This is a genomic window from Dyadobacter sp. HNCC25DJ183, assembly GCF_056895175.1.
Window position 1 is genome coordinate 807401 of sequence record NZ_JBXHAP010000001.1, and the last position, 115343, is coordinate 922743.

General features: G+C 47.3%; 100 protein-coding genes and 1 riboswitch (2 of these 101 running past the window's edge). Of the genes, 38 read left to right on the top strand and 62 right to left on the bottom strand.

Annotated elements, in window-relative coordinates:
• Window positions 1-776, bottom strand: partial view of a fatty acid desaturase gene (locus tag AC1XTG_RS03225; RefSeq protein WP_484841002.1) — the 5' portion only. The gene continues 262 nt to the left of window position 1, outside the view; only the first 776 of its 1038 coding nucleotides appear in the window; its start codon is at window positions 774-776; its stop codon lies off the left edge, out of view.
• Window positions 777-1229: 453 nt separating this feature from the next.
• On the opposite strand from AC1XTG_RS03225, the gene AC1XTG_RS03230 reads away from it, so the two are divergent.
• The 3 genes from AC1XTG_RS03230 to AC1XTG_RS03240 are packed head-to-tail and all read left to right on the top strand — an operon-like array spanning window position 1230 to window position 7406.
• Window positions 1230-4328 carry a SusC/RagA family TonB-linked outer membrane protein gene (locus AC1XTG_RS03230; RefSeq protein ID WP_484841003.1) on the top strand — a complete coding sequence of 1033 codons (3099 nt, stop codon included), beginning with the start codon at window positions 1230-1232 and terminating at the stop codon, window positions 4326-4328.
• Between the two features lie 22 nt (window positions 4329-4350).
• The gene (locus AC1XTG_RS03235; RefSeq protein WP_056287004.1) at window positions 4351-5946 is read left to right on the top strand and encodes a RagB/SusD family nutrient uptake outer membrane protein; all 1596 of its coding nucleotides are present in this window, start codon (window positions 4351-4353) and stop codon (window positions 5944-5946) included.
• Window positions 5947-5966: 20 nt separating this feature from the next.
• The gene (locus AC1XTG_RS03240; protein ID WP_056287000.1) at window positions 5967-7406 is read left to right on the top strand and encodes a sulfatase family protein; all 1440 of its coding nucleotides are present in this window, start codon (window positions 5967-5969) and stop codon (window positions 7404-7406) included.
• A 17-nt stretch (window positions 7407-7423) separates the two neighbouring features.
• On the opposite strand, the gene AC1XTG_RS03245 is transcribed toward AC1XTG_RS03240, so the two are convergent.
• Window positions 7424-8920, bottom strand: coding sequence for an arylsulfatase (locus tag AC1XTG_RS03245; RefSeq protein WP_484841004.1), 1497 nt, complete (start codon window positions 8918-8920; stop codon window positions 7424-7426).
• A 574-nt stretch (window positions 8921-9494) separates the two neighbouring features.
• Here AC1XTG_RS03245 and AC1XTG_RS03250 point away from each other — a divergent pair.
• Genes AC1XTG_RS03250 through AC1XTG_RS03260 form a run of 3 tightly spaced genes read left to right on the top strand, consistent with a single transcriptional unit; the run spans window position 9495 to window position 15245 of the window.
• Window positions 9495-12689 carry a SusC/RagA family TonB-linked outer membrane protein gene (locus tag AC1XTG_RS03250; RefSeq protein ID WP_484841005.1) on the top strand — a complete coding sequence of 1065 codons (3195 nt, stop codon included), beginning with the start codon at window positions 9495-9497 and terminating at the stop codon, window positions 12687-12689.
• A gap of 11 nt (window positions 12690-12700) precedes the next feature.
• Window positions 12701-14548 carry a RagB/SusD family nutrient uptake outer membrane protein gene (locus tag AC1XTG_RS03255; protein ID WP_056286993.1) on the top strand — a complete coding sequence of 616 codons (1848 nt, stop codon included), beginning with the start codon at window positions 12701-12703 and terminating at the stop codon, window positions 14546-14548.
• Between the two features lie 4 nt (window positions 14549-14552).
• Window positions 14553-15245, top strand: a complete 693-nt coding sequence (locus AC1XTG_RS03260) for a DUF3823 domain-containing protein (RefSeq protein WP_484841006.1) — start codon at window positions 14553-14555, stop codon at window positions 15243-15245.
• A 322-nt stretch (window positions 15246-15567) separates the two neighbouring features.
• Here the strand turns inward: AC1XTG_RS03260 and AC1XTG_RS03265 are convergent, their stop codons facing one another.
• The 3 genes from AC1XTG_RS03265 to AC1XTG_RS03275 all read right to left on the bottom strand — a co-directional run bounded on the left by AC1XTG_RS03265 (window position 15568) and on the right by AC1XTG_RS03275 (window position 17783).
• Window positions 15568-15861 (bottom strand): hypothetical protein, encoded by a 294-nt coding sequence (locus AC1XTG_RS03265; protein ID WP_484841007.1) that lies wholly within the window; start codon window positions 15859-15861, stop codon window positions 15568-15570.
• A gap of 43 nt (window positions 15862-15904) precedes the next feature.
• Window positions 15905-17083: a T9SS type A sorting domain-containing protein gene (locus tag AC1XTG_RS03270; protein WP_484841008.1), complete on the bottom strand. Its 1179-nt coding sequence runs from the start codon at window positions 17081-17083 to the stop codon at window positions 15905-15907.
• 199 nt (window positions 17084-17282) lie between these two features.
• Entirely contained in the window at window positions 17283-17783 is a 501-nt protein-coding gene (locus AC1XTG_RS03275; RefSeq protein ID WP_484841009.1) for a DinB family protein, read from the bottom strand.
• Window positions 17784-17841: 58 nt separating this feature from the next.
• Between AC1XTG_RS03275 and AC1XTG_RS03280 the strand changes: the two genes are divergently transcribed.
• Window positions 17842-18810 carry an SRPBCC family protein gene (locus AC1XTG_RS03280; RefSeq protein WP_484841010.1) on the top strand — a complete coding sequence of 323 codons (969 nt, stop codon included), beginning with the start codon at window positions 17842-17844 and terminating at the stop codon, window positions 18808-18810.
• A 104-nt stretch (window positions 18811-18914) separates the two neighbouring features.
• Window positions 18915-19466 carry a hypothetical protein gene (locus tag AC1XTG_RS03285; protein WP_484841011.1) on the top strand — a complete coding sequence of 184 codons (552 nt, stop codon included), beginning with the start codon at window positions 18915-18917 and terminating at the stop codon, window positions 19464-19466.
• Between the two features lie 48 nt (window positions 19467-19514).
• Here AC1XTG_RS03285 and AC1XTG_RS03290 read toward each other — a convergent pair whose 3' ends face one another.
• Window positions 19515-22001 carry a M1 family aminopeptidase gene (locus AC1XTG_RS03290; RefSeq protein WP_484841012.1) on the bottom strand — a complete coding sequence of 829 codons (2487 nt, stop codon included), beginning with the start codon at window positions 21999-22001 and terminating at the stop codon, window positions 19515-19517.
• Between the two features lie 114 nt (window positions 22002-22115).
• Between AC1XTG_RS03290 and AC1XTG_RS03295 the strand changes: the two genes are divergently transcribed.
• The 3 genes from AC1XTG_RS03295 to AC1XTG_RS03305 are packed head-to-tail and all read left to right on the top strand — an operon-like array spanning window position 22116 to window position 24964.
• Entirely contained in the window at window positions 22116-22268 is a 153-nt protein-coding gene (locus tag AC1XTG_RS03295) for a hypothetical protein (RefSeq protein WP_484841013.1), read from the top strand.
• A 2-nt stretch (window positions 22269-22270) separates the two neighbouring features.
• A complete protein-coding gene (locus AC1XTG_RS03300; protein ID WP_484841014.1) occupies window positions 22271-22564 on the top strand; it encodes a hypothetical protein in 294 nt (97 codons plus the stop codon).
• Between the two features lie 27 nt (window positions 22565-22591).
• Entirely contained in the window at window positions 22592-24964 is a 2373-nt protein-coding gene (locus AC1XTG_RS03305) for a S9 family peptidase (protein WP_484841015.1), read from the top strand.
• Window positions 24965-25020: 56 nt separating this feature from the next.
• On the opposite strand, the gene AC1XTG_RS03310 is transcribed toward AC1XTG_RS03305, so the two are convergent.
• Window positions 25021-25515 (bottom strand): hypothetical protein, encoded by a 495-nt coding sequence (locus AC1XTG_RS03310; protein WP_157474787.1) that lies wholly within the window; start codon window positions 25513-25515, stop codon window positions 25021-25023.
• Window positions 25516-25799: 284 nt separating this feature from the next.
• Between AC1XTG_RS03310 and AC1XTG_RS03315 the strand changes: the two genes are divergently transcribed.
• On the top strand, window positions 25800-26558 hold the full coding sequence (locus tag AC1XTG_RS03315; RefSeq protein ID WP_484841100.1) for a 3-keto-disaccharide hydrolase: 759 nt from the start codon (window positions 25800-25802) through the stop codon (window positions 26556-26558).
• Between the two features lie 55 nt (window positions 26559-26613).
• Here AC1XTG_RS03315 and AC1XTG_RS03320 read toward each other — a convergent pair whose 3' ends face one another.
• Complete coding sequence (locus AC1XTG_RS03320; RefSeq protein ID WP_484841016.1) at window positions 26614-27894, bottom strand: PQQ-dependent sugar dehydrogenase; 1281 nt, start codon at window positions 27892-27894, stop codon at window positions 26614-26616.
• A gap of 219 nt (window positions 27895-28113) precedes the next feature.
• On the opposite strand from AC1XTG_RS03320, the gene AC1XTG_RS03325 reads away from it, so the two are divergent.
• The 4 genes from AC1XTG_RS03325 (at window position 28114) to AC1XTG_RS03340 (ending at window position 30369) form a co-directional block, all read left to right on the top strand.
• Window positions 28114-28443: a hypothetical protein gene (locus AC1XTG_RS03325; protein WP_056286959.1), complete on the top strand. Its 330-nt coding sequence runs from the start codon at window positions 28114-28116 to the stop codon at window positions 28441-28443.
• A gap of 85 nt (window positions 28444-28528) precedes the next feature.
• The gene (locus AC1XTG_RS03330) at window positions 28529-28711 is read left to right on the top strand and encodes a hypothetical protein (protein WP_484841017.1); all 183 of its coding nucleotides are present in this window, start codon (window positions 28529-28531) and stop codon (window positions 28709-28711) included.
• Window positions 28695-29129 (top strand): type II toxin-antitoxin system VapC family toxin, encoded by a 435-nt coding sequence (locus AC1XTG_RS03335; RefSeq protein ID WP_484841018.1) that lies wholly within the window; start codon window positions 28695-28697, stop codon window positions 29127-29129. Before AC1XTG_RS03330 ends, AC1XTG_RS03335 begins: the two co-directional genes overlap by 17 nt.
• A 61-nt stretch (window positions 29130-29190) precedes the next feature.
• Window positions 29191-30369 carry an AGE family epimerase/isomerase gene (locus AC1XTG_RS03340; RefSeq protein ID WP_484841019.1) on the top strand — a complete coding sequence of 393 codons (1179 nt, stop codon included), beginning with the start codon at window positions 29191-29193 and terminating at the stop codon, window positions 30367-30369.
• Window positions 30370-30371: 2 nt separating this feature from the next.
• Here AC1XTG_RS03340 and AC1XTG_RS03345 read toward each other — a convergent pair whose 3' ends face one another.
• The 3 genes from AC1XTG_RS03345 to AC1XTG_RS03355 all read right to left on the bottom strand — a co-directional run bounded on the left by AC1XTG_RS03345 (window position 30372) and on the right by AC1XTG_RS03355 (window position 36484).
• On the bottom strand, window positions 30372-32546 hold the full coding sequence (locus AC1XTG_RS03345) for a c-type cytochrome domain-containing protein (protein WP_056286945.1): 2175 nt from the start codon (window positions 32544-32546) through the stop codon (window positions 30372-30374).
• Window positions 32547-32593: 47 nt separating this feature from the next.
• The gene (locus AC1XTG_RS03350; RefSeq protein ID WP_056286941.1) at window positions 32594-34048 is read right to left on the bottom strand and encodes a DUF1501 domain-containing protein; all 1455 of its coding nucleotides are present in this window, start codon (window positions 34046-34048) and stop codon (window positions 32594-32596) included.
• Window positions 34049-34162: 114 nt separating this feature from the next.
• Entirely contained in the window at window positions 34163-36484 is a 2322-nt protein-coding gene (locus AC1XTG_RS03355; RefSeq protein WP_484841020.1) for a PSD1 and planctomycete cytochrome C domain-containing protein, read from the bottom strand.
• 145 nt (window positions 36485-36629) lie between these two features.
• On the opposite strand from AC1XTG_RS03355, the gene AC1XTG_RS03360 reads away from it, so the two are divergent.
• Both AC1XTG_RS03360 and AC1XTG_RS03365 read left to right on the top strand, forming a co-directional pair.
• Complete coding sequence (locus tag AC1XTG_RS03360) at window positions 36630-37376, top strand: class I SAM-dependent methyltransferase (RefSeq protein WP_484841021.1); 747 nt, start codon at window positions 36630-36632, stop codon at window positions 37374-37376.
• Between the two features lie 17 nt (window positions 37377-37393).
• Complete coding sequence (locus AC1XTG_RS03365; RefSeq protein WP_484841022.1) at window positions 37394-38332, top strand: nucleoside hydrolase; 939 nt, start codon at window positions 37394-37396, stop codon at window positions 38330-38332.
• A 2-nt stretch (window positions 38333-38334) separates the two neighbouring features.
• Here AC1XTG_RS03365 and AC1XTG_RS03370 read toward each other — a convergent pair whose 3' ends face one another.
• A complete protein-coding gene (locus AC1XTG_RS03370; protein WP_484841023.1) occupies window positions 38335-39567 on the bottom strand; it encodes a multidrug effflux MFS transporter in 1233 nt (410 codons plus the stop codon).
• A gap of 202 nt (window positions 39568-39769) precedes the next feature.
• Here AC1XTG_RS03370 and AC1XTG_RS03375 point away from each other — a divergent pair, with 202 nt between their 5' ends.
• Window positions 39770-40627: a dienelactone hydrolase family protein gene (locus AC1XTG_RS03375; protein ID WP_484841024.1), complete on the top strand. Its 858-nt coding sequence runs from the start codon at window positions 39770-39772 to the stop codon at window positions 40625-40627.
• A gap of 68 nt (window positions 40628-40695) precedes the next feature.
• Here AC1XTG_RS03375 and AC1XTG_RS03380 read toward each other — a convergent pair whose 3' ends face one another.
• From AC1XTG_RS03380 to flxA, 19 genes are all read right to left on the bottom strand, one after another.
• Window positions 40696-41037, bottom strand: coding sequence for a hypothetical protein (locus tag AC1XTG_RS03380; RefSeq protein ID WP_056286925.1), 342 nt, complete (start codon window positions 41035-41037; stop codon window positions 40696-40698).
• Between the two features lie 81 nt (window positions 41038-41118).
• The gene (locus AC1XTG_RS03385; protein WP_484841025.1) at window positions 41119-41331 is read right to left on the bottom strand and encodes a hypothetical protein; all 213 of its coding nucleotides are present in this window, start codon (window positions 41329-41331) and stop codon (window positions 41119-41121) included.
• A 129-nt stretch (window positions 41332-41460) separates the two neighbouring features.
• On the bottom strand, window positions 41461-43692 hold the full coding sequence (locus AC1XTG_RS03390) for a sodium-translocating pyrophosphatase (protein WP_056286920.1): 2232 nt from the start codon (window positions 43690-43692) through the stop codon (window positions 41461-41463).
• Between the two features lie 181 nt (window positions 43693-43873).
• Window positions 43874-45055: a DUF2062 domain-containing protein gene (locus tag AC1XTG_RS03395; protein WP_056286917.1), complete on the bottom strand. Its 1182-nt coding sequence runs from the start codon at window positions 45053-45055 to the stop codon at window positions 43874-43876.
• Between the two features lie 64 nt (window positions 45056-45119).
• The gene (locus AC1XTG_RS03400) at window positions 45120-45473 is read right to left on the bottom strand and encodes an ApeI family dehydratase (protein ID WP_484841026.1); all 354 of its coding nucleotides are present in this window, start codon (window positions 45471-45473) and stop codon (window positions 45120-45122) included.
• A gap of 15 nt (window positions 45474-45488) precedes the next feature.
• Window positions 45489-46121, bottom strand: coding sequence for a flexirubin biosynthesis/transport protein LolA2 (gene lolA2 / locus AC1XTG_RS03405; protein WP_484841027.1), 633 nt, complete (start codon window positions 46119-46121; stop codon window positions 45489-45491).
• Window positions 46114-46878 (bottom strand): polysaccharide deacetylase family protein, encoded by a 765-nt coding sequence (locus AC1XTG_RS03410; protein ID WP_484841028.1) that lies wholly within the window; start codon window positions 46876-46878, stop codon window positions 46114-46116. Before AC1XTG_RS03410 ends, lolA2 begins: the two co-directional genes overlap by 8 nt.
• Complete coding sequence (locus tag AC1XTG_RS03415; protein WP_056286905.1) at window positions 46868-47845, bottom strand: beta-ketoacyl synthase chain length factor; 978 nt, start codon at window positions 47843-47845, stop codon at window positions 46868-46870. Before AC1XTG_RS03415 ends, AC1XTG_RS03410 begins: the two co-directional genes overlap by 11 nt.
• 1 nt (window position 47846) lies before the next feature.
• On the bottom strand, window positions 47847-49031 hold the full coding sequence (locus AC1XTG_RS03420; protein ID WP_484841029.1) for a beta-ketoacyl-[acyl-carrier-protein] synthase family protein: 1185 nt from the start codon (window positions 49029-49031) through the stop codon (window positions 47847-47849).
• An 11-nt stretch (window positions 49032-49042) separates the two neighbouring features.
• A complete protein-coding gene (locus AC1XTG_RS03425) occupies window positions 49043-49300 on the bottom strand; it encodes a phosphopantetheine-binding protein (protein ID WP_056286897.1) in 258 nt (85 codons plus the stop codon).
• Between the two features lie 42 nt (window positions 49301-49342).
• On the bottom strand, window positions 49343-49954 hold the full coding sequence (locus tag AC1XTG_RS03430) for a hypothetical protein (RefSeq protein ID WP_484841030.1): 612 nt from the start codon (window positions 49952-49954) through the stop codon (window positions 49343-49345).
• Window positions 49951-51033 (bottom strand): beta-ketoacyl synthase N-terminal-like domain-containing protein, encoded by a 1083-nt coding sequence (locus tag AC1XTG_RS03435; protein ID WP_484841031.1) that lies wholly within the window; start codon window positions 51031-51033, stop codon window positions 49951-49953. The genes AC1XTG_RS03430 and AC1XTG_RS03435 overlap by 4 nt, the downstream gene beginning before the upstream one ends.
• A 26-nt stretch (window positions 51034-51059) precedes the next feature.
• Entirely contained in the window at window positions 51060-51473 is a 414-nt protein-coding gene (locus AC1XTG_RS03440) for an acyl-CoA thioesterase (RefSeq protein WP_056286888.1), read from the bottom strand.
• A 17-nt stretch (window positions 51474-51490) separates the two neighbouring features.
• Entirely contained in the window at window positions 51491-51910 is a 420-nt protein-coding gene (locus AC1XTG_RS03445; protein WP_484841032.1) for a hotdog family protein, read from the bottom strand.
• Complete coding sequence (locus AC1XTG_RS03450; protein WP_056286883.1) at window positions 51907-52776, bottom strand: lysophospholipid acyltransferase family protein; 870 nt, start codon at window positions 52774-52776, stop codon at window positions 51907-51909. The genes AC1XTG_RS03445 and AC1XTG_RS03450 overlap by 4 nt, the downstream gene beginning before the upstream one ends.
• Window positions 52777-53043: an acyl carrier protein gene (locus AC1XTG_RS03455; protein WP_082489239.1), complete on the bottom strand. Its 267-nt coding sequence runs from the start codon at window positions 53041-53043 to the stop codon at window positions 52777-52779.
• 197 nt (window positions 53044-53240) lie between these two features.
• Window positions 53241-54458: a beta-ketoacyl-[acyl-carrier-protein] synthase family protein gene (locus AC1XTG_RS03460; RefSeq protein WP_484841033.1), complete on the bottom strand. Its 1218-nt coding sequence runs from the start codon at window positions 54456-54458 to the stop codon at window positions 53241-53243.
• 3 nt (window positions 54459-54461) lie between these two features.
• Entirely contained in the window at window positions 54462-55193 is a 732-nt protein-coding gene (flxB, locus tag AC1XTG_RS03465; RefSeq protein ID WP_484841034.1) for a flexirubin biosynthesis SDR family reductase FlxB, read from the bottom strand.
• Window positions 55190-56719 (bottom strand): flexirubin biosynthesis tyrosine ammonia-lyase FlxA, encoded by a 1530-nt coding sequence (gene flxA, locus AC1XTG_RS03470; RefSeq protein ID WP_484841035.1) that lies wholly within the window; start codon window positions 56717-56719, stop codon window positions 55190-55192. The genes flxB and flxA overlap by 4 nt, the downstream gene beginning before the upstream one ends.
• A gap of 146 nt (window positions 56720-56865) precedes the next feature.
• On the opposite strand from flxA, the gene AC1XTG_RS03475 reads away from it, so the two are divergent.
• Genes AC1XTG_RS03475 through AC1XTG_RS03485 form a run of 3 tightly spaced genes read left to right on the top strand, consistent with a single transcriptional unit; the run spans window position 56866 to window position 63529 of the window.
• Window positions 56866-60711: a 1-acyl-sn-glycerol-3-phosphate acyltransferase gene (locus AC1XTG_RS03475; protein WP_484841036.1), complete on the top strand. Its 3846-nt coding sequence runs from the start codon at window positions 56866-56868 to the stop codon at window positions 60709-60711.
• Between the two features lie 38 nt (window positions 60712-60749).
• Window positions 60750-62279: a phytoene desaturase family protein gene (locus AC1XTG_RS03480; RefSeq protein WP_484841037.1), complete on the top strand. Its 1530-nt coding sequence runs from the start codon at window positions 60750-60752 to the stop codon at window positions 62277-62279.
• Window positions 62280-62281: 2 nt separating this feature from the next.
• Window positions 62282-63529, top strand: coding sequence for an NAD(P)/FAD-dependent oxidoreductase (locus tag AC1XTG_RS03485; RefSeq protein WP_056286869.1), 1248 nt, complete (start codon window positions 62282-62284; stop codon window positions 63527-63529).
• On the opposite strand, the gene AC1XTG_RS03490 is transcribed toward AC1XTG_RS03485, so the two are convergent.
• Together AC1XTG_RS03490 and AC1XTG_RS03495 are read right to left on the bottom strand one after the other, a co-directional pair.
• On the bottom strand, window positions 63515-64561 hold the full coding sequence (locus AC1XTG_RS03490) for a beta-ketoacyl synthase chain length factor (protein ID WP_484841038.1): 1047 nt from the start codon (window positions 64559-64561) through the stop codon (window positions 63515-63517). The two genes, AC1XTG_RS03485 and AC1XTG_RS03490, sit on opposite strands and share 15 nt — an antisense overlap.
• Window positions 64562-64591: 30 nt before the next feature.
• A complete protein-coding gene (locus tag AC1XTG_RS03495; protein WP_484841039.1) occupies window positions 64592-66229 on the bottom strand; it encodes a glycerol-3-phosphate dehydrogenase/oxidase in 1638 nt (545 codons plus the stop codon).
• A gap of 185 nt (window positions 66230-66414) precedes the next feature.
• On the opposite strand from AC1XTG_RS03495, the gene lysM reads away from it, so the two are divergent.
• Window positions 66415-66873 carry a peptidoglycan-binding protein LysM gene (gene lysM, locus AC1XTG_RS03500; protein ID WP_484841040.1) on the top strand — a complete coding sequence of 153 codons (459 nt, stop codon included), beginning with the start codon at window positions 66415-66417 and terminating at the stop codon, window positions 66871-66873.
• 195 nt (window positions 66874-67068) lie between these two features.
• Here the strand turns inward: lysM and rplI are convergent, their stop codons facing one another.
• The 4 genes from rplI to AC1XTG_RS03520 form a co-directional block, all read right to left on the bottom strand.
• A complete protein-coding gene (rplI, locus tag AC1XTG_RS03505) occupies window positions 67069-67515 on the bottom strand; it encodes a 50S ribosomal protein L9 (protein WP_056286856.1) in 447 nt (148 codons plus the stop codon).
• Between the two features lie 21 nt (window positions 67516-67536).
• Window positions 67537-67788 (bottom strand): 30S ribosomal protein S18, encoded by a 252-nt coding sequence (gene rpsR / locus AC1XTG_RS03510; protein ID WP_015811483.1) that lies wholly within the window; start codon window positions 67786-67788, stop codon window positions 67537-67539.
• A gap of 3 nt (window positions 67789-67791) precedes the next feature.
• Window positions 67792-68172, bottom strand: a complete 381-nt coding sequence (gene rpsF / locus AC1XTG_RS03515; RefSeq protein ID WP_031530093.1) for a 30S ribosomal protein S6 — start codon at window positions 68170-68172, stop codon at window positions 67792-67794.
• Window positions 68173-68307: 135 nt separating this feature from the next.
• A complete protein-coding gene (locus AC1XTG_RS03520; protein WP_056286852.1) occupies window positions 68308-69249 on the bottom strand; it encodes a coiled-coil domain-containing protein in 942 nt (313 codons plus the stop codon).
• Window positions 69250-69390: 141 nt separating this feature from the next.
• Here AC1XTG_RS03520 and AC1XTG_RS03525 point away from each other — a divergent pair, with 141 nt between their 5' ends.
• Window positions 69391-70065: a YggS family pyridoxal phosphate-dependent enzyme gene (locus AC1XTG_RS03525; protein WP_056286849.1), complete on the top strand. Its 675-nt coding sequence runs from the start codon at window positions 69391-69393 to the stop codon at window positions 70063-70065.
• Here the strand turns inward: AC1XTG_RS03525 and AC1XTG_RS03530 are convergent.
• Window positions 70057-71124, bottom strand: a complete 1068-nt coding sequence (locus tag AC1XTG_RS03530) for a glycosyltransferase family 9 protein (RefSeq protein WP_484841041.1) — start codon at window positions 71122-71124, stop codon at window positions 70057-70059. The genes AC1XTG_RS03525 and AC1XTG_RS03530 overlap by 9 nt on opposite strands.
• A gap of 137 nt (window positions 71125-71261) precedes the next feature.
• On the opposite strand from AC1XTG_RS03530, the gene AC1XTG_RS03535 reads away from it, so the two are divergent.
• Window positions 71262-71639, top strand: coding sequence for a DUF423 domain-containing protein (locus AC1XTG_RS03535; protein WP_484841042.1), 378 nt, complete (start codon window positions 71262-71264; stop codon window positions 71637-71639).
• Between the two features lie 25 nt (window positions 71640-71664).
• Here the strand turns inward: AC1XTG_RS03535 and rodA are convergent, their stop codons facing one another.
• The 7 genes from rodA to AC1XTG_RS03570 form a co-directional block, all read right to left on the bottom strand.
• Window positions 71665-72948, bottom strand: coding sequence for a rod shape-determining protein RodA (gene rodA / locus AC1XTG_RS03540; RefSeq protein WP_484841043.1), 1284 nt, complete (start codon window positions 72946-72948; stop codon window positions 71665-71667).
• 40 nt (window positions 72949-72988) lie between these two features.
• Window positions 72989-74899 carry a penicillin-binding protein 2 gene (mrdA, locus tag AC1XTG_RS03545; RefSeq protein ID WP_484841044.1) on the bottom strand — a complete coding sequence of 637 codons (1911 nt, stop codon included), beginning with the start codon at window positions 74897-74899 and terminating at the stop codon, window positions 72989-72991.
• Between the two features lie 70 nt (window positions 74900-74969).
• Complete coding sequence (locus AC1XTG_RS03550; protein WP_484841045.1) at window positions 74970-76520, bottom strand: NFACT RNA binding domain-containing protein; 1551 nt, start codon at window positions 76518-76520, stop codon at window positions 74970-74972.
• A gap of 454 nt (window positions 76521-76974) precedes the next feature.
• Complete coding sequence (locus tag AC1XTG_RS03555; RefSeq protein WP_484841046.1) at window positions 76975-78549, bottom strand: DHA2 family efflux MFS transporter permease subunit; 1575 nt, start codon at window positions 78547-78549, stop codon at window positions 76975-76977.
• A 34-nt stretch (window positions 78550-78583) separates the two neighbouring features.
• Window positions 78584-79675 (bottom strand): HlyD family secretion protein, encoded by a 1092-nt coding sequence (locus tag AC1XTG_RS03560; RefSeq protein ID WP_056286833.1) that lies wholly within the window; start codon window positions 79673-79675, stop codon window positions 78584-78586.
• A 152-nt stretch (window positions 79676-79827) separates the two neighbouring features.
• Entirely contained in the window at window positions 79828-81141 is a 1314-nt protein-coding gene (locus AC1XTG_RS03565) for a TolC family protein (protein WP_484841047.1), read from the bottom strand.
• A 4-nt stretch (window positions 81142-81145) separates the two neighbouring features.
• Window positions 81146-81790, bottom strand: a complete 645-nt coding sequence (locus AC1XTG_RS03570) for a TetR/AcrR family transcriptional regulator (protein WP_056286831.1) — start codon at window positions 81788-81790, stop codon at window positions 81146-81148.
• 173 nt (window positions 81791-81963) lie between these two features.
• On the opposite strand from AC1XTG_RS03570, the gene AC1XTG_RS03575 reads away from it, so the two are divergent.
• The gene (locus AC1XTG_RS03575; RefSeq protein ID WP_484841048.1) at window positions 81964-85434 is read left to right on the top strand and encodes a M12 family metallo-peptidase; all 3471 of its coding nucleotides are present in this window, start codon (window positions 81964-81966) and stop codon (window positions 85432-85434) included.
• Window positions 85435-85436: 2 nt separating this feature from the next.
• Here the strand turns inward: AC1XTG_RS03575 and ruvC are convergent, their stop codons facing one another.
• Window positions 85437-86030 (bottom strand): crossover junction endodeoxyribonuclease RuvC, encoded by a 594-nt coding sequence (ruvC, locus tag AC1XTG_RS03580; protein WP_056286825.1) that lies wholly within the window; start codon window positions 86028-86030, stop codon window positions 85437-85439.
• On the opposite strand from ruvC, the gene AC1XTG_RS03585 reads away from it, so the two are divergent.
• On the top strand, window positions 86029-87030 hold the full coding sequence (locus AC1XTG_RS03585) for a lysylphosphatidylglycerol synthase domain-containing protein (protein ID WP_484841049.1): 1002 nt from the start codon (window positions 86029-86031) through the stop codon (window positions 87028-87030). The two genes, ruvC and AC1XTG_RS03585, sit on opposite strands and share 2 nt — an antisense overlap.
• Window positions 87031-87042: 12 nt before the next feature.
• A complete protein-coding gene (locus AC1XTG_RS03590) occupies window positions 87043-88194 on the top strand; it encodes a glycosyltransferase family 2 protein (protein ID WP_484841050.1) in 1152 nt (383 codons plus the stop codon).
• Window positions 88195-88262: 68 nt separating this feature from the next.
• Here the strand turns inward: AC1XTG_RS03590 and AC1XTG_RS03595 are convergent, their stop codons facing one another.
• Window positions 88263-90365: a choice-of-anchor A family protein gene (locus tag AC1XTG_RS03595; protein WP_484841051.1), complete on the bottom strand. Its 2103-nt coding sequence runs from the start codon at window positions 90363-90365 to the stop codon at window positions 88263-88265.
• 384 nt (window positions 90366-90749) lie between these two features.
• A complete protein-coding gene (locus AC1XTG_RS03600; RefSeq protein WP_484841052.1) occupies window positions 90750-91568 on the bottom strand; it encodes an XRE family transcriptional regulator in 819 nt (272 codons plus the stop codon).
• Between the two features lie 125 nt (window positions 91569-91693).
• Here AC1XTG_RS03600 and AC1XTG_RS03605 point away from each other — a divergent pair, with 125 nt between their 5' ends.
• From AC1XTG_RS03605 to AC1XTG_RS03630, 6 genes are read left to right on the top strand one after another with little or no spacing between them, the layout of a single operon-like run.
• Entirely contained in the window at window positions 91694-92599 is a 906-nt protein-coding gene (locus AC1XTG_RS03605) for a MerR family transcriptional regulator (protein ID WP_484841053.1), read from the top strand.
• Window positions 92580-94082, top strand: coding sequence for a phytoene desaturase family protein (locus AC1XTG_RS03610; RefSeq protein WP_484841054.1), 1503 nt, complete (start codon window positions 92580-92582; stop codon window positions 94080-94082). Before AC1XTG_RS03605 ends, AC1XTG_RS03610 begins: the two co-directional genes overlap by 20 nt.
• 8 nt (window positions 94083-94090) lie before the next feature.
• On the top strand, window positions 94091-94927 hold the full coding sequence (locus AC1XTG_RS03615; protein WP_056286806.1) for a phytoene/squalene synthase family protein: 837 nt from the start codon (window positions 94091-94093) through the stop codon (window positions 94925-94927).
• A gap of 50 nt (window positions 94928-94977) precedes the next feature.
• On the top strand, window positions 94978-95499 hold the full coding sequence (idi, locus tag AC1XTG_RS03620; protein WP_056286803.1) for an isopentenyl-diphosphate Delta-isomerase: 522 nt from the start codon (window positions 94978-94980) through the stop codon (window positions 95497-95499).
• Between the two features lie 30 nt (window positions 95500-95529).
• Entirely contained in the window at window positions 95530-96003 is a 474-nt protein-coding gene (locus AC1XTG_RS03625) for a sterol desaturase family protein (protein ID WP_056286800.1), read from the top strand.
• The gene (locus tag AC1XTG_RS03630) at window positions 96000-96728 is read left to right on the top strand and encodes a lycopene cyclase domain-containing protein (RefSeq protein ID WP_056286799.1); all 729 of its coding nucleotides are present in this window, start codon (window positions 96000-96002) and stop codon (window positions 96726-96728) included. Before AC1XTG_RS03625 ends, AC1XTG_RS03630 begins: the two co-directional genes overlap by 4 nt.
• Here AC1XTG_RS03630 and AC1XTG_RS03635 read toward each other — a convergent pair.
• The 4 genes from AC1XTG_RS03635 to AC1XTG_RS03650 form a co-directional block, all read right to left on the bottom strand.
• Window positions 96697-97815, bottom strand: a complete 1119-nt coding sequence (locus AC1XTG_RS03635; RefSeq protein ID WP_484841055.1) for an NAD(P)/FAD-dependent oxidoreductase — start codon at window positions 97813-97815, stop codon at window positions 96697-96699. The genes AC1XTG_RS03630 and AC1XTG_RS03635 overlap by 32 nt on opposite strands.
• The gene (locus AC1XTG_RS03640) at window positions 97805-98500 is read right to left on the bottom strand and encodes a methyltransferase domain-containing protein (protein WP_484841056.1); all 696 of its coding nucleotides are present in this window, start codon (window positions 98498-98500) and stop codon (window positions 97805-97807) included. The genes AC1XTG_RS03635 and AC1XTG_RS03640 overlap by 11 nt, the downstream gene beginning before the upstream one ends.
• Window positions 98493-100451: a UbiA family prenyltransferase gene (locus AC1XTG_RS03645; protein WP_484841057.1), complete on the bottom strand. Its 1959-nt coding sequence runs from the start codon at window positions 100449-100451 to the stop codon at window positions 98493-98495. The genes AC1XTG_RS03640 and AC1XTG_RS03645 overlap by 8 nt, the downstream gene beginning before the upstream one ends.
• A 145-nt stretch (window positions 100452-100596) precedes the next feature.
• Window positions 100597-101031: a hypothetical protein gene (locus tag AC1XTG_RS03650; RefSeq protein ID WP_484841058.1), complete on the bottom strand. Its 435-nt coding sequence runs from the start codon at window positions 101029-101031 to the stop codon at window positions 100597-100599.
• 337 nt (window positions 101032-101368) lie between these two features.
• Between AC1XTG_RS03650 and AC1XTG_RS03655 the strand changes: the two genes are divergently transcribed.
• Both AC1XTG_RS03655 and AC1XTG_RS03660 read left to right on the top strand, forming a co-directional pair.
• The gene (locus AC1XTG_RS03655) at window positions 101369-101845 is read left to right on the top strand and encodes an Lrp/AsnC family transcriptional regulator (RefSeq protein ID WP_056286783.1); all 477 of its coding nucleotides are present in this window, start codon (window positions 101369-101371) and stop codon (window positions 101843-101845) included.
• A 6-nt stretch (window positions 101846-101851) separates the two neighbouring features.
• Complete coding sequence (locus tag AC1XTG_RS03660; RefSeq protein ID WP_056286779.1) at window positions 101852-102802, top strand: EamA family transporter; 951 nt, start codon at window positions 101852-101854, stop codon at window positions 102800-102802.
• A gap of 32 nt (window positions 102803-102834) precedes the next feature.
• Here the strand turns inward: AC1XTG_RS03660 and AC1XTG_RS03665 are convergent, their stop codons facing one another.
• The 5 genes from AC1XTG_RS03665 to AC1XTG_RS03685 all read right to left on the bottom strand — a co-directional run bounded on the left by AC1XTG_RS03665 (window position 102835) and on the right by AC1XTG_RS03685 (window position 106511).
• The gene (locus AC1XTG_RS03665; protein ID WP_056286776.1) at window positions 102835-103089 is read right to left on the bottom strand and encodes a hypothetical protein; all 255 of its coding nucleotides are present in this window, start codon (window positions 103087-103089) and stop codon (window positions 102835-102837) included.
• Window positions 103090-103103: 14 nt separating this feature from the next.
• On the bottom strand, window positions 103104-104270 hold the full coding sequence (locus AC1XTG_RS03670; protein ID WP_484841059.1) for a cysteine desulfurase family protein: 1167 nt from the start codon (window positions 104268-104270) through the stop codon (window positions 103104-103106).
• 136 nt (window positions 104271-104406) lie between these two features.
• Window positions 104407-104499: riboswitch (SAM riboswitch) on the bottom strand.
• Between the two features lie 110 nt (window positions 104500-104609).
• Entirely contained in the window at window positions 104610-105521 is a 912-nt protein-coding gene (locus AC1XTG_RS03675) for a ThuA domain-containing protein (protein WP_484841060.1), read from the bottom strand.
• Between the two features lie 49 nt (window positions 105522-105570).
• A complete protein-coding gene (locus AC1XTG_RS03680; RefSeq protein ID WP_056286765.1) occupies window positions 105571-105765 on the bottom strand; it encodes a hypothetical protein in 195 nt (64 codons plus the stop codon).
• Between the two features lie 125 nt (window positions 105766-105890).
• Window positions 105891-106511, bottom strand: a complete 621-nt coding sequence (locus tag AC1XTG_RS03685) for a hypothetical protein (protein WP_157474781.1) — start codon at window positions 106509-106511, stop codon at window positions 105891-105893.
• A gap of 255 nt (window positions 106512-106766) precedes the next feature.
• On the opposite strand from AC1XTG_RS03685, the gene AC1XTG_RS03690 reads away from it, so the two are divergent.
• Entirely contained in the window at window positions 106767-107540 is a 774-nt protein-coding gene (locus AC1XTG_RS03690) for a DUF899 domain-containing protein (protein WP_484841061.1), read from the top strand.
• Between the two features lie 190 nt (window positions 107541-107730).
• Window positions 107731-108123, top strand: coding sequence for a winged helix-turn-helix transcriptional regulator (locus AC1XTG_RS03695; protein ID WP_056286752.1), 393 nt, complete (start codon window positions 107731-107733; stop codon window positions 108121-108123).
• Here the strand turns inward: AC1XTG_RS03695 and AC1XTG_RS03700 are convergent.
• The 5 genes from AC1XTG_RS03700 to AC1XTG_RS03720 form a co-directional block, all read right to left on the bottom strand.
• Window positions 108098-109027, bottom strand: a complete 930-nt coding sequence (locus AC1XTG_RS03700) for a hypothetical protein (RefSeq protein ID WP_484841062.1) — start codon at window positions 109025-109027, stop codon at window positions 108098-108100. The two genes, AC1XTG_RS03695 and AC1XTG_RS03700, sit on opposite strands and share 26 nt — an antisense overlap.
• Window positions 109028-109147: 120 nt before the next feature.
• Entirely contained in the window at window positions 109148-110410 is a 1263-nt protein-coding gene (locus tag AC1XTG_RS03705) for an ankyrin repeat domain-containing protein (protein ID WP_484841063.1), read from the bottom strand.
• A 130-nt stretch (window positions 110411-110540) separates the two neighbouring features.
• The gene (locus AC1XTG_RS03710) at window positions 110541-112169 is read right to left on the bottom strand and encodes an alpha-amylase family protein (protein WP_484841064.1); all 1629 of its coding nucleotides are present in this window, start codon (window positions 112167-112169) and stop codon (window positions 110541-110543) included.
• A gap of 30 nt (window positions 112170-112199) precedes the next feature.
• Window positions 112200-112373, bottom strand: coding sequence for a hypothetical protein (locus tag AC1XTG_RS03715; protein ID WP_157474779.1), 174 nt, complete (start codon window positions 112371-112373; stop codon window positions 112200-112202).
• Between the two features lie 95 nt (window positions 112374-112468).
• Window positions 112469-115343, bottom strand: the 3' portion of a protein-coding gene (locus AC1XTG_RS03720; protein ID WP_484841065.1) for a glycosyltransferase family 117 protein. It continues 98 nt past the right edge of the window; the window shows 2875 of its 2973 coding nt (coding positions 99-2973); its start codon lies off the right edge, out of view — the gene reads right to left on this strand; it ends in the stop codon at window positions 112469-112471.

Consider the following 115343-nt stretch of genomic DNA (forward strand, 5'->3'; position numbering starts at 1 on the left):
TGCTTGTCCTCGCCTTTTCCGTGGCCTTCGTAATTGAAAGTCCGCACACCAATTGCCCAGAAGCCCGCCGCTCCGAACAACGTACAAGCCAGCGCGTGCCCGCCCATCAGGTAAAATGCGAGGTACCAGAAAGACCAGTTGAAAATCCAGTTGATCACCGCGTCGCCCGGGTTAACATAAGAGCCCCATTTCAGGTATTGCTGATAGGTATTCCCTTTCACGCCGGTGTGCTCCATCAACTTTGTGACGCGCTGGTAATCCGCCTCACTGAGATCCTTTGCAATCGGCTGGTGATTGACATCCGCCAGGAAACAGTACAAAAAGCCCGCGCTCGCATTATACGGATCGCCGGGCTGGTCGGACTTCAAATGATGAACATGGTGAGAAATGGCGTAGATCTCTTCCGGAACGACAGATACCGTCAGGTTTTTGGTAAAAAACCGCCAGAATGAGTTCCTGAATTTATAGGCGCCATGCGTACAGTAGCGATGATGCCAGATAGTCCCGTGGGTACCCATGATGATCATGCTGTATAGAAATGCAGCAGCGAGCATCCACAGACTGAAAAATTTAAAAACGAACAGAAAGAAGAATGGCATCAGCAGCAGCACCTGCGCCCAGCTGAAAAACGAAAGCCAGTTCCTCCGGTCTTTCACCACATTGAGCCTGGAAAAGAACTCACGCAGGATCTGACCGGTGCTCGGCTTGACAAGATCCCCTTTTTCATCCTTCCACCCGTACGAAGGGACCTGCAATACATAATCAAAAAAAGCCATTTAGAAGAGTTTACGATGAAAGGTGGGTTACGAAAAGTTCTGTATTTCAGCCTAATGTAGGCTTTAATCCGGATAAAACCCAAAAGTAGCTCGCAACAAGATCACACCCGCATGAAAACGCTGGGTTTGACACGCTGGTATTTTTTGAGCAAAAGATTGTAAAAAAGCTTTCAAACTATTCCATAGGTACGCCGGAAAACTACTGTATCTGCTACCAAAATCCGGCAAAAGCACATGTTTTCATTGAACTTTAACTGCTTTAACTATAATCAATCCCGGATTGTAAGGTAAAAAACAGGAATTAAATGCGGGGCGGTTGCTTGTTCGCTAAACTGTACTTTACTTTGTCTATCAGATTAGTAGGTTAAGTATGCTAATCAGCATCCCAGTCAAAACAAGCACCAGCATGAACTGCCTTCAAACAAGGGGCCAGGCGCTATTTCCCTAATTTTTATGTATCAAAACTCTTCCCTCAAACCGCTGTATCGCATTGTCAGCGTGCAGCTGGCGGCGATGGTGCTTTTTGCACTTAACGTCTTTGCACAAAATGGTGCTGTCTCAGGAACGGTCACGTCGGCCGGCGACAATTCTCCCGTTCCAGGTGTCAACATCGTCATCAAAAATTCACTAACCGGTACTTCTACCGATACCGACGGTAAGTACGGAATCACCGCGCCCGGTGAGGCTACCCTTGTTTTCTCGGGTATCGGGTACGTAACCCAGGAAGTGGCTGTAAACGGCCGCAGCGTTGTGGACGTGAAGCTCGCGGCTGATACCAAGCAGCTTGAAGAAGTTGTCGTAGTAGGTTACGGTACGCAAAAGCGCAATGCGCTTACCAACTCTATTTCGCAGATCGGCGGCGAGGCCATTACACGGCGACCGGTCTCCAACATTCAGCAGTCGTTTCAGGGCTTGATGCCGGGTGTGACCGTGCTCGACCAGGGCGGCTCTCCGGGTAAATCCAATGCCAGTATCCGGGTCCGCGGTATTACCACTTTCAATATCAATGGAAGCAGTACAAGCGGATTTGATTTGGGTAAAAATGATGCATTGGTGATCGTCGACGGCATTGAGCAGCGGCTGAGTGATATTAACCCTGACGATATCGAGTCTGTTTCGGTGCTGAAAGACGCTTCTTCCACGGCGATTTACGGTTCACGCGCCACAAACGGAGTTATTCTTGTAACAACAAAAAGAGCGAAAGGTGGCAAGGTACAGGTGGATTATCACGGCTACTACGCAATCCAGAAATCCAATAATGTGCCCAAAATGATGGGAATCGAGGCTTACATGCGGGAGCAGGTAGCGGCTTACACCAATGCAGGCGTGACTTTGCCTGCGCGTTTTACAGAAGAATCCATTCAGGCTTACGTGAATGCAACAGACCGAGAGAAGTATCCTTTGCCCAACACCTGGTTTGAAACCATGCTCCGCGCTGCGCCGCAGCAAAACCATACGATCTCCGTTGCAGGCGGTACTGACGTGCTGCGCACCAGATTGAGCGCAAGGTACCAGGATCAGCAGGGCGTCATTGCGGGCTACTCCAATACAATTGGTGAGTTCAGGCTGAACACCGACTATGATGTTTCAAAAAGGATCCGTGTAAGCGGCGATATCAATTACCGGTACAGCCGCACATTGAACCCGACCGTAAACAATGCAGCCAACAACCCGCAGCCGCTGAACAACTTTTTCCACGGTACATTGTGGGCAGTTCCCAAATATCCCGACGGCACTTACGGACTGAGTACACAGGGAAACAACCCGTTGATGTTTAACGAAATAGGCGGCCAGTCGCGGCAGAACACGGACTATCTCGCGGGTTACATCAAAGCAGACATCGACCTTGCTGAGGGCCTGACATTCTCGACGCAGATTGCGGGCCGGGGTACTTTTGTATTTCAAAAGAACTTCACGAACTCCTATACAAACGTTGACAAAAATACCAATGTAACCAAAACGGTTGCGATCAACTCGCTTACGGAAGTGCGCAACAGCTTGCGCGAGTACACTATCAACAACTTGCTTACTTACGAAAAAGGCTTTGGCGAACATAACCTGAAAGTACTGGCGGGCTACTCGCAGATCGGAAATACGCAGACTTTCCTGTCGGCCTACCGGGAACGTTTTTACAACAACGACATTGGTTCAATCGGGCAGGGCGCAAACGACGGAACGAAAAGCAACGGCGGCAATGATGCGGAATACGGGCTCAGGTCGTTTTTTGGCCGGGTAAATTATGACTTTAAAGAAAAATATCTTTTTGAGGCAAATGGGCGCTATGACGGTTCATCCAAATTCACAGGCAACAAGCAGTACAGCTTCTTCCCTTCCTTCTCTGCCGGCTGGCGGATCTCGAAAGAAGCTTTCTGGGGTAGATTGGAAAATGCGGTTAATGATCTGAAACTACGTGGTTCATGGGGTATTACGGGAAACCAGTCGGTGGACCTTTACAGCTACTATTCCGCGCTGACTGCCTACGGATATACATTCGGCGGAACGCCCGCCCAGGGCTACCGGCCTACCACACTGGCCAATACAAATCTCGGATGGGAATCGACCACGCAGCTTGACCTCGGAATAGACGCTGCATTGCTAAACAGAAGACTGACTTTTACAGCTGATTATTACCGCAAGCTGACCGACGACATTCTGCTTAACCTGGATATCCCTGCCACCATCGGGTTGAAAGCACCGCCCCAGAATGCGGGATCGGTAGAAAACAAAGGTTGGGAATTCAGCGCCAACTACCGCGGTGGCCAGAGTACTTCCAGCTTCCGGTACAATCTGGGTGCCAATTTGAGTATTAATGAAAACAAAGTTACTGACCTGAAAGGCACAGGCCCCTATATTACCGGTTCCGATATCGACCCGAGGTACATCATTGCAAAAGGGTTACCGATCAATACACTCTGGGGTTATCAGACCGATGGCTTGTTCCAGTCCGAGCAGGAGATTGCAGAATACAAGGCGACTTACGCAGCGAACACCAAGCCAGGTGACGTCAAATACGTAGACAGGAACGGTGACGGAAAGATCAATGCAGATGATATGACCGTAATAGGCAACTCTTTCCCGAAATATACCTTCGGCCTGAACACGGATTTTTCTTACAAAGGTTTTGACCTGAGTATCCTTTTTCAGGGAGCGGCGAAAGTAGACGCGCGGCTCGCAGGTGCATTGGCCGAAATGGGTAACCAGGAAGGATTCACGCATGAGATTTACACCAACAACTACTGGACTCCCGAAAACCCCGGCGCACGTTTCCCCCGTCCGGTGAAATTTGACCTGCGCAATGTGGCTACTTCTGACAGACTGGTGATCGACGGATCGTACCTGCGCCTTAAAAACGTGCAGCTTGCTTATACTATCCCGGCGGACATGGCAAGCAAGCTGCGCCTGAACAAAATCCGCGTGTATACTTCTGCGACCAACCTGCTGACATTCTCCAAGCTGAATGAATGGAATCTCGACCCGGAAGTACCATCGGGCCGTGCGGTATACTTTCCGCAAACTGCATTGTACACCTTCGGCTTAAATCTGCAATTCTGACCCGCATTCAAAAGCATTGATCATGAAAACAAATACCATCAAATACCTCATATACTCGGGAGTTGCGGCGCTTGCATTGAGCCTTTCTTCGTGCGACTCCAACTTGCTGGAAACAGTGCCGAATGACCGTCTTTCCGAAGATTTGTTCTGGAAAACAGAAGGCGATGCGCGGCTGGCTGTCAACTCGCTTTATACCGATCTGGACAGCATCAATGTCATTTCCTGGGACGGCGTGACCGACATTGCGCACATCAACCAGAGCTTCAATATCGACGCATACATTGAACAGGGCAGCTACGATGCAACCAGCTCGAAAATTTACGGAGAATGGAGAAATGCCTACCGCGGGATCCGTTCCGTGAATTACTTTCTTGAAAATGTTGATAAAATACCAACTGCAAATACAGCACTGATCAACCAGTTTAAAGGTGAAGCGAAAGTGTTGCGTGCTTATCAGTACATCAAGCTCGCCGGCTTGTTCGGCTCCGTTCCGCTGATCACTTCCACACTGACCATTGATGAAGGCCGCACATTGAAAAATGCTCCTGTCGAAGAGATATGGGGATTTGTTGAAAAAGAACTGACCGAGGCAGCTGCATTGCTGCCCGCTACTTACGGCCCGGCTGACAGAGGAAGAGCGACGAAAGGAGCGGCTCTGGGTTTGCTGGCTCGTGCGCATTTATATGCCGGACATTATGAAAAGGCAGCTGCGGCAGCCGATCAGGTGATCAAGCTGGGGGTTTACAGTTTGTACGATTCGTATGAAAAACTCTTTACCTACGCTGCCGAAAATAACAATGAGGTAATCTTCGACAAGCAGCATCTAAAAGATGTGTATCCGATCAATGTGTTCGCTTACCTGGCGCCTTACAGCCAGAAGAATGGCGGCAGCACGGTTGTGCCAACAAAAGCTTTGGTGGATACCTACGAAACGATTTCCGGTAAAAAGATCACGGATGCAGCCAGCGGCTACGATCCTGCCAAGCCTTACCTGAACCGTGATCCCCGGCTCAGATTCTCCGTATTTCTGGAAGGTGACGCGCTTCCCAGCGGGATTTCCTTTCAGCCCCGTCCTACCAGCGGCACAGCCGACGCGATCGGGAGTACTTACATTGCTTCCACGACGGGTTTTAACATCAAAAAATATTTCAACGCCGAAGATTACGCGAACCCGGCAAACGGGGGGATCAACATCATCCTGCTGCGTTATGCTGAGATCTTGCTGACATATGCCGAGGCGAAGATCGAGCTGGGGCAGATTGATGCGAGCGTTGTGAATGCGATTAATCTCGTGCGGAATGGACGGACAGACGTGAAACAGCCCGCAATCAAAGCCACAACGCAGGCTGATTTACGTGAGATCGTTCGCCGCGAACGTACTGTTGAGCTGGCGTTTGAAGGGCAGCATTTATTTGATATCCGCCGCTGGAAAACAGCCGAGCAGGTCATGAAGGGCCCTGTTTACGGCATTACCTATACTGACAATGCAGGTAAGCTGGTTACTGTGCAGGCCGCCTCGTCAAACCGTGTTTTTGACGCAAGCCGTCACTATCTTTGGCCGATTCCGCAAAAAGAACGGGACCTCAATCCTAACCTGACACAAAATCCTAACTGGTAAGCTCTTGTAATTTCATTCTTATGTCAAAATTATTTTCTGCATTGTTTGTCACTTTGGCCGCATGCATTTTACTGGGTTTTCAGTCCAAACAGCCGGCTGCAAAAACGCCTAACATTGTACTTTTCTTTATCGACGATCTTGGCTACGGCGACTTGTCGGTAAATGGCGCATTGGGCTACAAAACGCCCAATCTCGACAAAATGGCTGCCGAAGGAACGCGCTTCACGAACTTTATGGCAGCGCAGGCTGTGTGCAGTGCCTCGCGTGCAGCTTTACTCACAGGCTGCTACCCGAACCGGGTTGGCATTTATGGCGCACTCGGACCAGCGCAGCCCATTGGCCTGAACCCAAAAGAGGAAACAATCGCTGAGCTCCTGAAAGCGCAGGGTTATGCAACCGGCATTTTTGGTAAATGGCATTTGGGAAGCGAACAGGAGTTCCTCCCATTGCAGCAAGGTTTCGACGAATATTACGGCGTACCTTACTCCCACGACATGTGGCCGCTGCACCCATGGCAGGAAAAAGCCAAGTACCCGCCTTTGCACTGGATCGATGGAAACAAGCAGGGTAAGGAGATCAAAAACCTGGACGATGCCAGCGAGCTCACCCCAGCAATTACCGAGCATGCCGTTTCATTCATCAAAAAGAACAAGAACAAACCTTTCTTCCTGTACGTACCGCATCCGCTGCCACACGTTCCCCTTGCTGCCTCCGCAAAGTTCAGGGGTAAAAGTGAACGGGGTATTTTCGGGGATGTACTCATGGAGCTTGACTGGTCTGTAGGCGAGATTATGAAAGAATTGAAAGCGCAGGGACTGGATGAGAATACATTGGTCATTTTCACGAGTGACAATGGCCCGTGGCTCAACTACGGTGACCATGCCGGTTCATCGGGTGGTTTCCGGGAAGGAAAAGGCACTTCCTTCGAAGGCGGGCAGCGCGAGCCTTGCATTATGCGCTGGCCGGGCGTGGTACCCGCAGGCAGGGTATCGAACAAGCTTTTATCAACCATCGATATCCTGCCCACAATTGCCAGGCTAACCGGCGCAAAACTGCCCAAAGAGAAGATCGATGGTATCGATTTCACCGACCTTCTCAAAGGCGACGACACCAAGACACCGCGGGAAAATTTCCTCTATTATTATCGCAAAAACAGCCTTGAAGCTGTGCGTAAAGGCAACTGGAAACTAGTGTTTGCGCATCCTGGCCGAACTTATGAAGGTTCACTACCCGGGAAAAACGGTCAGCCTGGTCCTGCTCCCGAAGACCACGCAATTGCGAGGGCACTGTATAACCTGGCGCGCGACCCGGGTGAGCGTTATGATGTGCAGGAACAAAATCCTGAGATCGTAGCCGAGCTAGAAAAGATTGCAGAGGCTGCACGTGAGGATCTGGGAGACGATTTGCAGCAACGTCCGGGCAAAAACCTGCGCCCGGTCGGACAAGTTGCCAGAAAATAAATGCTAAGGCCCGGTTGTTACTTTTTAATGACCGGGCCTAAAAACTGCCAGGCAGCCACTTCCGGCTCCTGGTGTTCTTTCCTGAGTATTGCATCAAACTCTTGCAGCAGTCCTGGATTTTTCGCCGCCACATCAGTGGTTTCATTTCGATCTTTTTTCAGGTTAAAGAGCTGCCAGGGATTGTCCGGATTCTTTCTCAAATCGGTTTTTACAGCCTTCCAATCGCCCATTCTGATCGCCAGCTGACCTCCCTTTTCAGGATACTCGAAATACAGGTACTTATGTTGGGGCTGCTTTTTGCCCAAGAGTGTTGGCAGAAATGAAATTCCGTCTGTTTTTGCAATTTGCTGACCGGTAAGCTCAGCAAGTGTGGCCATTAAATCGTACTGAATGGAAACGTGCTCGCTGACACTTCCTGCCTTGATCTTACCGGGCCAGCGTGCGATAAACGGCTCGCGTATCCCGCCTTCGTAAACATCCATTTTCAAGCCCCGCAAACCTGCGACGCTGTTGAAGAACCTTGCATTTACGCCACCATTGAAAGTAGCCCCATTGTCGCTGCTGAACATGATAATTGTGTTTTCATCCAACCCCAGCTCTTTTACTTTTTGCATTACTATGCCCACCTGCTCGTCCAGGTAAGTTATCATGGCGGCGTAGGTGGATAGCGGGTATTTGTTTGCCGCATATCCTTTCGCACCATAATAGGGCTTCTCATCGAACTGCCCGATGTATTTCCGAACGTAAGCATCGGGAGCCTGCAATGCAGCGTGCGGGATGGTATAGGGCATATACAGGAAAAACGGCGCGCCTTTGTTCTTTTCAATGAATGCAAGCGCTTTTTCAGTCATTTTGGCCGGCGCATATTCTTTGCCTTTAAAGGAATCAAAATCTGCATTGGTTGCCTTCGTGGAGTCTATTTTTCGGTGCACATCAAACCAGGGCTGAGCAAGTGTGTCCCACTCGCCGTTCTCCCAGAGGTGTGAGGGATAGAAATTATGTGCCTGCTTTTGGTCGAGGTAACCATAGTAATAATCAAAACCTTGCTTGTTTGGAGCGCCTTCGGTATTGTTCATTCCGAGGCCCCATTTGCCTGTAAGCGCGGTGGCATAACCTTTTTGTTTAAGCATTTCGGCCACGGTAAATTCCCCTGCCGCCAGCGGCTTCTGGCCTCTTTCTTCTTCATCCTTAAAACCGCCCAGCTCAAAATTGCCCCTTATGGCCGAATGGCCGCCGTGCTTTCCTGTCATAAGCATAGCCCGGGCAGGCGCGCACACGGGCATGCTGGTATAGTGCTGCGTAAAGCGCATTCCTTCTTTCGCCATTTTATCGAGGTTCGGCGTCTTGATTTTTTGCTGACCATAACAGCCGAGCTCACCATAACCCAGATCGTCGGCGTAGATGTAAATGATATTGGGTAACTTTTGCTGCTGGCCCTGGCAATGTGGGGGAAGAATTATCAGGAGAATGATTAACAAGCTGATGCTAAGCAGGTAGTCGGGGCGAAATGTCACGATGGTTCAGGTTGAGTTTTCAGGTTGTTAAATATATCCATTTAGCTTTTGCAGACCAATAATGCAGCTCTAAACAAGCCGGTTGAGATGATAATTGCGGACTTAATTTATTTCGATCTGAAAACAAAAACCCGACGCTCACATGCCCTACACTCTGGCGATATATTTCAATTATTTGCCTGATTAATGACAAAATACATCAAAATACAGTTAGTACTAATCAAATACTTCCGCATTTTTAGCATTATTTTGGTTTAAAATTGTATTGTGAAAATCGATCGGTTTTAATGATAATTATTGACTTGTGAAAAATAACATAGATCAATCAACAGCAACTATGCCTATGGAAAATTCCTAGACTTCCTCTCGATGCGTGTACCATATACCGTTAGCCGGTTAGCGTTGTTTTAGTGAGCTGGCTGCATTTAATGGTACAATCCCTGCTGATTTAACAAAATCAGTAAACAGGTTTCCTATGTCTGATTTTCATTCAAAAAACTCACTTTATCCGTAAAACAACAGGCAAAATGATGTAAAAGCAGTTAAGTACTCACCTTTCTTTAAAAACGAATCTATGGACCTAATTAGACGAAATCCTTATCCGGGACTTCGCAGAACACTTTGTGCCTTAGCGGTAACAGGAGCGCTGCATTTTCCGAGCATTGCCAGCACCAGTCCCACGCACTGGTCAGGCCCGTCGCGCCTTCATCAGCGTATTGACAAAACCCTCACGGGCAAAGTAATTGATGAAAACAACAATCCGCTGCCCGGCGTAAGTGTGATCATCAAGGGAACAAGCAAAGGAACTACCACCGGCACGGATGGTAATTTCAGTTTGTCGGTGGATGATGCTGCGCAAACGCTCACGTTTTCATTCATTGGCTACACTTCGCAGGACATTGCGATTGGTAACCAGTCTGCTTTCAATGTAACATTGCTACCCAGCAGTGAAGAGCTTACCGAGGTGGTTGTAGTTGGTTACGGCACGCAGTCGACGGCGGCGGTAACGGGAGCTGTGAGTAATATTCAGGCCAAAGACCTGATCCGCACCCCTTCGATTGGTACTTCCGATGCGCTGGTCGGTCGCGTGCAGGGTATTACAGCCAGGAAAGCGGATGCACGGCCGGGCGCTGCCACGACCATTCAGATCCGAAATATGGGCACGCCCCTTTTTGTGATTGACGGGGTACCTTCCGATGCGGCCAACTTCAATAACCTGGGCCAGAATGATATCGAAAGTGTCTCCATTCTGAAAGATGCTTCCGCTGCGGTGTACGGGTTGCGTGCTGCAAACGGGGTAATACTGGTAACGACCAAGCGCGGAAAAGCGGGCGACGGTCCGGCCAAGATCAACATCAATGCGTATTATGGTTTGCAGAATTTTACCCGCTACCCGAAACCCGCCAGTGCTTACCAGCATATGCGCGGACTCGTGGAATCGGATGTAAACCAGGGACGTACTCCTACAATCACGCCCGAAGAGCTTGAAAAATGGCGGGTAGGTACGGAAAAAGGGTATCAGAGTTTTGACTACTACAAAATGGTGATGCGGCCGAATGTCCCGCAGTATTCGGTGAATGCCAATGTTTCCGGCGGTACCGAGAAAATCAGCTACTTCCTCTCAGTGGGGCACCTTAACCAGGATGCATTGATCAAGGATTACAATTTCAAACGGACGAACATTCAGGCGAATGTAGAATCTTATGTTACCAAGAAGCTGAAAGTGGGCGCGCAGATCAGCGGACGTATCGAGGACCGTTTTCAGGTGGGTGTGCCGGGACTGGATGATTACTTCAATCCTTTCCTAAGTATTTTCACCATGTGGCCTACCGAGCGTCCGTATGCAAACGATAACCCGAAATACATCAACCAGACCCACAATGTGAATGTGAACCCGGCGACCTATAAAAAGGAGGTAACGGGCTACATTGACGAGATCACGCGGGTGGTAAAAGGTAACTTCTATGCAGAATACGATTTCGCATTCGGCCTCAAAGTGAAGGGTACTTACTCCTATCAATATCACAATTTCGATTTTGACGGATTCGAATACACGTACGATGCCTACAAATACGACGAAGCTTCGGACGCTTACAATGTGGTAGCCGGCGGCGGTAACCAGAATCCCTGGCGCGAGCGGCGGAAACGCAATATAGTTGACCGTTTTGCGCAGCTGCAATTGAACTACAACAAAACCTTTGGCGACCACGAGCTGTCGGCTGTGGCGGCTTACGAGCAGTCGGATAATGTAAACACCTACCTGGTTGTACACACGGTACCTCCCAATAATTACATTCCGCTGATGTCATTTGCCAATCAGGATCTGCTGATCGATGAATGGAGCACGGAGGCGAGAGCGGGTTACATTGGCCGGGTTAACTATAATTATAAGCAAAAGTACCTACTGGAAGCGGTGGGCCGGTATGACGGTTCGTTTCTGTATGCGCCTGGAAAACGTTTCGGTTTCTTCCCGGGTGTTTCTGCCGGCTGGCGGATTTCGGAGGAGAACTTCTTCAAGGGAAAACTGGAAAATGTGTTCAGCAGTCTTAAAATCCGTGGTTCCTATGGTCGCACAGGTAGTGATCGTTTGAGCAATGATGCTTTTCTGGTGGCGCCTTTCAGCTATTTGCCGGGCTATAACTTCCTGCAGGGAAGCGCGATTTTCAATGGACAGTACAATATTGGTGTGAGGCCGCGCGGGTTACCCATTACTACGCTTTCGTGGATTACCAACATTTCTACCAACGTAGGTATCGATTTCGGTTTGCTGGGCGGCAAGCTGAACGGACAGTTTGATCTTTTTGAAAGAAAGAGAGAAGGTCTTCCCGCGGCGCGCTATGACGTACTGCTGCCTTCGGAAGTGGGTTATACTTTGCCTAATGAAAACCTGAATAGCGATACGCACCGCGGTCTGGAAGGTGTGCTGACTTACAAGAGCAATGTGGGGCAAATCGATTACACGATCAGCGCGAATGCCACTTTATCACGCCGCCGCGATCTGGATTTCTACAAACCGCGTTTTGGAAATTCATATAACGAATACCGCGATTCGTATGTAGACCGCTGGGGAAATATCAACTGGGGTTACCAGGTAGTGGGCCAGTTCCAGTCGCAGGAGCAGATTGAAAGTCACCCGATCAACAATGACGAGCAGGGCAACCGCACGCAGCTTCCCGGGGACTTTATTTATAAAGATGTGAATGGGGACGGTATCATCAACAACCTCGACGAGCGCCCGATCGGCTATGCGGAAGGCGCGAATCCGTACGTCAGCTTTGCGTTGAACGGCAGTGTGGCTTACAAGGGTTTTTCGCTGTTCTTTGATTTTGCCGGAGCGTCGCTTCAAAGTTTCCAGCGCAACTGGGAGCTGAAAATTCCTTATCAGAACAACGGTACCTCGCCGCATTTCATGCTGGAAGACCGCTGGCACCGGGCTGATCCTTTTGACCCGAACAGTGAATGGATCCCGGGCACTTACCCTGCGCTCAGAAAAGACAATTCGAGCCACGTCAACTTCCGAAAAAGTGATTTCTGGATCACCAATGTGCGTTATATCCGTCTGCGCAACATTGAGCTCGGTTACAGCTTCGATTCAAAAGTTTTCAAGAAAATCGGCAGCAACGGTTTACGGATTTACGTGAATGCGAGCAATCTGTTCTCGATCGACAATGTGAAAAAGTACGAGATCGATCCGGAAATTTCGTCGGGTAATGCGCTGGTTTATCCGCAGCAGCGACTCTTCAATGCCGGTTTCAGCATCAATTTTTAATTCAATCTGTTATGAAACGAATTTCACAATATTTACTCGTGCTGGCGATATTCATCCTTTCCGGATGCGCCGAGCAGTGGCTTGACAGAAAGCCACAGAATATCATCCTGGAAGAGCAGGTATGGAACGATTCCAAAATGATCACGGGGCTTCTTGCCAACTACTACGACCGCCTGCCGGCGCATACTTCGCTTACCACAGGCTGGGCTGAGTTTGCCGCATATGACGAAGCAATGTGGTCCAACAACGACGACGGCCGGAACAACATCGTTTCCTATCCATTTGACCGCTGGCGGCTTTGGGATTACGGCCTGATCCGCGATATCAACCTGGCGATCGAAAACATCGAAACTTACGGGACTTCCCTGAATGAAGGACAAAAGACGCAGTTTTCAGCGGAGTTCAGGTTTTTGCGTGCCTTCGTTTATTTCGAGCTGGTAAAAAGAATGGGTGGCGTGCCGCTGGTGACCAAGCAGCTAATTTACGATTTCAACGGAAATCCCGCTTACCTGCAGCAGCCCCGCAATACCGAGGAGGAGGTGTACGACTTCATCGCCAGCGAGCTGGATGCAGTGAAAGACCAGCTGGGCAATGACGGGAGCAACACGCGTGCAAACAGGTTTACCGCAATGGCGCTGAAAAGTCGTGCGATGCTGTACGCAGGTTCGCTTGCGAAGTATAACAATCTGATGGCCTCGCCTATCGCCACGCCTGGTCGCGAGGTAGGTATCCCGGCTGCGCGTGCCAATGATTATTATGCCAAATCGCTTGCAGCTTCCGAGGAGATCATCAACAGCGGCAAGTACCAGCTTTACAAGACCAACCCTAATCTGGGTGAGAATTTCTATGACGCGATCACCAAGAAATCTGCCAATCCGGAGATCATTCTTGCGCAGGATTTTCTGGTAAGTAAAGACAAAAGGCACGGTTTCACTTACGACAACATTGCCCGGAACGTGCGTGAAGACAACCTTTCATCTTCCTCCATTACACCGTCGCTCAACCTGGTTGAAGACTACGAGTACCTCGACGGAACTTCGGGAGAGCTGAAAACGCGCAATGCAGGCAACACGGATTACATCTATTATGACAATCTGCAGGATGTTTTTGCGAACAAGGATGCGCGTCTTTACGGAACGGTTATCTACCCTGGCACTTCTTTCCGCGGTACTCCGGTTCAAATTCAGGCTGGCGTGAAGGTTTGGAACCAGGCATCAAACAGCTTCCAGAATGTAGAATCGAATACGCTGGGCTCGAACTATGACGACGGGGGCCTGCTTACAGGCTCGTCGGGACCGCAGCGATCACAAACGGAGGTGACCAACTCAGGTTTCTATCTCCGGAAATATGTAGACCAAACCGCCATGTCGAGTACTCGCGGTATCCGCAGTGATATGTGGTGGGTACGCTTTCGTTTAGGTGAAATTTACCTGAATGCAAGCGAGGCTGCATTGGAATTGGGCAAAGCGGCGGATGCGATTAAGTATGTGAATCTGGTGAGAGAAAGAGCAGGATTTGGGGCGAACAGCCTGAAAACGCTGACATTGGCCCGTTTGCAAAACGAGCGGCGCGTGGAGCTGGCTTTTGAAGATCACCGCGTGTGGGACCTGGTGCGCTGGCGCATTGCGCATGAGGTTTGGAATGGGAATGCTTCCAACCCTGATGCGGTGATTTACGCGCTGTACCCATACCGGGTTGTACGTCCCGGGCATCCTACGCATAACAAATATGTGTTCGATAAGCTGGTAGCGCCTCGCTTCCGTGCACCACGGTTTTTCCAGATGGGCAATTATTATTCGTCCATTGAGCAGATCGTGATTGATAACAATCCTAAAATTGTCAGGAACCCATTCCATTGATCTTATGAAAACGACTAATCATTTCTTCAAACCAATGCTGCTGGGCCTGCTTTCGCTGGTGGCTTTATCTTCCTGCGAGAAGGATAACCGGGCTGAGCCGAAGTCTGAGCTGAAAGGCCGGATCGTGTATGAAGGTGCGCCGGTAGGTGTGCGTTCCAACGGTGTCCAGCTGGAAATCTGGCAGCGCGGGTACCAGCTTTTTACCAAAATTCCTGTTTATGTAAATCAGGATGGTACTTTTTCGGCTTCTCTTTTTGATGGCAACTACAAGCTGGTGAGGCTCCGCGGGAATGGCCCGTGGGTTGATAATACGGATACGATCGATGTGGAGCTGCGGGGCACAAAGGAGCTTGATGTGCCGGTTAAGCCTTACTTTGTTTTTCAAAATGATGTTTATTCCAAAGGCGAAGGCAAGGTATCCGCCACATTTAACCTCAAACAGGTTGATAATTCACGAACGCTGGAAAGAGTCAATCTATATGTAGGCACAACCACGATCGTGGATCCTAACAACAATGCAGGCAATGTGCAGGAAATAGCCGCCAACATTACGGACCTTTCCAAACCCATTACCCTGACAGCTACATTGTCCCCCACCCTGGCAAAACGGGAGTATGTGTACGCACGCATTGGCGTGAAGACTTCGGGTGTAGGTGAAATGCTCTTTGGCGCTCCGCAGAAGGTGATGTTGAGGTAAGAAAGCAGAAGCCGGTCGCATTAAATTGTGTGACCGGCTCTGTTTGTGTTTTATTTCGGAGGAAAATACTTGTAGATATTCCCCCGTGAAGCAATCAATATCATTAATATATCGGGCCGGACGTATTTAATACCCAACCTGTAACTTCCGACCCTTATTCTGTAAAGGTTTTGACCGTCCTTTTGCCCCTCCATTATGGCGTAGTCTACTCCTGCAGACTGCAGGTCCGGCGCTTTTCTGCGCTTATCTAAAATGTCTCTTACTGCGAGTTGCGTTTTTGGAGGTAAACTTTGAAGATCTTTCAAAAACTTCTTTTTATAACTCACTTCCATCCCATTGCCTGGTAAAGCTCGTCATGACTCAACGTTTCGTCGCTTTCCCTGGATTCCATCTGCTGCAGCATCAGATAGTCGTTCACATCCTCGTTATCTATGATGTGGACAATTCTTTTAACCTCTTCCAGCGTAAAGGGCATTCTGTTTTTCTTTGCAGAAAAATTAACGTTAGTCAAACCAAGCTTTTTGGCAATGTAGTCGTTCCGGTATCCCGAAACCTCAATAAGCTTTCCGATGTTCATAACAATCTGTTCGTAATTAGTGACAATATCGACGATCATGACGGAAGTTGAGTTTGTATTTATCTGAATACAAATTAGCACATTATTCAATACAATTCAACCACCCTCCACGTCGAGATTGAAACCGACAGCAAGTGGATGGCTTTTGTTTTGAGTTTCGATACGACGACTTAATTTTTAAAGAACTTATATCTACTTGTCTCTCACTTGCATTGATCAATTCGATGATAAACACCCCGGACGACAAGCTTTTCACATCAATTCCAGCGCGATCCATAGCTGCAGTTTCAATGAGCAACTTACCTGCCGGATTTGAGATCTTTACTTTTGATAAATCTTTTAGCTGATCTTCATTGAGCATCAATATATCAGAAACAGGGTTCGGGTAAACCGCATTTACATTGCGTTTGCCAGTATCAGTTGTGACAATTTTAGACAAGGCAAAAGTATTGTCTACATCAACCATTTTTAATCTGTAGTAATTATGTCCTGAGCTCGGAAATTGATGTAAAAATGTATATTCAGTAAGCATTTGACTTTCTCTGGAAGCATTGATTTGCCCTAGAACCTGCCATCTTTTTGCATTTGAACTATGCTGGATCTCAAAATGACCGCTATTTGATTCTTCGGTAGTTGACCAATGCAAGTTAACGGTCTGTCCTTCGCGATCAGCGCGGAAGGACGACAGCTTCACCGGTAGTGGGAAGTCTACCAGACTCACTAATGAATTGTCAACATATGACTCAACTGTCGCACCCGGGCCTGCATAAAACCTTCCGGCATCTGCCTGAATGCGATCCTGACCATCTACAGATACAACTATTAGGAATGGTATGTATAAACCCGAAAGGTCAGCAAACATGCAAGGGACAGTTTTTATGTTGTCACTTACATAGAAATTAAATTCAACCAGATCAATTTCAGCTCCTGCTGCAATGCTAAAAGGCTGGCTTCCTATCCACCTGATATCGGAATAATGTGTACTAAAACTAATTTGACTTTTCTGCGTGAAAGTACCTGCACCTTCATTTGGTAAAAATTTCAGGTTTCTTACCTCAGAACTGTAATTATAACTTTTGAGGTAAGCCACCATTGTAAATTGAATATCGTCCAAATTGCCGGTTATCAAACTGGATGTATTGTTCTTTATTCTAAAATTTATTTTACCTCGACTTTCGCTAAGCGAGATTGTGGCCTGCAACCCTTGTGCATTCGCACTAAAACAAACAAGAATGAACAGAAATTGTAAAAGTTTCTTCATCTGATGTCAATCGATTTTTAGAAATAATGTGAGTATGTCAAGAGGCAAGAATTCTTGTCAAAAAAAAAACCAAGTCTCCACATATTAATATCCATTTTAGTTACCCTAATATACATACAGCCCCGCAAGATGCAATAAAGCATAAATTACCCCATTTTAGTGCTGACCGAATGAAACTATTTGCCTTTTTCCCTTCTTTTCAGTAACTTCTATCATCAGCTGACGGGCCGTAAATGGAAGGGACCATAATATCATTCATTCGCATATAAACGGTCAACTGACCGCGGTGGTGGACCCAGTGGTTGAGCGTCGAGCTGACACCTTCCAGTATCGGCTGCGAGTAGAGAACTTCCTCACCATTTTTGAGGTAAAATGTACCATTAAGTGCTTCATCTGTTGCGCTTTGCAATGCATTTTTTGCTCCTGCCATATTATCCTCAAACACCGCTAACAATTCCTCAGTCGTTGTCGGCCGGTTATGTTTGTAAGTGGTAAAATTGACCTCTCCCTCCTCGACCATCACCTTAATCCATTGAGGAATTTCTGCAACTAACAACGTCAAATAGCCCATTTGCATTGATTTTGGATGCGGCTTGTACTCCAACAAATCAAATGGTATCCTTTCCAGGCATTTTTTGGTAGAACTGTACTCTGCTTCCAGTTCTTTCACATAAGCGGCTGCAAGTTCGGTGTTGTCCATAACTGATATTTTGTTTATGTTCAGGCTGTTAAAAAATAATGCCTGTCGTAATATCAGAATGAAGCAAAAAAGTGCCTTGATAGGCAGCACCGTCGCATTGCTGTTTGCATTGACGATCTACTGGGTTTTCCGTAGGAACTGGTGGCAGGAACTATTTGCAGTAATGACGCTCTCCTTTCTGTTATGCATGCCCTTCGGAATGGGTTTCCTGACCATTTACTTCCGCGGCGAAAGAAATGCGGCAGGGAAACGGGACGCTATTTTGATCCCCTGGCTGCCGCTGTCTGCCTTTGTAATCCTCACATTGTTCTGGCAGCTGGAAGGTTGGGCGTGCTGGGTAATGATATTACCGCTTTTCATGGCTGCAAGCTCCCTCGGCGGACTCGCTGGACGAAGCTTCTTGCATAAGTTGAAGGACAAAGACAGCAAGCTAAGTGTCTCATTCATTGTATTGTTACCCCTCATTCTAGCTCCCATTGAAGCATTGATTGGCAAGATACCGGGGACATACAAAGCCGATACACATATTGATATAGCTGCGCCAGCTTCTGCGATCTGGCCGCTGGTTACGCGTGTGAGTACGATTTCTGAGCAGGAGGATACCGGCTGGCTGAACAAGTCGCTCGGCTTCCCCCGACCGGTCAAGGCAGAGCTCAACTACGAAGGTGTCGGTGCCTACCGCGAAGCTATTTTCACAGGCGGTCTGATCTTCCATGAGACGGTTTCCGAATACAACCACGAGTCGAAAATGGTATTCTCAATCAAAGCCAACCCCCACGAAATTCCTTCAACAACCATGGACGAGCATGTGGTGATCGGCGGCGACTATTTTGATGTTTTAAACGGCACCTACGAGCTTGAAAAACTAAGTCAGAACCGCTACCGCCTGCATTTATACAGTCACTTCCAGCTCAATACCACCTTCAACTTTTACGCAAGCTGGTGGGCGAAATGGATCATGCAGGATATTCAGAACAATATCCTCGGTGTTATCAAAAGCCGGGCTGAAAAGACGGAATCCATTTGAATTTTGCGAGATATTCGCCACCGCAGGATAAATAAAATTGTAAGCGGGAGGCTGTAAAAGTATTTTGCCGATCAAACTTTCAGTTAAATAGGCATAAATACATTATGGAGATTTATCGCTGTCTAGATACGATTAACCCTACAAACGAGCAGGTAATATTGTGGGCCTATGATTGGGATCTGTATCTGACAGATCAGGATGAAGATCTGATTCTTCATTCAAACCAATATCTAGCTATACTTTGTCAGCTTGCCTGCGACCACAATTGTCCAAAAAAAGAATATTGCTTTTCAATACTAAAACACCACATTCAACATCTTTTAACCAGGCGTGATATTGAGAATATTAACGAAGCAGTAACAATAATCGCCCAAGTGGAATGTGTATCAGATATTGATGTTTGTAATTGGAGAGCCGATTTCCATTGGATTGCAGAACTGATCACAAGACCACGCAAGCTGAATTTAGAAGACATGCAAAAAATCGCCGGCTACATTATTGGTACTGACAATGAGACTCCCATATTAACGACAGTAAGTGCATCCGGATATTTCCAATTCGAGCAAATTTTCGAGGTATCCAAAGACTATCTATATATCCACCCCTCTACATCAGATTGGAAATACTTACATATACTTCCAATTGAAATTGACTAGCAAGGTTAAACAATTCGTGCTTCTTCGTGCATTCGTGGCAAAAAAACATCACCGTCGCACAGCCCGCTGCAACATATCCGTTTCCTGCAAAACCTTATTCTTTAAAAAGCCCGGATATTCAGGATTAGCTTTCAAAAACGCATTCACAACAGCGGCAGCTTCGGGGGATGAATGTCCGGAAAATGTGCTGTGCAGCCAGCGGGTTGGGAAGAAAATATCGCCGGTAAGCTGGATTTCCTGCAAAAGATCCAGAGAGGGACGCAGGTACTTTACCGCACTTTGGCCGCGCAAAGGATGATGCAGATATCCCAGCGCCTCAATAACCCAAGCTTCCTTTTCGCGACTGCTCTCCCTCTTCAAAGATTCAAAAAAAGCGTCCCTCACTTTCTCAGCAGGATTCAATGCAGGTATCACAAACTGCATTTTGGCTTTGCGATCGGGATTTTTGGTATTCAATATCTGCTCATTCAAAACTTCCGCGGCTGCTTCGGGCTGTTTCAATGCCAGTTCGTAAGCAAGGGAAATCTTGTCGTCTTCCGACAGTACCAGATCTTTCACAACCAACTTCCCATTCCAGAGTGAACGCATTTTTTGCAACCCGTCCGGATTTACCGCAACGTTTTTAAAAGCACGGAAATAGGAAGTTTTGACACCCTTATCCCGCGTTTCATTCAGCAGTCGCCAAAGCAGCTGTTCGAGCTGCACCTGCCGCGAAGCCCGGCCGCGTTCATCCAGGAAAGTCCACCAGGTTGTTTGTAACGCACCCAGCATGTAGTCGATCAGGAGCGGATTACTTTCTTTCGGCAATGTTGCCAGCAGTTTTTGAAGCAGATCCTCTGCGCCTGCATCCTTGCCCCGCAGGAAACCTTCCCAGATGTTCACCAGCATTGCACCTTTAAAAACGGGTTCGTCGAAAATGGAATCGGGCTCGTTATAGTGTGTAAAAAAGTAATTTTTACTTAAACTATCCATTTCAAAATAGCCGTAACCAGTTCCGTCTCCATTTGGAAAAACAAGCCTGCCATCCTGCGTATCACGTTCCTTTGAGTTGAGCGGCTGTAACCATACCCGCGCTGAAACCGAATCTTTAACCTGCTTCAACACCGTTTTATAATGCTCCTCGCCGGTTGTGTAGACCGGCATTCCTGCCGTTTTTACCCAAACATTACTCCATGCTGCAATATCCTCGGGCGTTTTGCGGTCTATAATCGCGATCAGATCGTCCCAGCGCGCATTTTTGAATGAAAATGTTTTCAAATATTCACGCAAACTTTCCTGCATTAAGTCAGCGCCAATGATCTTTTCGAGCTTACGCATGACAATCGGCGCTTTCAGATATATAATGGCGCCGTAAAGTGTCCCGGCATTTTTAAGGTTGCCGAGCTGCTGCAAAATCGGGTTTGTTCCCTGGGTCCGGTCGACTTCATACGCCCCCGGATAATGCGCGAGCAGGAAGCGAAGCTCGTGATTGATTTCGGGGAAACTGGGCTGCACGATCTTCGCCGCCATAAAATTGGCAAATACCTCTTTGAGCCAAACGTCGTTAAACCAATCCATTGTCACCAGATCCCCAAACCACATGTGCGCAGATTCGTGTGCGATCACGCTTGCTCTCGCCATAAGCCGGTTGACGGAAGGGTTTTCATCCAGAAACAAAGCAGATTCATTGTAGAAAACCGAACCCGGATGCTCCATGCCGCCATACTGAAATGAAGGTATCAATGCAAAATCAAACTTGCCGAACGGGTACGGAATGCCGGTATATTCTTCGAGCCAGGCGAGGGATTTCGCATGCAACGCAAATACCTCATCCCGGTTGCGGTTTACTTTTGTTGTGTCTGTCTCGCGGTAGTACATGGTCATTTCCCGACCGTCGACCGTTTGCGTAGCTTTAAAAAACTGACCCGCTGCAAACGCAAACAAATACGAGCTGACCGGCCTGGTTTCGGCAAATTGATAGATACTCTGGCCGCCCTCCTTCGTTTTTGATTTGAGCGCGCCATTTGAAACAGCCTCCCATTTCGCAGGTGTTTTTAATGTAAGCGTGTACTTCGCCTTCAAGTTGGGCTGGTCAAATAGCGGAAAGCAGGTTGATGCGCGGTCGGGAACGAATAAGGTATAGAGGTAATCGTCGCTCCGGTTGAGCGAGAGGTCACCCGCAATAAAGGATATCTGGATACTGTTTTTTCCTTTGTTCAAATGTTTTGGCTGAATAACGATGTGCTCATTTACAAATTGATATTTAATCTTTTTACCTTCACTATTAACGGCCAGAATGTGACTGCTGTCTGTATTAAAATCAAGTACAAGCGCAGAGTCCAATGATTTAAGCTCAAATGTAATCGTCTCCTCACCCTTGATCTGCGCGCTTTTCCCTTCCGGAATATCCAATGTAATTGCATAGCGAATGCTGTCGATATGCTGCTTGCGGTATTGGTTCAGTGAGAAAGAAACGCCTTTTTCGGGAGGGGTACTGTGCTTTTGGCATGCAGTAAAAACAAATAACAACAGGAGGAACTGAACGAAGATTTTCATTACTATTGGGGCTGATTGTTCCAAAAATAGTATTTAAATACCAACTTAGGGACAGCAAGATATTTTTGTTACGTCTCGTAACAATTTGTATATTGAACAACTAAACACACACTGATGAACGAATTTGACCTTAGAATGCGCCTGGCGGCGCTTCGTCAGTACTTGCGAGACAATGAGGATACGCTGACGTCTGAGAAAATCGACGAGATCCTGGATGTAATTGCCAAATTGTTACAGGTTTTAAATGAACTGGAAAAGAGACGATAGATATGACAGCTGCAATCACAAAATCGAAAGAAGACCTTGATTCTTTGCTTTCTGAAACAAGAAATGCAATTAATGAGGCCCAGGATTATCTCTCCAAAAACGGGGTCAGATATGAATTACATGACTGGGTTACCATTGCTGAATACTGCAAAAGATTTAATATTCCGAACACTCAAACGGTGAGCAACTGGATCAAACGGGGCATTGTACCCAAGGAGGATACAGTTGTCATTGAAGAATACAACAACATCCGCCTAATTAAAGCCATCCCTTACCACGAGACTCCAAAGCAATAGCAACCAACCTGTTGCCAACCTGATTACATGAAAATTATTCTACGATTTGCATTGATTTGCCAGATCGCAGTTACTGCTACTGCTTTCTCCCAAACCCTCTCTCCGCTCACAGTTGAAAAGATCATGCGGGATCCTAAGAACTGGATCGGGACTTCGCCTTCTGACATTACCTGGGCCGATGATTCGAAGACCATTTATTTCAATTGGAACCCGGACAAAAATATGTCGGATTCGCTGTACGGCTATTCGCTGACGGGCAAAGCGATCTCCAAGGTTAACATTCAGCAACGGAAAGTGCTTGCAGGAAGAAACGGGACGTATAACCGGAACCGGACTATCCGTCTCTATGAAAAGAATGGTGACATTCACCTGATCGATTACAAAGATTTCCGTATCCGCACTATCACTCAAACTGTCGAGAGGGAAAGCAATCCTGTATTCAGCGGTGATGAGAAGCGCGTGATTTTTGAGCGTGGCAATAACCTGTTTTCTGTCTCACTTGAATCGGGCTTGTTGGTTCAGCTGACGGATTTTAAACCCGGAAACAAGAAGCCGGATCCCAAACCAGGCGAACAGGAGAAGTTCTTAAAGGAAGATCAGCTGGCTATGTTTGAGGTTTTGAAAGAACGAAAAGAGAAAAAAGACGCCGGCAAGAAGATCTCGGATGCCGAAAAACCTGCATTGCCAAAGGAGATATATCTCAATGAAAAATCAATATCAAACCAGACAGTAAGTCCCGATTCCCGGTTTATCACTTACAGACTTGCCCAGCCTAATAAGTCAGCCAAGCAGACCATCGTACCCAATTACGTTACCGAGTCGGGCTTTACTGATGATATTTCGAGCAGAACAAAGGTCGGAGCGCCTGGCTCTTCCTACGAATTTTGGGTGTATGATGTAAAAAAAGACACTGCACGCAAGGTCAGTGTGAAGGATATCCCCGGCATTCACGATAAACCGGACTACCTCAAAGACTATCCTGAACTGAATACTGCCTGGAAAAACAAAGAGCGCGACGTCATTATCCACGGACCGTTCTGGTCAGAAAACGGGAACAATGCCGTGGTGGTGATCCGCTCGCTGGACAGCAAGGATCGGTGGATTATGCGCTTCAATGCAGATTCCCTTTCATTAAAGTTACTTGACAGACAGCGGGATGAAGCCTGGATCGGCGGTCCCGGAATCGGCGGCTATCCGATGAGTGCAGGTGAAATTGGCTGGCTTAATGAAGAGACTATCTACTTTCAAAGTGAGCAGACGGGGTACTCGCATTTGTATTCGGTTAACGTAAATACGGGCAAAAAGACCGCCATTACTTCGGGTAACTTTGAGGTTCAGAATGTAACCTTATCAAAAGACAAAAAGAGCTTTTACATTATTACTAATGAAATCCATCCCGGCGAGCAGCATTTGTTCCGGGTAGCTGTCAATGGCGGCGCCCGCACCAGGCTCACGCACAGTTCCGGTGCTCACGAGGCCACCCTTTCGCCGGACGAAACCAAAATCGCGATCCGATATTCCACGAGCAATACGCCCTGGGAATTACACGTAATGGATAATCCCAAAGCAGGATCAAAGCCTAAGGAGCCTCAGCGTATCACCGCGTCGGTTTCCAAAGAGTTTCTATCCTATCCATGGCGAGAGGCGAAAGTGGTGACCATCACTGCGACAGATGGTAAGCCTATTTACGCGCGCGTTTATGAACCGGCCAAATCAAATGGGAAAGCAGTGATTTTCGTGCACGGCGCAGGGTACCTGCAGAATGCACATAAGTGGTGGAGCCAGTATTTCCGGGAATATATGTTCCACAATTTGCTCACCGACAAAGGCTACACGGTGCTCGATATGGATTACCGCGCAAGCTCCGGCTACGGCCGCGACTGGCGCACGGGCATTTACCGGTTTATGGGAGGCAAGGATCTGACGGACAATACTGACGGTGCAGCCTGGCTTGTAAAAACATACGGGATTGACCCAAAAAGAATAGGAATTTACGGCGGATCGTACGGAGGTTTTATTACGTTAATGGGACTTTTCACCACGCCTGACGTGTTCAAGGCGGGCGCCGCATTGAGGCCCGTGACAGACTGGGCCTCTTACAATCATCCTTATACCGCGAATATCCTCAACGAGCCGCAGGCGGACAGTGTGGCTTATCGTAAGAGCTCTCCCATTTATCACGCGGCAGGTCTAAAAAACCATTTACTGATATGTCACGGAATGGTGGATGTGAATGTACACTACCAGGATGTGGTGCGGCTTTCCCAGCGGCTGATCGAGCTGGGAAAAGATAATTGGGAGCTCGCCTCCTACCCGATGGAAGACCACGGTTTTGCAGAAGCTTCCTCCTGGACAGACGAGTACAAAAGGATCTTGAAGCTATTTGAGGAAAATCTCTAAAACAAAATCGCCGGCAGAAGTCTCTGCCGGCGATTTTGTTTGAATGTAATAGTGGATCAGGCCGCGTTGTTAATCCTGCGGATTAATGGATACCCTCCAAAATCTTCCCATTTATGCAGGATCAGATTCTTTTCCCTGCTTGTATGCAGTCCGAAATCGATCAGGATCTCGCCATCTGTGAGGCGGTTTTGGAAGTACTCCGCGTATTTATCAGATAATACAGAACTTGCCAGCGCACGTGCGCCGCTTGTTGCCATATCGCCTGCCACTACAAGGGCCAGTCCCGGAATCGCCACGAATCTTCCCATCACATCCAATGCTTCCGAGATCCTGGTTACCTGTAGTTTCTTTCTTGTGGTGTTGCTTTGGTAAAAATGGTTACTCTTATGTTCGTACAATCGGTCAAATGTATCTTCCGACATGATCAATGTGATCTCGCCTGCATTATATCCTAACCGCAGCAATGTCTGATATGCATTTTCTGCGTCTTCCCTCGTGGCAAATACTCCCGTTACAGTATTGATGCTCTTGTTTTGCTGTATAGAATCCATAATCATTGGTGTGTAAAAGTTCAAAAAGTACTTATCATATAGAATGTCTGATAAGAATGACACGTATTAGTAAAATCCGTGCCAGCATGCTTCTACAACGTACTGTTTTAAAAAGCATTGAGCGGTTCGAAATCTGTAACCAACCTTTTACTTTCGTGGTATTTCTTCTACATAAAACAAAACTTTTGCCTGATAACAGTATTTCAATTTGCCCTTCGACTTATATTTCCAGCCTTAAAACCAACTTAGCTCAAACAATGCAAAGCACCTTTTACCCCATTAAAATGATCGCTCTGACCACCGTCGCAGGTGTGTTCGGAACCTGTATAACTGCATTCGCACAAGTTGGCGTAGGCGTAAAAGCTCCGAAGGGAGCAGAAGTGTACCTCGACGGAAGCCGCAAAATGCTCGACGAGAAATGGATTTACTGGGAAGGTCCGCGCTTCGCTGCAAAGCCGCCAATCAAGTGGACCGTAGTAAACGACCCCGTAGACAAAGGTACCGTGATCAACTGCAACGATCCTGCATCGGCTGGTGGTTTATACGGTGCAGCTGATATTGTTACCAAGAAGGAGTTTAAAGATTTCCGCGCCCACGTGGAGTTCCTTATCACTAAACCAGGCGGCAACAGCGGGGTATATCTGCAAAACAGGTACGAAATTCAGGTACTTGACGGAGATACTACTTCTCACGGAATGGCGGCGGTGATCAATGAATCAAAATCACCCTACTACGCCTACAATGGAATAGGAAAATGGAATTCTTACGACATTCTGTTCCGCGCGGCTCGCTTTAAAGATGGGAAAATGGTGGAGCAGCCGATGGTTACCCTCTATTTTAATGGTAAAAAGGTGCATTCCAACCAAAAGATCTCACAGGTTTGGGGCGGGCCTAATTCCGGGATTGATGGTGGGAACAATGGCGGCAAGGGAATCACAGACAAACCCGGCGGCTTGAAACTGCAATCGGAAGGACACGACGTGTATTACCGGAATATCTGGATCAAGGAAATGGAGCTTGATAAAGCGGACACGAGCTTTTAAAACGAAAAAGACCTGGCAACTAAAACATGCCAGGTCTTTTTTCTAGCTCAAATTCTTACTTGTTGTAGGCAATTTTGAAAATGGTCCCGTTCAGATCGTCGGTCACGTACAATGCGCCGTCGGGTCCCTGGGCCAGTCCGCAAGGACGGTGCTGTATTGGTCCCGTAGGTTTCACCAGGTCCACACCTGCGAAATTGTCCGCAAAAATCTCCCATTTACCCGGCTTGCCATTCACAAAAGGCACAAATGCAACCAGGTAACCCTTTTTTAGCTCAGCCGACTGACTGTGAAATGCGATAAACGCGCCGTTCTTATATTTGCCAGGAAACATATTTCCTGAATAAAACAACAATGCATTTGGGCCAAGGTGAGCCGGAAAGCCCACCAGCGGATTGACCGCCTTTTCACCGGCAGTCTTCTTTCCATCGCCACCGTATTCAGGCGCAAGCATTTTTTTGTTTTGAAAATGATCGTAGTAGATGTACGGCCAACCCGCATCGTCACCTTCTTTCAGGCGGTAAAGCGTCTCGGCGGGCAACTCTGCGCTTTGTTTCGGCGTGTAGTACTGCGGATACATGTCGTCAAACTTGCCGCGGCCGTGAACTGCTACGTACAATGCGTCTGTCTTGTTATCCCAATTAATCCCCACCGCATTCTTCACACCGGTAGCAAAGCGGGTACCATCTGAAAACTTCTGGTTCAGCTTATCAGCGCTGAATTTCCACACCCCGCCTGCCGAATCGAGGATTGTGCAAGGCGACATACCTTTTCCTGATCCTGTTTCACGGCAATTGTCGCTGTAAGAGCCTACGGTAACATACAGATTGCCCTTATTGTCGAGTGCGAGCGGCTTAGCATTATCGCGGCCTTTGTCTACCAGTCCATCGACGATCAGTTCCGGATGGTCAAAATCAATAACTTCTTCCTTTTCGTTCAGCTTATAGCGGTATACTCCCTTATTGGAAGAGCTGTACAGGTAGCCGTTTTTGATCGCAATACCAGTTCCGGGATAGTCGCCGAAAAGCTTTTGCTCGTCTATCTTACCATCCTTATCCGAATCGCGCAGCAGGTAAATGCCTTTTCCATCTTTCAGCTTGGAAAGCTTCACATACATATCCCCGTTCTTGCCAACTGCCATATGGCGGGTCGGGCCGAGATCAGTAGCCAGGATTTTGGCATAGAACCCGGCGGGAAGCTTAATCTCTTTGGCATCAACAGGTTCAATCACGCTGCTTTCAGCTGAGAGAGTGCCGGTAGTACTTGTGTAGGCAAAAAGCGCCGATGCCCCAGCCAATCCCAGGAGGACGCCCGCTGATTTAAATAACTTTCTTTGCATGTAAGGTTTGAATAGAATTTAACTTAGATAATCTCAGATAAACACGTTTGAGATGCATTTAAAAGCATACAGGCAAAGTGTTGCTACTTTCTTCCTGATTTATTTTTCTGCCCCGGGATGTAATTTGGAATAATTTTTTTTAACACCTTTGGTCCTTAATCAGCAGGTCACGTAAACTTTTAAAACCAACAACCAATAATCTTTTTAACCTCAAAAGCTATGAATCCATTCGATGATGATGACGATGAAGTATATGATGACGACCTTCCAGGCAACTATCCTTCAGAAGAGGATATTTTCAGAAAAGGGCTAATCGAGGCAGATATTGATCCGGAAGATATAACCCGCATGAAGCGTCCGGCCGAGCTGGAAGCAGATGACTGGAATGAAAAAACTTTCGAAGACGACCTGACAGGAGAAGATCTTGACATTCCCGGTTCTGAATTTGATGATGAAGACGAGGAAATCGGTCGGGAAGACGAAGAAAATAACTATTACAGCCTCGGCGGTGACAACCACGAAGCCCAGGAAGAAAATCAGGGCGACTAATCAGTTGCGAGATACATTAGATAAGCCTGGCAGAAATTGCCAGGCTTTTTTTGTATTTTCGAATCGAACAAACACAAACACCACTATGAAAACAGCCAAGAGCAGTTCTGGTAAACTTGCAGAATTCAGCACTTCACAGCCAGTGACTGGTTTAACAATTCAGGATTTTTCTTTTCTTAAATCCAGGAGACTGCTCAAAGATTTGCGAACCTCCCTTCAACAAGCTGTGATCGAAGAAAGAAGACCCAATAATGAATCTCTTTCTTGACACGTCTTCGCTGGTCACATTGTACCACGAAGAAGCTGACACTGAGATAATGGATGCATTATTTCACCACAATATGGTGACTAATATATTTCTTTCCGAAATCTCAAAAATTGAATTTTCGTCTACTTTTTGGAAGAAAAACAGGACGGGTGAAATCAGCCGGGAGCTCGCGGAACAGATCATCTCAGTATTCGAACAAGATTGTGCGACCTTCATTTTTATACCTGTCGACTATCAGATAACTGAAAATGCGAGACGATTACTAAGTAAGTATGGTAACTACGGATTGAGAACTTTGGATAGCATTCAACTTGCCACTGCGACTTGTTTACGTGAAAAGGTAGATTTCTTTAAATCAGGTGATAAGCTGTTAGTCTCATTCATGAATAAGGAATCACTTCCAACAAGCATATCTTAACATAATCAACCACAAGTATGAAAATCCAGCGATTCGCTTTTTCCTAAAAAGCTGACAAATTATGGCTGCATTTACTGCCGAGGCATTCAGGAAAGAGTTGATTGCAATCCTTGATTATTGGGCAAAATACGGCCCTGATCAGGAAAAGGGAGGATTTTACGGCAGGGTAAACTATGATAACCAGCCGGTGAAAGACGCCGAAAGATCGGTAGTGCTCACAGGGCGCATTCTCTGGACATTCTCATTGGCTCACCGCCTCTTCAAAGAAGCAAAATACCTTACGCTCGCCGATCGCGCCTATCAGCAGCTTTTCAAGAATTTCATTGATCACGAGCACGGAGGTGTGTACTGGTCCACCACCGCAGACGGCGCTCCGAAAGAAACCAAAAAGCAGATTTACGGAAATGCATTCGCGATGTACGGACTGAGCGAATATTACAGGATTACCCACCATAAACCTGCACTCGAACAGGCGATCGCACTTTTTAATATCATTGAAAAACATGCATTTGACCCAAAGAACGGTGGTTATCGCGAAGCATTTGCAAAGGATTGGTCTGAAACCGATGATTACATATTAAGTAAAAGTCCGTGGGTGAAAAGCATGAATACGCATTTGCACCTGGTAGAAGCTTATACAAACCTGTACACGATTTGGCCAGACAAGAAGCTGAAAAAACAGACTGCGAATATGCTGGACACGATTATTACGCACATCGTCAATCCGCAAACCAACACAATGCAGCTATTCTTTGATGAGCAATGGAAAGCAAAGGATGATATTATTTCTTACGGTCACGACATTGAAGCTTCGTGGCTGCTTTTTGAAACTGCCGAAATCCTGCACGACGAACAGCAGATCGCCAAAATGAAGCAGAAGTCGATTAAAATGGCGCGGGCTGCAAGTAAAGGACTGAGCTCCGACGGCGCACTTAACTATGAGTACGATCCTGCAACAAAACATACTCAGACAGACCGCAGCTGGTGGGTAGGCGCAGAACAGCTGGTGGGTTTTTACAATGCCTATCAGCTTACCGGGGAAGCACAATTCAGGGATAAAGCTGAAAAAAGCTGGGATTATGTTGCAGGCAAGTTCATCGACCAGGAACGAGGCGAGTGGCACATGACGGTGAAAGAAGACGGAACGCCCGTGAAAGGCGACAAAATCAATTTCTGGAAATGCCCCTATCACAATGCGCGCGCCTGCGCCGAGATGTGGCGCCGCATAGAAAAAGGCTAATCTCAGTTAAAGAACATTTCGTCGACGAGCAACAATGCGCGGTTACCCTTCGCACCATGCCACTCCGGAATTTTCTCAACGGGCTTTACCACCACTTTCACAAACGAAACTTGCTGCGGCTTAAACTGCCCCTCCACCATTTTCAGGGTTGCTTTGTCCCCTTTTGACGGAAGCGGCGCTTTGAAAGTGGATATCAGTTTCAGATTATCCCGGCTGCTGCCGCCCCAAACTTCCACGAGTTGCGGAGGGAAAATACCGGTCGCTTCCTCGATCATATAATGCAACCCGACCGACGACAATGCGATCGGCTTCTTAAATTCGGACATGAGCACCATATCGTTGTTGCGCACACCTGCCCAATTATTGGCCCAGGCAGGATTATTCGCTCCTATCACACCTAACTTCTTATCAAAAAACGTTTTTGCACCTTCGGCCTGGTGAACGCGGTTAAGCGGCTGCAAGAGGTTGACACTGTCTGGATTGTAGGCACTTTTGAAGAAATCGAATGTAGCCAGTTCGCTCCCATACCAGCCATTTTTATAAGCTCTCGCTTTGACGGTCGCACTGGTAGTTAGAACTGTTTTGTTATCGAAAAGCGGGGAATTGATACTATCGGGCTCCGTTCCGTCCATGGTAAAGCGGATATCCACTCCTTTGATCGGGTGTCTCAATTCCAGCGGCGCGGTTTTGGCGAAAATCATCGCACTGTTTTTCACCTGCGGCGGGTTTAATCTCAATGGATTTTTACCATCATCCTTGAAGCCACCGATGATTTCTACATTTCTGATTTCCTTTTGCAAAGTGGCCACATCTGCCGCAGACAGCTTCGTATCCCACACAGCGACCGTTTTGAGGCTTTTTAATGCAGGTAACAAACCCTTCAAATCAGCCAGATTAACCTTGGTACCTGAAAGGGTCAGATTTTGAAGGTGTTTCAATGAAGAAAGCGCTTTCAGTCCGGCCGCAGTTACCTCGGTAAAGTTGAGATCCAGTTTTCGCAGATTTTCAAATTGAGTAACGCTTTTCAGGTCGGCATCCTTTACCGGCATTTTGTTGAGGTTCAATGACACAATCTGCTGCCTGATCTTATTCAGCTCATCCAGCTGCCTGGGACTATAACTTGCCGCATTGTAAATGTTCACTGCAAGTGCGGGCGATTCGCGAGCTAGCGGCAGGATGGTCCGGTAATCTGAATTCAGTTTGGCAACCTCATCTTCATCCGCCGCGTCAAAGTTAAACTGCTCTTCTGCCTGAGCAGGTTTAAGATAAGCGGTGGCCAGCAGCCGCAACGAGTCAGAAGTGCCAAGATCAACCAGTTTTTTGTTGAAATCCGCCTTTTGATTTACCCATAAAGTAAGCAAAGAGATTTCCTGCAATGTAAGCTGTGCTTTGCCCGAAGGCGGCATATGCTTTTTTTCTTCCATTGGTAAATGCACCCTTTGCAACAGCAGGCTCATTGCCGCATTGCCCGGCACGATCAGCTTGCCTGACTTTCCTCCTTTCATAATCGAAGCCGGATCCGTCAAAATCAACTCCCCTTTGAGCTTATCAGGATTGTGGCAGCTGGTACATTTCTGTTCCAAAATGGGCTGTATTACATTGGTATACACAACAGCTTCGTTGAGCGGTACCGCAGCCATTTCATTTTGCTTAGACACCGGCTCCCAGATAAAGTTACTTCCATGCGTAAGAGCAGCGCCGTAATGTCCCGTAAGTACCAATGCAATCACAGTCACAAAGGCGCCGGCTTTGGCGACAGGCGCTTTGTACCAGCCCGTATTCCTGACAAAATAGATAAGGGAAGCAATAAAGAAAATACCGGCACCGGTCCATTTATGAAGGGTCAACACTTCGCCGGCATATCCCTCTTCTTTTGACAGGAAGAGCCCCATGATCACTGTAATTGCAGCGAACAAAGAGCCTATTAAAAGCAGATTTTGAAGAAAATTCTTATAAAACGCATTGGTTGCATACTCGGGCTTGAACCTGAAAAATTCAAGCAGCATGGCAATCAGCAGGATCACAATGGGAAAGTGCAGGATCAGCGGGTGCATTCTTCCGATTGTTTGCAGCCAGGCGGGAACCACCAGCTTGCTTTCAAAAATCAGTAAGAACAGAATGAAAATATTGGAAGCAACAAGTACTTGTTCCGCAAAAAACCTGAATCTTAAATACATTTAAAGTCTCACCAAGAATTTGATCAATAAGAATTTACCTGAGCCGGTCAGCTGATTATATCACGCACTACCCTACCCGAAACATCAGTAAGGCGGTACCTTCTTCCAAGATGTTTGAAAACAAGCTTCTCGTGGTCCAAACCCAGCTGATGTAACACAGTAGCCTGAAAATCATGCACATGTACGGGATCTTTGGCAATGTTATACCCGAGCTCGTCGGTTTCTCCGTAAACCATTCCCGGCTTGATACCTCCACCTGCCATCCAGATCGTGAAGCAGCGGGGATGGTGATCACGGCCGTAATTATCCGCTGTCAGTTTGCCTTGTGTGTAGCTCGTGCGGCCGAATTCACCGCCCCAGATCACCAGCGTTTCATCCAGCAATCCTCTCTGCTTCAAGTCAGTAACCAAAGCTGCCGACGCCTGGTCCACGTCCATTGCCTGCTTGGTAATTTCGTAAGGCAGGTTACCGTGCTGGTCCCAACCCTGGTGATAGAGCTGCACAAAACGCACGCCGTTTTCAGACAGTTTGCGCGCTAGCAGGCAGTTAGCAGCGTAGGTACCCGGCACCAGACATTCGGGGCCGTAAAGCTTGATGATATCGTCCGATTCTTTGGATAAATCCATTACCTCCGGCACCGCAGTCTGCATGCGGTAAGCCATTTCATATTGCTTGATCTTGGCTGTAATTTCGGGATCGCCGAATTCCTGATAGGATAGCTCGTTGAGTTGCGACAAGTTATCCAGCATTTCGCGCCGCTCTTTCCGGTCCATTCCGTCGGGATCGCGCAGGTACAAAACGGGATCTTCGCCTTTGCTGAACTGAACACCCTGGTGCACTGAATCGAGGAAACCATTTGACCATAATTTGGAATAAACTCCCTGTCCATTACCTACGCCACGTGAAAGCAACACTGTGAAATTGGGCAGGTTCTTATTTTCATTTCCAAGTCCATAACTCAGCCAGGAACCCATACTGGGGCGATTTCCCTGCTGGGAGCCGGTTTGTAAAAACGTCAGAGCCGGATCGTGGTTGATCGCTTCAGTATACATGGATCTTACGATGCATATATCATCCACAATCTTGGAAGTATAAGGCAGCAAGTCGCTCACCCACGCCTGAGACTGACCATATTGCTTGAAATCCACGAACGAACCAACCAATGGAAATGAAGCCTGATTGGCCGTCATACCTGTAAGCCGCTGATTCCCGCGCACGGACGGAGGAATTTCCTGCCCCAGCATTTCACGCAGCTTGGGTTTATAGTCGAAGAGCTCCTGCTGCGAAGGTGCGCCATTCTGGAACATATAGATCACGCGTTTGGCTTTCGGCGCAAAATGCGGAATGCCCGGCGCAAGTCCCTCCTCCTCCAATCCGCCTCCTTTCAGCAGATCAGGCATTAACAAAGACCCAAGCGCCACACTCCCGATTCCCAGGCTCATAGTAGATAAAAACCGCCGGCGATTAAAGTTGAACCCGTGTTCTATGATTTCTTTGTCCATATCTTTTTGGCTGTCAGCTGTCGGCCATCGGCTATCAGCTGTTAGTACTTAATTTCTTTTTCAAAACCCAAAAAAAGCCGATTGCAGACTGCCGACAGCCGACAGCCAACTCCCCTAGCTTTTCGTTATCGTCTCCTCCAGATTGTAAATCGTCGAGATAACCCTCATCAATGAGGCCAGGGCTTTTTTGTCGACGTTTCTTGTCAATGGATATTCCCCGATCGCGATCATTTTCTCGGCGGAACCCGAACTGATCGTTTTTAGCTCTTTTTCATAATATGCTGTCAAAACAGCAAGCTCCTTTTCGGAAGGTTTGCGGCAGACGATCAGCCTGAATGCTTTGGTGATCTTTTCGCTCGCATCTGTTTTTTCCTGTAAAAGCTTTGCAGAAAGCACACGCGAAGCTTCCAGCACTGCCGGATCGTTCATCATCACCAGCGCCTGCAATGGTGTGTTGGTTTTCAGCCTCTTTACTTCGCACAGATCGCGGTTACTCGCGTCGAAAATGCTCATTGTAGGTGGTGGCACTGTTCTTTTTATCAGCGTGTACATTCCGCGGCGGTAAAGGCTCGGACCGTGATCCTGATTGTACACGGACAATAACCCACGACCCGACGTGGCGCCCTCCCACAAGCCAGCAGGCTGGTAGGGTTTTACGCTTGGTCCTCCGATGGTTTTGTTTAAAAGTCCGCTGCTCGATAGCACCAGGTCTTTAATAAACTCGGCATGAATGCGGTATCTCGACCCTCGCGCCAGCAGGATATTGTCGGGATCAACTGCGAGTTTCTCCTTGGTAACTACTGCCGATTGCCGGTAAGTAGCCGAGGTAACCATTTGTTTTACAAGCCTTTTGATATCCCAGTTATGCTCCATAAAGTCAACAGCAAGCCAGTCGAGTAATGCAGGGTGCGAGGGTAATTCTCCTTGCATTCCAAAGTCCCCGGAGGTTTTTACAATGCCCTTTCCAAAGAATTCCTGCCAGAGAATGTTGACGTAAACACGGGAAGTCAATGGATTGCGCTTATCAAATAGCCACTGTGAAAGTCCGAGACGGTTTTTAGGATATTTGCTGTCAAAAGGCAGAATTGAACCTGGCGTACCGGGCTGCACTTCATCCCCGGGCGCATCGTAAACGCCTCTTTTCAGAATGTAAGTTTTCCGGGTTGAATCCAGATCGCCCATCACGGAAACGATCAACCTGTTTGTATCAGGCTTATTGACGAAGCTGAGTATGCTTTTCACATCCTCGTCGCTGATTTCCATTAAAGGCTTTTTGGCATAAGTTTCGGGCCCGCCGATCACGGATTCGATACCTACTTCATTCACATTGTTAAAGAATGCGAACATCTGATAATATTCCTTCTGCGAAAACGGGTCGTATTTGTGGTCGTGGCAATGCGCGCATTCGAGTGTGACGCCCAGTAATCCTTTTCCAAAAAGATCATTGCGGTCGGTTACGTACATAATGCGGTACTCCTCGGGTATCACACCACCTTCCTCGGTTATTTTATGGTTTCTGTTAAAACCAGTCGCAAGAAGCTGCTCTTTTCCCGAATTCGGGAGCAAGTCGCCCGCCAGCTGCCAGGTTACAAAATCATTGTAATGCATGTTTTTGTTAAATGCATGGATCACCCAGTCGCGCCAGGGCCACTGTGTGCGGTAACCATCGTCCTGGTACCCGTGCGAATCTGCGTAACGTGCCAGATCCAGCCAGTGAATGGCCATTTTTTCACCATAGGCAGGGTTTTTCAGAAGCTGATCAACCATTTTCTCGTATGCCTCCGGACTTTTATCAGCCAGGAATTCATCCATCATTTGCAACGTCGGCGGCAGACCTGTCAAATCGAGGCTAAGGCGTTTTAGCAGCCGCTCTTTGTCAGCTTCTTCATTTGGCTTTAAGCCCTTTTGTTCCTGTTTTTCAAGAACGAAATAGTCGATCTCGTTTTTCGGCCAATCCTCATTGTCAACCTCCGGCACTGCAATTTTCCGCGGCGCGACAAATGCCCAGTGCTTCTCATACTTCGCTCCTTGCCTGATCCACCTTTCAATCAGGTCAACCTCACGTTGCGACAATTTGAGGTTGGAAGCAGGTGGCGGCATCCGCAGGGAAGTATCTGTGGTAGTAATGCGCAGGTACGCTTCCGAGAGTTCCGGTTTACCCGCGACGATCGCGTGTGCTTTTGGATTGTCCTTTAATGCCTTGAATGCAGCCACAGGATCGTCAAGACGCAAGCCGGCTTCTCGCTTGTTCGCGTCAGGACCGTGACAAGCCAGACATTTATCTGAAAGAATGGGACGTATATCGAAATTGTAACTAACCTGCTCAGGTAATTTCCCGTCAGCAGCCTGATTAGACGACGTATTGTTGCAGGATTTAAAAACCAATGCGCTCCATACCAGGAGTATGGTGCAAGTTATTCTTGTCTTAAATGTCATGGTACGAGGTTCAGGAAACTGCTTGTACAAATACGTCAGCTCATTCAATTAACGCAAAATTGTACACTTATTTATACAATAATGAACATTTTATACACAACAACTATCCTGCACTATACTGCCTGTACCATATTTTAGATAGAAAATGCAATTCAGTTTACCCTATCCATTGAATTTTGTCAAAAACCTGTCTGCGAAAGCCGCTGACAGCAAGAATTTAGCCTGCTACTATGAAACACGCGCAATGAAGGCTAATTTGCGCGCAGCAACTATCATCATTATGGGACTAAGGACCTACATCAGGGAAAATTTCATCCTCGATATAAAACCATTTAAACCTAAACATATGCGCCGGCCGGCCAATATGCTGGAAGTCGTTTCGGCCTGGGAGGGTTTGGAACTGATCATAGCCGATATTATAGACCAGTTTCACCTGGGTAATGAGCGCTGCATTGAATTTGGGGTGGAGTTCGGGTATTCGTCGGTGGTATTTTCCAACTACTTTAAATCTGTAACAGGCGTAGATACCTTCGAGGGCGACGAACATACGGTCAACAAAAGCGAGCATTTTCGCGACACAAGTGCGCGTTTGGCGCCTTACCCGAATATTCATCTGGTAAAATCTGATTACCGCGACTGGATCAAGACGGACCAGAAACGCTACGATTTGGCCCACGTGGACATTGTCCACAACTATAAGGAAACATTTGAATGCGGCCTTTGGGCAGCGCAGCACAGCGATTGTACGATCTTTCATGATACCGAAAGCTTTCCGGCGGTAAGACAGGCTGTCAAAGACATTGCCAAACAAACCGGGCAAACTTTGTACAATTATCCCAAACATTTTGGACTGGGAATTCTGGTTGATAAAAAATCCATTTCCAGGAAATAAACGGCTCTGTTGCAGGTATGGAGAAGATTCCGGTTATCATCGATTGCGATCCCGGGCAGGATGATGCGCTGATGCTAATGCTTGCATTTGGCAGCGGACAACTAAATGTAAAAGCTGTAACGATATCGGCAGGAAACCAGACGCAGGACAGGACTTTTGCAAATGCAAATAAAGTTCTCTCTCTGATCGGAGCGAATGCTCCCGTGTACCGGGGCGCCGAGAAGCCATTATCCTGCGAGCTGATTATAGCAGATGAAATGCAGGGCGAAACCCTGCTTGATGGGCCTTTATTCCCCTCCATTACCGCCCTGCCTGATACAATTCCCGCCGCGGCAGCTATTGCTGGTATCTTGGAAGAAGCAACAACAAAAGTGACGATCGTAGCGACAGGTCCGCTTACCAACATCGCCACATTCCTGAGCAGCTATCCGCATTTGAGAGTTAAAATCGAGCGCATTGTGCTCATGGGCGGAGGTATTTTCAGGGGTAATATGACGCCGCTGGCTGAGTTCAATATGTACGTGGACCCGGAGGCGGCCGCCTTTGTTTTCCGGGCTGGCGTTCCTGTTACCATGTGCGGCTTGGACGTAACACACAAAGCATTGGTTTTTCAGCGTGACATGGAGCTGTTCCGGACTTTCAAAAACAAATCAGGGGAAGTGGCAGCAGGCTTAATGGAATTTGTAGCAAAAAAATACCCGGAGCAAACGGCAGAATCGGAAGGTGGAACTGCCTTACACGATCCCTGCGCCATTGCCTGGCTTCTTAATCCCGGCATATTCAAGACAAAAGCTTGCTATGTGGATGTGGAAACGAAGGGTGAATTGACGCGCGGCGCTACTGTGGTGGATTTTTACAATGTACTTCATCGCGAACCTAACACCATTGTAGCGTACGACGTTGACAGGCAGGCATTGATCGATATGCTTTTCAATGCAGTAAGGAAGCTGCCTTGAAATTAAAGCAGCACTGAAACTTCGTCTTCCACGCTTCTGCGGCTGGCTTGGTGCCTTACCACGATATTCCCGGTGTACAAAATAGCCAGCCCGGCAACAGAACAAAACGCCATCATCCCGACCATCGGAACGGCGGTATTATTGTGAAAGAGGCTGACCAGCGCTGAAATAATCGCTCCCGCGCCCATTCGCCAGCTGCCCATTAAAGCCGAGGCGCTGCCCGTATGTTTATGAAAAGGAGCCAGCGATAATGCAGATGCATTCGGGCCTGTTAACCCCTGTCCGCAAAGGAAAAGGAACATCATCCCGATCAATGGAAGCAGGCTAAACCAGCTGTTATAAACCCCCACGATCAAAACCAGTCCTACTAAGCTCTGACTTATGAGCGTAGTTTTAATGATCTGCTCACTTGTAAATTTCTTTAAAAGAATGTGGTTCAGCTGTGTGGAACCGATCATCGCAAAAGCGAGGAATGCAAAAATCCAGCCGTACTGCTGTTCGGACACTTTGTAAATATTCATAAAAACGTCCGAGGAGCCGGCTATATAGGCGAAAGGTGCCGCTGTGGCCAGGCCGCCTGCCAGTGTGTACAGTAAAAACTGCGGCTGGCTCAACACAATCCCGAATCCTTTCATCACGGCACGAGGCTGCAGGGAAACAGAGGGGTCTGCCGCCCTCCCCGTAGGTAGAAAAAAGTAAATTGCGAGCATCATCGCACTTACAATGCCAGCCAGGATTACGAAAATCCATTGCCACGCGATCGTGGAAGTTACATAGCCGCCAATAGTGGGTGCGATCATTGGGGAAACGGCGATCACAAGTGTGATCAGCGAAAATACTTCTGCCCTCTTTTGAGGAGCAAAAAGGTCACTCACCAGCGCCTGCGACGCCACCAGACCTACACAACCGCCCATTGCCTGAAAGAACCGCATCGCGATCAATGCATCTACGGAGGAAGTCAATGCGCAGCCGATGGACGCAATGACGTACAAGCCCAGACCCACGTAAAGGGGCTTTTTACGACCGAAACGGTCGAGCAACGGACCGTATAGAATTTGTCCTAAACAGATCCCGATCAGGTAACTGGTTAATGAAAGTTGTACCCTGTCGATTGTAGTGGCGAGATCCGAGGCTATCCGCGGAAAGCCCGGCAGGTACATATCTATCGAAAATGGGCTGACAGTCGCCAGCGAGCCCAAAATCAGGATGATATAGAAATATTGCTTTTTCTCCATGGCTGTCTATAATACTAATCTTTTAACGGGTCAAAAGCGGGATTAAGTTCCGGTCTTTCTATAAGTACAATCTTTTCATCAATGATGAATATCGGGCGCATCCAATGCGGCGGCATCTGCGTATAGTACAATATCGCTGCGCTTCGTGGCGCAATATTTTTCTTATATTTAAATCAATTGCACTAATCAATCCATTCAACCTATGAGAACAATCTTCTTATTACTGACATTCTTTATCCTGAAAACATTTCTACCCCGGCACGCGGAAAAAGTCAATTCCATTCCCGTTTGTCACACAGTGGCCATTCCGGGTAATAGCATGTCTGCGCTTGCAGCAGATCCCAGTTTTCAAATGCTACACGAAAATCCGGCCGCTTTCACTTACCAGGGCGCTGGTGAAACAGTTTCGTTTCCTACGCCGGATGGAAAAACGGCCAGCGGGTTTTTGCTGAAATCCCCGAAAAAGTCAGATAAGTGGCTGTTTGTGTATCAGGAATGGTGGGGATTAAACGATTACATCAAGCAGGAAGCAGCCAAACTGCACAAAGACCTGGGGGATGTAAATGTGCTGGCGCTGGATATGTACGATGGAAAAGTGGCGACTACCCGTGAAGAAGCGGGTAAACTAATGCAGTCCTCACCTGCCGGGCGGCTTGCGGCGATCACAAAGGGCGGACTTGCTTACGCCGGTACAAATGCAAAAGTGGCCAGTATCGGCTGGTGTTTTGGTGGAATGTTGTCGCTGCAGAATGCGATTGAAGGTGGCAATCAAGTAGTCGGCTGCGTGATGTACTACGGCCGCCCGGAAACGGATATTGAGAAATTGAAGAAGCTGAATACGGACGTGCTCGGAATTTTCGGAAGCCAGGATCAGGGCATTTCACCGGCTATGGTAAGCAAGTTTGAAGAAGATATGAAAGCTGCCGGCAAAAAGGTTACTATCAAAATGTATGACGCAGTGCACGCCTTTGCGAACCCAAGCAATGCGAAATATGATCCGGCAGCGACTGCAGATGCATACAAGCTGACGATCAGCTACCTGAAAAGTAAACTATCTTAAAACGTAGAACAAACAAAATGCCCGCCGGATAACAACTATCTGGCGGGCATTTTCATAATTTTCCAGACTTATTTATCGTCTGTTTTCTTCTTAATGTCACGCTTAACTTCCTTGGCTTCGTCCTTGGTGGCATTGTAGGCTTTCTCAGTTCCACGTTTCGCTTTTTTGGCGCCCTTTTCTACGCCGTCTCCTACGTATTCCGCACCTTCCTTGGTTTTGTCACCAACGTACTCAGCGCCGTCTTTGGTTTTCTCGCCCACAACTTTTGCGTCTTTCTTAATCTCCTTACCTGCTTTCCGTCCGGCAGATTTGGTCTTGTCGACAGCTTGTTCAGTTTTAGTTTTTGCATCCTGCGCGTAAGCAGCAGATGAGAATGCGATTAAAGCGGCTAATACAAATACTTTTTTCATGATTTCAGTTTGTTCAAATGGATCGCCCGAAAGTGGGGTCGATGAAACAGAGCAAAAATCATTCCGCGGGAACAACCCGCGTCACAAACTTCGTTCTGTTCTGATCTCTGAAATTTCTTTGAAAATGTCTTCTTCGGAAATCTCAGTGATGTTCGGGAGCGTTTTCGAGAAATTACTCCATCGTTCGTTCCAAGAAGGTTTTGTTTCCTTTACCGAGATCAATCCCAGCGCCGCCATGTCATCGATCAGCCGTTTCACCTCGGGATTACTTATTTCAATCGTTAGTGTTTCCATAAGAGACTATTTACACCAATTTAGGATTTTACATTGGGAAAACAAAAAGTGTATTTCTCAACTCCTAAACGAATAAATCCGGCCGTTTGTGGCCGGGTTTATCTTCAATGCAGTCAAGTTGCTTGTTCTTTACTTCAATTCCTTGGAAGCAGCTGCGAATACCTCGGTAGATGCGCTACCAGTCTTTTTTGCTTCGAATGTAGTTACCTTTTCGGTTTTAGCCTTCTCGTTCATTCCATGCATATCCGCGTGCTCCACTGCAATGTGCGGCGCGATTACCAGGGAAACGATCGACATCAGCTTGATCAGAATGTTCATTGAAGGCCCGGATGTATCTTTAAACGGATCTCCCACAGTATCTCCGGTTACTGCCGCCTTGTGCGGTTCTGATTTCTTGTAGTAAGTCTGTCCGTTAATTACCGCGCCTTTTTCAAAAGACTTCTTGGCATTATCCCAAGCGCCGCCTGCATTGTTTTGAAAAATTCCCATCAATACGCCCGATACAGTCACACCCGCCAATGTACCTCCGAGTACCTCTGGCCCGAAAAGAAAGCCGACCAGTACAGGCACAATCAGGGCGATAAGGCCAGGCGCTACCATTTCACGGATTGATGCCTGCGTGGAGATAGCAACACATTTGTCGTACTCCGGCTTAGCCGTACCTTCCATAATACCCGGAATTTCGCGGAACTGCCGACGTACTTCTTCCACCATTTTCATAGCCGCGCGACCTACCGCCGCAATGGCGAGCGATGAGAAAATAAAAGGTATCATCGCTCCTACAAACAGCCCGGCGAGCACATTAGCTTTATAAATATCAATTGAATTGATCCCCGCCACACCGCAGAACGCAGCAAAAAGCGCCAGGGAAGTAAGTGCCGCCGAAGCGATTGCAAAACCTTTTCCGGTTGCGGCAGTGGTGTTACCTACTGCATCAAGTACATCTGTCCGACCACGTACTTCCTCAGGTAAATGTGCCATTTCAGCAATTCCACCCGCATTGTCTGCGATCGGCCCGAAAGCATCGATCGCGAGCTGCATGGCAGTTGTCGCCATCATACCTGCCGCTGCGATAGCCACACCGTACAGACCTGCAAATTCATAACTGATAAAAATACCAGCCGCCAGTACAAGCGTCGGGATTACGGTTGATTCCATTCCTACTGAGAGACCACCAATAATATTGGTCGCGTGGCCCGTAGAAGACTGGTTAACAATCGACTGGACCGGCCGCTTACCCATTGCAGTATAATATTCAGTAACCATCGACATGATCGCACCCACAACAGAGCCCAGCAAAATTGCCCAATAAACGTCCATTGCTGTAAAATCAACCCCTCTGATCGTGAGCGTACCTTCTGGCAACATCCACATCGTCAAAGGATAACTTACAACCAGCACCAGGATAATGGAACCCCAGTTCCCGCGGTTTAATGCTGCCTGTACATTGCCATTATCATCAGCAACACGCACAAGCATCATCCCGATGATAGACGCAATCAAGCCCATTCCAGCAATGACCATTGGAAGCAGGATCGGTGCAATTCCACCGAAGTTATCTGTTGAAGTAGCGACAATCTCCCTACCTAAAACCATGGTAGCCAGAATTGTAGCCACGTATGAACCAAACAAGTCGGCGCCCATTCCGGCTACGTCTCCCACGTTGTCACCAACGTTATCCGCAATAGTAGCTGGATTGCGCGGATCGTCTTCGGGGATTCCTGCTTCAACCTTACCGACCAGGTCGGCACCCACGTCAGCTGCTTTGGTGTAAATACCGCCGCCTACACGCGCAAAAAGCGCAATCGATTCAGCACCAAGCGAAAATCCGGCGAGTACTTCCAGCACTTTTTCCATTGCCAGCCCATTCACGTCTGTGCTGTCGCCTACGAATGCGGAATATAAAATGATAAAGAGTCCGCCCAGCCCTATTACTGCAAGGCTTGCTACGCCGATCCCCATTACAGAACCGCCAGTAAATGAAACTTCCAGCGCTTTTGCAAGACTGGTTCGCGCAGCCTGGGTGGTACGCACGTTCGATTTTGTAGCGATATTCATGCCGATGTACCCTGCAAATGCAGATACAAAAGCGCCGATTACAAACGATATTCCAATAAATGCACTTGAATTTTCAACGAGGGTACCGGAGTAGCCCAGCAATATTGCAACTATAATTCCAAAGACGATGAGTACACGCCATTCGGCTTTCAGGAAGGCAAGGGCGCCATCTGCAATAGCATCCGCTATCTCTTTCATTTCAGGACTTCCACCATCCTGTCGGACAACCCAGCCTCTTTTGAAGAACATAACCAGCAGGCCAACAAGACCGAGAACCGGTACTAAATAGGTAATGACACTCATGCTATATCCAATTTATTGTTAAAATGTTTACAATTCCGTAAATATAGAAAATGAGACCTCATAACAAAATCCAAAAACCCGCTTTTTGGTTAATTCTTATAGATTTTATAAAAATTTAATGAACATAGCTCAGTGGAAATGCCTCAGAAATTGAAGCATTTTACAACAAAACCTGACCTAACTAATTAGTCTCCAGCGCCTTTGAGCCTGCCGGACGGAAGATTGCGAGAAGAAGCAGACTGCCCAGGAACCCCGCCAAACCGGCAGCTATCGCGAGCATTGTTCCTCCCAGCATGTATTGCACAAGATTGAGGTGAATGGATTCGAGCGTCAAATTGTCGAAAGAACTGATTTCCACACCTTTCTCGTAGAACAAACCGCCGAATTGGTAGCTGGCGAAGATGATGAATGGAATAAATGGAGGAATACTGATATGGGCGGCAGTTAGGAAAAGGACTTTGTTCATCCGAAAGAAAATCGAAAGCGGGATCCCGATCAGCAACTGAAAACCCCAGACTGGTAGAATTCCCATAAAAAAGCCGAAACCAATGGATCTGGCCTTGTCAAAATTGGATTCGCCCGGCTTGACAGCTTCCTGTTTGATCAGGTTCCACAAACCTTTCCGCCTCACTTGCAGGATCAGCCGTTTGGGTAGATAGTAAAGCAGGGTAAGTATTACAAGCCACGTATTAAGAATACTAATGCGGGTGAAGTCGCGGAACGGACGAAAATGCGTAACCCGCTCATTCTTATCGTAAATAACCTGTATGTTAATAGGAACAATGGGTACATCACGCCAGGCCATTTTCACGATCACTTCTATCTCGGTTTCAAATTTCCGCGTGAAAAGCTTCATGGATTCAAGCGGCTGCAATGGGTACAGCCTGAAACCCGTTTGTGTATCGGGAAGCGTGATCCCGGTTTCAAACTTGAACCAGAAATTGGAAAATTTGTTGCCAAACGAGCTTTTGCCCGGCACCCCCTCCTGCTCCATATTCCTTGATCCCATGATCAGTGCACCCGGGTTTAAATGCGCGGCTTCGATGAAAGCAGGTATGTCGCTCGCGAGATGCTGACCGTCCGAGTCGAGCGTGATTGCATTCTGGTAACCCAGCAGAATGGCCTCCTGAAAAGCCCGCCTGAGCGAGTAGCCCTTTCCGAAATTTTTGAAATTGTTTAAAACACGCAGTTTAACGCCGTACGAGGACAGTATGTACTTGGTATCATCCGTGGAACCATCGTTGACCACAATCACCGTCTGCCCGTCCGCGTAAAGAAGCACAGAATCGATAACCCTCCGTAATGTGTTCTGATTGTTGTAAGTAGGAATGATAATGCAGCACTTGATCTCCGAAAGAGTCATTTTAGTTACGGGACTGATAAAAAATTTCTTTATGTCCGTTGAGTCAAAAAAGAGAGTAAATAACTCAGATGAATGTTGCTTGCAGCTTGAAAAAAACTGAACCGCCACTTTCCCCGGAAGCGATAATATCCAGCGTATCCTGCATCTTGTATTTGATAGAAACCGTCAGTTCTGTATGCATTGATGGATCGAGTACTTCCAGAAACTTACAGGTTCTCAGCGTTTTTAACTTCACCTTTCTGCCTGTATGCTGCGCCAGTGTCTCCTGCACCATTTCCAGCTGAATCACCCCCGGTACCACCGGCGCACCTGGAAAATGTCCGCTAAAAAGTGCGTGTGTTGGATCGATTGTCACTGCCCCATTTACGCCACCGTCTGTTTGTTCGAGTGCCCCGATATGGTAAATTCCTTGCTGCATCCTGTTCAAGTATACTTATAAATTTTGGAAGAGACTATCGTTAATCGACTGATTGAATTTCTCAGATGAAAATTTCATCACGCTTTTGTCACCTCCCTTTTCAAAAAACGTCAATTCTTTCACCCTGAGGGAGCTTTTGGGAAAAACCATCGTGATTTTTGAATAAATATTTTTAAGCCGCCGGTTAATGGGGGTCAGCACGATCTGGTACTGATCTTCATTCCCCAGACAAGCAATGGAAAACGCTTTGTTCTGCTGGAAATCGCCGTTAACAAGCCCTATCATAAGCTCTTTAATCTGCGAAGCCATTCTGCCCGCCTGGCCCACATTCTTCTCTTTTCCGCCTTCCTGGATGCGCAGCTTATCACCGTTAATTAATATGACGTATTTAGAAGGAGACTTCTGCTCCCAGCGCATTTTGTCTTTTTGCTGAAAGTAGAACAAACCTGAGGAACGCTCGGGCTCTTTGAGAACTGCCAGGAATTTTTCTTCTGTAAATGCTGCCTGAATGGATGTCGTAGCCTGTGAAGTTTTACGCAACTCAGCCAGGACTTTTTCCTGATCAGCCACCGGCTTGAAAGTTTGTGCCTGCAAAATATGCGTAGCCCCAATGCAGAACAAGCACAAAATGAACCTGAATTTATTCATAAGCTTCTTTTTCAATGAGTTGGGAAAGAGGTATAATCTTGATCCCCTTTTGCAGACAATGCTCGATCACATCTTCAACAGAATCGGCAGTAACGCGCAGGTTGTCGTGCAGCAACACTATATCCCTCGTTTTTAGCCGGGCTATGATCTTGTTGATAATCTGGTACTTATTGGTAGCGCGCGTATCCAGGCTCCGCAGCGACCAGCCTATTGAATGCAGCCGCAGCTCTTTTAATACCTTCGCATAAATGGGGTTTGTGACGCCAAATGGCGGTCTGAAAAACACGGGCGACTTTCCTATGGCAGACAAAATCGCCTCACTGCATTTTTCAATGTCGTGTTTCAATTTTGTCCCCGGGAAAAACCCGAGGAAATAACTGTGGCTATAAGTATGGTTGCCGATAATATGTCCCTCACTTTCAATTTGACGAAGCAGTTCCGGGTATTTTGCAGCCTTTTTGCCAATTACAAAAAATGCTGCTTTCACATTCTTTTCTCTTAAAACTTCCAGGATACGCGGTGTCGTATCAGGGTCCGGACCATCGTCGAATGTAAGCGAGATAGCCTTTTTCCTGCCTTGGTTAATGGACTTGAAAAAGTAGTTGGACTGGATTTTAAAAGATCCGTAAGCGGTAATTGCGAGGTAAGCCACCACAATAGCCACAAAGACTAACCATGCAAAGCCGGTCTCCCAAAAGATGATCCCGCTCAATGCAAACACAGTAATAGATGTGAATGTGACGATGTTATGCTTCAACTGATTGTATCAATGTTAATCCCAGGTTCTCACTTCTCAATGCATTTACGATGAGTATATTCCGAATCGATCTATCAGTTCGCATCAGATCTGCCGCGTAGTGCATTCCAAAAGCAGCGGCAGTTGGGTAAATGCCCGAAAATGCCAGATAGTCAATGCATCGCTCTCCGCTCATACCAGCCGAAGTAAATAAGTCCACCAACTCTCCGGACTGTTCCGGCAGCAGCGACGCAAACAAGACATAGTCAACCTCAGCTGCATTCAGTTCATTCCTTTGCAAGAAATCGTTGATCGCCGAAGTCTTGCTTTCCGGGAATGCAATAGGCCAGCAATCTTTTACACAGGCAACCGTGTCGCTTTCGGGTGCATTGGAAACAATAAAAAATGATGCCGCAGAAGTAAGCTGACGCGCAGGACGCACGTTCAGTTCGCCCGCTATTTCCGTCAATATCTCAATGTATTCATCCGCCGCTCCCACCAATATGCTGGCTTCTCCGTCATCCAAAAGCATCATCGCGTCCAGCAATGCATGCTCGAAAGAGAGCGTGTTCTGCGTGTGGGTCATATTGTAGCCGTGATTGCTGATGCTCAGCGAAATCTGGCCGGCCATTGTATTGTGCGTCGACTGGATAAAAGAAGTGGGCGGCAGCAATCCCTCAACGGTTAATGAGGTATTGAGGAATTTTTCAGTGTCGTGCAGGCAGCCCAGACCCGTTCCAACAATGATCGCATCCGGCTGTTCCAAGTGCGACTGCGCAAGGCAATCCTTCGCACAAGCCACAGACATACGCAGGATCTTGCTCATGCGGCGAAGCAAACCCGCATCAATAAACGCCTTGAAGTCAGGAGTTATCAAAGAGGAATCCGCTTCCAACGCACAGATCGACTTCGAAAATCCTGCATTTCCAAAGGTAGGCTGGTGCGAAATCGTGGAGGCGGCTGAAATATAGTACACGCTTTTTTCCATATTAAGCACGATCTGAAAAGACCAGAGATGAATTATTACCGCCAAAACCAAAGGAATTGGACAACACAGCCCGCACTTCCCGGTCGGTTTGCAACGTTATGACCGGCTCTAATCCGGTCTCTTCGATGCTGTTTTTGAAATTCAGGTTTGGGTAGATGAGGTTATTCTGAATGGATAAAACTGAAAAAACAGCCTCAATCGCGCCTGCGGCAGCAAGCGTGTGACCTGTAAATGCTTTTGTTGAACTGAATGCGGGAATCTGGTCTGCAAAGACATTCTTCAAAGCGACAGATTCTGATAAATCGTTGTTTTTGGTGCCGGTACCATGCGCATTTACATATGTGATCCCGGATGTATTCAAACCGGATTTCTTCAAAGCCTGCGCTATCGCCAGGGTAGCACCTTTTCCTTCCGGCGAAGAGGCAGTCTGGTGATATGCATCTGCCGCATTTGCCCAGCCGCTTAAATAGGCGATCGTTGTGTTTCCTGAGAATTCAATGCTTTTTTCATTCTCCAATAACAAAAAACCAGCGCCTTCGCCCAGGTTCAATCCGCTTCTCGATTCATCGAAAGGGCGGCACCATTGATCGTCATAAATCATCAGCGACCGGAAACCATCGATGGTAAAGCTCGCCAATGCATCCGAGCCGCCTACCAGCACCCGGTCCAGTCTGTTTTGCAGGATCAGCCTGGCACCGAGCATGATCGCATTGGCACCTGACGAGCAAGCAGTTGACAAAGTATTTACGTAATCTTTAATACCCAGCTCAGCGGCGATCCGCTCAGTTGTTGATCCGCTGTCGTGTGTTTTGAGCAACCGGAAATCCGGATTTTCCTTTGCGAGATAATCTTTGTAAAAATGTTCGCTGCGGTCCATCCCGCCTACCGAAGTAGCCGAGATAATGCCTGTCCGCAAGGATTTTGACAACCTGTTTTTGCCCCAGGCCTCGCGTGCCGCCAGCAGCCCGAGCAGTGAAGTACGGGACACATACCTGGTACCAATATGCAATGCAGCTTTCAGGTCTTCATTTGAAATCTTGGCCTCTCCCACCAGCAATTCCGAATTTTCTTTCAGAAAAGCCATTTTACCAATTCCCGATTTTCCCTCTTTCAATGCACGCAGGTTTTCTTCAACCGTTAATCCAATTGCAGAAACAACACCGATACCTGTGATCCGGACTCCCATTGATTGTTCGATCAGCTTTTGCGTTTGCGGATGTATTCCGCCATTGTGTTGACAGATTTGAATGCTTCTTTGCCTTCCTCGGGCTTGGTAACCTGGATACCATGGTATTTTTCGAGCAGAACGATCAGTTCAAGCGCGTCGATAGAATCGAGTCCGAGTCCTTCGTCGTTGAAGAGCAGGCTATCGTCGGCAATGTCCGCAGGCGTGATATCTTCGAGGTTAAGCTGTTCTATGATCTGTTTTTTAAGGTCTTCTTTGAGCGTGTCCATTGCCTTATAAATATTGAGTGTGAATTTTAGTTTGTTGGGAAATTATGTCAGAGACAGGTTTAACAGGTTTTCTGCATTGAGTTCCAGGCTGTCCGTTCCGCTTTCCTCAACGAGAAAAAGCAACACGTCGATCCTGCCTTCCAGAACTTCCAGCCACCCGCAAAGTGCGGCCTTCGCGCCTGTTGATCCTATTACCTGCAAATAATTGAGGAAGAATCCGGGAGCGAATTTAGGTAAAACAGCAAACATATTTTCGCCGTACCATTTGTTCAAAATGGCTATTTCACCCAAAACAATGTTGGGCAAGGTATAAACAAACACAGACGGACTTGGTGAATCGCTTCCTTCGTAAGACTTAATAAAACGCAAGTCCGTATCAGTGCTGGACACGCTATTCGCGAAAACCAATGCAATTTCATCGTCTTCGTAATTCGTTGCAAAGTCCGGATTAGCACGCTTGATCAGCTCGGAAGCCAGGTAACCCGCCTGTGAGAGCGAGTCCATTTTATAAAATTTGGGGTAGCCGAATCCCTGCTCCTTGTAAATCTGCTTGAACCAGGAATCGGACGATGCTAAGTCCCTACGCGCCACCTCGGCGCCATTTACTGCACAATAATCCTCTTTTAGCCGGCAATATGCTGTAATACGCTTCATATTTTTCGGATGATCAAAGAGGCATTTCCGCCGCCAAAACCGGATGCAGTTTTCAATATTGTTCTCAATTCTTTCTTTTCATTTTCCAAAACCACATGGAGCGGCTTTGAGGTACCCGCATTGCGAAAACCCAGACTTTTAATAAGCGCTCCATTTCTGATCATCTGCATAGAGGCTGCGGTTTCAATAACGCCGGCTGCACCCAAAGTATGCCCGAAATACCCTTTGAAACTATTTAAGTGAACATTGCTCATATCCAGCCTGTCGAATGCAATGGATTCCATCTCGTCGTTGAATACCGTCGCAGTCCCATGCGCCGAGATAAAATCGATATCGTCGGGTTGTACCTGATTATTCGCGAGCGTCTTTTTCACACTCCTGTACAAGCCTTCACCAGTCCGCGACGGGCCCGAAATGTGGTTTGCATCGTTGGCGCTTGCGCCGGTCAGAAGTTCAAGCGGCGCTTCATAAAAAACGGTACTCGATCGGGAAAGAACGACAGCACTGCAACCTTCGCCCAGCGTAATCCCGTTCCGGGCCGCGTCGAACGGAGCACAAGGCTGGTCACTTGCCGCGAAAAGCGACTGAAACCCGTTTATAACAAAGTCCGAAAGCACATCACAGCCAATAACCACGGCGTGATCATACAGATTTGACTTAATAAAATTACTAGCCGCATTAATCGCCAGTACTCCCGAAATGCATGCATTTGAAACAACAACAGGCACATTGACCAGCGAAAACCGTACGCGTATTGCCTCCATTACGGACGCAAACTGATCTCTCACATTGACATCCAATGCACCTTTGGTCGAACTTATAAGTACAAGGGTTCGGTCCGAGGAAACAATGGCGGGATCAATTTTGTGGGAAATGGCAGTGAGACTGTCCGTAACAAGCTTTTCAAATTTGTTTTCGGCTGAAAGTGAATGCATTTTGGCCAAATGGATGCTTTCACCTGAAAAACCGGCACCTGCTACCAGCGAGATGCCCGATCTGTTTTCCATTAATCCGCTCCAATTTTGCTCCGTCGTGTCGCCCAGAGGCGTAATCATTACCTCAGCCCCGATATAAATCATTCTGATGTTACTTTTTGAAAATCAGGCTAAACCTGGTTTTTTACTTTCCATTCCTGGTAGAATGCGGGCGTGATCAATTCCAGCGTACGCGTTTCCTTGTCCAGAAAAACCTGCATGGTTTTGCCTATCGCGCACAATTCCCCAGTTGTCAAGTTGATCACTTCATATTCAAACTGGATTTTCGCCGACTTGACAGGCACATATCTGGTTACAACTTTGATCGCTTGTCCGTAGTATACCGGCGCTTTGTGGTCTATTTCGGATTTAACGATCGGTGTAAAATAACCTTTGTTAAAAATGGTCAGGTACTCCAATCCGTAAGTCTTACCAAATGCCTCTCTGCCGTCTTCAAAAAATTTAAGGTAGTTACCATGCCAAACTACGCCCATTGCGTCGGTTTCGCTGAACCGTATGTCTATTTCGATTTCCGAAGCAATCATTATGTACTTTTTAGGGGTTATTCCGCAACAACAATTTTCATCTCACAACCCAGCAATATACGTCCTTCCAGGAAACTTTCACCTTTCACCAGGTAAATATTTCCAAGTTGGTGCAAGGGTGAAACGCGCGTCAGGATGGTCGTGGAAGCGGGTGGCAGCTCGGAAACTTCCAGCTTGCTGACTGCGCCTATAAAGCCGATTTTAGCCTCTCCCCCCTCCTGCCTGCCCAGGTACCCGAATGAAAGTGCGCACGTTTGCGCGATATTTTCTATCAACCCGCTTGCCTGGAAAAAACCTTCTTCCACCAGCATATTATTACTTTCAATGAAGAAGTCTGTTTCAAATAATTCCTGGGTAGCATGAAGCAGATTGTCTACCATAATAAATGGCGCGCGGTGTGGAATGTAAGCTGTGACAGATTCTTTCGAAACGATCATTCGGCGAAGAAGTTGAAGTAGTTAAACCATTGTTCAGGGTACTGACGAACCTTTTTTTCCAGCTCAGCTACATACAGCTGCGCAATTGCCTCTGGTTTCATCTTATCGGTGATCGGTGCAGTCGCACTCAGATGGTAGCTGTACTTACCGTTTTTGGCAGCAAAAACAAAGGTTACCGGCGCCTGAAATTTGGAGGCAATGACAAACGGACCAAACGGAAACCGCGCCTTTTTACCTAAAAAATTCATTTCAATGAATTTCGAACCTTCCAGGTAACGGTCTGAATGTATAGCAACAAATTCGTTGTTAACCAATGCGTTCCGGATAGCAATAACGTGCGAGAGATCGTCCTTGATTGCAATCACATTGAACCGCGAACCTCCTGTAGAAAGGTCCATATACTGCTTAATACTCTCAACTTCGGCATCAAGCATTACAATATTGATAGTCGGCGTAACCCTGCCTTTCAGCAGGTTACCTGCCGTTTCCCAGTTACCCAGGTGGGCGCTGAGCAATATCCCGCCTTGACCCATTTCGCGGATGTCGATCAGGTACTGCTCATTCTCGAAAGTATGCGTGAATTGTTCGGTCTTTCCCAGCAGAAAAGCAGCGCGGTCTACCAGCGTTTGTCCGAAGATGTAAAAGTTGGCCCGGACGAGCTTTTTGGCAGCCCGCTCCGACACATGAAGGGTATTTTGATAAAAATCAAGTAGCGCACGTCTGGGTTTGGCTGCAAACAAATAGTAATAAAACGTAACTACTCGCAGCAAGAGGTAAGCAAAGTTCAGCCCCAGGGAATTAATGAAAAAGAGAAAAATCTTGTACCCTGTTAAAGATCCTTTGGTCTTACCGTCCCAACGGCTCATTTACAAAGCAAGTTTCTTGCGCACTAATCTATAAAAATCTCCAAAGGTCACGATTTCCTTGAAGTCCTCCCCTGTAAGCTTCACATTGAGATTTTCCTCGATCAACACGACAAGGTCCACATAGTCAAGACTATCCAGGTCGAGTGTATCTTTCAGACTGTTTTCAGGAATGATTTCACTCCTGTCCACCTCGAATTCTGTTGACAAAAAATCCCTGGTTTCTTCAACTATTTCTTCCCAACTCATTTTTACTTCGTTAGCATGCATAGCAGTAAAATTAATTTATTCTCACTGATAGTTTGAAAATCCTTACACTTTTAAATATATCCGAAGGCTGGCACAAAGAGAGCAAAGTCCATTCGAAAAGGTCCGTTCAGAGATTTGGAGGAGAACAAAATTACAAAATTTCAGGCATTAAGAAGCGGCCGTTTACGAAGTATTTAACTGCGCACGATTACGGCTGTCTAGATTTTCCTGATGATCAGCGTAGAGTTTGTTCCGCCGAAACCGAATGAATTAGAGAGAAAACAGTCGATATTCTGTTCTCTGGTTTCAGCGATCACATTGATTTTTTGAGAGTCTTCATCGGGGTTCTCAAAATTGATGTTCGGAGCAATAAATCCGTTTTGCATCATCAGCAGCGAGTACACGATCTCGCTTGATCCTGCCATCCAGCATTCGTGCCCCGTCATGGACTTGGTGGAACTTACAGGCACATCGCCGCCAAAAACCTCGAAAATGGCACGCGCCTCGCTGCCGTCACCAACAGGTGTAGATGTGGCGTGCGCATTGATATAGTCAATCTGGCTGGTTGTGATACCTGCCTGTTTCAAAGCCATTTGAAGCGACCTGATTTGTCCATCAATACTTGGGTTGGAAATATGATCCCCGTTTGAAGAAAACCCGTATCCAATGAGCTCACCCAAAATAGGTGCGCCTCGTTCCATTGCAGATTCATAGGATTCGAGGATCACCGTTGCTGCGCCGCCGCTGGGGATCAATCCGTCGCGGTCCCTGTCAAACGGCCGGGAAGCCCTGGCCGGCTCAGCTTCACGCACCGAGAATGTACCCAGTCCATCGAAGCTCGCCATCGCAGCCGCATTGATTTCCTGTGCGCCGCCGCAGATAATGCGCTCCTGTAATCCCTGGGCAATCATCAGGTAACCCATTCCAATCGAATGCGATCCCGAGGCACAAGCCGCGCTGAGTGTGAAATTGATCCCTTTCAGCTTGAAAATCGTCGAAAGGTTCATATTCACGGTACTGTTCATATTCTGGAAAATCGCACCGCTCCCGATCAATGTGGTATCGCGCTTTTCCTTGGCTTTATCCACCGCCTCCACGACAGAAGCCGCAGTACTATCGTTTCCGTATATTATGCCGGTTTCTGTTTTATCAAGATAATCAATGTCGAGTCCCGAAAATTCGAGCGCCTCGCGCGTCGCCATATATGCATAGACAGCCGGCTGGTGCATTCCCAAACGTTGTCTTCTCGAAAGATAGTTTTTCAGTTCAGGCTCCTCTACCATACCCGTCAACGCCGAGCGAAAGCCGAAATCCTTTCTCACCTGATCAAATACAATCCCGCTTTTACCGGCATACAGCGATTTAGCTACCTCTTCCAGATTCTGGCCGAGGCAGGAGTAAATTCCAATTCCGGTGATAACAACTCTGCGACTCATTTGTTACGAATAAATTCCTCCGTTGATATTAATGACCTCGCCGGTAATGTAGGCAGCTTTGTCGGAAACAAGGAAACTAACCAGGTGCGCTACTTCGGCAGCCGTACCAAAACGGTTCATCGGGATCATTTGTTTCAATTCAGTTTCATTTAAATCTTTGGTCATATCGCTGGTGATAAAACCGGGCGCAACTGCATTCACGGTGATCTTACGCTTGGCAACTTCCTGCGCCAGCGCCTTCGTCGCCGAGATAACAGCGCCTTTCGCCGCCGAGTAATTGGTTTGTCCGGCAACCCCTTTCATCCCCGAAACCGAGGCAATATTGACGATCCTGCCCGATCTTTTGCGCAGCATCTGCTGGATTGCATTCTGGGTTACATTGAATAAACCTTTGGTCGATATATTCAGCACATCGTCCCAATCCTGCTCTGGCATCCACATAAACAGACCGTCGCGGGTAACGCCGGCATTGTTCACCAAAACGCTGATTGTCTTGTCTCCGTTCTTTTCTTTCCAGGCATTCAGGGCAGCATCCACTTCTGATTTTGTCTGCACATTAAACTGCATCAGCTCGCCTGTACCGCCATTTTCCTCTATTTCTGCAAGTGCTTCCCTCGCTGCCGCCTCATTGGAAGCATAGTTCACGAGAATGTGCAAGCCGTGGTCTTTCGCCAGTTGTACCGCAATTGCCCTTCCGAGTCCTCTGGAAGCTCCTGTTACCAAAGCACAGCTCATAACTTAAAAGGGGTTTCTTTGATATATTCAAAAACTGCGGCTATGCTTTCTGACTGCGGCAGATCGTCTTTCACGAAATGAGCATATTGGCGGATCTGACTGTAAACAGATTTCGCATTGGGCGACAGCCGCTCTTTCTCGTCAGGTTCGAGCAGATCGATCGCCTGGCAAATGGCCATAATATGGATGGACATTACCTGAAATGAGTTTTCCAGCACCTGCTTTGCAATTACGGCGCTGTTGGTACCCATACTCACAATGTCCTGATTGTCATTATTGTTCGGAATGCTGTGAACATATACCGAGCTGGAAAGCGCCTGGTTTTCAGCGGTTGTTGAAGTAGCGGTAAACTGTACACCCTGAAACCCGAAGTTCAGCCCCCAGGTACCTGCATTCAAAAACGGCGGAAATTTTCCATTCAGCTTGCTGTTCATCAGGAAGTTGAGTTGTCTTTCCATCAACATAGAAAGCTTCGTCAGAACGATTTTCACTTTGTCCATTTCAAGCGAAATATAGTCGCCGTGGAAATTACCTCCGTGAAATACATTGTCATCTTCCGGACTTACGATCGGATTATCGTTAGTTGAGTTGAGCTCATTTTCAACCACTTCCTGTGCATAATGGATCGTGTCGAGTATCGGCCCCAATATCTGTGGAACGCAACGAATGGAATAGTATTCCTGAATTTTCCTTTCAAATTCCTTCCGCTGCATTGCGGTATCATCCTTGAAAAGCTCTTCGCGGCTGCGGATCATTTTACTTCCCGCCACAAAATCCCGCATTTGCTGCGCGATCAGCTGCTGTCCCCTATGATGTTTAACCGCATTGAGTTCTTTGGAAAACGAATCGTCAAATGCTTCTATCACTTCATTGAGCATGGAAGAAGCGGCGATCGCCCATTGCAAAAGCCTCTTGGCATAAATCAGGTTGATCGCCGCCATACCTGTCATGCAGGAAGTACCATTGATCAACCCCAATCCGTCGCGCAATTCCATTTGCAGCGGCGCGATTTCTTTAGCGGCAAGTACCTCGGCAGTTTGCTTCCGGACACCATTGTCATACACACAGCCCTCGCCGATCAGGTTAAGTCCCAAATGCGACAATTGCACCAGGTCGCCGCTTGCGCCCACACTGCCATGTTCGAAGATTTCGGGTACAATCCCATTGTTCAAGAAAGCAACCAGCTGCTTTATTACTGCGGTGCTTACGCCGGAATTGGCCTGTAAAAATGAGTTAAGGCGGGCCACCATCACGCTGCGTGCGTAAACCTCGGAAAGTGGCTTTCCGATCCCGCTGGAATGGCTGCGGATCAGGTTGTATTGAAGGTTGCTAAGCTTGTCGGTCTCAATCCGGTACTGCGCCATTGGGCCGAACCCGGTATTGATGCCGTATATAATTTTATCTTTGGAGAAATTCGTTAAAAAGGCAAAGGATTTCGATACTTGATTAAGAATGTCGTCAGCGAGAATAAATTCCTTTTTTTCAAAAGCATATTGCTCGATCTGAGCTAATGAAATACGATTCATTTAAAGATAGAGTAATTGAATATTGTGTAAAATAAACCTTTTTTTGCGGCTTTGGCAAACCACTCAGTCAGCGGCTCCGGCTTGCAGGAAGTTGCCGGATTTGTACATTTCATTAATTTTGTCTGACACTCACGCTTTCCCCGCCGATGATCGGAGATTTACTTTTACGACTAAATAAATTCCTTTCCGGTCACAAAACAGCGTTCTATCTCAGCTTAATACTGCTTTCCTGTTTTCTGTTTGCAGGCATCTTCCGGCTGCGGGTTACCGAAAGCATTTTTGCTGCATTGCCAAAAGGTAAAAGTTTCGACGAATTCAACCGGCTTGTCGAAAGCAAGAACATCATCAACCAGATCGTGTTCTCCATTGATATCCCGACGGATACTGATGCCGAAACCGCTCGCCTGATCGCAGAAGAGCTTTCCGACACACTTACCAGGCACACCAGCGGCTATATCCGCAACATCCAGATCGAGCGGCCCAATGTGCAGGAGGATTTGTATCAATATGTATACACCCACTTTTCGGAGCTGATCGATGCGCCGTATTACAATCACATTGGGTCAAGATTAAAGCCCGATTCGATCCGCGCTGCTGTGGCAGCAACTTACAGACAGCTGCTTACGCCCGGCGGCTCTTTCCTGAAAAGGTTTATCCTCAACGATCCTCTCGGTATCACCGGCAAATACTTCGTTGAGCTTAATGCAAATAATAATGCAGGCAACCTCCTCATTGAAGACGGGATCATGTTTTCGGCAAACCGGAAAAGCATTCTGGTCTTCGCATCAACCGCTTACGATTCGGGCAACTCCGATAAGAATGTTGCACTCTTTGAATTGACCGAGCAGATCAGGGGAAAGTGGAACAGCCGCTACAAGCACAACCGCCTCAGCTACTTTGGTACATTCGAGATCTCGGCCAGGAATGCGATCCAGGTCAAACAGGACACGTATTATACCTCTTTCATTGCGCTGGGCTGCATTCTGCTGCTCCTGATCGTTTATTACCGGAAGCTGCTTACACCTGTTTTCATGTTGCTGCCCGGTTTGTTCGGCGCATTGTTTGCATTGGGCACGATCGGCTACCTGCGCCCGGAGGTATCGGGTATTTCGCTGGCTACCGGAGCAGTGATTTTCGGTATCCTGCTCGATTATGCTTTTCACTTCTTTACGCACCTCCGACATACCGGTTCCATCGCGACCGCCGTAAAAGAAGTGAGCGCGCCACTGCTGACAGGCAGCTTCACGACAGTAATGGCCTTCAGTGCGCTGCATTTCGCCAACTCGGCCGTGTTGCAGGATTTCGGTCTTTTTTCTTCCCTGGGACTGCTGGGCGCCGCGCTTTTTACATTGATTGCACTGCCGGTCATTCTCGAATCTGCACGTTTCGATTATAAGAAATTGCCAGCCGAGCGGCAGTCTGTCCACCTGCCCGCCATCCCGGCAAAGTGGCGGTTAGGGCTGCTGGGGATCATAGGGGTACTCACTTTCGTCTTCTTATACTTCGCTCAGTTCACCGAGTTTGACAGCGGCTTCGATAACCTCAGCCTGCAAAATGAAGACCTTTCTTTACGGGAGCAGTCGCTGACCGGCATTGATCCCAAAAAGCAAAAAAGGATCTATGTTTTTGCTTCGGACACGAGCCGGCAGGTTGCGGAAAACATCAATTATAAAGTCTATCAAAAACTCGCCGCATTGCGCCGGCAAGGCAGCATTTCCAGCTTTGCAAGTCCGGGCTCACTGCTGGTACCCCGGGATATTCAGTTACAGCGAACCAGAAAGTGGCACGAATACTGGAACCTGAGAAGAAAAGAAAGTGCATTTGACGTCATGGATAAGGCTGGCGCCAAAAACGGTTTCAATGCATTTGCCTTTAATGATTTTAAAAATTGGGTCGCGGGCCAGTATGAGCATTCCGTGTCTCAGGATACACTTTTCGCGGAGCTGGGGATAGACAATCTGGTGGAAAGAACAGCTGGCAAAACTACCTATATCTCAACTGTGGTAGTACCGCAGACCAACCTCGATGCAGTTAAGAGCGAACTCCGCCAGATTCCGCAGGCAGCCTTGTTCGACCGGGGCGAAATGGCGGGCGAAATGTTGTCGATGGTCAAAGACGATTTCAATTACCTGCTCCTGATATCAGCTTCCATTGTGTTCCTGACGCTCCTCGTAGTTTACGGCAGAATTGAGCTGACCCTCCTTTCCTTTCTCCCCATGGTAATCAGCTGGGTCTGGATACTGGGCATTGCGGCGATCTTTGGAATCAAATTCAACTTTGTCAATGTCATTGTTACCACATTCATTTTCGGACTCGGGGATGATTTCAGCATTTTCGTGACTGACGGTTTGCTAAGCAGGTATAAATACAAGAAAGACACCCTGCACTCCTACCAGTCTGCCATTATACTTTCGGCCACTACCACCATCATCGGTACAGGCGTGCTGATTTTTGCCAAACATCCCGCCATTCATTCCATTGCGGTGATCAGTGTACTGGGTATTGTCTGCATTCTCTTTATCTCTTTTGCTTTTCAACCTGTTCTTTTCGATTTTTTTGTCCAAAACAGGATTGCCAGAAAGAAGGCGCCGGTTACTCTGCTGCCCTTCCTGATCAGTATTTCAAGCTTTACATACTTTCTTTCCGGCTGTCTTTTCCTGCATTCCAAACTGCTCACGATCCTGATTTTACCGGTTTCAAAAAGCAGGAAACGGGCGATGATCAACAGTTCACTTTCGTGGTTTGCAAAGTCGGTCATTTACTCCGGCCCGCATGTGAAGAAGCGGTTTTCAGGACTTGAAAATCTGCAAATGGATAAGCCGGTGATCTTTATTGCCAACCACACCTCTTTCCTCGACATCCTGCTGGCCATTATGCTGCACCCGAAAATCGTGCTGATGGTCAAAGGCTGGGTATACAAATCTCCTTTTTTCGGTCCCATTATCCGGTATGCAGGTTATGTATACACTGACGATGGAGCCGAGCAGAATATTGAAAAAGTCAAGGAGTTGGTTGCGGAAGGATATTCCCTGCTGATTTTCCCGGAAGGGACCCGCTCGGAAGACGGTGAAATTGCACGTTTTCACAAAGGCGCATTCCATTTAGCCGCGCAGCTTGGTCTTGACATTCAGCCCATTCTGATCCACGGTGCGCACGATGTACTTCCTAAAAACGATTTTTTGATCCGGCCGGGCGCGCTGAACGTACGTGTATTGCCGCGCATTCCGCAGTCGGATCCATTGCTGTGCGGCCAGCTCAGAGACAGTACCAAGAATATGTCCGCGTATTTCCGGGCACAGTTTGCGGCTTATACGGATGAAATGGAAGATACGAGCTACCTGAAACACAAGATTTTCACCAATTACGTTTTCAAAGGGCCGGTGCTCGAATGGTATTTCAAAGTGAAGTGGAGACTTGAAAGCCGGAATTTCGCCAGCTATAACGAACTGATCGGCACGCGGAAGAAGATACTCGATCTGGGTTGCGGATATGGATACTTGTCTTTTTATCTTCACTACAAAAATGCAGAAAGGACGATCAGGGGAATTGACTACGATGAAGAAAAGATCAGTGTTGCGGAAAATAGCTACCGCAAGTCTGACCAGCTCCATTTTGAACAAATGGATGTAATGAAAGCCCGCCAGGAGGCGCAGGACGTGATTTTTCTGAACGATATACTGCATTATCTGTCGAAAGAAAAACAGCGAAAGCTGCTTGACAGGTGTGCCGCCGCATTAAATCCGGGCGGAATTCTATTTATCCGGGATGGTATCACTGACCTCAGCGGCCGTTTTGAAAACACAAAAAAGACCGAAGCGTTGTCGACCCGCATCTTTTCATTTAATAAAAAGGAAGAAGATTTTCACTTCTTTTCGTCAAAGGATATCGTCGAATTCGCGCACCATCACCATCTTCACTATGAGCTGAAAGAGCATTCGAAAAAAACGTCCAATGTCCTTTTTATCCTCCGAAAAGCGGGAGACACTTTATAGTAGCAATTCCTTCAATCAAACATTTTCCAGGCTGTATAATGCAAGCTGCACCTTTTGAAAAAGAATACGATTTCGTAATTGTCGGAAGCGGGCTTGGTGGCCTGGCCTGCGCGCTCATTCTCGCAATGGAAAATTACAGCGTGATCGTGCTTGAAAAAAACCACCAGATCGGCGGGCATTTGCAGGTTTATAGTCGCGGCAAAAGCATTTTCGATACGGGCGTGCATTATGTGGGGAGTCTGGACAAAGGCGAAAACCTCTACCAGTTTTTCAAATACTTCGGCATTTTTGACCAGTTAAAAATGAAGCGGCTGGACGAAGAATTTGACGTGATCAGGTTTGAAGATGGATCAGAATACGCTTATGCACAGGGTTTCGAAGCATTCGCGGCCAAACTGATCTCTTATTTTCCGGACGAGGCAGAGGCAATCAACACGTATTGCGCAAAAATCCTTGAAGTATGCAGCAAGTTCCCGCTTTACAACCTGGAAACTTCTACGGAAGGCTATTACATGGAAAGTGAAATGCTGACCATTAATGCGCACGATTACATTGCCTCTCTGACAAATAATGCCAGGTTGAGGAACGTGCTCGCAGGCTCCAACCTGCTTTATGCCGGATCGCGCCACAAAACGCCATTTTACGTGCATGCACTGATCATGAAGAGCTACTTATCAGGCGCTTACAAATTTATCGACGGCGGATCACAGATTGCGATTCAGTTCAGCCGGGCGATCAGGCAGCGCGGCGGGCTGATTGTGAAACATAAAAAAGCAGTTTCAGCTAATTACCAAGACAATGGACTGGTGAAAGAGGTGGTGCTTGAAAATGGCGAGGTAGTAAGAGGTAAACAGTTCATTTCCAACGTACATCCTGCGGTTACTATCGATATTTTCGGAGAAGACCGGTTTCTGAATATTTATAAAAGCAGGATCCAGGGACTTGAAAATACAGTCTCTACTTTTCTGGTCCACGTTACCTTTCACGAAAAATCATTTAAATACCTCAACCACAATATTTATTTTCACGATACCGATAACGTTTGGGACACGGTTGACTACGAACAAGAGAACTGGCCGCAGACAAGCTTTATCTGTACGCCCTATATTTCCAAAACAGGCGAGTATGCAGATTCAATGTCTATTATGACCTACATGCGGGCTTCCGAAACTGCAAAGTGGGAGGAAACGTTCAGTACGATTGCGGAGCCGGGGCAGCGTGACGAGGAATATAAAGCATTCAAAAGGCAGAAGGAGGAGCAGGTTGTAAATAAGATAGAGTCGGTATTTCCGGGGATAAAAAGCAAGATCAAAGCGGTGCACAGCGCTACTCCGCTCACTTTCCGCGACTATATCGGCAATAAAGACGGATCTATGTACGGTATTATGAAAGATTCCGTTTCACCAGCCAGAACACAGATCAATACAAAAACCAAAATACCAAACCTGCACCTGACGGGCCAGAATATTTCGTTGCACGGGATACTGGGGGTTACTGTAAGTGCATTTATAACCTGCTTCCCATTTGTAGATAAAGAGAAACTCATTCAAAAAGTAAAAAACGCGTGATCATGCAAACAGTTGATGTGGTAGTCATAGGAGCCGGCCCGGCCGGAACGGTAGCAGCTTCGTACTTAAAGAAAAAGGGCTACGATGTCACAATCCTTGAAAAAGAAAAATTTCCCCGCTTTCAGATAGGCGAAAGCCTGCTTCCATGCTGCATGGAGCACCTCGACGAGTCGGGGCTGCTGGATGCGGTGCGCGAGCGGCATTTCCAAAAGAAAACCGGTGCAGCTTTTATGCGGGGAGACAAGCGCTGCGAGTTCTTTTTTTCCGAACAGTTTACAAAAGGCTGGACGTGGACCTGGCAGGTGAAGCGTGCAGACTTCGACAGTACACTCGCAGAGGCGACCCGCGCCAAAGGCGTGGATGTCAATTTTGAATGTGAGGTACTCAGCGTCGAATGCAGCGCAGACAAGCAGGTGCTGGAATACAAAGATGCAGAAGGCCATTTACATACCATTCAATGCCGCTTTATCATCGATTCGAGTGGATACGGGCGGGTTTTACCACGTTTGTTCGACCTGAGCAAACCCTCTGCATTCACACCGAGGGGAGCCATTTTCTCACATCTGGAAGACAAAAACCGGTCGGAAAAGGCGAGCAACAACATTTTTGTACATTCATTTGACAACAACAAATCCTGGATCTGGGCGATCCCTTTTTCTGACGGGTCTACGTCAGTGGGGATTGTGAGCGACAAAGAGAAGGTAATGGAGCTTGCAGAGAATGGCGGAGAGAAGTACAAGGATTTCATTCGCAACTTCGAAGACCTGAGAGGCAGGTTCCAGGATTCGGAATTCAAGTTTGAGCCGCGGCATATTTTGGGATACTCCGTTGGTGTTAAGTCGATGTTTGGCGAAGGTTTTGTGCTTTCCGGAAACAGTACCGAATTTTTAGACCCGATATTCTCCTCCGGCGTGACATTCGCAACAGCATCCGGCTTGCTTTCAGCGAAAATGACAGACCGGCATTTACAGGGCGAGAAAGTGGATTGGAAAAATGAGTACGAGCGCGTGGTGCAGCGTGGAATTGATGTGTTCAGAAGCTACGTTACCGGCTGGTATAGCGGTGATTTCCAAACCATTGTATTTGCAAGCGAAATCGAGGATGATATCAAACACCAGATCTGCTCTGTGCTGGCAGGTTACGTTTGGGACCAGTCAAATCCCTTTGTCAAGAAACACGATACCATTCTTCCAACGCTGGCGAAGGTGATCAGAATGAAGGAAAGAGCGGCTGGCTTAGCTAGCTCCTAAGAGGATGAGCCCGTGCTGCAATCCTTTGAAATGATTATAGATGAGGATATTACGGGGCTCCTTTTCTTCTGAAAAAGCATATTTGCATTGGTCGGGAAGCTTTTTCCCGGCCAGCATTTGTACGCCGAGCCAGGTTGCAAATGCCGAGGCAGTCGGATAATCTCCCACAAAGTTTTTGTAAGAATAACAATTACTCCCGCCGAATAGCTTTTCACGCATGCCTGTGTAAAGATAATCCGTGCGGCTATCGCCACTAATCCCGATAAACAGCGTGTCGATATCCTCCGGTGTTAGTCCGTTTTTTGCAAGAAAAGATTGAATGCGGTCATGCAGGCCACTCTCGGGAAGGTAGCTGGTTTGGTCCACATCAACGATCCTGGCAATGCTCTCCGCAGACCTGCTCTCTTCCATAACAAACATCACCGCTCCTTCACCATTCACCGAACCTGGTGTGTTGGAAGTAAATAACTCCTCGGATGTGAAATCTCCTTTCTTGAAAGAGCCGCCAAGTGAGTCAATATTATGATTATAGTCTGAAATTTCCTCAACTGTACCCACCAGTAATCTCTCTGCCCTCCCCTCCTGTAAAAGCATCCAGGCGTCGAGCAATGCAGCTTCGAATGCAAGCCCGTTGTGAACGTGCGTGGTATTATAGCCCGTAATCTTGCTCATCAGGGCGAGGTTCCCTGCTACTGCATTGGGTGTGCTTTGAACAAAATTCGTCGGAGTAAGTGTCCCTTCATTGTAGTCGACGATCTGGTTGAGGAATTTGAGACAATCTTCCAGCCCGCCGTTTGCAGTTCCCAGAATGATACCGTCAACCGGCGTTTCCTTAATCAAAGGCAGCCCCGCTCCTACGCCCATTCTGATCGCCTTGCCCATTCTCCGCAATAACCCTGCTGGTATGAGGCCATTATATTCGGGTTCAATCGCCTGGTACCGGATGCCTTTGTAAGATGCTACGTCGCCTTCCAGAAAACCATTGTCGAAAGTGCGTTGCGGCGAAATGCAGGCTGATTGCTTAATGTACATTCTAAAAATAACGATGTGTTGCCCGATGCACTAAGCTAGCTGTGCTCCGGCGATAAATTTTTGTATCAGAGCTGCGTATTCCGCCAGCTCCTTTTTTTCTTGCTCCTCAGTCCACTCCAATTCCCGTGCCATCAGGCTGGCAACAATGGGCAGTACATTCAATGTTTCTTTCCAATTAGTAATTTCCATTCTGACGCGCCTTGCCAGGAAATCCCGGAGTGTTACCGCCATTTCAGTTCTTACCGCGTAAACAATCTCCGCTTTCACATAAGGGTATTCCGGGCTCAGCTTCTCAGCGAGTGCTGCATTATCCCGCGCAATGGCCGCGACCTTACCAGCCCGACTTCCATATTTGGACACAAGGTGCCGCGCAACTTCCTCCGACAAAGCAAAGTCCGCATTGAGCTTCTTCCACGATTCCGGATCGAAATGCTCTCCGCCTGCGAGGATATGTGCGTCGGTAATACAAGGTTTTTGTTGGGAGAAAATAGCGTCGGCCTCGTCAATTGTATCTTTTGCCATTAACCTGTAAGTGGTCCACTTTCCTCCCAGCAGACTTAGCAAGCCTGTTTTTTCATCCAGTTCGATTTCATGGTCGCGAACGAGGCTCTTGGTAGACTTACCCGGATCGGCAGATAGCAATGGCCGCAAGCCGCCAAAGCCTGAGCGTAGTTCACTAAGCTCGACGGGTTTCGCCAGGTAAGGGTTCAATGTGGCTGCCAGGTATTGTTTTTCCTCCTCATTGAGCATCGGCTCTTCCGACACTTTGCTGTACTCTGTGTCCGTAGTCCCGATCATCGTAGCGCCTTCGAAGGGTATCGCAAAAACAACCCGGCCGTCGGACGTTTTCGGGATCAGCATGGCATATTCGCTGTTCAGGGTCTTGGCAGGCAACATCACATGCACGCCCTTACTCGGCCTGAGCCTTTCCGGAAGTGCAGGATTTGCGAGCAATCTGATATGGTCCGCGAATGGTCCGGTGCAATTTATAAAGAGCTTTGCTTTGATCGTATAGCTATTTCCTGACCTGGTATCCACCAAGTTTACCGCGCTCAGCTTCCCGGATTCATTTTTAACAAACCCGTTAACTTCCATATAGTTAGCCACAGCCGCGCCCTGCTCGGAGGCCGACTGTACAATCGCAAGGCAGTAACGCGCATCATCCAGCTGGCCGTCGTAATAAAGTACGCCGCTATGCAGCTTTTTTGGATCAAGCGTAGGAATTTTGGCGAGAACCTCCTTTTTGCTCAGCCATTTACTCTTGGGGAGGGTATCGTTGATCGCAAATGCATCGTAGAGCTGCAAACCGATTTTGAAATAAAGACCTTCAAACCAGGAACTAACGGGCGTCATCAATGCAAGCGGACGCGCCAGGTGCGGTGCATTTTTCAAGACAATATGCCGCTCTTCCAATCCGTGGCGGACTTGTTTGAGCTGCGCGAAATCCAGTTTCTTGAATGCTTGTTCCAGGTAGCGTACACCGCCGTGGATCAGTTTGGTGGAGCGGGAAGAGGTTTCGGAAGCGAAATCCTTTTTGTCTATCAATGCTACTTTATAGCCCCGTAATACTGCGTCGAGCGCACAACCTGCACCACTTGCGCCCGCTCCGATGATACAAATATCAAACTCTTCATTATTAAATCTTGTGAGCGAATCAGGGCGGTTCATTGAGCAGGAGTAACAGCGTCGGCGTTGGTGGTGATGTTTGCAAAAGTACGAAGTTGGGGCTTAAAACAAATGCTGCGCAACATTTGATCTGGCGACGTACTTGGTATAATAATTGCTCGTGACATTAGAATGAGGTTAGAGACATTCTCTCCTGTAATCAATTACTCACTTTTAAACTCGAAATCATGGGTCTATTTTCATTTCTCAAAGGATCAGGAGAAAAGGTATTCAAAAACGAAACTGCCGCTGTGCCGGCTCCTGAAGTTGAACCGCTGCGCGCAAGTGCATTACTTGCTCACGTTAAAGCACTTGGACTTTCCTATAAAAGTCTGACTGTAAAAACCTCGGGTGATACTGTAACTTTGGAAGGGGAAGTAGCAAATCAGGAAGATGCCGAGAAAATTGCCCTGGCTGTGGGAAATGTAGAGGGAGTGCAGGTGGTAGACAACCGGTTGAAGGTAGCGACACCATCCAAAGAAGCTTCTTATCACACTGTTGAAAAAGGTGACACACTTTCCAAGATCGCGCAGACAGTTTACGGCGATATGATGAAATACCCCATTATATTCGAAGCCAACAAACCCATGTTGACTCACCCAGACAAGATATATCCAGGACAGGTATTGAGGATTCCGGCGGTTTAGCAACTCAGCATTCCCGGTATCGGCTTTCAGCAGTCAGCTTTCGGCTTTTTTTGAGGGCAGTTTGGAAAAAGGCCTGATAGCTGGCAGCCAATTCCAGCCAAAAAAAGTCGATTGCCGTAAGCCGACAGCCGAAGTAATAAAAAATGGAAAAAGGCAGCCTTTCGAGCTGCCTTTTTCCATTTTACCAATTTCCACTTAATCTTCCGCTGCAATTACATTCAGGGAAACTTTGTGTTTTACTTCTTTGTGAAGATCGATAGTCGCAGAGTAAGTACCAATTGACTTTACATCGTCAACAGTAATTTTCTTACGATCGATATCAAATCCTTTTGCTTTCAGGATATCTGCAACCTGAGTATTGGTTACACGGCCGAAAATACGTCCGCTTTCCCCTACTACAGTTTTGATGTCAATTGTCATATCGCCAATTGCCGATGCGATATCTTCTGCATCTTTTTTCAATTTCTCTGCTTTGTGAGCAGCCTGACGTACGTTTTCCGTAACGATTTTGCGGTTAGACGTATTAGCCAGCAGCGCAAATCCCTGAGGAATAAGGTAATTACGACCGTAACCTGCTTTCACAGTCACGATATCGTTCTTATAACCTACTCCTGCTATATCAGTTAAAAGTATGATTTCCATTGTTTGTAGCTCTTTACTGTATTATTTCAATTGGTCAGCAACAAATGGCAGAAGGGCCAAGTGGCGTGCTCTTTTAATCGCCTGAGATACTTTGCGCTGATATTTCAGGCTTGTTCCTGTCAAACGACGTGGCAAAATTTTACCTTGTTCGTTTACAAGTTTCAGCAAAAAGTCAGGATTCTTGTAGTCGATATATTTGATACCAGCTTTTTTGAAGCGGCAATATTTTTTACGGTTAATGTTCTTTTCAACCGGTTCGTTAACTAGTGACATAGCTTATGCGTTTTCGGTTTTAGATTCAGTAGATTCTTCTCTTTTCTTACCTACCAGTCCTTTGCGTTTTTTCTCGTTGTAAGCAATTGAGTGCTTATCAAGGACGATAGTCATAAAGCGCAGGATACGCTCGTCACGACGGAATTCAGTTTCCAAAACATCTACCACGTTTCCTTCATTTGCAGTGTATTCCACTACATGATAGAAACCAGAGTTTTTCTTTTGGATGGGGTAGGCCAGCTTGCGCAATCCCCAGTTCTCTTCATGTACAATCGACGCACCGTTAGAGGTAAGGATTGTAGTGAATTTTTCAACGGCGTCCTTTGCCTGGGCCTCAGACAAAATGGGAGTTAGAATGAACACCGTTTCATACTGTTTAGACATACGGTAATTTGTTAGTATTTATAAAAGTAAAAAACCCTCACTTTGGTTTGAAGCCAAAATGAGGGTGCAAAAATAGGGTTTGTAAACCGAAATTCCAAACCTTGAACGTGATCATCTATAAGTTACAGCCGGATCTCACTTGACAGTGAAATCACCCTGCCCTATTTTGAAGCCTTCGCTGTAAAGTTCAATCGCATATTTCCCGTCTTTAAGCGGAATGCCGCCTCTTCCGTAAAAAATATCGACCGACTGATTGGTATTGTTAAATGGAACGACTTGGGACGAGCTGTAAATCAACTCTTTTCCATTATGTACAAATGAACCGGAGCCCGTTGCCATATCGGAAAGTACAGCTCCATCGGGATCTAGAATACGAAGGTAAATTTCCTTTTCATTCTGCTTCGCAACCGGATTTTCAGCCAGCTTGAAGTTAATGCGCAGTTTATCAATGCGTTTCGCCTTGTATTTACCACCTTCGCGCTCTTTGCCTTTTGCCGAAACTGCATTCACTGTAAGTGCCTCCGCCTTCAAAGCAGATGCCAGGTTTACTTTCTCGCTCAACTCCCTGTTTTGCGCAGAGTAGTTGGTAACTGAATCTGCAAGCTGCTGTTTTTCACTTTCCAAACCTGTCAGCTGCTGGCTGAGCTGCTCATTCTTGTTATTGGCAATACCCAGTTCCTCTCTCAGTTTGGCAATTTCACCATCTTTTTCAAGCAAAACTGACTCGTAACCTCTGATCTTCTTATTATAGGTTGCAGCAGAATAGGTACCCGCATTTTTAAGTTCCTGTTTGTCTTTTTCGAGCTGCGCCTTCAATGCTACCAGCGAATCAACACTACCTCCAAGTTTCTGGATCTCCGCTATTTTTACATCCAGCTCAGCAGAAATGGAATCCAGCTTTGTTTTGATGGACAACACCTCCTCCGTTTTGGCAGTAATAATCTCATCCTTCGCCTGGTTTTCCTGTTTTTCGTGGTAAATGAAATAAACGAGCACTAAATTGAGGATCAGCAATACTGCCAGAGCGGCCCATAAAAGTGTCTTTCTGTCTTGCTTTTGTTCCTGGTTATAGTCCATACAGAAGGTTTAATTTTGAATTTAGTTGGTAAAAGAAATATGTTTTTTTCAATTTTGAAATATGTCTACATCTTATTTCTGGCCGCGATTTTTCAAACCGCTACTTTAAAACATTAACATTCAAAAATTTAGCTTCTGCTCATGTCTTCAATTGCCGATAACATTGCCCGTATTGAAAAAGGATTAAAACAGGAAAACGGTTACCAGGCCAGACTGATCGCAGTTACAAAAACCAAGCCTGAGTCACTTCTCCTGGAAGCTTACGAAGCTGGCTGCAAACGGTTTGGCGAAAACAAAGTCCAGGAGATGGTGGGCAAATACGAGGCACTCCCAAAAGACATTGAATGGCACATGATCGGGCACTTGCAATCCAATAAGGTCAAATATATGGCGCCATTTGTTTCGCTGATCCATTCGATAGATAGTTTCAAGCTATTGAAAGAAGTAAACAAGGAAGCTGCCAAAAACAATCGTGTGATCGATTGTCTGCTTCAAATATTCATAGCCAGCGAGGAAACCAAGTTCGGTTTGTCACCCGAGGAAGCCGAAGAGATCCTGACTGCACCGGAACTGACTTCCTTACAAAACATCCGCATTGCCGGGTTAATGGGAATGGCGTCAAACACGGAGAACGAAGAAGTGATTAGGGCAGAATTCCGCGGCCTTAAAACTCTGTTCGAATCATTTAAAAAATTCAGCAGCGACCAGGTACAAATGCGCGAACTCTCCATGGGTATGAGCGGCGACTACCTGATCGCGGTGGAAGAAGGAAGCACACTGGTACGTGTGGGCAGCGCCATTTTCGGCTCACGCTAACCTGCTTTCGGCGGAGGCTTTGTCGAGCACTTCCTGCACTTTCTCTTTCACAAATTCAAAGGTAAGATCGCAGCAAGGCAGGTTGGGCTGTCTCACCAGCATCACATTTTCGCCTCTGCCGTACTTACCTGAGTAAGGATTATAGTTCAAAAAGTTATTCAAAGCGCCCATCAGGATCATGCCGAATGTACCCGATGCATTCGCCAGGTGAGAAGGCCCGCTATCGAGACCAATGAAGAACTGCGCCCGGCGAATTACCTCCGCAGTCTCTAAAATAGATAACTGCCCGCAAAGGCTGCGGTATGCATTTGTTTTGGTTGTCAAGCTACTCGCCATTCCAACTTCGACGATCTGATAATCATAGCTTTCTGCAAGCCAGTTAACAAGCATATCCCAACGCTCGGAAGGCCAGTCTTTGGGTTTGTAGTTGGATTGGCAATGCAATACTATGTAACGGTCTGCCAGACCAAGACCATCGACCTTGCTTCTATGCTTATCCTGCAAATACAATCTCGGATGATCATCAGCCGGAAATGTTGATTTAGGCGGGATCAGATCTCCCGTTTGCGCAAAAACTTCCAGCAGGTTGCCGTAGTCGAAATAGTTGAAGATGGTAATATCGCGCCGCACTGCAACGGGATTGTCAATAAAAACCTGGCATTTGGGACAGTGATTATTGTTACTGAATTGCAGCTCTATGACTTTGTCGAACACATTACCCGCAAGTAAAGTCTGCCGCTGGGTAACGCAAAACTCAGGGAATACTTCGTTGATCTCGGGATTAACAGCAATCAGCTCCTGAAATACGGGCTTTACAAACCAGACAATGTACGCATCGGGATGCAGCGAGCGGACATAGCGGGATATGGGCTCGGCCGCAATAATGTCGCCAAAATGTTCGGTACGTATGATGGCAATCAGCTGTTTACCAGGCGCTAATTTCTTCTTAACCGACTCGAAATGCCGCCTGGCCTGGTAGCCTTTCAAACGGGCTTCAAAAATGTGGGAGTATTTGTGATAGCGGTGTGTCCAAAGCTGGATAAAGCGTTCTAAGGTCATTTGAGTAGCTTGTAAGCGATCCGCGGCTTGTGGTAAAACCGCGTTTTCCTGAGCTGCAATATAATAAAATTGAAATAAACCGTTGGTTGCACTTTCGTCAGCGGTTAACTTTACCCCTTCCATTATATCCCATTTCTATGAAATTTATGATACAGGCAGGCGGAATCCTGGGTGCGCTGGCAGTGGCACTCGGCGCATTCGGAGCACATGCATTAAAAGGAATGCTGGAAGCTTCCGGCCGGTCCGAAACCTTTGAAACTGCGGTTAAATACCAGTTTTATCACGCCATTGCAATGGTACTGGTTGGTTTGCTGATGCAACGTGCAGGCGCAGATGCTATCAAGCTGCTCGGCTGGTCAGGTAATGCATTCGCGATCGGCGTGATCATTTTTTCCGGCTCATTATACGCGATCTGCTTCACAGGTATCACCAAATTCGGCGCAACCGCCCCCATAGGCGGACTGGCCTTAATAGCAGGCTGGGTTTTATTGATTTTGGCAGCAGGGAAGTTGTAGGGAGGGAATTTTGAATGATTACCCCCTAGCCCCTCGACAACGTAAACGGCCGTTGCGCGTCTATTTTCAAAAATATAAACAGCAATATGGAGAACGACCATAGTGACGAGCCTCCGTAGCTGAAAAACGGCAGTGGTATCCCGATAACCGGCATGAGCCCGATTGTCATGCCGACATTGACCATAAAGTGAAAGAATATAATCCCGGCAACGCAGTACCCGTACACTCTTGCAAAACGGCTGCGTTGCCGCTCTGCCAACACAACAAGCCTGGAAATCAGGCACACGAACAGGAATACTACCACGGCGGTGCCCACAAAACCGTGCTCCTCTCCCACTGTACAGAAAATGAAGTCAGTGCTTTGTTCAGGGACAAAATCAAATTTCGTTTGTGTTCCCTGTAAAAATCCTTTTCCCGTAAACCCGCCCGAACCGATCGCGATCTTGGATTGAATTACGTTCCAGCCAATACCGCGCGGATCTGAATCCGGATCGAGCAGTACCATAATCCTGCCCCGCTGGTGCTTTTGAAGCACGTTATTCATGAAGAAATCGACACCGAAAACAATCCCGATCATCACCAATGCAATTACAATGGTAGCCCACAGCCCGCCCCGGCGCCGGGTCATAACCGGCATCAGCCAGATCACCAAACCAGCAATTACGACGATCGCCGCAGCGATATACCATTTCACAAAAAGCAATGTAATGATCAGCAAAGCCGCCATCACCATTCCGATTGCCGGGATAAAACCAGGCATTCCTTCGCGATAGAGTACGATGGCAAACGAAGCAAATACCAGCATGGAACCTGTTTCATTAGACAACAGAATCAGGAATGCAGGCAAAGCAATGATCCCCAGGATCGGATAATAATCTTTCAGTTTCCTGGAAAGGCTGATCGCAGGGTCACTCAGATACTTCGAAATGGCGAGGCTGACTGCAAGTTTGGAAAACTCGGCAGGTTGTAACGAAAACGCGCCGATCTTGATCCAGGAGCGGGACCCATTGATATTGGAACCCGCGAAAAGTACCAGTATCAACAGGACAATGACGACCGCGTAGATGATGAACGAGAAAGTTTCGTAGAATTTGTAATCAATCACCAATATACAGATGATCAGCAAAGCGGCGGTACCAATCCACATCAGCTGCTTTCCGGCATTGTTGGACAAGTCGAACATGCTGGTCCTGACTTCCGGATTATAAACAGCCGCATAGATATTCACCCAGCCGATCAGCAGGCACGCAATGTAGATCAGGACAACCATCCAGTCTACATTCTTGGTGATGGGTTTATTCTCAGGCATGTATCGGGTATGTGAACAGGTGAATCCTTTTCAGGGGAAATTATGGGTTAACTGCCACAGGCTTGTTTTGGGCAGAAGGTTTTTCAGGCGCTGGTTTTTTCTTGGTAGTGTCCGCAGGAATTGGCTTTTTCTGACCGGGCAGCACAACTTTGCTCATAAAGTCTGCCTTGAACATTCTTTCTTCCAAGGCCTTGTTGGTAACTTTTCTTGTCAGGTATTTCTCAATCACAAGGTTAGCAATCGGCGCAGCCGCCGAGCCACCAGCTCCCGCATACTCCACGAAAACCGCAATGGCAATTTTGGGATCATCTACCGGCGCGAATGCAATGAAGATGGAGCTATCGTCGCCGCGCTTGTTTTGGGAAGTACCCGTTTTTCCGGCAATGGTAATTCCCTCTACACGCGACCGGCGAGCAGTACCGCCTTCCACCGCTCCGACCATACCTTCAATCACGGGATCAAAATTGTGCGGATCTACTCCGCTGTCATGCCTTTCGAGGAACTCGGGTTTAACAAACTTCTTGTCACCTATCCCGTGGATTACGTGGGGAGTATAGTAATAACCGCGGTTGGCAATTATAGCCGCTACATTGGCCATTTTCAACGGAGTGATAAGCAATTCTCCTTCTCCAATACTTAAAGAATAGATATTGGAGAATTTCCAGCGGTACTCGCCGTAAAACCGGTCATAATATTTCTTGTCCGGCAGGTTTCCCTTGTATTCGCTAGGCAGGTCAATTCCCAGACGCTGGCCAATCCCAAATTTGCTGATTGCGTCGTGCCAGGCGTCAAGCCCCACAGCCGAGGCGCGGAAAGTGTTTGATATATTGTTTTTATAAATCAGTCGGCGGAATACATTGTAGAAGTAAGGATTGCAGGAATGCATTACTCCCAATGCGACGGTTCCGGTAGCCGGGTGATTATGGCAACCCATAGGACAATTGGCATGGGTAAATCCACTTCCGGGTGTGATCACGCCTTCCTGTAAACCAATCAGCGCCTGGATCAGCTTGAAAGTCGAACCCGGACGGTAGCTCGCCATGACCGGTCTGTTGAAAAGCGGCTTGTAAGGATTTCGGGCGAGTGCCGCGAAGTTTTTGGAAAAATACCTGCTTGCAAGGATATTGGGGTCATAAGTAGGCGCAGAAACCATTGTAATGATCTGCCCGGTTTTTGGCTCAATGGCCACAACGCTGCCTACCTTGTTGACCATCAGACTATCCGCATACTGCTGGATTTCCAGATCTATTCCGGTGTATAAATTTTCTCCCGCCACAGCCATCGTGTCCAGCTCTCCGTTTTTCCAGGGGCCTTTATACACGCCGCTTACATTCTGCATCACGAATTTCGTCCCCCGTTTACCGCGCAGCTCATTTTCATAAATCTTCTCAATCCCGCTCTGACCAATGTAGTCACTCTGGCGATAGTAAGGCTCTTCCTGCTTTTCCAGCTGCGATTTGGTGATTTCACTCACATAGCCGAGTGTATTGGCGAGTGTTGGCGCTGTATAAGTCCGCAGGGAGCTTTTGGCAAACTCAAATCCTGAATAATCGACCATAACGTCCTGAATAGACGCAAAGTCCTCCTTGGAAAGCTGCCTCAGAAAAAGCGATGGTTTGTTACGGCTATATGCACTGGCCGCCGCCATTAAGCTGTCAAAATCCCTTCTTTCAATCCCCAGAACCTGACAAAGACGGAGCGTGTCTTCCACTCTTGCCTTATTGGGCGTCACAAGCAAGTCGTAAACGGGCGTGTTATATACGATCAGCTTTCCGTACCGATCATAGATCTGGCCGCGGAAAGGAATTTCTATTACTCTTTTGATGGAATTACTCGACGATTCAATGGAATAACTTTCGTCGAGAACTTGTAGGTAGAAGAGCCGAAATAAGTATATTAAACCTACTAATGAGAAAAATCCAATAATTACAAATCGACGATTTTCAAGCATTCTGCACTATATATTCCGGTTCTCTATTTTCACACGAAGTTCGTCATATCATCACACATATCAAAGTCGTCTATTCGCCTTTTGCAACAACCATAATCACAGATTCTTTATCGATTACAACAGCTCCTTCCGGCAGTCCTTTGGGTTTTCTCACGTACTTTTTCGGTGTGTAAATTACCGGGCAAAGCGAGTCGTTTTTGCGTTTGGAATAGAATGCGGCCAATTCTGCCGCGCGCTCGATCACAGGTGCCGGAAACGTTTTTCCGGATTGGTTTTTGATGACCACGTGCGCCCCTGTTACGTCTTTTGCGTGCAGCCAGAGATCTTCCTTCGAGGCATATTGCTTCGTCAGCACATCATTGTTCTTCGCATTCCTGCCAACCAGAATCGTGTAACCCATAAAGTCGATGCGTTTGAACAACTCGCTGACGGGCACTTCCACTTTCTTGCTGTCGAGTTGATGGGCTTTGATATAAGTCCTCAATTCCCTCAACGAATCAAACGCTTCTATATTTCTCAAATGTTCATCCAACTCCCCGCGTTCTTTTTCCCTGAATGCGAGACTGTCATTAAGCCGGGCGATCTCAATCTTCTCGTTTTTTGCCTTCCTGTAATAATTCTCCGCATTCTTTTGAGCTGAAAGTTCCTTTTTCAGCTTAATACGGATCGGGGCTTCCCGGTAAAAATCAAAGAGCTCTACGAGCTCGGCGCGCTCAGGGATCGTGTGCAAATTGGCCATGATGATATTCCCGATCTCGTCGTTTTTAACGGCACTTTCCAGCTCGACCAGCTTCTGAAATGTATTTTCAAGATAGTTGTCTGTCTGCTGCATGCGCTTCCGAAGTACCCTGATCCATTCCGCTCGTTCTCGCTCAATTCCGCTCAGGCGGATGTAGGAAATATAAAAAGCATTCAACGCCAAAACAGGATCGGTAAATCGCTGCATCAGCTCTCCGGTTTCAATCAGCGACAGCACAGGCTCCCCATCCACTTTTGCCAGGAAAAAGTGCGGAGATTCAAGTTCTTGCAATGCGCCCTGAATTACCTTCCAGCGTGACTCTGCTGCCTCAATCCCATTCAATTTTTCGGCTAAATATGCATTAACCAGTTTACCAAAAGTCGGGAACAATGACTTGTGATCCAGCCCGTTCCTGACATATGCCGGAAATGACTGGTCTATCCGGCGGTCAAGCGCAGCGATGTTCAGCGATTTGTCCGTAGCCAGTTTATTGTTAAAAAGCTGCATTACATTCCCTGACTCATCAAATGAAATCAGGTTAGAGCGGTTACCAAAAAGCTTGAATACCAATGCATTTCCCGCTTCAAACCAGATTTGAAAAGCGCGTTCATTTTCAAAAACGCGTACGTGATCTATCTTTTGAGATTTGAAATCGGTAAACAGATTGACCGAATTCTTGCGGGCGCGATCGAACCTGTCGGGAAAGCTGAGGCAGGCGAAGCGGGAAGTAAGAGTGGCTTTGATGAAAAAAGGAGATAACAAAGTCTCATCCTGCGCGGATTCCGCAAAAACAAGGATCAGCTCATCCTTCTCCTGACTGAATGCTTCGATAAAGTATTTCCCCGCCAGTTCCTGATGAAGCCTGGCAGCGAGTTGTTTCAAAAAGTAATAATTCTGATGCACGGTATTTTTGGTAAGATCGCAAAAGTAGGGAGAATGGAGGAAGGAGGAAGGTGAAGAAGTGATTTTGTTGCAATGTCCCGACTGCGTACCTAAGCCTTTGACTATTTGGATAACTGATGTTTCAATTTACAATCTGTTTTTTCTATAAACAGGGGGCTCCGCAGGAGCCCCATTCATTGATCCGCAATTTCTCATAACGGCTGCCTCCCCGGGAGCCCGTCCCAGGAGACGATACCTTGTTCCGGAGGAACACCCTGTTTATAGAAAAAACAGCATCGTGGAAGTTGAACTCCGGAGGAGTTTCCTGTTTCGGATTGCTGGCGGATAGGTGGAACCTACGTTTGTAACTAAAATCAATATTGACCAATAACCAAAAAAAGAGAAGCTCTCCGGATCCGGAGAGCTTCTTCCACAATACTACTACACTTAAAAATTAATGCGCTACCGAAGTGTCCACTTTCCCTTTGCCGCTTTTGGTCCAGAGTACGAATGGGACACATATCAGGAAAAGAACTCCCAGGTAAAGAAACACATCCATATATGACATGACCTGCGCCTGTTTCGATATGGTAAAATCAAGAATTTTGTACCCGCTTTTCAGCGCAATATCGGACGTCATTCCCTTGGCCATAAATGAATGCTGTAATCCTTCCACCCGCTGCTGAACAGCCGGGTTATTCACATCCAGCTTGCTAACCAGATCATTCCGGTGCAGCATATTCTGGCGTGCGATGAAAGTCGTGATCACTGCTACCCCGAATGAACCGCCGAGCTGGCGCATCATTCCTGTAAAAGCGGCGCCTTCGCCAATTTCCCGTCCTTTTAGTGTTGACAATGCAAGTGTCGTAATCGGAACAAACAACAGTCCCAATCCGATCCCGCGTACGATCAGCATGTTAAAGAATGCATCTGATCCGGTATCAGGAGTGAGTACGAGGTATCCCCAATAACTGTAAATGAAGAAGAATATCATCCCGATCGCGACCAGGTACTGCTGCTTCACACCGCGTTGCAGCAGCTGTCCTACCACGGGCATCATCATCGCAGTCACGATAGCTGCGGGTACCATGAGCATCCCCGACTGAGTGGCCGTCCAGCCCAATGTAGCCTGGGTATAAAGCGGGATAATGAATGTAGATCCATATAAGCCGAAGCCCAGGATAAACGAAAGAATAGTCCCCACACGCAGGTTTCCATTCGACAAGACCCGCAGGTTCACGATTGGATTCTTGTAGGTAAGCTCACGCCAGATAAAGAAAAAGAATGCAAAAACGGTGGTAATAGAAAGTATCAGGATAATTTCATCATTAAACCAATCTTCCTCCTGCCCTTTTTCCAAAACATACTGTAAAGAACCTACTGCAACCGCCAGGAAAATAATCCCCCACCAGTCGATCTCGCTGCTGCTTTTCTTTTCAGCGAACCTCGGGCTTCTTACATATTGCAGCGTAAGCATTGCTGCTATAATCCCCAGCGGGATGTTGATGTAAAAAATGTAAGGCCAGCTGTAATTGTCTACAATATAACCTCCAAGCGGCGGGCCCAAAGTTGGCCCCACGATCACACCCAGTCCGTAAATGGCTTGCGCGATACCGCGTTTTTCCGGTGGATAGCTTTCGGTGATCAGCGTTTGTGCAGTTACCAGCAAAGCTCCGCCGCCAAATCCCTGTATCAGCCTGAAAAATACCAGCTCCCAGATATTGTTTGCATTACCGCAAAGAAACGAGGCCACCGTAAAGATGATAATCGACGCTGCAAAGTAGTTTCTGCGGCCAAACTGCTGCGAAAGCCAGCTGGTCATCGGTACAATGATCACGTTACCGATTGCGTAAGCGGTAATTACCCAGCTTACTTCGGACAATGTACCACCAAGGTTACCGCGCATATCGTTCAGGGCTACGTTGACGATCGTCGTGTCAACGATTTCCAGAAGCGCACACAGCACAGCGGTAATGGTGATAATCACCCTTCTATACCCGTATTCTACGAGCGATTCCTGTAATTCCATCCTGATTGATGTTCAAGATTATCAATTGAGTACCTTAATCCAGCTCTACATCCACGAACACGTTCATGCCCGGGCGCAGTTGGGAAATAACCTTATCGTCAGCCTTCGCAAATTCAATGCGGACCGGCAGACGCTGCACTACCTTCACGAAGTTACCACTCGCATTATCAGGAGGAAGCAATGCAAAGCGGGCGCCCGTAGCAGGTGAGAAAGAAGCTACGGTTGCTTCAAATTCATGCTCAGGATAAGCGTCCACGTGTACCCGTACTTTCTGGCCAAGCTTCATTCTGGTCAGCTGTGTTTCCTTGAAGTTGGCAACAACCCAGGGTTCTTCTGTTGAAATAATGCTGAACAATGACTGACCAGCTTGCAGATACTGTCCAACCTGCGCATTCACTTTTGAAACACGGCCCGCACTGGGCGCGGTGATAACCGTATATGAAAGGTTCAACTCGGCATTCGCAATCTCCGCCTGGCGAGCTTTGATGTTCGCATTGGCTACCTGGGTCTGACGAGAAGTTGCGCTTGTTTGTTTTCCGGCTGCTTTCGCCTGACGCTCTGCCGCATTCTTTTGTGCTACCAATACAGCGAGGGCACGTTCCGCTTTTTGCTTCGTCGCCGAGGCTTGTTCAAATTCCTGTTGTGTGATCGAATGGTCTTTGATCAGGTTTTCATAACGTGCATAATCCTGATTGGCTCTCCATACATTTACTTTGGCTTCCTCAATCTGCGCCTCTACAATGGAGATATTGGCCTCATAAGTAATGCCGCTTGCAGCAGTCGCGCTTGTTGTTGCATTCGCTACAACCAGGCTTCCCTCCGACCCTGCCAGCGCAGCTTTCGCCTGTTCCAGTCTGATCAGCTGATCGCGGTTATCGAGTACGATCAGCGTATCTCCTTTTTTTACTTCCTGGTTGTCTTTTACCTTAATTTCTGTCACATATCCCGATGTCCTGGGAATAACAGGACTGATGTTCGCATCGATCTGCGCATCGTCTGTTTCTTCGTGGTGCAATCCGTGGTTGTACTTGGTAAATCCCCAGGTCCCCCCGGCAATGATCAACACGGCAAGAATGATCATAAAGCGGTTGCTCTTCTTTTTCGGTGTGGTTTCTTCGGCTTCCATTATTTTAGTTTTGAATGATTGGATGATTTTTTTTCTATGGAGGAAAGGGAGGAGGGAGGAAAGGGACGAGGGATTCGCATTTCTTGTATAATTAATTTAATTCCTCCTTCCTCCCCTTCCTCCCTTTCTTCCCTTTCTTCCCTTTCCTCCTTCTACTGAATTACACCCGCCGTCTGTTCGAGGCGCTTGAATGCGACGATCGCATCGGCCTTGGCGGCTTCGTAGTTGATCTGGGATTGGACTTGCGCCACGTCGGCGTCGAGGAGTTCGGTAGTTGTTACCAAACTGTTATCATATTTATTTTTTGTTATTCGATAATTTTCACTCGCTTGCTCCACTGCCTTTGCGTACACATCTATTTTTCTTTTGCTCAAAACATAGTTGTAATAAGCAGTATTGACTTCCAGGTGAATGCGGTCCAGCAGTATTTCCTCGTTGGTCCGCAACTGATAAGCGTGGGTGCGGGCCTGGGCTATTTTCGATCCTGATTTCCAGAGTGAGGCCACATCGTACCTGATTCCAATACCTGCGTTCACTGCATTCGGGATCACCGCCACGCCGGGAATGTTGAGTGCCACATAACCTGCTGTTAATGCAATGCTCGGGTAAAAGTCCGACTTGGCACCTTTGATATCGATGTTAACCGCCTTCTGGCGAATGGTATTGGCAGCGATATCTTTTCGGTTTGTCAAAGCCTTTTGTTCCCAATCGCCTACATTACCTTCTTCCTGCAACTGGATAAAGCTGGCAGAATCAGCAAGCAGGGACGTATTCTCGGGTAAGCCGAGCAGCAGGTCCATATTGATCGTGGTTACTTTAAGATCATTCTCCGCATCCAGCAGGGTCAGCTCTACATTGGATTCCTGCAGTTTGGCTTTCATGAGGTCGTTTCTGGCCAGCATTCCGTTTTTCTCACGGTTGGTAAACTCCTCTACACGCTGCTTTTCTCTCAGCAAGTTCTCGGCAACGAGGTCCACCGATTTTTTTGCTTTGTAAAGATTGCTGTACGCTGCAATCGTATTTTGGATCACCGCTTCCCGGTCGCCTTCCGCATCCAGCTTGGCGGCTTCTTCCAGGTAGTGAGCAGATTGCAGTCCGTACTTGAACTTAAATCCCGAAAACAGCGGCAATGCCGCGCTCGCCATTCCGTACATCGCCTGGTGAACTTCCGGCGTAGCTGATCCCTGTGCCGTACTATCGCTGGTACTTGGCCTGAATTTCAGGTTGATGTTCGGTGTATTTACGCGCAGGTAAGAACCCGAAATACTAAAACTTGGAAGCTGGTTTTCCTTGATCTGGCGGATACTGAGACCGGCAAGATCTACATTGGTCTGACTTAATTTAAGCTGCTTGCTGTTTTTAAGGCTCATTTCAATGGCCTCTTCCAGGGTGATCGTGCGTGCAGTCTGAGCAAATGCCTGGCTATTTGATGCGAGCCAGAACACGCCGGCTGCCAACCAAATCATTCTCCTAATTTTGATTGTGGTGTTCATTAGTTACTGTCGATTTAAATAAACTTTTTAGGTGCTGGCTCAATTTGCCTTTCAGGTGGTTCAAAAATTCAGCCTGGTCCATGTGTTCCAGGTTGTTGATCTTTTTGTAAAAATCCTGGGAGGCAATGGCGTAATTGACTGTCCCGTACAGGGTTGTTGTCATCAGGCTCATATCAATATCATCGCGAAAAACACCGGCTGCCTGCCCCTCGCGGATCAGCTGCTGCATCAGTTCGATATTTCTCATTTTCAAGTTCATGATATGTTCAGAGATCGCTGCATTCCGTTCCGATGAAAGCGTTTCCCGCATCATGATGTTGTGAAAACACTGGTTACCGGTAAGCCTGTCTATCACACTGTCGATCAACAAATTGATCTTCTGCATTGGTACAAGCTCCGCATTCGTAATGAGTGTTTCCAGCCGCGACCTGGATTCCGTCATCCTGATTTGAAACAAGGCTTCTATCAACTTTTCCTTTGATCCGAAATAATAGGAGATCATCGATACGTTCACGTCCGCTGCCTGGGCGATGTCGCGTACCGAAGTACCCGCAAAACCCTTCTGAGCGAATAGCCGCTCAGCCACTTCTATAATCTGTATTTGTTTAGCGTTGTATTCCATTTGTTTAGCTTCACCGGCAGAGTTTTGATTATCCCGCCTGCCGATGACCTTACAAAATTACCCGATCACAAAGCAAAATTCAAACGATCGTTTGAATATATCAAACAAACGTTTGAATCGTTGCATCATTTATTGATTTAATACCATTAAAATTTTTTAATATTGAGATTAAAGTGAGGCAACTTCTTGCGCCTGGTTTTTGTCATGTACTGGCATTCTTTATTCCCAATCACCCTATCTTTTTGTTCGTCCTGCTTATGAAGCCACATTTTACCAGCAAGCTTCTGCTTATCGTGTTATTCATTTTCATCTTCAAACCAGCTTATTCCCAGAAACTTCCACCTGCGTGCGGCACCAGCGATTCTGCCACCGGCGCTGTTCTTGCAAAGTATGCCATGCTGAAAGACCTCACCCGCGCACGGACCAGCGTCGGTGAAAAACTGGAATACAGGCTTGCACTGGATGTCAATTATGAAACTTACCTGATTTACAATGGCGATAAAGAACGGATTACCCGGGAGGCATACCGGTTCATACAGGCTGCTTCGGATATTTTCGAGCGGGAGATCAATGTAAAACTGACTGTCAGTTTTATCTACATCTGGGACAAGCGTGAACCCTACGTCCTGAATGAAGATTTTGATTACTTCAACAATGTGCTGAACTACTGGACTACAAACCGGTTTGAAGAAAGGGACGCCGTCGTAAGCCTGTCATGCAGAGGCGGCTGGTTTTATGGCGGCTACCGGATGTGCAGCTCTAACTTTCCTACACCTGGCAACAACACCAACATTGATGTAGACCTGCTTGCGCACGAACTCGGGCATACACTCGGCTCACCGCACACCCATAGCTGCAGCTGGCCGGGCGGACCGATAGACCGCTGCACGCTGGTAGAGGGCGCGCCTTACGAATGTCCCGACGGCGGATACACCGAATATGTAAATGGGTCGATTATGTCCTATTGCAGGAGCGTCCTCACCTTTCATCCGCTCTGCCGCAGCCTGATGCGCGACTACGCGGAGGGTAAAGTCATTCCGGATTTTAAGCTGGGCGCTTTCTCCGAAAAACCCGATAATGCGACTATCCTCACTTTGAATGAACCCGACCAGAATGCCGTTTCCAGCACACCTGCATTCAAATGGGAAGCGGCTAAACGCGCTGACCAATACCATTTCCAATCTGCTCGCGATCAATCGTTTACCCAAATCATTGAAGACGTTGTAACAAAACAAGCTTATATTCAGTCCAATGGGCTTGCTGAGGGAGTGTACTATGCACGGTACCGCCCTGAAAATGAGCTGGGTAATGGAAACTGGTCTGAATCGGTCCGCTTTTCAGTGCTGCCATTTTCAGATAATACATTACCTCCATTATTATCAGATATTAAACTAAGCAGCAATGGTAGTCTTTCGGGGTATTTTCAATGGTTCGCAGGTATCAGTTCCTATGAGATCCAGGTAAGGGATTTAGGTGAAAAGCCGATCGAGACGCAGGTTCTGACACCCACATCGAATGGCCGGCAATTTTTCATCTATCCTCAGAAATTGGATTGGTTCCGCAATTATGCAATCAGGATAAGGGTAAAAAAGAATGATATCTGGAGTAAATGGTCACAGGAAACCTTCACTTCGCCCGTATGGTACAATGAGCTTATGCAGCAATACCCGCAAAGCCGCATTTCCGCTTCCCCTATTCTCGCCAACATCTTCGACAAACGCGCACTTTATCCGGAATATGTAAAAAGCGACTTACAGGTTGCAACTGATGCCGACTTTAAAAATATCATCGCAAACGACTCGGTCAATTCCAATGGACTTAACTCCTGGTATACCACCAAAACGATCCACAGACCTGTTCTGGATGAAAACAAATACTACTTTGTACGCTCGCGGCTGCGCTGGAATACCTCTTCAATGACCGACTGGACAACCGGGCAACTCACAACGGGCTTCCGGGACCAGCGATTTGAATTCCTCGGGCTGGTATCTCCTAACCTGCAAAGCCTCAACTCTGCCCGTAGCGGAATCCCGATGATCAAATTTTTCAAAACGGCAGATAAGCTGTATGTACACGAGTGGTATAGCGGCTACTATGAAACCGGGGATTTGAAAGAATGGAAGGCAAATACACCCTCCACTTCCAGCGGCTATATCCCGACAACTATTGCCTATTTCGGTGCAGGCCAGAATGGAAATGTGTTCCTGATCGATGGCCAGAACAAGCTGATCGAACAATCGCGGCCAACTTACGAGTATTCAAGGTCGCCTCAGAAATTTTATCACTCACAAAACGGCACACTCCTGGTTTCCCAAAAAGACGGGATTTTCATGCGGTCAGACAACGCGGGCGTAGTGCGCTTCTTCAATGGAGAGTGGTTTTACTACGATCATACCACGCTCATGACCGATCGCGCGCTGGTGGTAGCTGCGGATCCCGACGGACAAATCTGGGCTTTGATGGATGGAGGAAATGTTTGGCGGTTTAACAATGGCTGGTCGCAGCATTCGTACATCCGGGATGCCCAGCTCGTTTCTGGGATTTCGTTTGACAATGATAAAAATGCGTATGCGTACGGAGAGTTCGGCGTTTTAAAATACAACTCTGGTTCCGGCGGTTGGGACCCGATTGAACAGCTGGCTTCCATTCCTGTTAAAAAAATCGTTTTTGATAAAGAAAACAGAATGTGGGCTGCCGCCTATAAACAATACGGGGCTGATATGATTTATCATGCGCTGATCAAATACAAAGAAGGACAGATCAATGTATATGCCGACGGACTTAATATCCTGCGGGAACCATTCGATGTCGAAGTTTTTAAAGACAAAGTCATACTTCTGACCAGCGGCGGCGAGCTGCACTCATTCGAGGAAAGCGCGATTCAGCGTTTTACGCCTAAGCCAGCCTACTGTACGGAAGATGAGCTTACCTCAACAATCACCTCTAACTCCTTCTTTTCAAAGGATAACAGGACATTGATCAGGTTTAAAAAAGAGGACAGTGCCTCCATTCTGTCTGTTCCGGCTAGCGTGGAGAGTAATGTGGTCCGCTTCAAAATACCCGATTCACTTGCCGCAGGATCTTATACCCTCCAAACAGTTACCACAAACCCGGCGATAGAAAGCAATGAAAGCGTTCCTTTTATGGTATACAAACCCGCGCCTGCATCAATCACACTTGCGGAAAACAGTGCATCGAAAGCATTACTGAAAGCAAATGAAGGCGAGGCGCTGACTTATCAATGGCAGTTTAACGGGAAAGATATCCCTGGTGCAACAGGGTCTACCTTTTCAGCTGTGGCCGCCGGCAATTACCAGGTTGTCGTAAGCAATGCGGGCGGATGCAGGTCACGATCGGCCGAGCTGGCGGTTTCTCTGGAGACTCCCTCAGGAATTACATTGCTTCAAAACACGCCGAATCCGGTGGTTTCTTCCACCGACATTTCATTTTACCTTCCGGAATCACAGGAAATTGAACTCGATGTTCTGAATGTACGCGGACAGGTAGTGCGCCAAGTTGAAAAAGGAAACAAGCAAAGTGGCTGGCATCTGGCAACCCTTGACGCCGCGCACCTGCCCTCTGGCGTTTACATTTACAGGCTGAAAGCAGGGACTGTTACCAGAACAGTCAAAATGGTACGTTGATGTTATTTAATGCGGCTGGGGTTTTCACTTACGAACGCACCCCAGCCGCCTTTTTTGGCCTTTTTTGAAGATCCACTGGCGGCTGCCGCCGGTGAGTTGGCGTGGTATTGATGACAAATTGCGATAGCAATTCCGTCGGTGGCATCCATAAATTCGCGGCTCAATTCCATTTTCAGGATCTTCTCCAACATATAGGCAACCTGCTCTTTGGAAGCACTTCCGCTTCCTGTAACCGACTGCTTGACTTTCTTCGGCGAATATTCAACAATAGGTATGTTCCGGGCGAGTGCCGCCGCCATTGCCACACCCTGAGCACGTCCGAGTTTCAGCATCGACTGCGCGTTTTTACCATAAAACGGATCCTCAATCGCCATTTCATCGGGCAGGTAATCCTCGATCAGCTGCGTAATGCGCTCAAAGATTTTCTTCAACTTCAACTCGTGCGTGCTATATTTGCTTAAATGAATTACACCATATTGAACGAGGGTAATCTGCTGATTTTTGACCGAAATCACGCCATAACCCATTACCTGAGTACCGGGATCAACACCAATAATTATCTTCTCGGGAGCTTCGGGCTGCTGCAATTTTATCATGGTGCAAGATAACGAACTCTCCCCTCCCAAAGAAAAAACCAGTCGCTTAAACCTCCTGTGGGGCATCAAGCTGATTGTAACTTTTCTGATCCTGAGCTACATCTACAAAACCTTTCAAAGTGAGCATAAAGGTGCCGGTGATGTAGGTCAGGTGCTGAGTAATGCCTGGAACACCGCCAACCTGGCCCTGATCGCATTGATATTGATCCTCGTTCCGGTAAACTGGGCGCTGGAAAGTTTGAAATGGCGCAAGCTGGCGCAGAAAGTACTTCCGATTACGTTCAAGGAGGCTTTCCGCGGCACACTCACCGGGCTCGCAGTAGGTGTGGCTGCGCCTGCCCAGCTGGGAGATACCATCGGCAGGATTGCTTCCCTGAAATCGGACAAGCGGCTCGAAGCGATCGGCGCTGCCTTGGTTTCGAATGGGATACAGTTCAGTGTTTCCGTTGCTGCAGGTGGAGCAGGCTGGTTTTTGTTGATGGACAGGCTGCGTATTCCAGAAGTGACTAAAACGCTGGTGAGCGGGCTCATTGTGACAATCTTCATCCTGAGTTTCCTGGTTGTCTGGTTTAGGAAACAGCTGACTAACTGGCACCCGGCGCGTCCATTTTTTCAAAAACTACATTCTTATATCCGCATCATAGGCGCCTACTCTGCGCCTGAACTACTCTGGGCTTCACTTTACGGCACTTTGCGCTACTGCGTTTTCCTGAGTCAGTTCGTACTTGCATTGTCACTTTTCGATCTTCCTGTATCAGTCTCTGACCTGACCGCCTGCGTTTCGTTGATCTTTCTGGCGAAAACGCTCATTCCTGCCATCAATGTTCTTGGTGATCTGGGCTTGCGGGAATTCACCGCACTGGTTGTATTTGCGTCTTATAACCTGCCGCCTGAAAAGATCATCGCGGCAACATTCATGGTCTGGATTGTGAATGTACTCGGGCCGATCCTCGTCGGCATTTACCTGATCTGGAAGTATAAATGGAGGCAGAGCGCTTAAAAAATGCACCTTATGATTGAACAATACCTGCTTTCCTGGCTTATTCCATTCATCTGGATTCTCACGGGCAGTTATGCCGTTTTCACAGTTGTTCTTTTGTTTTTTTGGTCAAGAATCAAACAACCAGTGCGCAACCTTAGACGGGACTTACCTACTATTTCCGTCATTATTCCGGTCAGGAACGAAGCAGCAAATATATTGTCACTCTTGGCTGATCTCGCCAAGCAAACGTTTCCCGCATCTAAATTTGAGGTATTTGTCATGAACGACAACTCAACAGATCAAACTGCCGGGCTTGTTCGTGATTTTGCAGGAAAAAGTGAATGCAACATCCAATTGATCGATCTGCCGGATACCGCCACCACTTCACCAAAAAAGCGGGCGATTGAAACAGCGATTGCCGTCGCGAAAGGAGAATGGATAGTCACGACTGACGGTGACTGCCGTGTAGGTCCTGACTGGCTGCATACAATCGCAACCAGCCAGGCCGCGAGCAATGCAAAACTGATCAGCTCTCCGGTGACATTCCATTCGCCAGAGACTCTGACAGACCATCTGCAAATTGTTGAATTTTCAAGCCTGATTGGCAGCGGCGCAAGCGCTATTGAAGCGGGATTTCCTTCCATGTGCAACGGCGCCAATCTTGCTTACGAGAAGCAGACGTTTCTTGATGTAAATGGCTACGATGGAGTGCGTCACATTGCCTCGGGTGACGACGAATTTTTAATGCACAAGATTGCCGCCAAGTTTCCCGGTTCAGTCCGTTTCCTGAAAGATCCAGCTGTGATCGTCACTACTGCCCCGCACCGAAAATGGTCTGATTTCTTTCGCCAGAGAAAACGGTGGGCGAGCAAATGGAAGCATTATCAAACTGCAACTCCGCTCGTACTCGCCGTGTACGTATTTCTGTGCAACCTGTCTATCATTTTGGCCGCAGCGATTTGGCTCGCCGGCGCCATCCCGGCAAGCAGCTTTCTTGCAATTGCGGCTTTGAAAAACATACCTGAAATTGTTTTCCTGGGCAGCATATTGAAGTTCCTGCGCCAGTCGCGTTCCATCGCCTTCATTCCATTGACGCAGCTTTTCTATCCATTTTATGTTTGTTTTTTTGGTCTGGCTGCGCAAAAGCCCGAGTACCAGTGGAAAGGCCGGAAGCTGGTCTGAGCAAATAAAAAAAGTGCCCGCAACCGCGGGCACTTTTAAGTTTCACATAACGCTATAAGATTCAATTCTTACTTCTTTAAAATCTTTGTGGTGTGTCTGCCTTCCGCATTCACAACATTCACAATATAAATTCCCTGGGCCAGATTCTGAACATTTACTTTGAATTCTGTCTGGTTAGTAGCTGGTACTGCACTGTAAACAGACTTTCCTGACAAGCTCACGATTTCCAGCTTTTGAACAGCCGAGAAGCTTTTTACATTTACTTCATCCTGCGTTGGATTAGGGAAGAAGCTTACGGCCAGTCTCGCGTCGCAAGTTCCGCATTCAACACTTTTGATCGTGCTGTAATCAAACGATTCGTCTGTATCAACTTGTTGCAAACGATAGTAATAATATTTTGCAGGCGCAGCCTCGCTTGAATACGGAGCATCAGAGAAGGTATATTCAGTTTGGTTCGACTTGTAATCAATGCGCGCCACTGAGCTGAAATTCCGTGCGTCTGTTGACCGCTGTACTACGAAATGAGAGAAATCAGATGCTTCCGATACAACCCATTTCAGTTGATTGTTACAATCTTTGTTCTGTGCAGTGAAACTCGCAAGCTTAACAGGTAAAGTAGTGCTCGGAGGAGGGCTGGTGTAGCAAGCGCCTACCGAAGAAGGATAGTTAACGCTGATCTCAGTCCAGGGATCAACAGTCACGCGGATTTTCGCACCTTCATTGCGCAACGACCCGAAACGATCTTCTACTTCTTCCCATTTCTCTCCATTCTTTGTCCAACCTGGCCAGGCGATGCCATTTCCTTCCAGGTCAACCGCCGCACCGGGGAACAAGATGCTGCCGCTTAGTGGCTTGTCGCTGTCTTCCTGTACCACTTTACCGTCGCTGTTGATCCACTCAATTTTGGCTGTTTTATCAGATGCATCAAAGTTTGAAGGCGTAATCGTATAGTCCAGGTAAGGTGCATTCTGGAAGCATTTCGTATTCACTTCAACAGATATTGTTTTTACTGCCGGCTCCGAGATCGAAGGAATAAATGGCCAGAAGTGGATTTCGTCACCATTATGGGCGAAAGTTTTTGCGATGATCTGTCCGTTGATGTTTCCATTATTCCCTTTTGTAAGCTCAGCCTGCGGTGCAAAAATGGTACCGTGGATTACACTTCCTGTTACCGTTAACGTTTTGGTTGCGTCCGGGAAGTTGTAGATTACATAACTGCCCTGAGGGTCAGACAATCCGCCCACATTCGGGAATTTAATGCTGCTGTTACCGCCTCTGCTCGCGCAGTAAGTCGGGAAATCGATGATATTGATGATCAATCCAAACTTGCCACCGCCAGCTGCATACTGCTCGTCGGTTGTACCCAACTGCGGACCTGATGGAATGTTTTCAAAATTGATATTATTAATGCTGTTCCAAACTGCCGCTGAAACAGTCAGTACATTCAATGCATTCGGGTTAACACGAATCTTTGGGTTCTGATCAAATTTAGACGGATCATTGTAAGGTCCTATTTCAGCGCCTGTGATTACGCCGCCATTCTGGTTGAGGATCGGAAGGTTATCCGCCAGCTCTTTCAAATGCCCTGATCTCTTGATTAAAGTAGTGAATGCGCCGTCGATATCGATTTTGCCTTCACCTGTTCCAAATACATTTTCGAAAATCGGGTTGTAATCTTCTCCCACTTTTCTTCCGGCTTTGAAATCATTTACGTTCGCATTCAGCTGCATATTTGGCTGACTATCCCAGCCACCGTTAATGTCAGTAATGCGGATCGTCGATTCTGCATTGTTCCGGTCTTTGTACCAAACTTTCAGATTATTTAAAGGAGCGCCGTTTGGTGTTCCGTTTCCGATTTTCAAATAATTCTGCCCGTTGATCTGCAGTGTTCCGCTGTTAAGCCGTACACCACCGCGGACTGCCAGTCCGATCGAAACGCCGTCGACAAAAAATGCGCCGTGGGCTTTGTTGAAACTGATCTGATACTGATTAGAGATTAAATTTCCTCCCACTGCAATCGGCCCTTCGGTTTCATTTGGTGCAAGTGTGAGGTCTCCTAAAACAAAGATGTTGAACCGGTGTGCGGCTGCGGTAGGACTTTGAGCCTGGACTTGACTTATGTTTAATGCAAGCGAGGCAAGAAGATAGAGGAGTAGACGTTTGGAGAACATTGTTGAGTCGAGTTTTTAATTGACTCGACGAAATTATGTCGCCTCTAAAAATCTGTTATCCTTTTTGTGACCACGGCAGTGAACTTTGGGGTAACTCTCAGGTTTTTGGGGGTCTTAAATTCTCAAAAATTGCACTATCTCAATATAGTACGTATATAGTTCCGGAAATAAATTGACTACAATTAAAACTTATTCCCGACAGAAACATGCATTTATTCTACATAAATCACGCAATTAAGCAGTATTTATGTCAAACTACTCAGGTGTTTATTCATTCGAGATTATCAACCGGTCTTTACTCTCCTTTTAATAATTGAACTATACCGGGATAACGCTTCTTCCCGCAAAATCAATATACCTGTGTCCGGCAGTGTACCTATCCAATTATTTGTATGCTGTCCGGCCTTTGATTTCTTTGATTTCGTTCTGCATTTCCTGCAACATCCGCATCAGTTGCTGCATGTCGGATTGCGGCTCGGGAAGCTCCTTACTGTGGAAGCTGTAATATTCCCAAAGCTCAATTACATCCGTAATGGGAACGGTGTAGGCAAAATACTGCTTGTTGAAAGATTGCAGCAGCACAGTACCATCCGGATTGATCGTGACCTGCTTGAAGACAAAATCCTGGTCACCTCTTAAAATAACAATGCAGGGCGTCTCGGGCTTGATCGTAGTCCAGTCCTGTACGTACTTGGTGATGATATCCGCTCCTTCCGGTACAGGCAGCATGGAATCCCCTATTGTCGGGAACATCCGGAACGTACCATTCTTGGGGACCGTAGGAAGGTTAAAACGCGGCAGCGTCGCCAGGAACTCAGGATCGCTGTATCCCGAACGGTATCCCGCTTTGGCATGAACAGGAACATACTCGATGTTCTCCTGCTCTTCCTTATCCACAGTAATAGCCAGTACGCGGATCTGGTCGCCTTTCATAAAGATCTCACTTCCCTCTTCCAGATCTTTCAGCTTCTTTTCTGACAGCCTCGCCAGGTCCATTTTCAGGATACTGTCAATGCTCATTCTGAAAAACTCTGAAAAATTAATCAGATCATCAATTGTCGGGTTCGCAGTTCTGCCACTTTCGTGTGCATTTAATTTCACCCTGCTGATACCCAATTTTTCAGCCAAAGCCTCCTGGCTGAGCCGCTGACGAAGACGTAAAAACTTAATGTTTGCCGACCAAAAGATTTCCTGAGCTCTCATAAGTGTTGATATTTAAGAAATCAAATATAAGATATTTTTAATATCAATAAAATCCTGGCACTTATTTTTTATAAAAATCCATGAAAAAATTTTTGTTTAACTATTTTTGAAAAAAGTTAAACAAAATGTCATCGTATTCTATCAAAGACCTCGAACGCATTAGCAACATGAAAGCGCACACAATACGGATATGGGAGCAACGGTACGGCTTGTTTTCGCCGGAAAGAACCGGGTCCAATATCAGGTATTACGATGACGATCAGCTTAAAAAGCTTTTGAATGTGTGCACGCTGCTCAATCAGGGAATGAAGATTTCCAAAATCAGTCAGCTCAGCAAAGCCGAGATCGCCGAAGAAATCGAGCGGATTATCGCCGACTCTGCCCAGGCTGATGCGCAGGTCGAGGCAATCGTGAACCAGGCGCTTGTCGCTGCGTCCACATTTGACGGTGCCCTTTTTGAGGAAACATTTAACCAGGCCGTAAAAAGTTTGGGAATGCGCAAAACATACGAGAAGGTGATCTACCCGCTGCTGGTACGTACCGGTCTGATGTGGATCAAAGATGATCTGCTGCCTTCGCAGGAGCACTTCCTGTCCAACCTGATCCGCCAAAAACTGCTGGCAGCGATTGACGCGCTGCCTTTACCTGCCCGACCTGCGCAGAAGTGGCTGCTTTTTCTGAATGAGGAGGAAGATCATGAAATCGGCTTACTATTTGCGCACTACGTGATCCGGGAATCGGGCCAGAACGTAGTATATCTGGGAGCCAGAGTGCCGTACAGGGACCTCAGCAAGGTGGTACAACAATGCCAACCCACACACATTTATTCCTTTGTTGTCAATAACCAATTCCAGGAACAGCTTCCCGGCTTGCTTGAAAAACTTACTTCCGACTTCAATTCGTGCAACATATGCATTTCCAGCGGGAGTCAATTCGCACAGCAAACCATTGAACAATATCCCGTAACACAGATCGGCTCTATCAATAAGCTGATCGACATAATAAACAGCGATGCAAAACACAGATCCTAAAATGAATGGACACGCACACGAGATCGCGGTGATCGGCTCGGGCTTTTCGGGCCTTGCAGCAGCGGCGGTTTTGGCCAAAGAAGGCGCAAGGGTAACTGTGTTTGAGAAAAACGATACCATCGGCGGACGCGCGCGCAGCTTCACCGAGGAAGGGTTTGTGTTTGATATGGGCCCCAGCTGGTACTGGATGCCCGATGTGTATGAACGTTTTTTTGAGCAGTTCGGAAAATCAGCCTCCGATTTCTACGAGCTCAAAAAGCTTGATCCTGGATTTGCCGTTATTTTCGGTGAAGGTGAGGTAATGGATATTCCGGAAAATTTTGATGAGATATGCGCTCTTTTTGAAAGTATTGAAACCGGCAGTGCAGCCAAGCTCAGGAAATTCATAGAGGAGGGTGAATTCAAATATAATGTGGGTATGCTCGACATGGTTTATAAACCGGGGCATTCAGTTACCGAGTTTTTCAGCTTCTCGCTTTTGAAAAAAGCATTGAAAATCCAGCTGTTCAAATCCTTCTCCGACCACGCAAGACAGTATTTCAAAGACCCTCGCCTGCTCGCGCTGATCGAATTCCCGGTTCTTTTCCTGGGCGCTATGCCGAAGGATACGCCTGCATTGTACAGCCTCATGAACTTTTCAGGACTTAAACAGGGAACCTACTACCCTATCGGTGGATTTGCGAAAGTGGCCGAGGCATTCGGCAAAGTTGCGGAGAGTGTCGGCGTTTCATTTCGTACCGGTCAGAAGGTGGAAAAGCTTGAAATCACTGATGACCGGATCCGGCAGATCCGCTCAAACGGGATCATCAGGAATGTGGATGGCGTAATAGGCAGCGCGGATTACCACCATATTGAATCGACCCTGCTTTCGCCGCAGCACAGAATGTACCAGGAGTCTTATTGGGCAAGCCGCACATTCGCGCCTTCCTGCCTGCTGTTCTATCTGGGCGTGGACAGGAAAATTGATCGGTTGAGACATCACAATCTTTTCTTCGATGAGGATTTTAGTCAGCACGCCGTTGAAATATATAAAGATAAAAAATGGCCGTCGAACCCGCTGTTTTACGTATGCTGCCCCTCCCGCACCGATCCTACCGTGGCGCCTGAGGGCAAGGAGAATATTTTTGTTTTAATGCCCATTGCAACCGGACTTACGGATCCCGAGGAAGTGCGCGAAAGTTATTTTAACTTGTTAATGGACAGGCTTGAAAAGTTTGCAGGCGTGCCAATCAGGGATCACATTATTGTGAAGAAAAGCTACTCGGTATCCGACTTCAAAAGTGACTATAACGCCTACAAAGGCAATGCGTACGGACTTGCAAATACATTAATGCAAACCGCCATCTTCAAACCAAAAATGAGAAGTACGAAAGTGAAAAACCTCTATTACGCAGGCCAGCTTACCGTTCCCGGTCCGGGAGTACCGCCATCGATTATTTCCGGGCAGATTGCCGCTGCTGAACTACTCAAATCCCTAAACTGAATCGCACCATGAAAATGCTCTATGACAACCTGTCGGCATCGTGCAGCAAAAAGACGACCCAATTATACAGTACCTCATTTTCATTGGGAATTTATTTTCTCAAGCCTGCGCTTCGCGCACCTATCTACGCCATTTACGGCTTCGTGCGCTTGGCAGACGAAATCGTTGACAGCTTTCATGACTATGATAAGGAAGCGATGATGGCGGAAATCAGGAAGGCGACGGTGGAGGCAATTGATAAAAAAATCAGCATTAATCCGATCCTAAACAGTTTTCAGCATGTTGTCAATGCGTACCAGATCGAATGGGAATTAATTGATACTTTCCTGAAAAGCATGGAAATGGACCTTCAAAAGAAGGATCACACGCGCGATACATTTCACGAATATGTGCTCGGCTCGGCAGAAGTGGTTGGACTGATGTGCCTGCGCGTTTTCACAGAAGGTAACAAAGAGAGTTTCAATGAGCTAAAACCTTACGCGATGAAGCTGGGCGCTGCTTTTCAGAAGGTTAACTTTTTGCGCGACTTAAAAGCTGATTATCAAGACCTCGGCAGAACTTATTTCCCGGGCGTCAACTTCGACCACTTTTCGCACGTTGATAAAGAAATTATTCAGCAGGAGATACAGCAGGATTTTGACCAGGCGCTGATCGGCATCAAAAAACTGCCCGGAGGAGCCCGCCGCGGGGTTTATCTTGCCTATTATTATTATAAAAAGCTGTTTCTGAGAATCAAGGCGACGCCGCCGGAAAAGGTGATGAATGCAAGGATACGCATCCCCGATTATGACAAGTTCGGATTGATGTTTCGATCCCTTTTAAGGCACCAGTTTGACCTGTTATGACGTTGTAACTTTGACATTCAGGCAATGCTAAACCCGATAACCCACATAACATGGAAGATCAAGTAATACTGGTCAACGAAGAAGATGTTGAAATTGGCTTGATGCCAAAACTGGAAGCGCACCAGAAAGGAATGCTGCACCGTGCATTCTCGGTTTTTATTTTTAATACAAAAGGCGAAATGCTGTTGCAGCGCCGCGCGTTCGGCAAATACCATTCAGAAGGATTGTGGTCGAACACCTGCTGCAGTCACCCTTTTCCAGAAGAATCTGCCAACCGTGCCGCCTCCCGGAGGTTAAGGGAAGAAATGGGAATTTCCGCTGATCTAAACTTCCTGTATACTTTTCAATACCGCGTTCAGCTCGAAAACGGACTTACAGAAAACGAGCTCGACCATGTGTTCTGGGGGATATCGGATGAAAAGCCGTTGATCAATACCGATGAGGTAAGTGAATATAAATACATGACAATGAACGACGTCAAAGCAGACCTGATCCTGAATCCCGGAAATTATACCGAATGGTTCAAGATTTGCTTTGCTGCCGTAGCTGAACAACTCAAACTGAAAATTTAAGCCGGCTGGTCCGGGTAGCTTTACGATTATATGCCAATCTGGTTTTCAAATACGCTCATAGTAGCCGCCGCCTTCATCGGCATGGAATGTGTCGCCTGGCTGGCGCATAAGTACCTTATGCACGGTTTTCTGTGGTTCCTGCACCATGATCACCACCAGCGTGATGACGGGGATTTCTTTGAAAAGAATGACTACTTCTTCGTCATTTTCGCAACGCCGGGGATTACCTGTCTTGCCGTTGGTTTGAACCAGGGATTTAATTACCTTTTCTGGATCGGCCTGGGCATTACATTATACGGGTTTACCTATTTCGTGGTGCACGATGTATTTATCCACCAGCGGTTCAAAGTTTTCCGGAACACCGATTCTGTTTACCTCCGTGCAATCAGGCGCGCCCATAAAATGCACCACAAACATCTGGGCAAAAACGAGGGCGAATGCTTTGGAATGCTGTGGGTACCTCTGAAATATTTCCGCGAAGCCAAAAAAACACTTGCTAAATGAATTACCTGTACCTGGTGGTTGATCTCGCCTCCATTTCAGTGCCGTTACTTGCTTCTTTTCACCCAAAAATCGGCTTGTCCAAACATTGGGATATTCTCTGGCCGTCGCTTTTGCTATGCGCTGTTCCATTCATCATCTGGGACAGCTTCTTTACCCAAATCGGTGTGTGGGGATTTACACCAAAGTACCTGACGGGCATTTACCTGTTTCAGCTGCCCATTGAGGAGATCCTCTTCTTCATCTGCATTCCTTATGCCTGCGTTTTCTCTTATTATTCATTCAAAATCTTTCACAGGGAAGGTTTTAAGGTACGTGCAGAAGGTTTTATCACCTTGTTCTTTATCAGTCTGGCGCTGGTTTCAGCTGTGATTTTTCATGAACGCGCGTACACTTTTTCAACTTCAATCCTGCTGGCCGCATTCCTGCTGTACCTGCGATTTGTCGTAAAACCACGGTGGCTGAGTATGTTCTATTATGCGCATATGTACCTGATTATCCCGTTTGTGATCGTAAACGGAATACTGACCGGCACCGGGCTCGATGAACCGGTTGTATGGTATAACGATGCTGAAAACATAGGTGTGCGATTTCTTACCATTCCGGCAGAAGACCTTTTTTACGGATTGCTGATGCTGATCCTGAATGTTTTTGTTTTTGAAAAACTATTGGAAAGAAAGCTGTCCGCGACAACCCCTAAAACGCTGGCCCGTGAGTTAAACCAATGAGCTTGTCTGTCAACGCAGGCGCATTGTGCAGAAACCGCAATGCAAGATCCGTTGTAACTTTTTTACCAAAAAGATTTTGCAGGTAGTAGCCCGCAGTAATTCGGTTTTTGAATGCACGGTCCCATTCCCGCTTGTAATTGGCAGCCAGTTCTGCGGCAGACTGCTGATTTTGAAGGTACCTTACAATTTCGACAGCCAGTAATTTGGAAGCGCGCATTCCCATGCTCATTCCATTTCCGCAAAGCGGCGTGATGGTGCCGGCCGCATCACCGAGGAGCAACACGCCGTTTAAAACAGTTTGCTTTTTCTGAAAGTGAACATTGCTGATCACCAGCGGCTGTTTGTACAGAAACTCAGAATTGAGAAAATATTTCCTTAGAAACGGATTTTTGAACAGGACGTGTTCTTCCATTTGTCTGATATCCTTTCCGTTTTCCTGCAAATTCCTCGAAGTTGTGAGGTAGCACAGACAATATTTATCCCCTTCCACTTTGGAAATTCCGCAGTAACCATCTTTGAAGTTGTGCAACTCAATGCGGTCAGCGGGAAAGTCTGTTTTAATGTGGTATTTGACGCCGATATAGTTATTGTCGCCCCCGCTTTTCGGCTCATTGATATACTGCGGCGCGTATTTCCCGTAGCTCCCGCAAACAACTTTGGCCATGAATGTACCCTGCGTTGTTTGCAGGAAATAGGCTTTGCCCTCTTGTTTTACGTCGTTCACCCTGCATTCTTCCATGATCACCACACCAAGCTGTCGGGCGCGCAGACTCAGTTCATGATCCAGCAAAAAGCGGCTGATACCAAAACCACCGGATTTTAGATTCTGATTGAGCATAAAACCATTTTCGGAGCTGATCCCGAGCTTGCTGATCATCGGTATCCCGGCCTTTTCAAATGGGAACCCAAGCGTGTGCAGGAATCCGTAGCTTTCCATGGAAATGTACTCGCCGCAAACTTTGTGGAACGGGTACCGACCTTTTTCGAAAACAATAACAGACCGCTCCTGCCCGGCCAGCTGAATTGCGAGACAAAGCCCCGAGAGCCCGCCGCCGATAATAGCGCATTCGTATTGTTCAGTCTGCATTTCCATAAACAATCACCTCGTGCCTGAATGCCCATTTATTACGCACCGAATACCGCCCGGCACCAGCTTCGCCGAGGATAGAAAGCCACTCCCGCTTCTTGAAACCCCGCAATACAGAAAGCGGTGCGTCGTGTTTCACCAGGTATGATTTTGAAAACAGCTGGGTAAGAAATCGTATCGAATAATGCGCCAATGCATTCCTTTCCAAATCGTTGATGATCAGAACGACTTTGTGCTTCAATGCAAAGGAGACCAGCTCTATTAGCTCATTGTCGGTAAGGTGGTGACAAAAAAGACACGCGTGAATGATATCTGCATTTTCAACGTGATTGAACAAATTCCGGTAATCGTCGCAGATCAGATCAATTTTCAGGTTGCCAATATTTTGCTTCGCATAATCAATGCAAACAGGTTTGATATCAATGCCACAAAGTTCCAGCTGGTATCCCGCCTTTTTGTTCCAGGTCGCTATTCTCTTCAAGGTATCCCCTCCTCCGCAGCCGATGTCAACCAGTTGACAGGATCTGTCTCCTTTCAGTACCTTTTTCAATGCTGAAAACGAGATATCATAACCTCCGAGCCAGTGGTTAATGAAATCGAGCTCCCGAAGATTCCGGAAAAGAGCCGCTGGCGGGATATCGTCTTCGTCCAGTAACTCCTTACGTGGGCTCCGCGACTTAAACATACCGCAGCTGCATGGTTTCGATACTCAGACCGGGACCGAATGCCGCGCCGAAGATCCGGTCACCCTGATGTTCCGGTTTAGCCTTTTCCAAAACTGCTTTCAACACGAAGAGTACGGTTGGAGAAGACATATTTCCGTAATCCTTTAACACCTGGTAAGTAGACGCCAGCAGGCACTTGTCAAGGTCGAGCGCCAGGGCAAAATCATCCACAATGCGCTTGCCGCCCGGATGCACAGCCCAGTGCTTGTAATCGTCTGCCTTCAATCCGATCGCCTGCAGCATCGGCTTAATACTCTTACTGATCAGATCGGGCACGTAAGATGTAAGCTTCATGATAAAACCCGTCTCGGAAAGCTGCCAGGCCATATCAGAATACCCATTGTGCAATATCATCGAGTTGAATGACTCGATCTTAACCTGATGCGCAAAGTCGCCGGAAGGCTGAGAAGTAACCAATGCAGCAACTGCACCGTCACCAAAAAGCAAGTTAGACAACAGGTAATCTTCATTGTACTGTCTCTGAAAATGAATGGTGCACAGCTCGGTACACACCACCAACACAGTAGCAGCCGGGTTACTTTTGCAAATGGCATCTGCATTCTTCAAAGCAATAATAGCTGCATTGCAGCCCATAAAATTAACGCTGCTGCGCTGTACCGAAGGGTTCAGGTCCAGCTCCCGCATGAGCTCCACATCCAGACCGGGCGCGAAAAGGCCGGTACAGGTTACTGTGATCAAATGCGTAATATTTGGTTTGATATCCTCGAAATCCTTGATCTTATCTATTGCTTTTCTGGAAAGTTTCGTAGCGTGCTGCTGGTAAAGCTGCATCCGCTGACTAAGCCCGGGTTCGGGAAGCAGGTCACGGGTTTTATTAAAGAACTCAAATTCTGCGGGTTCTTTATCAAAATCACTTATAACAGAATACCTCGTCTCAATCCCCGTTTTTCCGGCCACGATCCTGATTTTTCGCTGCGTAGTCAGGTCATCGGTGGATTCTGAGTAAAATGATGTGAGTGTTTCCTGGGAATAACGATGATCGGGAACGGCTGTCTCAATTGCTGATAGATAACTCAAGGGAATTCTGTTAATGATAATTAAAACGATGAAACAACTATTCATGCAAATCGCCGCTATCCAGTTCATACGCATGGTATTCCTGAAATTGGCCTCGCTACGGTCTTTTCTTACCTTATAAAACCAGGTTGCGAAATAGATCACAATGGGAGCGAAAAACACCTGGATCATGAAAAAAATCATTCCCAGCTCCAGCGCTGTAAAATACAGATAGTAGAACAGGTTACAGAGCAGGAACATTACTGCTGTGAACGCGAAAGTTCCTGTGTATCCCAGCTTGTAGCTTAATGTAATTACCCCGTCTTTCAGATCCTGCTGATGCTGGTATATCTGCGTCAGCGGATAGGCACCGGCGATCTGAAAGGAGCAGCCCAGAAGTACAAAGCAGTTTGCCTGTGTCAGTTCAAGCGCTTGTCCGGAGATGCCGGCGATGGACATGTAATAAGTAAATGCGCCCTGAAAAATCACCACCGTAAGAAAACCGCGCACGGGATATTTTTTGAGCCTGATCGAAGGTGAACTGTAAGCGCGGGAAGCGGCTATGTACAGCAGGAGACAGCCTGCAAAGAATGCGTTGATAAAAAAGAAGGCGATCAGGATGGCAGCTATATCCATCAAAATGGTGATATAAAACAGCTCAGAGGTAGGAAGCGGAGGCTTTTCCAGCCCGCCGACACTCTCTTCATCTTTGTCTATATAACTATTGTAACCATTGCTGGCGGGATATACCAGCAAGTGAATAACCAGCAAACTGAGCAAAGCCTGGTGGTGCACAACCGTTTCGGCCTGACTGTATGCAAAAAGGAATAATGGAAGAAGAAAAAAAGAGAAAGGGATTCTCAGCAGCCTGATCGTATCGCCATGAATGAGCATGGCGTAATTTAGTAAGAAAAGGAGTTTCTAGATACAAAAGCAGGATCAGCGCGCCAAGAAATTTTGAAGTGTTGCTTGATTTATAAAAAAAGGCCTGACAGCAGAGATTTTGCTACCAGGCCGCATTCAATTCACTTTGACAAGATTATTCCGGCGAGAGAATAGATGTTTTTACGTCGCCGAAAATCGTAGTACCGCTCCCTAGTTTTGCATAAGCACGGTAGAAAATCCTGTTTTCGTTCGAAGGAAGAAATTGCTCCTGTGACAATGTCAGCTGCGAAATCGGCGCCGAAAAGATTGTTTTTTCATCTGCTTCTGTGGGAATTATACCACTTGAACCGAAACCTGCGACGCGGTACAAAGTTCCATATTCAATTATAGGAATCTCACCCAGCTTTGGAAAAACGACTTTAAAAATTACGCTATTAGAATTGACGTTAAGATCCATTGTCTGGATTTCAGGTGCCTCAGGTGTTTCCGGCACCACGTGGTCGTCGCAGGAAAATGCCATTATAAAAATGGATAGAAACAGACAGAGCGCTGTGGCAGTCTTTTTCAAAGTAAAAACCCTCGTTTTCATAAGTTGCTTTTAAGTTACGTTTTCCGGCAATTTATGCTCTTCCAATTCTTGCATTCAACTCAGGCGTGCTCACGATTATTCTTCGGCAATTGCAGGTTTATCCACCGGTGGATACTACACCACAATTCTTCCAATGCGACAAAATCAACAGCAAACAGACTTATTGCACTCGCATAGCAGAGAGAGGAACACGTTTTTTTACCGTTAAAAAAGATTTTACAGAAAATTCAAAGCCACTCCGAACTATACGCACCTGTTAAGTGTATAAGCAGTACGAAATTCAGCTTTGACGCACGAGATTCGAATATTATTCAGATATGATAGGATATCGCAGAACATGGGCAACAACGAACTGATACTTGATAAAACGGATCTCCACATTCTCCGCCTTATGCAGGAAAATGCGAGGATCACCAATGCCGATCTGGCCAGGGAGTTGGAAATGGCGCCTTCTGCGGTTTTGGAGCGGGTGAAAAAATTGGAACAGAAGAATGTGATCAGGCAATATACCACGCGCATTGATCCCGCCGCACTCCGCCAGACGCTGCTCGCATTCATATCGATCAAATCGGCAGAGGGAATGGGCAGCAATGCGACGGCCAGGGAACTCGCCAAAATTCCTGAAGTGCAGGAAGTGCACCACATTGCCGGGGAAGACTGCTATCTCGTCAAAGTACGCACTTTTGACTCAGCCTCGCTGATGGAGCTGATGCGGAATTCGTTCAGCAAAATCCCCAAGATCATCTCGACCCGAACTACGATCGTCCTGGAAACTGTCAAAGAAGAACAACTATTAGTCATTCCTGAAAAATAAAAGCGTATGAAAACGGCAAACACAACTCCGTCAACCGCCCTGATTGTACTCGCTTATGCAACGGTTTACATTGTATGGGGCTCCACCTATTTCTTCATTCAAAAGGCACTTGCAGGCTTGCCGCCATTCTTTTTGGGCGCATTCCGCTTCGTAGCATCCGGTCTGATTATGCTGACGTGGAGCATCTTGCAGGGTGATCAGGTATTTTCTCGGAAAGCGATCAAGCCAGCGATTGTAACCGGCTTGCTGCTGCTTTTTGTAGGAAACGGGATTGTGATCTGGGTTGAACAATTTCTGCCAAGTGCAATGGTCGCCATTATGGTGTCCTCTGCCCCACTCTGGTTTGTGTTGCTGGATCAGCCGAAATGGGCGCAAAATTTTAGCAACAAATCTACCATAGTCGGACTTCTGATCGGATTTGCGGGGGTTATCCTGCTTTTCAGCGAGAAAATAATGGCCTCAATGAGTTCCTTAAACAGCTCACGCGATTTGTTTGCAATGGCGCTGGTAGTTGTTGGCTCAATGGCCTGGGCCGGCGGATCTTTGTACTCCAAATACAATTCTGGCTCCACCTCTGCCACCGTCAACTCCACCTGGCAAATGTTTGCAGCCGGAATCGCATTCACGCCTGGCATTTTCCTGACGGGAGAACTGGAAGGTCTTGACCTTGCCACTGTACCCGCAAGCGTCTGGGGGGCTGTCATTTACCTCATAGTATTTGGCTCCATTATCGGATACAGCGCTTATGTGTGGCTGTTGAAAGTCCAGCCTGCTACCAAAGTAAGTACCTATGCATACGTTAACCCTGTTGTTGCGGTATTGCTCGGGATATTTTTTGCCAAAGAAAGCATTAGTCTCCTGCAGATCGCAGGCCTTGTGGTCATTCTCGGAAGTGTGTTGCTGATTAACTTACATCAATACAGAAAGCCGAAGGTACTCGCAGGAAATGCTGTCTAGGATCATGTGTTGGTACAACATAATGTGATTACTCAGCTACAAAGCGTGAGGTCCGACACTCTTTCTACCTCTGAAATATCCCTGTTGCGACGGATCAGGACAATGATACGTTCAAAATCGATTAACCTTGAAACTTCAAATGCAATAATACCGACGAAGCTTTTTCCTTTGCTGCGGAAGTTCAGCCGCTTGATTTTTGCACCTTCAACCGATTCCACCGTAGCAGTAATTTTGTGTAAGCTGGCCGCATTGCGGTAATTAATCCTTAATAGAAAAGTGTCATTCATTTGGCTTGACTAATTTATATGATGGCTAATCTGGATTCTTTGTAAAAGGCAGGCACCCCTTCGTAGATGCCTGTCAATACCTTAACGATATAATCTACCTCGTCGAAGGTGTTCAGCTTGCTGAATGAGAAGCGTACATTTTCTTTGTTTTTCTGACAAGGCAATGCGGCGATCACGTGTGAGGTACCCTGGCTCGAACAGGCACTCCCGCCCGAAGCGGCAATCCCCGCCTGATCGAGTTGCTCCACAATGCTGCCCGCTGACAGACAGGGGAATGAGACATTAAGTACATTAGGAATGCTGTTCTCGACCGACTTGCTGTCCCCATTGTAACAAATACCTTCTATCCTGCTGACAGCCAGTTTGGAAACAAGGTAGTGTTTCAGTTTACTGACCTGCAATTGATCTTCATCCAGGTCGCGGTAAGCTACTTCGAGTGCACGCGCCAATCCTACGATCCCGATCACATTCTCGGTACCGCCGCGCTGGCCCCCCTCTTGTCCGCCACCCAAAATCAATGGGGCAATCCTGTGTTTTTTGTTGATATAGATAAATCCTACGCCTTTCGGTCCATGAAATTTGTGCGCAGATCCCACCAGAAAATCGACATTTTCGCGGCTCAGATCAAACCGGATCTTGCCGATTGTCTGGGTAGTATCTGTGTGGAATATAGCATTATAACGTTGAGCAAGAATACTGATGGCGTGGATATCGGTCAGGTTGCCAATCTCATTATTGGCATGCATTAAGCTGATCAATGTCCGTGGATTGGCCCGGAGCAGATTTTCGAGATGATACAGATCGACATTGCCCCGCTCGTCCAGGCGAACAAAGCTGATCTCGATATCCCCTTCTTTTTCATGGCGCGCCAATGTTTGCAAAACGGCTTTATGCTCGATTTTGCTGGTAATCACGTGACTGATTTCGTACGCACGGATTGCACCGGTCAGCGCCAGGTTATTGGCTTCGGTTGCCCCTGATGTAAAATAGATTTCCGCGGGTGAAGCTCCGAGTAAGGCCGCAACTGTCCTGCGTGCACTTTCAACTCCTTCCCTAGCTTTAAGGCCGGCCCAATGAGTGGATGAAGGATTTCCATAGTTTTCGGAGAGATAAGGTATGATCGCATCGATCACCTCGGGATCAAGCGCTGTGGTAGCGGCGTTGTCACAATAGATTTTCATACTTTCAAATGCTTTAATTTGGTTTTTGTCTCAGCCAAATACGTTTACTGCACGCGAACGTCATTTATAAGCAGCGCAATTCAGCGCGGCATTATTCAATCATTCAATACACTCGTAATCCGGTGGCTGGATTCTAGATTTATCAATAGAATTAGGTTGGGGCACCTTAAAAGTTTTAGGTTGCCAGAAGATCATAGAGCCTAACCTCTCCCTTCCTTCTTTATAAATCTACTAATTCGATAGACAAAGATGAAATAAAGAATCTGAATATCCAAATGGGCATTGAAAAATTTAGGGAAGATTATTCCTGAACAGGATTGTAGTAGCGCAGCACGAATGTTATTCCATTCGCTTCGTCAGCGCATTCAGCTCTGACTCTGTGGGAGTTGCGGAAGGGATTCCGTTGGCAGGGACCTGGATCTTGGCCGACCAGGCGATCGCATTCAAAACCAGTTTGCGGAAATTATCATTTTGCCAGTTCTTATGCATGTGTCCGCCTGTAAAGCCAAAGCCCCGGCCGCCGTCGGGCCTGTCGAAAGCCCAGGCGAGGGTTTGTAATTCTTTTCTTTCCAACACAGCTTCACGCACATATTTATTATTAGAGTGTGTACCGTCGGGCTGTTTAAGCGTAGATTCTGGCGGAAGTGCCTGCAAAATGGGTGTGATGTTCTTCATATCCTCTGCAAAGCGCATGTGGTAGTACCATTCGTCCAATATGGAGAATGGCTTTACCCCATTTGCAACAGGATGGTCAGGGTAGCGCGCGAATGCAGCTTCCCAGACCGGGTTAACTGACCAATTGGTCTCAAAATAGCCGCCGATCCATTTTCTGAACTGATCGCCCGGCGCTCCTTTTGGCACTTCCAGTGAAAAATGCAGAAAAACCAGACCAACTCCTTTGTTAGTCAGCCGGTTAACCTGCTCGGCGTGCAGATAAGCCATGTGATTGGCGTCACCTCCATCGGAATAAATCACAATGGCATCTGCATCTTCTAATATGCCGGGATCGGCAGGCCAGCCATTCCTTACAATGATCGCGGAAGCTTGCGGCACACTGTCGTTCAATGCTTTTGCAAGAAGAGTTGCGCCTCCATTATGCTCATGCTCACCTTTACCGTGACTGTCAGGGCCAGTGATAAAAACAATCTTCTTCTTTGCCTGAGATTTCGCCTGCCCATTTTGAACTGGCTGGGCAATGATATTTGTGTAAACAAGTACGAAAAACAGGATTGCTTTAAGCGCTTTTAGCATGGTTTTCTTGTCAAAGTGAAACATACCGGCCGATCGTAGCTGCGGTTGGCTATCCCAAACGGATTTCATAAGTACCGCTTTCACTTTTTTCCGGCACAGCTAATTCAAATTGTTCAGTTTGCTTTTCGCGCAAGTAGTTTTCTACTGCCAGGATTGCATCATTTTCATTTTCAACGTCTGAAACAGAAAGGATAACGCCTTTTTCCAGCTTTCCTGAACTGTCTTGATTTTTAACACTTGGCATAGCTTTCGATTTTAATGGTAAAAACTTAGATAACGAATTGAATAGTGTGCGGGGTTGGATATAGATAAAAGCGGCCAGCATGAAAGTTCAGACTGGCCGTTTTTAACACTTAACATTGGTTCAGATTACCTTCTTGGAATTGATCCACCTGTACTTGCGCCACCTGATGACGGTGTACCCGTGCTTCCTGGTACTGTTGATGAAGGTGATGTTGTGCTACCTGGCACGGTCGAAGGTGACGTAGTGCTACCTGGGATATTCGTGCGAGGTACATTATTGGTACCTGGAGTTGTAGTGCTTCCAGGGATAGTGCTTGATGGTTGCGTTGTGCTACCTGGCAATGTGCTCGAAGGCTGAGTAGTGCTGCCTGGCAGGGTCGAAGACCTGTTTGTTCCCGGAACTGCCGTCGGATCTGTTGTTGTACGTGGTACATTATCAGTTGACTGCGTAGTACCTGGAGTTGTGCTGCCCGGCATTGTCGTCCGCTGCGGAGTTGTTCCCGTTGGCTGCGTGGTGCTGCCCGGTAAAGTTCCTGTTGACTGCGTTGTGCTACCTGGCTGCGATGTTCCTGGCAATGTGCCCGGTTGTACAGTGCTTCCAGGAACCGTTCTTGGCTGCGTACTTGATCCCGCGCTTCCAGTGCCAGTCGTCGGCGATGTAGTGGAGGTAGCAGGAGTTGTTTGCGCAAAAGCAACTGTTGTACCCAACAATGCTAATCCTAATATGTTCATTTTTAATGCTTTCATGACATTTATTATTAAGTGAATAATCTGTTAATGAATGTGATAATTTGAAACAGATACAAAAAAGATCGTACCAGAACGAAGCGCCACAAACTGCTACGCGCTATACGTTTCCGCTTGCATTACTATACGTTAATGTGCTATTCGGGCACATTTAACACCATTATTTATGTCCCGAATACCCCTCCTATTCGACCGATCCACACACCAGATTTAAGGTTTACTTTATCGAGATTTGATAAACAAAATCAAAGCACTATGGAGAAAACACAGGAGATATTAACGGGAGATAAAACAAGCTCAGCCATTGAAAGCCAGGTTGTTAACAAAGAAGATTGGCTGCAAGCCCGTCTTGCATTGCTTGAAAGAGAAAAAGAACTGACCCGCCTGACAGACCAGATCGCCGCCGAGCGCAGGAAGTTGCCGAGAGTAGTTGTTGATAAGGATTATCAATTCGAAAGTACCGTAGGCACGGTCTCGCTTTCAGAACTGTTCAATGAAAATAGTCAGCTTATCGTTTACCATTTCATGTTTGCACCGGAATGGGAAGAAGGTTGCCCGGGTTGTTCCTTTTTTAGCGATCATATCAGTGGTCCGGACCTGCACATCCCGCACCACGATGTGTCAATAGTGGTGGTATCCCGCGCGCCTCTTGCCACGATCTTGCCTTTTAAGAAGCGAATGGGTTGGAATTTTCAATGGGTATCCTCTTACTGCAGCGATTTCAATTACGATTACCACGTCTCATTTACTCCCGAACAAGTTGCAAATGGGCAGGTATACTATAATTACCAATATCAGGCACTCGATTCGGTAACCGAGTTACCGGGAGTAAGTGTGTTTTACAAGGATAGCAACGGAGTGATTTACCATACTTACTCCACTTATGCAAGAGGATCAGATACGCTGCTCGGCGCTCACGCGTACCTTGACCTGACACCAAAAGGGCGAAATGAGGATGCAACAATGGACTGGATGCGCCATCACGATAAATACGAAACCAATAAGGGCAGAAGCAGCTGCTGCCACTAGCAACATGAATGGAAGTTATCCTTCCTCATTGTGAGGGGAATAACTTCCACAAATTACAAATCAATGCAGATCAGCGCTCTTCCATTACCAGATCCACGCGTTAAGTCACCAGGTTTACGGCAGAAATAACTACCTTTACTAACAAAATGTAAGCAGTATACAAAAGGTTAGTCAAATAGCTATTATAAGAATGGAGACAAAATTGATACAGCGGATTTCCAAGGTAGAATGTACAGGAAAGCTGAACGCATTAGGCGATGCACTTTATGTAATCGGTGGAAAGTGGAAATTGCACGTGATTATCGCGCTTACAGAAGGAAACAAGCGCTTCAACGATCTTCAAAGAACCATTACCGGCATTTCTGCCAGAGTACTTTCCAATGAGTTGAAAGAATTGGAATTGAATGGTTTTGTAAAGAGGATTGTACATACCGAGCCGAATGTACTGATCGAATACGAGCTCACTCCATACAGCGACACACTTCAACCCGTATTGAACGAGCTGGTAAAGTGGGGTGAAATGCACCGGTCGAAGATCCGTAGCGAGTGGGAACCTGCTACTGTGCTGGAAGCGTCACTGTAATATGCCACATATCTCCTGAGTTGGTTACCTTGTCGGTACCCCAAACGCCAGGTCCGCCGTCTGCCCTGAGATAGACGCCAAAGACGAGAGTGGTGATATTTGATCCTTTGACCAGCACACTGCCGCAAGCTGCTCCCCCGCCACAGTTGCCGGTAATGGGGCTTTTATCGTGCAGGATTTTGGTTTGCGCATCATTGATCACCATTTCCCGGTTTCCTGAGATTTTAGTCAATGTCAAATCAGGCGAGACCAGTTCAAGTTCTGTTGCAAAACCCAGTCGCTTGTCGCTGAAATTGGTCGTTGCGCCCAATCCTACAAAAGATAGCACGGGATTATTTACCGGCCTGCTGAATTGGAGGCGAAGCTTGCCGTAATAGTAGCGGCTGGTGTCTGAGGTCGGGGCCTTGGCTGTGATCAAAGGCTTGGCTGAAAGGAATATTTGCACACCAGGATTGGCATACAGATTAACTCCCCGGCCAACCGGTCCATTCGGATGTGCGGTAAAAATGGAACGGGTTGTGTCGGTAAAATAATAGTTGCTGTTCACCACCGGAACCTGTCTCACGTGCGTACTGCTTGCACCAGAGGCTGCACCGAATGTTAACCCGGTAACGTGCTGCGGAACATTCACGTAAGTCTGGTCATCGAAGCTGAGTGTCAGCGTAAGTTCTTTCTCCGGCTTTTGAAAGTAAATCCCGTCATCGGTATTACCGTTCCTGTTAAAGAAAAATGAGAGCGTCTGCGGAATGGAAGTGGGACCTTTCGGAACAGGTGGCTTGTAGCTGTTACTGACGCCATCCTGTACAAATTCTAATGTATGCTGTGCAAAAACGGACGGGATTGAACCCAGCAAGAACAGCAGCAGGCCCGAAAATCGGGACACTCTGGTAAGTGAAGAAAGCATGTGTACTTATTTAAATATCGTTGAGAATGCCAATTGCACAGGCAATATAGGATTTATGATGCACGGTTAGGAAGATTTAACACAAAATTTACCTTCCCACACCTGCACGGCTGGCGTGATTTAAACAGCTGTATGGTCACCAAGCAGCTTTGCAACGCGCGGATCAAGCGGCGGGGTAAGACTCGCGAAAAGCCACCAGGGATGAATTCTGGCACCTGCTTTAACCAACTTTTCAATAATAGATAAGTGATGCGGGGCGACACCTTCGTGTACAGTTGCCCACAGCGTTTGATCCAGCACCGTTCCGCCGAACTCATTCCTGGCTTCCAGCGGCGCTTTTCTGCGCAGCAAAATCTGACATGTTTCCGTACAGCCATAGTAGGCTGCCCAATGCAGCGCAGTCCACCGGCAGAAATCTGTGGATGCAATACTCACTCCCTGATCCAGCAGGAATTCAACCACTTCGGCCCTGTTGTGCATTGCAGCCCACACCAATGCAAGTTCGAGCTGCTTTTCGGGATTGCTCCTGCAATCAGCCCAGGGTACCTGCACAGTTGGCGTCTGGGATTTCAACATTCCTCTTCCTCTTAAATAACCGGAAACCTCTTCAAGGTGCCCCAATGCAGCGGCCGCGACGATGGTATCTACCCTTGCGCCGCGGCGCACCAAGGTTTCGGCGGCGAGCGGGTAATGAAATGATATGGCGGTAAGCAATGGGGAACAATCGTTGTTGCAGCCGTTTACAGCCGCGCCGTAATCGAGCAGTTTTTCGACCAATGCAGTCTGTACACCTGCGCGGGCGGGATGCACACTGGAAACGAGCAAGTCAAGCGTCGTGTGCCAGTTACTTCCATAAACATCCGCCGCAGCATCCACTTCGCTGCCTGCATCAAGCAGGGTTCCCGCAATTGAGGTTGCATTGGTCGCAGACTTCTGCCTGAATTGTTCCACCCCGTTGGCAGCCAGGTAATGCAGAAGCGTCGCCCTGTGAGTGCGCGTGGAGCGGGTACTGATTAACGCAGGATCTTCGGCAATCAGCCTGCTGAGCGTATGCACGTCACCGCTCACAATTGCATCTGCCGCCTGCTCAAACCGGCAGGTAAGAGAACTTTCATCGTCAAGCTCGGTAAGGTGGCTCGTAAATACACGGTAGTCTGCAAAACCATGCTGCCGGGCAATGGTCAGTCTGGCGTCATCTATGTTAAACTCGCTCGACGAAAGGTTAACCTCATTGAATTTGTGAGGATCAGGGTGGTATTTCAGCACGTACTTAACGGAGTGGTCATCCAGCTGAAGGTATGACTTCAGCAACTCCCGCGACTTTTGCTCGTAGCTCTCCAGCGTTGGCTGGATGACGAGAGTGATCACATCAGTGGTATTCATAATCGTTGCGGAGAGGTTGTAAAGGCTGCTGAACATGACCGGAAACTAAATTCTTGCACGTTCAGCAGCCGTTTAGGCAATAAAATAGACCGGAAATCAGATTCTATTGATCCAACCTCCCACAAACTTATTATTCGGTAAACGCCCGAAACCACCGATACCCGTAAGCTTCCAGCGTAATGGTATGATTACCGTCGCTATCCACCTGACTTTCAATATTATTCATTAAATCAATGAGCCGTCCTGTACCTGCCTGCTCTTCGGGCACTACCAGCTCCAAAGATTGTGCCTGGAAATTGTGCCACACGAAGAGGATTTTGGACCGCCAGGTATATTTCATGCCGAGTATCTGCTTGTGGCCGGTATCCAGGATCTCCCAGTTACCGTAGCCGATTTCGGGACATTCTTTACGTAGGCGGATCAATGTCGTCATCCAGTTGAGCAGCGAGCCCGGATCGCGGCGCTGGCGCTCCACATTGGTATGTTCATAGGAATAATAACCGTCGCGCACCACCGGATTGACAAGTTTTTCTGCTTTTGAAAACCCGGCGTTATTTTCGGCTGACCATTGCATCGGTGTTCTTACTGCTGCACGCTCCGGCAGGGTAAGGTCCTCCCCCATTCCTATCTCATCCCCGTACCGGATCACCGGCGTACCCGGCAGGGAGAACATCAGGCTGTATGCAAGCTCGGTCTGCTGCCGGTTACCGAGCATCGGCGAAAGCCGCCTGCGGATACCTCGTTCGTAAAGCTGCATTTCCGGGTCAGGCCCGAAGCGCGCAAAAACCGTCGCACGCTCTTCTTCTGTGAGCCTCCCCAGATCCAGCTCGTCGTGGTTCCGCAGAAAATGGGCCCATTGACTGTTTGCCGGGATTTCCCTGGTTGCTTCCAGTGCTTTAATTAACGGTTCGGTATCAGACGTAGCGAGTGCCAGAAAGGTATATTGGTTTACAAAAAAATTGAACATCAGGTGGATCCCGTCCCCTTCGTCACCAAAATATTGCTTGCTCTCTTCGGGAAGTACATTGGCCTCGCCCAGCAAGACCGCATCGCCACGCCGCCATTGCAAAAACTGCCGCATCGCTTTGAGATGTTCAAAATGCATGACAGGCTTTGTCTCGTCCGGCCCCTGAGACTCCAAGATGAAAGGTACCGCGTCAACGCGGAAACCGGCAATGCCGAGTTCCAGCCAGTATCCCATAATGCGCGCTATCTCGGCACGTACTTCCGGATTATCTGTGTTCAGATCCGGCTGAAATTCATAGAAGCGGTGAAAATAGTAGCTGTTGGTTTTTTCGTCAAGCGTCCACGTGGCTTTTTGGACACCGGGGAATACCATTCCCTTGTTCCAGTTTTTAGGTCTTTTGTCTGACCAAACGTACCAGTCACGTTTCGGACTGTCTTTGGAAGACCTGGCATCCTGAAACCAGAGGTGCTTGTCGGAGGTATGGTTAACCACCAGGTCAATAATTACTTTGATACCCAGCTGCCTGGCTTTGTGGATGAAATTGACAAAATCCCCGCTCGATCCGTGCCGGGGATCCACGCCATAAAAGTCACTGATATCGTAGCCATTATCGCGGTTGGGTGTGGGTTGAAAGGGCGCAAGCCAGATCGTGTCGAGTCCCATTGCATGTAAGTAATCCAGACGGTTGCATAATCCCTCAAAATCGCCGATACCATCATTGTTACCGTCCATAAATGTTTCAAGGTCGAGGCTGTAAATGACCGCGTTCTTGTACCAAAGCTCTTCAAGCATCTTGTTTTAAGTTTTGTTGAGAAAAGAATTTTAATCAAAATCGGCCTGTACCCACTCTGCAATATCATTGGTATTGTGTGTAATCAGCTCGGGCGCATATATTTCGACAAACATCTGATTTTGTTCATCAAACTCACCCTCGCGCCATTCTTCTTCATCGTGCCGCCTGAATCTGACAAGCGTTCCATTTTCCGGCCATTTCATTTCCATAAATTAAAAAGCTGACAAATGCATGGTAACGTCACCATACTCTTGCCAGCTTACTGCGAAAACCTTGCCGGGCGTCCCTAAACTCCCGTTCAATTTTCCCTGCTATACATATTAAAGGCTAATAGATGCTTCTTGAAAATGGACTCAAACCGCCGCGCCTCATCCTCTTGCTTCGCCCGTTTGCATTCCTGAGCAAGGGTTTGCAGAATGTATAAATCTGTATTAACCTCCCTGCTCGCAGCACCTCCGTTTGCTTTGATCCACGTCAGGTTATCATCCGCTCGCAGCGCCATTGTTCTCGCAGAATCCAGCGCCTTCTTTTTCTCCCCCACGTCAAACAATACACCCACAAAGCCAGCCGAAATCTGGTCGAACGGAATGGTATCGTCGGGCATTACGCGCATTGCTTTGTCTGCTACCTGGCGCGCCTTTTCTACTTTCCGCTCCGCAATCAGCTGCTCGGCAAGCCGCAGAAAAGATAGTCTGGCTGTAAACACCGGCGAGCCCCGGTAGGTATCGTCATAATAAACGCTTGGGTTGCCGGTTTCCCGCCAGAAGGTCTTGTGCATCATGTTTTCGAACATAATATCAGAATTGACGTAACCGTCAGTGGCACCCGGAACACGCACAGGCAACAAGCGGTAAGCATACCCTTCGAGCTGTAAATACTCCTGCAAGCCGAGGTTATGCGAAGAGCCCATAGTTGAGGAGAAATAAACGGGTCGTTTCCAATTGTTACTTGCAATAATATCCAGTATCACCAGGTCACTTTTGATCAGGTCCTTGTTCCCGATCTGCCAGCTCATGGAGTCGGTAACAAATGGGACCAGGTTTTTGCTGACGATGTTCATTGCTTTCACCTGCTTTGAATCAACGGGCAAAAACAGGTTGGCGGAAGGCAGGATAGAGGTCATATCGCCACTGGTAAGCGGCACCTGAATGGCCTTATTTTTCTGCTGGACCAGTTCCAGATACTCTTTCAGGTTTATCCCGGCTTTCACAGAGGGAATCTCGTAAAAAGGAATGAACTCGTTTTTGCCCCTCGTATAAGCATTGCTATCGAGCGACAGCGGCAGTGCTTCCGATTTGTTTGTTTTCCTTTTCAGCTGACTGATGTACCAGTCAATGCCCAGGAAAGTCTGCACGCAAACACGCACATCCGTCCTGAAACCTTCCACCTCCTGAACATACCACAACGGAAACGTATCATTATCTCCGCCGGTAAACAGGATTGCATTCGGCGCACAGGAGTTGAGCAGGTTCCTTGCAAAATCAACGGAGTGGTAGCGATTGCTCCTATCGTGGTTATCCCACCCTTTTGCAACCAGTATCACCGGTACCGACAAGCCCGCCGCAAATGCGATACTTGTCCTCAACGCATTTTTCCTGACCAGCCTTGCAAGCAGCGAAGCAACAGCCAGTACGCCGATCCCGATCCACATGGAAAAGACGTAAAAGGAACCCACGTAAATATAATCGCGCTCCCGCGGCTCGCTGGGTGGGGAATTCAGATAGAAAACCAATGCGAGTCCCGTGAGAAGAAACAGCAGGCCAAGTACCAGGAGATCTTTTCGGCTGCGCCGGTACATATAGAGAAAACCTGCTATCCCAAGCAAAAAAGGCAGCATCAGAAAATTATTGTGTCCCCGGTTCCCGGCAATGGACATCGGATAACCCGCCGCTTTCCAGGGCAAGAGCGTACCCGCTCCTTCCCGGTCACTTTCGCGGCCGACAAAATTCCATAGAAAATAGCGCCAGTACATGTGACCGAACTGATGCGAAAACATATACGCTAGATTTTGCCGCATGCCCGGTTGCTGGCCTGGGGCCAGTCCGGTCATTTGCTGGTAGAGCTGCGAATGCCCGGGCTGGGAGCTGTACATGCGCGGCAGAAGCATTTTGCTCCCGGGTGCGTATTCGTATTCCGGCCGGTGGTCGATAATGACATACTTTCCATCCTTTTTTGCGTAGACAGGTTCGCCGCGCTTCTGGCTCACCGGATTGGAGACGAAAGACGGGCCGTAAAGCAATGGGCGGCTTTCGTACTGCTCCCGTTTGAGATAAGATACAAAACGCAGCACGTCACTGGGATCGTTTTCATTGATCGGAGGATTGTACCCCGAGCGAACCAAGACCAGCACGTAAGATGAATAACCTGTCAGCAAGAAGGCAAGTGACAGCAAGGCGGTGTTCAACAGAACCCTTCCGGCTTTTTGTGACGAAAAGATTCCCCACGTCAGAATGCCCAGGAACAAGAATATGAAAACGGCAATTCCATAGTTATAGGGCAAGCCCAATGTGTTTACAAAGAAGATCTCGAATTTGCCTGCCAGGCCGGGAAGTCCGGGAATGATGCCTGTATTAATAATCCCCAGGATAGCCAGACCGATCAGAAAAGCGGCGGTACCACCGAGAAAAGTTGGTTTCGGGTATTTTTTAAAATAATAAATCAGTGCAAGCGCCGGTAATGCAACCAGGTTCAGCAAATGCACGCCAATGGAGAGCCCAACCAGGTAGGCAATGAAGATCAGCCAGCGGTTGGCCAGCGCAGGATCTTCTATTTTCTCCCATTTAAAAGCAGCCCAGATCACTACTGCTGTAAAGAAAGAGGACAGTCCGTACACCTCCGCTTCCAGGGCCGAAAACCAGAACGAATCGGACCACGCGTAAGCCAGCGCGCCTACTACACCCGATGCAATAACAAGTACCGATTCATTGGGCAATAACTCATTTTCTGCTTTACCAAAGAGCTTCAATGCGAGCAGGACAATCGTTTTGAACAAAAAGAAAATCGTGAAAGCGCTGCTCACGACTGACACCATATTGACCCAGTAAGCAACCTGTGTCACATCGCCCAAAGCGAGTAATGAAAACAGGCGACCGATAAGCAGGAACAACGGCGAGCCGGGCGGGTGAGGGACTTGCAATTTGAATGCGCAGGCAATAAATTCACCACAGTCCCAG

Bases quoted from the DNA above. Each gene is read 5' to 3' on its own strand.
- AC1XTG_RS03440 (WP_056286888.1), bottom strand. From the start codon at position 51,473: ATGATTGCTTCGGAAATCGAAATAGACATACGGTTCAGCGAAACCGAC.
- AC1XTG_RS03430 (WP_484841030.1), bottom strand. From the start codon at position 49,954: ATGAAGCGTATTACAGCATATTGCCGGCTAAAAGAGGATTATTGTGCA.
- AC1XTG_RS03335 (WP_484841018.1), top strand. From the start codon at position 28,695: ATGAATCTCTTTCTTGACACGTCTTCGCTGGTCACATTGTACCACGAA.
- AC1XTG_RS03310 (WP_157474787.1), bottom strand. From the start codon at position 25,515: ATGGATTCTATACAGCAAAACAAGAGCATCAATACTGTAACGGGAGTA.
- AC1XTG_RS03615 (WP_056286806.1), top strand. From the start codon at position 94,091: ATGAAAATGCTCTATGACAACCTGTCGGCATCGTGCAGCAAAAAGACG.
- AC1XTG_RS03650 (WP_484841058.1), bottom strand. From the start codon at position 101,031: ATGAAAACGAGGGTTTTTACTTTGAAAAAGACTGCCACAGCGCTCTGT.
- AC1XTG_RS03565 (WP_484841047.1), bottom strand. From the start codon at position 81,141: ATGATTTGGTTGGCAGCCGGCGTGTTCTGGCTCGCATCAAATAGCCAG.
- AC1XTG_RS03355 (WP_484841020.1), bottom strand. From the start codon at position 36,484: ATGACATTTAAGACAAGAATAACTTGCACCATACTCCTGGTATGGAGC.
- AC1XTG_RS03400 (WP_484841026.1), bottom strand. From the start codon at position 45,473: ATGCAGCAAGGAATTTACCATATCGGGGCACTCGAACAAACAGACGGT.
- AC1XTG_RS03295 (WP_484841013.1), top strand. From the start codon at position 22,116: ATGAACGAATTTGACCTTAGAATGCGCCTGGCGGCGCTTCGTCAGTAC.
- AC1XTG_RS03435 (WP_484841031.1), bottom strand. From the start codon at position 51,033: ATGATTTATATCGGGGCTGAGGTAATGATTACGCCTCTGGGCGACACG.
- AC1XTG_RS03315 (WP_484841100.1), top strand. From the start codon at position 25,800: ATGATCGCTCTGACCACCGTCGCAGGTGTGTTCGGAACCTGTATAACT.
- AC1XTG_RS03600 (WP_484841052.1), bottom strand. From the start codon at position 91,568: ATGAGAGCTCAGGAAATCTTTTGGTCGGCAAACATTAAGTTTTTACGT.
- AC1XTG_RS03670 (WP_484841059.1), bottom strand. From the start codon at position 104,270: ATGAAAATCTATTGTGACAACGCCGCTACCACAGCGCTTGATCCCGAG.
- ruvC (WP_056286825.1), bottom strand. From the start codon at position 86,030: ATGATAAAATTGCAGCAGCCCGAAGCTCCCGAGAAGATAATTATTGGT.
- AC1XTG_RS03645 (WP_484841057.1), bottom strand. From the start codon at position 100,451: ATGCTCATTCATGGCGATACGATCAGGCTGCTGAGAATCCCTTTCTCT.
- AC1XTG_RS03695 (WP_056286752.1), top strand. From the start codon at position 107,731: ATGGAGACAAAATTGATACAGCGGATTTCCAAGGTAGAATGTACAGGA.
- AC1XTG_RS03320 (WP_484841016.1), bottom strand. From the start codon at position 27,894: ATGCAAAGAAAGTTATTTAAATCAGCGGGCGTCCTCCTGGGATTGGCT.
- AC1XTG_RS03610 (WP_484841054.1), top strand. From the start codon at position 92,580: ATGCAAAACACAGATCCTAAAATGAATGGACACGCACACGAGATCGCG.
- AC1XTG_RS03365 (WP_484841022.1), top strand. From the start codon at position 37,394: ATGGAGAAGATTCCGGTTATCATCGATTGCGATCCCGGGCAGGATGAT.
- AC1XTG_RS03625 (WP_056286800.1), top strand. From the start codon at position 95,530: ATGCCAATCTGGTTTTCAAATACGCTCATAGTAGCCGCCGCCTTCATC.
- AC1XTG_RS03345 (WP_056286945.1), bottom strand. From the start codon at position 32,546: ATGTATTTAAGATTCAGGTTTTTTGCGGAACAAGTACTTGTTGCTTCC.
- AC1XTG_RS03395 (WP_056286917.1), bottom strand. From the start codon at position 45,055: ATGACTCTTTCGGAGATCAAGTGCTGCATTATCATTCCTACTTACAAC.
- AC1XTG_RS03460 (WP_484841033.1), bottom strand. From the start codon at position 54,458: ATGAGTCGCAGAGTTGTTATCACCGGAATTGGAATTTACTCCTGCCTC.
- AC1XTG_RS03340 (WP_484841019.1), top strand. From the start codon at position 29,191: ATGGCTGCATTTACTGCCGAGGCATTCAGGAAAGAGTTGATTGCAATC.
- AC1XTG_RS03530 (WP_484841041.1), bottom strand. From the start codon at position 71,124: ATGACCTTAGAACGCTTTATCCAGCTTTGGACACACCGCTATCACAAA.
- AC1XTG_RS03260 (WP_484841006.1), top strand. From the start codon at position 14,553: ATGAAAACGACTAATCATTTCTTCAAACCAATGCTGCTGGGCCTGCTT.
- flxB (WP_484841034.1), bottom strand. From the start codon at position 55,193: ATGAGCTGTGCTTTGGTAACAGGAGCTTCCAGAGGACTCGGAAGGGCA.
- AC1XTG_RS03525 (WP_056286849.1), top strand. From the start codon at position 69,391: ATGTCTTCAATTGCCGATAACATTGCCCGTATTGAAAAAGGATTAAAA.
- AC1XTG_RS03290 (WP_484841012.1), bottom strand. From the start codon at position 22,001: ATGAAAATCTTCGTTCAGTTCCTCCTGTTGTTATTTGTTTTTACTGCA.
- AC1XTG_RS03685 (WP_157474781.1), bottom strand. From the start codon at position 106,511: ATGAAAGCATTAAAAATGAACATATTAGGATTAGCATTGTTGGGTACA.
- AC1XTG_RS03450 (WP_056286883.1), bottom strand. From the start codon at position 52,776: ATGAGCCGTTGGGACGGTAAGACCAAAGGATCTTTAACAGGGTACAAG.
- AC1XTG_RS03675 (WP_484841060.1), bottom strand. From the start codon at position 105,521: ATGCTAAAAGCGCTTAAAGCAATCCTGTTTTTCGTACTTGTTTACACA.
- AC1XTG_RS03635 (WP_484841055.1), bottom strand. From the start codon at position 97,815: ATGCAGACTGAACAATACGAATGCGCTATTATCGGCGGCGGGCTCTCG.
- AC1XTG_RS03285 (WP_484841011.1), top strand. From the start codon at position 18,915: ATGGAGATTTATCGCTGTCTAGATACGATTAACCCTACAAACGAGCAG.
- AC1XTG_RS03265 (WP_484841007.1), bottom strand. From the start codon at position 15,861: ATGATCGTCGATATTGTCACTAATTACGAACAGATTGTTATGAACATC.
- AC1XTG_RS03255 (WP_056286993.1), top strand. From the start codon at position 12,701: ATGAAACGAATTTCACAATATTTACTCGTGCTGGCGATATTCATCCTT.
- AC1XTG_RS03385 (WP_484841025.1), bottom strand. From the start codon at position 41,331: ATGGAAACACTAACGATTGAAATAAGTAATCCCGAGGTGAAACGGCTG.
- AC1XTG_RS03690 (WP_484841061.1), top strand. From the start codon at position 106,767: ATGGAGAAAACACAGGAGATATTAACGGGAGATAAAACAAGCTCAGCC.
- AC1XTG_RS03640 (WP_484841056.1), bottom strand. From the start codon at position 98,500: ATGTTTAAGTCGCGGAGCCCACGTAAGGAGTTACTGGACGAAGACGAT.
- AC1XTG_RS03555 (WP_484841046.1), bottom strand. From the start codon at position 78,549: ATGGAATTACAGGAATCGCTCGTAGAATACGGGTATAGAAGGGTGATT.
- lolA2 (WP_484841027.1), bottom strand. From the start codon at position 46,121: ATGAATAAATTCAGGTTCATTTTGTGCTTGTTCTGCATTGGGGCTACG.
- AC1XTG_RS03415 (WP_056286905.1), bottom strand. From the start codon at position 47,845: ATGGAAAAAAGCGTGTACTATATTTCAGCCGCCTCCACGATTTCGCAC.
- AC1XTG_RS03420 (WP_484841029.1), bottom strand. From the start codon at position 49,031: ATGGGAGTCCGGATCACAGGTATCGGTGTTGTTTCTGCAATTGGATTA.
- AC1XTG_RS03520 (WP_056286852.1), bottom strand. From the start codon at position 69,249: ATGGACTATAACCAGGAACAAAAGCAAGACAGAAAGACACTTTTATGG.
- idi (WP_056286803.1), top strand. From the start codon at position 94,978: ATGGAAGATCAAGTAATACTGGTCAACGAAGAAGATGTTGAAATTGGC.
- AC1XTG_RS03605 (WP_484841053.1), top strand. From the start codon at position 91,694: ATGTCATCGTATTCTATCAAAGACCTCGAACGCATTAGCAACATGAAA.
- AC1XTG_RS03330 (WP_484841017.1), top strand. From the start codon at position 28,529: ATGAAAACAGCCAAGAGCAGTTCTGGTAAACTTGCAGAATTCAGCACT.
- AC1XTG_RS03375 (WP_484841024.1), top strand. From the start codon at position 39,770: ATGAGAACAATCTTCTTATTACTGACATTCTTTATCCTGAAAACATTT.
- AC1XTG_RS03490 (WP_484841038.1), bottom strand. From the start codon at position 64,561: ATGTACATTAAGCAATCAGCCTGCATTTCGCCGCAACGCACTTTCGAC.
- AC1XTG_RS03570 (WP_056286831.1), bottom strand. From the start codon at position 81,790: ATGGAATACAACGCTAAACAAATACAGATTATAGAAGTGGCTGAGCGG.
- AC1XTG_RS03240 (WP_056287000.1), top strand. From the start codon at position 5,967: ATGTCAAAATTATTTTCTGCATTGTTTGTCACTTTGGCCGCATGCATT.
- AC1XTG_RS03705 (WP_484841063.1), bottom strand. From the start codon at position 110,410: ATGAATACCACTGATGTGATCACTCTCGTCATCCAGCCAACGCTGGAG.
- AC1XTG_RS03655 (WP_056286783.1), top strand. From the start codon at position 101,369: ATGGGCAACAACGAACTGATACTTGATAAAACGGATCTCCACATTCTC.
- AC1XTG_RS03710 (WP_484841064.1), bottom strand. From the start codon at position 112,169: ATGCTTGAAGAGCTTTGGTACAAGAACGCGGTCATTTACAGCCTCGAC.
- AC1XTG_RS03680 (WP_056286765.1), bottom strand. From the start codon at position 105,765: ATGCCAAGTGTTAAAAATCAAGACAGTTCAGGAAAGCTGGAAAAAGGC.
- mrdA (WP_484841044.1), bottom strand. From the start codon at position 74,899: ATGCTTGAAAATCGTCGATTTGTAATTATTGGATTTTTCTCATTAGTA.
- AC1XTG_RS03485 (WP_056286869.1), top strand. From the start codon at position 62,282: ATGCAAACAGTTGATGTGGTAGTCATAGGAGCCGGCCCGGCCGGAACG.
- AC1XTG_RS03560 (WP_056286833.1), bottom strand. From the start codon at position 79,675: ATGGAAGCCGAAGAAACCACACCGAAAAAGAAGAGCAACCGCTTTATG.
- AC1XTG_RS03495 (WP_484841039.1), bottom strand. From the start codon at position 66,229: ATGAACCGCCCTGATTCGCTCACAAGATTTAATAATGAAGAGTTTGAT.
- AC1XTG_RS03380 (WP_056286925.1), bottom strand. From the start codon at position 41,037: ATGAAAAAAGTATTTGTATTAGCCGCTTTAATCGCATTCTCATCTGCT.
- rpsF (WP_031530093.1), bottom strand. From the start codon at position 68,172: ATGTCTAAACAGTATGAAACGGTGTTCATTCTAACTCCCATTTTGTCT.
- lysM (WP_484841040.1), top strand. From the start codon at position 66,415: ATGGGTCTATTTTCATTTCTCAAAGGATCAGGAGAAAAGGTATTCAAA.
- AC1XTG_RS03595 (WP_484841051.1), bottom strand. From the start codon at position 90,365: ATGTTCTCCAAACGTCTACTCCTCTATCTTCTTGCCTCGCTTGCATTA.
- AC1XTG_RS03305 (WP_484841015.1), top strand. From the start codon at position 22,592: ATGAAAATTATTCTACGATTTGCATTGATTTGCCAGATCGCAGTTACT.
- AC1XTG_RS03360 (WP_484841021.1), top strand. From the start codon at position 36,630: ATGCAATTCAGTTTACCCTATCCATTGAATTTTGTCAAAAACCTGTCT.
- AC1XTG_RS03475 (WP_484841036.1), top strand. From the start codon at position 56,866: ATGATCGGAGATTTACTTTTACGACTAAATAAATTCCTTTCCGGTCAC.
- AC1XTG_RS03535 (WP_484841042.1), top strand. From the start codon at position 71,262: ATGAAATTTATGATACAGGCAGGCGGAATCCTGGGTGCGCTGGCAGTG.
- AC1XTG_RS03230 (WP_484841003.1), top strand. From the start codon at position 1,230: ATGTATCAAAACTCTTCCCTCAAACCGCTGTATCGCATTGTCAGCGTG.
- AC1XTG_RS03235 (WP_056287004.1), top strand. From the start codon at position 4,351: ATGAAAACAAATACCATCAAATACCTCATATACTCGGGAGTTGCGGCG.
- AC1XTG_RS03630 (WP_056286799.1), top strand. From the start codon at position 96,000: ATGAATTACCTGTACCTGGTGGTTGATCTCGCCTCCATTTCAGTGCCG.
- AC1XTG_RS03275 (WP_484841009.1), bottom strand. From the start codon at position 17,783: ATGGACAACACCGAACTTGCAGCCGCTTATGTGAAAGAACTGGAAGCA.
- AC1XTG_RS03370 (WP_484841023.1), bottom strand. From the start codon at position 39,567: ATGGAGAAAAAGCAATATTTCTATATCATCCTGATTTTGGGCTCGCTG.
- AC1XTG_RS03660 (WP_056286779.1), top strand. From the start codon at position 101,852: ATGAAAACGGCAAACACAACTCCGTCAACCGCCCTGATTGTACTCGCT.
- AC1XTG_RS03280 (WP_484841010.1), top strand. From the start codon at position 17,842: ATGAAGCAAAAAAGTGCCTTGATAGGCAGCACCGTCGCATTGCTGTTT.
- AC1XTG_RS03250 (WP_484841005.1), top strand. From the start codon at position 9,495: ATGGACCTAATTAGACGAAATCCTTATCCGGGACTTCGCAGAACACTT.
- AC1XTG_RS03665 (WP_056286776.1), bottom strand. From the start codon at position 103,089: ATGAATGACACTTTTCTATTAAGGATTAATTACCGCAATGCGGCCAGC.
- rodA (WP_484841043.1), bottom strand. From the start codon at position 72,948: ATGCCTGAGAATAAACCCATCACCAAGAATGTAGACTGGATGGTTGTC.
- AC1XTG_RS03390 (WP_056286920.1), bottom strand. From the start codon at position 43,692: ATGAGTGTCATTACCTATTTAGTACCGGTTCTCGGTCTTGTTGGCCTG.
- AC1XTG_RS03325 (WP_056286959.1), top strand. From the start codon at position 28,114: ATGAATCCATTCGATGATGATGACGATGAAGTATATGATGACGACCTT.
- AC1XTG_RS03425 (WP_056286897.1), bottom strand. From the start codon at position 49,300: ATGGACACGCTCAAAGAAGACCTTAAAAAACAGATCATAGAACAGCTT.
- rplI (WP_056286856.1), bottom strand. From the start codon at position 67,515: ATGGAAATCATACTTTTAACTGATATAGCAGGAGTAGGTTATAAGAAC.
- AC1XTG_RS03455 (WP_082489239.1), bottom strand. From the start codon at position 53,043: ATGCATGCTAACGAAGTAAAAATGAGTTGGGAAGAAATAGTTGAAGAA.
- AC1XTG_RS03590 (WP_484841050.1), top strand. From the start codon at position 87,043: ATGATTGAACAATACCTGCTTTCCTGGCTTATTCCATTCATCTGGATT.
- AC1XTG_RS03350 (WP_056286941.1), bottom strand. From the start codon at position 34,048: ATGGACAAAGAAATCATAGAACACGGGTTCAACTTTAATCGCCGGCGG.
- AC1XTG_RS03480 (WP_484841037.1), top strand. From the start codon at position 60,750: ATGCAAGCTGCACCTTTTGAAAAAGAATACGATTTCGTAATTGTCGGA.
- AC1XTG_RS03300 (WP_484841014.1), top strand. From the start codon at position 22,271: ATGACAGCTGCAATCACAAAATCGAAAGAAGACCTTGATTCTTTGCTT.
- AC1XTG_RS03270 (WP_484841008.1), bottom strand. From the start codon at position 17,083: ATGAAGAAACTTTTACAATTTCTGTTCATTCTTGTTTGTTTTAGTGCG.
- AC1XTG_RS03700 (WP_484841062.1), bottom strand. From the start codon at position 109,027: ATGCTTTCTTCACTTACCAGAGTGTCCCGATTTTCGGGCCTGCTGCTG.
- AC1XTG_RS03715 (WP_157474779.1), bottom strand. From the start codon at position 112,373: ATGAAATGGCCGGAAAATGGAACGCTTGTCAGATTCAGGCGGCACGAT.
- AC1XTG_RS03445 (WP_484841032.1), bottom strand. From the start codon at position 51,910: ATGATCGTTTCGAAAGAATCTGTCACAGCTTACATTCCACACCGCGCG.
- AC1XTG_RS03585 (WP_484841049.1), top strand. From the start codon at position 86,029: ATGGTGCAAGATAACGAACTCTCCCCTCCCAAAGAAAAAACCAGTCGC.
- flxA (WP_484841035.1), bottom strand. From the start codon at position 56,719: ATGAATCGTATTTCATTAGCTCAGATCGAGCAATATGCTTTTGAAAAA.
- rpsR (WP_015811483.1), bottom strand. From the start codon at position 67,788: ATGTCACTAGTTAACGAACCGGTTGAAAAGAACATTAACCGTAAAAAA.